Source organism: Aerococcus christensenii (assembly GCF_001543105.1).
Lineage (GTDB): Bacteria > Bacillota > Bacilli > Lactobacillales > Aerococcaceae > Aerococcus > Aerococcus christensenii.
On sequence record NZ_CP014159.1, the window covers coordinates 172,510 to 287,852 of the forward strand.

At 40.7% G+C, this 115,343-nt stretch carries 103 protein-coding genes, 25 tRNA genes, 3 rRNA genes, 1 other RNA gene, 1 riboswitch and 1 other annotated feature (1 of these 134 running past the window's edge); of the genes, 5 read left to right on the forward strand and 127 right to left on the reverse strand.

Annotation, left to right across the window (positions count from 1 at the left end):
• Positions 1-309: 309 nt before the first annotated feature.
• From nox to AWM71_RS01005, 41 genes are all read right to left on the reverse strand, one after another.
• Positions 310-1,656 carry a H2O-forming NADH oxidase gene (gene nox, locus AWM71_RS00805; RefSeq protein ID WP_060776231.1) on the reverse strand — a complete coding sequence of 449 codons (1,347 nt, stop codon included), beginning with the start codon at positions 1,654-1,656 and terminating at the stop codon, positions 310-312.
• Positions 1,657-1,931: 275 nt separating this feature from the next.
• The gene (locus AWM71_RS00810; protein ID WP_060776232.1) at positions 1,932-2,141 is read right to left on the reverse strand and encodes a cold-shock protein; all 210 of its coding nucleotides are present in this window, start codon (positions 2,139-2,141) and stop codon (positions 1,932-1,934) included.
• 2 nt (positions 2,142-2,143) lie between these two features.
• Positions 2,144-4,927 (reverse strand): isoleucine--tRNA ligase, encoded by a 2,784-nt coding sequence (ileS, locus tag AWM71_RS00815; protein WP_060776233.1) that lies wholly within the window; start codon positions 4,925-4,927, stop codon positions 2,144-2,146.
• A gap of 42 nt (positions 4,928-4,969) precedes the next feature.
• Positions 4,970-5,179 (reverse strand) — a binding site (T-box leader).
• Positions 5,180-5,257: 78 nt separating this feature from the next.
• The gene (locus tag AWM71_RS00820) at positions 5,258-6,001 is read right to left on the reverse strand and encodes a DivIVA domain-containing protein (protein WP_060776234.1); all 744 of its coding nucleotides are present in this window, start codon (positions 5,999-6,001) and stop codon (positions 5,258-5,260) included.
• A gap of 11 nt (positions 6,002-6,012) precedes the next feature.
• A complete protein-coding gene (locus tag AWM71_RS00825; protein WP_060776235.1) occupies positions 6,013-6,789 on the reverse strand; it encodes a YlmH family RNA-binding protein in 777 nt (258 codons plus the stop codon).
• A gap of 22 nt (positions 6,790-6,811) precedes the next feature.
• Positions 6,812-7,075: a YggT family protein gene (locus AWM71_RS00830; RefSeq protein ID WP_060776236.1), complete on the reverse strand. Its 264-nt coding sequence runs from the start codon at positions 7,073-7,075 to the stop codon at positions 6,812-6,814.
• 22 nt (positions 7,076-7,097) lie between these two features.
• Positions 7,098-7,763 carry a YggS family pyridoxal phosphate-dependent enzyme gene (locus AWM71_RS00835; protein ID WP_060776237.1) on the reverse strand — a complete coding sequence of 222 codons (666 nt, stop codon included), beginning with the start codon at positions 7,761-7,763 and terminating at the stop codon, positions 7,098-7,100.
• A gap of 3 nt (positions 7,764-7,766) precedes the next feature.
• Entirely contained in the window at positions 7,767-9,062 is a 1,296-nt protein-coding gene (ftsZ, locus tag AWM71_RS00840) for a cell division protein FtsZ (protein WP_060776238.1), read from the reverse strand.
• A gap of 33 nt (positions 9,063-9,095) precedes the next feature.
• Positions 9,096-10,463, reverse strand: coding sequence for a cell division protein FtsA (ftsA, locus tag AWM71_RS00845; protein WP_060776239.1), 1,368 nt, complete (start codon positions 10,461-10,463; stop codon positions 9,096-9,098).
• Between the two features lie 140 nt (positions 10,464-10,603).
• The gene (locus tag AWM71_RS00850) at positions 10,604-11,848 is read right to left on the reverse strand and encodes a cell division protein FtsQ/DivIB (protein ID WP_060776240.1); all 1,245 of its coding nucleotides are present in this window, start codon (positions 11,846-11,848) and stop codon (positions 10,604-10,606) included.
• A gap of 11 nt (positions 11,849-11,859) precedes the next feature.
• Positions 11,860-12,960, reverse strand: a complete 1,101-nt coding sequence (gene murG / locus AWM71_RS00855; protein WP_060776241.1) for an undecaprenyldiphospho-muramoylpentapeptide beta-N-acetylglucosaminyltransferase — start codon at positions 12,958-12,960, stop codon at positions 11,860-11,862.
• A gap of 21 nt (positions 12,961-12,981) precedes the next feature.
• Positions 12,982-14,367 (reverse strand): UDP-N-acetylmuramoyl-L-alanine--D-glutamate ligase, encoded by a 1,386-nt coding sequence (gene murD / locus AWM71_RS00860; RefSeq protein WP_060776242.1) that lies wholly within the window; start codon positions 14,365-14,367, stop codon positions 12,982-12,984.
• A gap of 14 nt (positions 14,368-14,381) precedes the next feature.
• Complete coding sequence (gene mraY / locus AWM71_RS00865) at positions 14,382-15,329, reverse strand: phospho-N-acetylmuramoyl-pentapeptide-transferase (RefSeq protein ID WP_060776243.1); 948 nt, start codon at positions 15,327-15,329, stop codon at positions 14,382-14,384.
• Between the two features lie 17 nt (positions 15,330-15,346).
• Positions 15,347-17,491: a penicillin-binding protein gene (locus tag AWM71_RS00870; protein ID WP_060776244.1), complete on the reverse strand. Its 2,145-nt coding sequence runs from the start codon at positions 17,489-17,491 to the stop codon at positions 15,347-15,349.
• Positions 17,478-17,861, reverse strand: a complete 384-nt coding sequence (gene ftsL, locus AWM71_RS00875; protein WP_060776245.1) for a cell division protein FtsL — start codon at positions 17,859-17,861, stop codon at positions 17,478-17,480. Before ftsL ends, AWM71_RS00870 begins: the two co-directional genes overlap by 14 nt.
• A 6-nt stretch (positions 17,862-17,867) precedes the next feature.
• The gene (gene rsmH, locus AWM71_RS00880) at positions 17,868-18,833 is read right to left on the reverse strand and encodes a 16S rRNA (cytosine(1402)-N(4))-methyltransferase RsmH (RefSeq protein ID WP_060776246.1); all 966 of its coding nucleotides are present in this window, start codon (positions 18,831-18,833) and stop codon (positions 17,868-17,870) included.
• 15 nt (positions 18,834-18,848) lie between these two features.
• On the reverse strand, positions 18,849-19,280 hold the full coding sequence (gene mraZ, locus AWM71_RS00885) for a division/cell wall cluster transcriptional repressor MraZ (RefSeq protein WP_060777416.1): 432 nt from the start codon (positions 19,278-19,280) through the stop codon (positions 18,849-18,851).
• Between the two features lie 241 nt (positions 19,281-19,521).
• Positions 19,522-20,820, reverse strand: a complete 1,299-nt coding sequence (gene purB / locus AWM71_RS00890; RefSeq protein ID WP_060776247.1) for an adenylosuccinate lyase — start codon at positions 20,818-20,820, stop codon at positions 19,522-19,524.
• Positions 20,813-22,096 carry a phosphoribosylamine--glycine ligase gene (purD, locus tag AWM71_RS00895; protein ID WP_060776248.1) on the reverse strand — a complete coding sequence of 428 codons (1,284 nt, stop codon included), beginning with the start codon at positions 22,094-22,096 and terminating at the stop codon, positions 20,813-20,815. The genes purB and purD overlap by 8 nt, the downstream gene beginning before the upstream one ends.
• Before the next feature lie 9 nt (positions 22,097-22,105).
• Complete coding sequence (gene purH, locus AWM71_RS00900; RefSeq protein ID WP_060776249.1) at positions 22,106-23,656, reverse strand: bifunctional phosphoribosylaminoimidazolecarboxamide formyltransferase/IMP cyclohydrolase; 1,551 nt, start codon at positions 23,654-23,656, stop codon at positions 22,106-22,108.
• Positions 23,653-24,231 (reverse strand): phosphoribosylglycinamide formyltransferase, encoded by a 579-nt coding sequence (purN, locus tag AWM71_RS00905; RefSeq protein WP_060776250.1) that lies wholly within the window; start codon positions 24,229-24,231, stop codon positions 23,653-23,655. The genes purH and purN overlap by 4 nt, the downstream gene beginning before the upstream one ends.
• A 1-nt stretch (position 24,232) precedes the next feature.
• Entirely contained in the window at positions 24,233-25,282 is a 1,050-nt protein-coding gene (gene purM / locus AWM71_RS00910; protein ID WP_060776251.1) for a phosphoribosylformylglycinamidine cyclo-ligase, read from the reverse strand.
• Positions 25,263-26,708: an amidophosphoribosyltransferase gene (gene purF / locus AWM71_RS00915; protein WP_060777417.1), complete on the reverse strand. Its 1,446-nt coding sequence runs from the start codon at positions 26,706-26,708 to the stop codon at positions 25,263-25,265. The genes purM and purF overlap by 20 nt, the downstream gene beginning before the upstream one ends.
• A gap of 44 nt (positions 26,709-26,752) precedes the next feature.
• Positions 26,753-28,990 carry a phosphoribosylformylglycinamidine synthase subunit PurL gene (purL, locus tag AWM71_RS00920; RefSeq protein WP_060777418.1) on the reverse strand — a complete coding sequence of 746 codons (2,238 nt, stop codon included), beginning with the start codon at positions 28,988-28,990 and terminating at the stop codon, positions 26,753-26,755.
• A 1-nt stretch (position 28,991) separates the two neighbouring features.
• Positions 28,992-29,669, reverse strand: a complete 678-nt coding sequence (gene purQ / locus AWM71_RS00925) for a phosphoribosylformylglycinamidine synthase subunit PurQ (protein WP_060776252.1) — start codon at positions 29,667-29,669, stop codon at positions 28,992-28,994.
• A 3-nt stretch (positions 29,670-29,672) separates the two neighbouring features.
• Entirely contained in the window at positions 29,673-29,918 is a 246-nt protein-coding gene (gene purS, locus AWM71_RS00930; RefSeq protein WP_060776253.1) for a phosphoribosylformylglycinamidine synthase subunit PurS, read from the reverse strand.
• 12 nt (positions 29,919-29,930) lie between these two features.
• Positions 29,931-30,668, reverse strand: a complete 738-nt coding sequence (gene purC / locus AWM71_RS00935; protein WP_201783956.1) for a phosphoribosylaminoimidazolesuccinocarboxamide synthase — start codon at positions 30,666-30,668, stop codon at positions 29,931-29,933.
• A complete protein-coding gene (purK, locus tag AWM71_RS00940; protein ID WP_060776255.1) occupies positions 30,669-31,805 on the reverse strand; it encodes a 5-(carboxyamino)imidazole ribonucleotide synthase in 1,137 nt (378 codons plus the stop codon).
• Positions 31,789-32,274, reverse strand: a complete 486-nt coding sequence (gene purE / locus AWM71_RS00945; protein WP_060776256.1) for a 5-(carboxyamino)imidazole ribonucleotide mutase — start codon at positions 32,272-32,274, stop codon at positions 31,789-31,791. The genes purK and purE overlap by 17 nt, the downstream gene beginning before the upstream one ends.
• Before the next feature lie 259 nt (positions 32,275-32,533).
• The gene (locus AWM71_RS00950) at positions 32,534-34,114 is read right to left on the reverse strand and encodes a peptide chain release factor 3 (RefSeq protein ID WP_082632778.1); all 1,581 of its coding nucleotides are present in this window, start codon (positions 34,112-34,114) and stop codon (positions 32,534-32,536) included.
• Positions 34,115-34,292: 178 nt separating this feature from the next.
• On the reverse strand, positions 34,293-34,829 hold the full coding sequence (locus tag AWM71_RS00955; protein WP_060776257.1) for an MFS transporter: 537 nt from the start codon (positions 34,827-34,829) through the stop codon (positions 34,293-34,295).
• Positions 34,805-35,446: an MFS transporter gene (locus AWM71_RS00960; protein ID WP_060776258.1), complete on the reverse strand. Its 642-nt coding sequence runs from the start codon at positions 35,444-35,446 to the stop codon at positions 34,805-34,807. Before AWM71_RS00960 ends, AWM71_RS00955 begins: the two co-directional genes overlap by 25 nt.
• 190 nt (positions 35,447-35,636) lie before the next feature.
• Positions 35,637-36,000: a transfer-messenger RNA gene (gene ssrA / locus AWM71_RS00965) on the reverse strand.
• Between the two features lie 68 nt (positions 36,001-36,068).
• The gene (locus tag AWM71_RS00970) at positions 36,069-36,755 is read right to left on the reverse strand and encodes a histidine phosphatase family protein (RefSeq protein ID WP_060776259.1); all 687 of its coding nucleotides are present in this window, start codon (positions 36,753-36,755) and stop codon (positions 36,069-36,071) included.
• Between the two features lie 32 nt (positions 36,756-36,787).
• Complete coding sequence (smpB, locus tag AWM71_RS00975; RefSeq protein WP_060776260.1) at positions 36,788-37,255, reverse strand: SsrA-binding protein SmpB; 468 nt, start codon at positions 37,253-37,255, stop codon at positions 36,788-36,790.
• 35 nt (positions 37,256-37,290) lie between these two features.
• A complete protein-coding gene (gene rnr / locus AWM71_RS00980; RefSeq protein WP_144428608.1) occupies positions 37,291-39,666 on the reverse strand; it encodes a ribonuclease R in 2,376 nt (791 codons plus the stop codon).
• Position 39,667: 1 nt separating this feature from the next.
• Positions 39,668-40,411, reverse strand: coding sequence for an alpha/beta hydrolase (locus tag AWM71_RS00985; protein ID WP_060776261.1), 744 nt, complete (start codon positions 40,409-40,411; stop codon positions 39,668-39,670).
• Positions 40,412-40,542: 131 nt separating this feature from the next.
• Positions 40,543-40,773, reverse strand: coding sequence for a preprotein translocase subunit SecG (gene secG / locus AWM71_RS00990; protein ID WP_060776262.1), 231 nt, complete (start codon positions 40,771-40,773; stop codon positions 40,543-40,545).
• Between the two features lie 144 nt (positions 40,774-40,917).
• Positions 40,918-41,544, reverse strand: a complete 627-nt coding sequence (locus AWM71_RS00995) for a TIGR01906 family membrane protein (protein ID WP_060776263.1) — start codon at positions 41,542-41,544, stop codon at positions 40,918-40,920.
• Positions 41,529-42,335: an HAD-IIA family hydrolase gene (locus AWM71_RS01000; RefSeq protein ID WP_060776264.1), complete on the reverse strand. Its 807-nt coding sequence runs from the start codon at positions 42,333-42,335 to the stop codon at positions 41,529-41,531. The genes AWM71_RS00995 and AWM71_RS01000 overlap by 16 nt, the downstream gene beginning before the upstream one ends.
• Positions 42,336-42,350: 15 nt before the next feature.
• Entirely contained in the window at positions 42,351-42,974 is a 624-nt protein-coding gene (locus AWM71_RS01005; RefSeq protein ID WP_060776265.1) for a YutD family protein, read from the reverse strand.
• Positions 42,975-43,301: 327 nt separating this feature from the next.
• Here AWM71_RS01005 and AWM71_RS01010 point away from each other — a divergent pair, with 327 nt between their 5' ends.
• Positions 43,302-43,508, forward strand: coding sequence for a hypothetical protein (locus tag AWM71_RS01010; protein WP_060776266.1), 207 nt, complete (start codon positions 43,302-43,304; stop codon positions 43,506-43,508).
• 210 nt (positions 43,509-43,718) lie between these two features.
• On the opposite strand, the gene AWM71_RS01015 is transcribed toward AWM71_RS01010, so the two are convergent.
• From AWM71_RS01015 to AWM71_RS01255, 49 genes are all read right to left on the reverse strand, one after another.
• Entirely contained in the window at positions 43,719-44,213 is a 495-nt protein-coding gene (locus AWM71_RS01015; RefSeq protein ID WP_060776267.1) for a hypothetical protein, read from the reverse strand.
• The gene (locus AWM71_RS01020; RefSeq protein ID WP_060776268.1) at positions 44,203-45,018 is read right to left on the reverse strand and encodes a DUF3100 domain-containing protein; all 816 of its coding nucleotides are present in this window, start codon (positions 45,016-45,018) and stop codon (positions 44,203-44,205) included. The genes AWM71_RS01015 and AWM71_RS01020 overlap by 11 nt, the downstream gene beginning before the upstream one ends.
• A 22-nt stretch (positions 45,019-45,040) precedes the next feature.
• The gene (locus tag AWM71_RS01025; RefSeq protein ID WP_060777421.1) at positions 45,041-46,306 is read right to left on the reverse strand and encodes a M20/M25/M40 family metallo-hydrolase; all 1,266 of its coding nucleotides are present in this window, start codon (positions 46,304-46,306) and stop codon (positions 45,041-45,043) included.
• 147 nt (positions 46,307-46,453) lie between these two features.
• The gene (gene eno / locus AWM71_RS01030) at positions 46,454-47,752 is read right to left on the reverse strand and encodes a phosphopyruvate hydratase (RefSeq protein WP_060776269.1); all 1,299 of its coding nucleotides are present in this window, start codon (positions 47,750-47,752) and stop codon (positions 46,454-46,456) included.
• Between the two features lie 59 nt (positions 47,753-47,811).
• Positions 47,812-48,567: a triose-phosphate isomerase gene (tpiA, locus tag AWM71_RS01035; RefSeq protein ID WP_060776270.1), complete on the reverse strand. Its 756-nt coding sequence runs from the start codon at positions 48,565-48,567 to the stop codon at positions 47,812-47,814.
• A gap of 17 nt (positions 48,568-48,584) precedes the next feature.
• Positions 48,585-49,781 (reverse strand): phosphoglycerate kinase, encoded by a 1,197-nt coding sequence (locus AWM71_RS01040; protein ID WP_060776271.1) that lies wholly within the window; start codon positions 49,779-49,781, stop codon positions 48,585-48,587.
• Between the two features lie 96 nt (positions 49,782-49,877).
• Positions 49,878-50,876, reverse strand: coding sequence for a type I glyceraldehyde-3-phosphate dehydrogenase (gene gap / locus AWM71_RS01045; protein ID WP_060776272.1), 999 nt, complete (start codon positions 50,874-50,876; stop codon positions 49,878-49,880).
• A gap of 40 nt (positions 50,877-50,916) precedes the next feature.
• A complete protein-coding gene (locus AWM71_RS01050) occupies positions 50,917-51,957 on the reverse strand; it encodes a sugar-binding transcriptional regulator (protein ID WP_060776273.1) in 1,041 nt (346 codons plus the stop codon).
• A gap of 265 nt (positions 51,958-52,222) precedes the next feature.
• Positions 52,223-52,819 carry an ATP-dependent Clp endopeptidase proteolytic subunit ClpP gene (gene clpP / locus AWM71_RS01055; protein ID WP_060776274.1) on the reverse strand — a complete coding sequence of 199 codons (597 nt, stop codon included), beginning with the start codon at positions 52,817-52,819 and terminating at the stop codon, positions 52,223-52,225.
• A 160-nt stretch (positions 52,820-52,979) separates the two neighbouring features.
• Positions 52,980-54,722: an ABC transporter permease gene (locus tag AWM71_RS01060; RefSeq protein ID WP_060776275.1), complete on the reverse strand. Its 1,743-nt coding sequence runs from the start codon at positions 54,720-54,722 to the stop codon at positions 52,980-52,982.
• Positions 54,719-55,747: an ABC transporter ATP-binding protein gene (locus AWM71_RS01065; RefSeq protein ID WP_060776276.1), complete on the reverse strand. Its 1,029-nt coding sequence runs from the start codon at positions 55,745-55,747 to the stop codon at positions 54,719-54,721. Before AWM71_RS01065 ends, AWM71_RS01060 begins: the two co-directional genes overlap by 4 nt.
• 190 nt (positions 55,748-55,937) lie before the next feature.
• On the reverse strand, positions 55,938-57,014 hold the full coding sequence (locus tag AWM71_RS01070) for an extracellular solute-binding protein (protein WP_060776277.1): 1,077 nt from the start codon (positions 57,012-57,014) through the stop codon (positions 55,938-55,940).
• A gap of 235 nt (positions 57,015-57,249) precedes the next feature.
• Positions 57,250-57,321 (reverse strand) — tRNA-Arg (locus AWM71_RS01075).
• A gap of 172 nt (positions 57,322-57,493) precedes the next feature.
• Positions 57,494-58,285 carry a GA module-containing protein gene (locus AWM71_RS01080; RefSeq protein ID WP_144428609.1) on the reverse strand — a complete coding sequence of 264 codons (792 nt, stop codon included), beginning with the start codon at positions 58,283-58,285 and terminating at the stop codon, positions 57,494-57,496.
• Complete coding sequence (locus tag AWM71_RS01085; RefSeq protein WP_060776279.1) at positions 58,282-58,731, reverse strand: hypothetical protein; 450 nt, start codon at positions 58,729-58,731, stop codon at positions 58,282-58,284. Before AWM71_RS01085 ends, AWM71_RS01080 begins: the two co-directional genes overlap by 4 nt.
• Before the next feature lie 201 nt (positions 58,732-58,932).
• Positions 58,933-59,496 carry a YSIRK-type signal peptide-containing protein gene (locus tag AWM71_RS01090; RefSeq protein ID WP_060776280.1) on the reverse strand — a complete coding sequence of 188 codons (564 nt, stop codon included), beginning with the start codon at positions 59,494-59,496 and terminating at the stop codon, positions 58,933-58,935.
• A gap of 432 nt (positions 59,497-59,928) precedes the next feature.
• A complete protein-coding gene (locus tag AWM71_RS01095; RefSeq protein ID WP_060776281.1) occupies positions 59,929-61,875 on the reverse strand; it encodes a PTS fructose transporter subunit IIABC in 1,947 nt (648 codons plus the stop codon).
• A gap of 12 nt (positions 61,876-61,887) precedes the next feature.
• A complete protein-coding gene (gene pfkB, locus AWM71_RS01100; protein ID WP_060776282.1) occupies positions 61,888-62,805 on the reverse strand; it encodes a 1-phosphofructokinase in 918 nt (305 codons plus the stop codon).
• On the reverse strand, positions 62,802-63,542 hold the full coding sequence (locus AWM71_RS01105; RefSeq protein ID WP_060776283.1) for a DeoR/GlpR family DNA-binding transcription regulator: 741 nt from the start codon (positions 63,540-63,542) through the stop codon (positions 62,802-62,804). The genes pfkB and AWM71_RS01105 overlap by 4 nt, the downstream gene beginning before the upstream one ends.
• A 336-nt stretch (positions 63,543-63,878) precedes the next feature.
• A tRNA-Glu gene (locus AWM71_RS01110) sits at positions 63,879-63,950 on the reverse strand.
• An 11-nt stretch (positions 63,951-63,961) separates the two neighbouring features.
• Positions 63,962-64,034, reverse strand: a tRNA-Phe gene (locus AWM71_RS01115).
• A 5-nt stretch (positions 64,035-64,039) separates the two neighbouring features.
• Positions 64,040-64,112, reverse strand: a tRNA-Asp gene (locus tag AWM71_RS01120).
• Between the two features lie 40 nt (positions 64,113-64,152).
• Positions 64,153-64,225: transfer RNA gene (locus tag AWM71_RS01125), tRNA-Met, on the reverse strand.
• A 20-nt stretch (positions 64,226-64,245) separates the two neighbouring features.
• Positions 64,246-64,317: transfer RNA gene (locus tag AWM71_RS01130), tRNA-Glu, on the reverse strand.
• 20 nt (positions 64,318-64,337) lie between these two features.
• Positions 64,338-64,425, reverse strand: a tRNA-Ser gene (locus AWM71_RS01135).
• A gap of 6 nt (positions 64,426-64,431) precedes the next feature.
• Positions 64,432-64,505 (reverse strand) — tRNA-Ile (locus AWM71_RS01140).
• A gap of 9 nt (positions 64,506-64,514) precedes the next feature.
• Positions 64,515-64,585: transfer RNA gene (locus tag AWM71_RS01145), tRNA-Gly, on the reverse strand.
• Between the two features lie 5 nt (positions 64,586-64,590).
• Positions 64,591-64,663, reverse strand: a tRNA-Asp gene (locus AWM71_RS01150).
• Between the two features lie 42 nt (positions 64,664-64,705).
• A tRNA-Met gene (locus tag AWM71_RS01155) sits at positions 64,706-64,778 on the reverse strand.
• Between the two features lie 9 nt (positions 64,779-64,787).
• Positions 64,788-64,877, reverse strand: a tRNA-Ser gene (locus AWM71_RS01160).
• 12 nt (positions 64,878-64,889) lie between these two features.
• Positions 64,890-64,963: transfer RNA gene (locus AWM71_RS01165), tRNA-Ile, on the reverse strand.
• Positions 64,964-64,975: 12 nt separating this feature from the next.
• A tRNA-Met gene (locus AWM71_RS01170) sits at positions 64,976-65,049 on the reverse strand.
• A gap of 37 nt (positions 65,050-65,086) precedes the next feature.
• Positions 65,087-65,159 (reverse strand) — tRNA-Ala (locus AWM71_RS01175).
• A 3-nt stretch (positions 65,160-65,162) separates the two neighbouring features.
• A tRNA-Pro gene (locus AWM71_RS01180) sits at positions 65,163-65,236 on the reverse strand.
• Between the two features lie 5 nt (positions 65,237-65,241).
• A tRNA-Arg gene (locus AWM71_RS01185) sits at positions 65,242-65,315 on the reverse strand.
• Between the two features lie 6 nt (positions 65,316-65,321).
• Positions 65,322-65,407: transfer RNA gene (locus tag AWM71_RS01190), tRNA-Leu, on the reverse strand.
• A gap of 27 nt (positions 65,408-65,434) precedes the next feature.
• Positions 65,435-65,506 (reverse strand) — tRNA-Gly (locus tag AWM71_RS01195).
• 6 nt (positions 65,507-65,512) lie between these two features.
• Positions 65,513-65,585 (reverse strand) — tRNA-Thr (locus tag AWM71_RS01200).
• Between the two features lie 12 nt (positions 65,586-65,597).
• Positions 65,598-65,680: transfer RNA gene (locus tag AWM71_RS01205), tRNA-Leu, on the reverse strand.
• 8 nt (positions 65,681-65,688) lie between these two features.
• Positions 65,689-65,761 (reverse strand) — tRNA-Lys (locus AWM71_RS01210).
• Between the two features lie 4 nt (positions 65,762-65,765).
• Positions 65,766-65,838: transfer RNA gene (locus tag AWM71_RS01215), tRNA-Val, on the reverse strand.
• A gap of 7 nt (positions 65,839-65,845) precedes the next feature.
• Positions 65,846-65,961 (reverse strand): 5S ribosomal RNA (gene rrf / locus AWM71_RS01220).
• Between the two features lie 67 nt (positions 65,962-66,028).
• Positions 66,029-68,935 (reverse strand): 23S ribosomal RNA (locus tag AWM71_RS01225).
• A gap of 167 nt (positions 68,936-69,102) precedes the next feature.
• A tRNA-Ala gene (locus AWM71_RS01230) sits at positions 69,103-69,175 on the reverse strand.
• Between the two features lie 26 nt (positions 69,176-69,201).
• Positions 69,202-69,275: transfer RNA gene (locus AWM71_RS01235), tRNA-Ile, on the reverse strand.
• 79 nt (positions 69,276-69,354) lie between these two features.
• Positions 69,355-70,903: ribosomal RNA gene (locus AWM71_RS01240) — 16S ribosomal RNA — on the reverse strand.
• The 16S, 23S and 5S rRNA genes sit together here with 24 tRNA genes alongside, the layout of an rRNA operon.
• Positions 70,904-71,520: 617 nt before the next feature.
• On the reverse strand, positions 71,521-72,873 hold the full coding sequence (locus tag AWM71_RS01245; RefSeq protein ID WP_060776284.1) for a glucose-6-phosphate isomerase: 1,353 nt from the start codon (positions 72,871-72,873) through the stop codon (positions 71,521-71,523).
• Position 72,874: 1 nt separating this feature from the next.
• A complete protein-coding gene (locus AWM71_RS01250) occupies positions 72,875-73,282 on the reverse strand; it encodes a CvfD/Ygs/GSP13 family RNA-binding post-transcriptional regulator (RefSeq protein ID WP_060776285.1) in 408 nt (135 codons plus the stop codon).
• On the reverse strand, positions 73,283-73,873 hold the full coding sequence (locus AWM71_RS01255; protein ID WP_060776286.1) for a peptidylprolyl isomerase: 591 nt from the start codon (positions 73,871-73,873) through the stop codon (positions 73,283-73,285).
• Between the two features lie 127 nt (positions 73,874-74,000).
• On the opposite strand from AWM71_RS01255, the gene AWM71_RS01260 reads away from it, so the two are divergent.
• Together AWM71_RS01260 and AWM71_RS01265 are read left to right on the forward strand one after the other, a co-directional pair.
• Positions 74,001-74,504 (forward strand): divergent PAP2 family protein, encoded by a 504-nt coding sequence (locus AWM71_RS01260; RefSeq protein ID WP_060776287.1) that lies wholly within the window; start codon positions 74,001-74,003, stop codon positions 74,502-74,504.
• A gap of 1 nt (position 74,505) precedes the next feature.
• Positions 74,506-75,507 (forward strand): NAD(P)/FAD-dependent oxidoreductase, encoded by a 1,002-nt coding sequence (locus AWM71_RS01265; RefSeq protein WP_060776288.1) that lies wholly within the window; start codon positions 74,506-74,508, stop codon positions 75,505-75,507.
• A 48-nt stretch (positions 75,508-75,555) separates the two neighbouring features.
• On the opposite strand, the gene AWM71_RS01270 is transcribed toward AWM71_RS01265, so the two are convergent.
• The 17 genes from AWM71_RS01270 to murB all read right to left on the reverse strand — a co-directional run bounded on the left by AWM71_RS01270 (position 75,556) and on the right by murB (position 96,614).
• A complete protein-coding gene (locus AWM71_RS01270) occupies positions 75,556-76,233 on the reverse strand; it encodes a DnaD domain-containing protein (RefSeq protein ID WP_060776289.1) in 678 nt (225 codons plus the stop codon).
• Entirely contained in the window at positions 76,230-77,435 is a 1,206-nt protein-coding gene (locus AWM71_RS01275; RefSeq protein ID WP_060776290.1) for a pyridoxal phosphate-dependent aminotransferase, read from the reverse strand. Before AWM71_RS01275 ends, AWM71_RS01270 begins: the two co-directional genes overlap by 4 nt.
• A gap of 10 nt (positions 77,436-77,445) precedes the next feature.
• The gene (locus AWM71_RS01280) at positions 77,446-77,922 is read right to left on the reverse strand and encodes a cell wall elongation regulator TseB-like domain-containing protein (RefSeq protein WP_060776291.1); all 477 of its coding nucleotides are present in this window, start codon (positions 77,920-77,922) and stop codon (positions 77,446-77,448) included.
• Positions 77,923-77,933: 11 nt separating this feature from the next.
• Positions 77,934-80,639, reverse strand: a complete 2,706-nt coding sequence (locus AWM71_RS01285) for an exonuclease domain-containing protein (RefSeq protein WP_060776292.1) — start codon at positions 80,637-80,639, stop codon at positions 77,934-77,936.
• A gap of 17 nt (positions 80,640-80,656) precedes the next feature.
• Complete coding sequence (locus tag AWM71_RS01290) at positions 80,657-81,889, reverse strand: CCA tRNA nucleotidyltransferase (RefSeq protein WP_060776293.1); 1,233 nt, start codon at positions 81,887-81,889, stop codon at positions 80,657-80,659.
• Positions 81,886-82,668: a 4-hydroxy-tetrahydrodipicolinate reductase gene (gene dapB, locus AWM71_RS01295; RefSeq protein WP_060776294.1), complete on the reverse strand. Its 783-nt coding sequence runs from the start codon at positions 82,666-82,668 to the stop codon at positions 81,886-81,888. The genes AWM71_RS01290 and dapB overlap by 4 nt, the downstream gene beginning before the upstream one ends.
• Before the next feature lie 31 nt (positions 82,669-82,699).
• Positions 82,700-83,989: a tetratricopeptide repeat protein gene (locus tag AWM71_RS01300; RefSeq protein WP_060776295.1), complete on the reverse strand. Its 1,290-nt coding sequence runs from the start codon at positions 83,987-83,989 to the stop codon at positions 82,700-82,702.
• A 126-nt stretch (positions 83,990-84,115) separates the two neighbouring features.
• Positions 84,116-86,677: an Ig-like domain-containing protein gene (locus AWM71_RS01305; RefSeq protein WP_060776296.1), complete on the reverse strand. Its 2,562-nt coding sequence runs from the start codon at positions 86,675-86,677 to the stop codon at positions 84,116-84,118.
• A gap of 132 nt (positions 86,678-86,809) precedes the next feature.
• Positions 86,810-88,291: an IMP dehydrogenase gene (gene guaB / locus AWM71_RS01310; protein ID WP_060776297.1), complete on the reverse strand. Its 1,482-nt coding sequence runs from the start codon at positions 88,289-88,291 to the stop codon at positions 86,810-86,812.
• Between the two features lie 237 nt (positions 88,292-88,528).
• A complete protein-coding gene (locus tag AWM71_RS01315; protein WP_060776298.1) occupies positions 88,529-89,293 on the reverse strand; it encodes a hydroxyethylthiazole kinase in 765 nt (254 codons plus the stop codon).
• A gap of 153 nt (positions 89,294-89,446) precedes the next feature.
• Positions 89,447-90,211 (reverse strand): ABC transporter ATP-binding protein, encoded by a 765-nt coding sequence (locus tag AWM71_RS01320; RefSeq protein ID WP_060776299.1) that lies wholly within the window; start codon positions 90,209-90,211, stop codon positions 89,447-89,449.
• A gap of 2 nt (positions 90,212-90,213) precedes the next feature.
• Entirely contained in the window at positions 90,214-91,104 is an 891-nt protein-coding gene (locus AWM71_RS01325) for an ABC transporter permease (protein WP_060776300.1), read from the reverse strand.
• 3 nt (positions 91,105-91,107) lie between these two features.
• The gene (trpX, locus tag AWM71_RS01330; RefSeq protein ID WP_060776301.1) at positions 91,108-92,151 is read right to left on the reverse strand and encodes a tryptophan ABC transporter substrate-binding protein; all 1,044 of its coding nucleotides are present in this window, start codon (positions 92,149-92,151) and stop codon (positions 91,108-91,110) included.
• A gap of 353 nt (positions 92,152-92,504) precedes the next feature.
• Positions 92,505-92,822: an AzlD domain-containing protein gene (locus AWM71_RS01335; protein WP_060776302.1), complete on the reverse strand. Its 318-nt coding sequence runs from the start codon at positions 92,820-92,822 to the stop codon at positions 92,505-92,507.
• A complete protein-coding gene (locus tag AWM71_RS01340; protein WP_144428610.1) occupies positions 92,822-93,538 on the reverse strand; it encodes an AzlC family ABC transporter permease in 717 nt (238 codons plus the stop codon). The genes AWM71_RS01335 and AWM71_RS01340 overlap by 1 nt, the downstream gene beginning before the upstream one ends.
• Before the next feature lie 216 nt (positions 93,539-93,754).
• A complete protein-coding gene (locus AWM71_RS01345) occupies positions 93,755-95,377 on the reverse strand; it encodes an ATP-binding cassette domain-containing protein (RefSeq protein ID WP_060776304.1) in 1,623 nt (540 codons plus the stop codon).
• 331 nt (positions 95,378-95,708) lie between these two features.
• On the reverse strand, positions 95,709-96,614 hold the full coding sequence (murB, locus tag AWM71_RS01350) for a UDP-N-acetylmuramate dehydrogenase (RefSeq protein ID WP_060776305.1): 906 nt from the start codon (positions 96,612-96,614) through the stop codon (positions 95,709-95,711).
• A gap of 199 nt (positions 96,615-96,813) precedes the next feature.
• Between murB and AWM71_RS01355 the strand changes: the two genes are divergently transcribed.
• A complete protein-coding gene (locus tag AWM71_RS01355) occupies positions 96,814-97,062 on the forward strand; it encodes a hypothetical protein (protein ID WP_060776306.1) in 249 nt (82 codons plus the stop codon).
• A 37-nt stretch (positions 97,063-97,099) separates the two neighbouring features.
• Here AWM71_RS01355 and AWM71_RS01360 read toward each other — a convergent pair whose 3' ends face one another.
• The 17 genes from AWM71_RS01360 to AWM71_RS01440 form a co-directional block, all read right to left on the reverse strand.
• Entirely contained in the window at positions 97,100-97,666 is a 567-nt protein-coding gene (locus AWM71_RS01360) for a GNAT family N-acetyltransferase (RefSeq protein ID WP_060776307.1), read from the reverse strand.
• On the reverse strand, positions 97,667-98,134 hold the full coding sequence (tsaE, locus tag AWM71_RS01365) for a tRNA (adenosine(37)-N6)-threonylcarbamoyltransferase complex ATPase subunit type 1 TsaE (protein WP_082632696.1): 468 nt from the start codon (positions 98,132-98,134) through the stop codon (positions 97,667-97,669). It lies immediately after the preceding gene.
• A gap of 138 nt (positions 98,135-98,272) precedes the next feature.
• On the reverse strand, positions 98,273-98,551 hold the full coding sequence (locus AWM71_RS01370; protein WP_060776308.1) for an HU family DNA-binding protein: 279 nt from the start codon (positions 98,549-98,551) through the stop codon (positions 98,273-98,275).
• Between the two features lie 139 nt (positions 98,552-98,690).
• Positions 98,691-100,001 (reverse strand): ribosome biogenesis GTPase Der, encoded by a 1,311-nt coding sequence (gene der, locus AWM71_RS01375; RefSeq protein WP_060776309.1) that lies wholly within the window; start codon positions 99,999-100,001, stop codon positions 98,691-98,693.
• A 117-nt stretch (positions 100,002-100,118) separates the two neighbouring features.
• Positions 100,119-101,417: a 30S ribosomal protein S1 gene (gene rpsA, locus AWM71_RS01380; protein ID WP_060776310.1), complete on the reverse strand. Its 1,299-nt coding sequence runs from the start codon at positions 101,415-101,417 to the stop codon at positions 100,119-100,121.
• Positions 101,418-101,533: 116 nt separating this feature from the next.
• Positions 101,534-102,211 (reverse strand): (d)CMP kinase, encoded by a 678-nt coding sequence (cmk, locus tag AWM71_RS01385; protein ID WP_060776311.1) that lies wholly within the window; start codon positions 102,209-102,211, stop codon positions 101,534-101,536.
• Positions 102,212-102,225: 14 nt separating this feature from the next.
• A complete protein-coding gene (locus tag AWM71_RS01390; protein ID WP_060776312.1) occupies positions 102,226-102,900 on the reverse strand; it encodes a LysM peptidoglycan-binding domain-containing protein in 675 nt (224 codons plus the stop codon).
• A 71-nt stretch (positions 102,901-102,971) separates the two neighbouring features.
• The gene (locus tag AWM71_RS01395; protein ID WP_060776313.1) at positions 102,972-104,456 is read right to left on the reverse strand and encodes a RecQ family ATP-dependent DNA helicase; all 1,485 of its coding nucleotides are present in this window, start codon (positions 104,454-104,456) and stop codon (positions 102,972-102,974) included.
• The gene (locus AWM71_RS08225) at positions 104,416-105,441 is read right to left on the reverse strand and encodes a YpbB family protein (RefSeq protein ID WP_060776314.1); all 1,026 of its coding nucleotides are present in this window, start codon (positions 105,439-105,441) and stop codon (positions 104,416-104,418) included. Before AWM71_RS08225 ends, AWM71_RS01395 begins: the two co-directional genes overlap by 41 nt.
• Before the next feature lie 165 nt (positions 105,442-105,606).
• On the reverse strand, positions 105,607-105,846 hold the full coding sequence (locus AWM71_RS01405; protein WP_060776315.1) for an LPXTG cell wall anchor domain-containing protein: 240 nt from the start codon (positions 105,844-105,846) through the stop codon (positions 105,607-105,609).
• Between the two features lie 175 nt (positions 105,847-106,021).
• Positions 106,022-107,410, reverse strand: a complete 1,389-nt coding sequence (locus tag AWM71_RS01410) for a YSIRK-type signal peptide-containing protein (protein ID WP_060776316.1) — start codon at positions 107,408-107,410, stop codon at positions 106,022-106,024.
• 164 nt (positions 107,411-107,574) lie between these two features.
• Complete coding sequence (locus tag AWM71_RS01415; protein ID WP_060776317.1) at positions 107,575-108,177, reverse strand: ECF transporter S component; 603 nt, start codon at positions 108,175-108,177, stop codon at positions 107,575-107,577.
• A 120-nt stretch (positions 108,178-108,297) separates the two neighbouring features.
• Positions 108,298-108,415: riboswitch (FMN riboswitch) on the reverse strand.
• 71 nt (positions 108,416-108,486) lie between these two features.
• Entirely contained in the window at positions 108,487-109,206 is a 720-nt protein-coding gene (locus AWM71_RS01420; RefSeq protein ID WP_060776318.1) for a pseudouridine synthase, read from the reverse strand.
• Positions 109,207-109,281: 75 nt separating this feature from the next.
• Positions 109,282-109,848, reverse strand: a complete 567-nt coding sequence (scpB, locus tag AWM71_RS01425; protein WP_060776319.1) for an SMC-Scp complex subunit ScpB — start codon at positions 109,846-109,848, stop codon at positions 109,282-109,284.
• A complete protein-coding gene (locus tag AWM71_RS01430) occupies positions 109,848-110,609 on the reverse strand; it encodes a segregation/condensation protein A (protein ID WP_060776320.1) in 762 nt (253 codons plus the stop codon). Before AWM71_RS01430 ends, scpB begins: the two co-directional genes overlap by 1 nt.
• Positions 110,602-111,021, reverse strand: coding sequence for a hypothetical protein (locus AWM71_RS01435; RefSeq protein ID WP_060776321.1), 420 nt, complete (start codon positions 111,019-111,021; stop codon positions 110,602-110,604). Before AWM71_RS01435 ends, AWM71_RS01430 begins: the two co-directional genes overlap by 8 nt.
• Before the next feature lie 118 nt (positions 111,022-111,139).
• On the reverse strand, positions 111,140-111,865 hold the full coding sequence (locus AWM71_RS01440) for an NAD-dependent protein deacylase (RefSeq protein WP_060776322.1): 726 nt from the start codon (positions 111,863-111,865) through the stop codon (positions 111,140-111,142).
• Positions 111,866-112,009: 144 nt separating this feature from the next.
• On the opposite strand from AWM71_RS01440, the gene AWM71_RS01445 reads away from it, so the two are divergent.
• Positions 112,010-112,786 carry an FxLYD domain-containing protein gene (locus tag AWM71_RS01445; protein WP_060776323.1) on the forward strand — a complete coding sequence of 259 codons (777 nt, stop codon included), beginning with the start codon at positions 112,010-112,012 and terminating at the stop codon, positions 112,784-112,786.
• A 71-nt stretch (positions 112,787-112,857) separates the two neighbouring features.
• Here AWM71_RS01445 and xerD read toward each other — a convergent pair whose 3' ends face one another.
• The 3 genes from xerD to AWM71_RS01460 form a co-directional block, all read right to left on the reverse strand.
• Entirely contained in the window at positions 112,858-113,751 is an 894-nt protein-coding gene (gene xerD, locus AWM71_RS01450; protein WP_060777423.1) for a site-specific tyrosine recombinase XerD, read from the reverse strand.
• 19 nt (positions 113,752-113,770) lie between these two features.
• Entirely contained in the window at positions 113,771-114,637 is an 867-nt protein-coding gene (locus AWM71_RS01455) for a CvfB family protein (protein ID WP_060776324.1), read from the reverse strand.
• A gap of 170 nt (positions 114,638-114,807) precedes the next feature.
• A protein-coding gene (locus AWM71_RS01460; protein WP_060776325.1) for a GW dipeptide domain-containing protein crosses the window boundary here: on the reverse strand, positions 114,808-115,343 show its final stretch. It continues 955 nt past the right edge of the window; only the last 536 of its 1,491 coding nucleotides appear in the window; the start codon falls outside the window, past its right edge; the stop codon is at positions 114,808-114,810.

The window sequence follows — 115,343 nt, forward strand, 5'->3', positions numbered from 1 at the left end:
AGACACTTCTTGAGCATTCACTAAAGACATTAATACTAACGAAGAACATATAACGCTACATTTAACAAGATTCTTCAATATACAATTTGATTGTTTATTTTTATTAATAAAAATTATCTTTTCAATATATTTAGAGAATAATAGCGCGCCTGTTCTCCGGCATTGAGTGTACCCTTTTTATTATAAATAATCAAGGTTTTTCCCCTTTTATTACAAGAGTTTCCTAACTTCTTTACTAAAAATTTACTAAATCATAAAATGAAAAAAACCGTCTTAAACAAAGACGGTTTCGAATACAAAATTGTTGTTTTAATTCTTATCTGCCGTTAAAGCCGCCATGGTGACATAATTATATGGCTGGTTGTAATGTGGCAAGAAGAAGATATCTAAGAGCTGTAATTTGTCCATGGTGATTCCTTCTTGGATAGCTAAGGAGAACATGTGAATGAGTTCATGCATGTCATAGTGGGAAGCTAGTTGGGTACCGACAATGCGGTTAGTTCCTTTTTCATAAACAATGCGAATCTTAACTGTCGCATTCTTCTCAGCTGGCATGAAGCCTGGAAGTTGAGTATCTTCATAGTCTACATATTTCACATTAACGCCGAATTTTTCAGCAGCCTTCACACTCAAACCAGTAGACACTAACTTAAGATCAAAAATGTCAATACCGTTAGAGCCTTGAACTCCTGCCCCTTCAATAGCCGTACCAGCAGCATTATGTGCACCTACGATTCCGCTACGTACAGCGTTAGAAGCTAAGGCAATGTAAGTTGTTGCTTGTAGGGCGTTGGAGTAGTTCGTTGCACAGTCACCGATTGCGAAAACATCTGGATCTGAGGTTTGGAAGCCACGGCTAACAAGATACGCCCCATTGGCAAATCTTTCGAGATGGTCGCCACCTAAAACGGAATTTGGACGGAACCCAATACAGTTAATAATAGCATCTGCATCGTATTGTCCCTTGTCTGTCTTGAGACCACACACACGTCCATTTTCGCCAAGGTATTCTTGCGCAAATTCACCATAGTGAGTTTCAATCCCGTGTTCTTTCAAGTTCTTGTCCATTAAGGAAGAGAATTCTTCATCATAGTAGCTTGCTAAGCAAGTATCTGCAGCATCAAAGAGAAGAACTTTCTTTCCACGACGTGCAGCAGCTTCAGCGATTTCAACACCGATGTAACCTGCTCCAACAACGGCTACAGTCTTCACTTCATTCTTCGCTAATTCTTGATCAACAGCCATTCCTTCTTGGAAGAGTTTTAAGAAGTGAATACCTTCTAAGTCTTTTCCTGGTAGGTTAGGGGCAATTGGTGCAGAGCCTTCTGCCAAGATTAATTTGTCGTAGCTCTCTTCAATAGCTTTGCCGTCTTTGGAAGTCGCATAAACGACTTTCTTGTCAAAGTCTACCCGGTCTACACTTGTTTCAAGGGAGATGCGAGCTCCTTTGGCTTCGAAGTCTTCAGGTTTAGTATAGAACAAGCCTTTATAGCTGTCGATTTGACGACCTACCCATAAAGCGGTCCCACAGCCTAAGTAAGAAAGGTTTGTATTCCGATCAATCATGACAACTTCATTGCCTTCACCATAATTGTCCAAAAGTGTATTTGCAGCAGCAATCCCTGCATGGTTTGTCCCAACAATAACAAATTTCATTTTTTTGTCCTCCTTGGATTTTTATTACAAGTTCAGTATATCACTAAATTTTGAAAGCGATATCTTTTCGAACAAAAATAACTATATTTTGTACTATAAAAACACTTATTGCATAGCAAATAATATATTCTCAAACAATATAGCTTTTATAGTCGTAGGATTCCCCCTATTTTTAAACATTTTAAGGGTTTATTTCGTCATTTGTATCGTCTAGACGGCCTTTAGGCAAAAAAAGCGTACATTCCTTATACAAGGAATGTACGCTTTCATATTTTTTACATTAATTGAAGGGCGACCGCTTGAGGGCCTTTTCTTCCAGGGGCGACTTCAAAAAGGACACTTTGGCCGACTATTAGTGAAGGGGTATTCAATCTTTCAAGTGCTGATTGATGAATAAAAATCTTTTCTTTGGAAGGATCATTTTCTATCACTAAATAGCCATAGCCCTTTTGCGCATTGTAACTTTCCACATATCCTTCATACATGACTAATCTTCCTCTGCTTGTAAAACTTCAGGGAAATGATCAATGACAATTTGAGCACACCGTTGACAAAGCGTTGGTGCTTGTTCGCAACTTCCTACCGATGGATAGACCCCACGGCAGCGTTCACACACTTGCCCTTCTGCTGGTGTCACAACTAACTTGAAGCCTTCGTAATCATCAGCGGAGCTTGGCGCTTGAGCTTGATCAAGAATTTCCAATTGAGAAACCATCAAGTAAATCCGCAAGTTTTCTCCCACTGCTTCTAGGAAGGATTGACAATCCGCATCGGCATAAATGTGAAGACGAGCTTCTAGTGATTTGCCGATAACTTTCTCATTACGGGCCGTTTCTAAAGTTCGGTTCGTTGCATCACGGAACTGTAAGAACTTATGCCAGAAAGTAGAAAGCTCTTCTGCATTTTCGTAATGTTCGACTTCAGGGAAGTTAGCAAGTTGAGCATAGTCTTCCTCTTCTTGTAAGAATTCCCAAATTTCTTCCGTCGTATGTGGAATAATCGGCGTTAATAAGATGGTCAATTTCTTAGTAACTTGATACATAACCGTTTGCATATTCCGACGTTTCGGATCATCTGCTAATTCAATATAGGTCACGTCTTTGGAATAGTCGAGATAGAAGCTGGACATCATTTGCGTTAAGAAATTCAAAATTTGTTGAATAATGGTATTGAATTCAAATTGATCGTAAGCTTCTCTCACTTCTTCCACTAAATGATCTAATTCTACTAAGATAAATTGATCAATAGGATCTAAGTCTTGATAAGAAACGCTATTAGCTTTAACATCAAAATCACTTAAATTTCCTAACATAAAGCGGAGGGTATTCCGAATTTTACGGTAAGATTCAGAAACTTGTGCCAAAATATCATCCGAAATCCGAACATCATAACGTGAGTCCACTGAAGTCACCCAGAGGCGAAGAATATCTGCCCCACGTTGATCACAGACATCATTAGGAGAAACGGTATTCCCTAGAGATTTACTCATCTTCCGACCTTCCCCATCATTCACAAAGCCTTGAGAAATGACTTGTTTATAAGGAGCTTGTCCATTAACTGCCACAGAAGTGAGTAAGCTGGAATTAAACCACCCGCGGTATTGGTCAGAACCTTCCAAGTACATATCAGCAGGATAGACCAGATGCTCTTCGTTCTCTAAAACGCCTGCCCAAGAAGAACCAGAGTCAAACCAAACATCCATAATATCTTTTTCTTTGGTGAATTGCCCATTTGGAGAATGTTCACTGGTAAACCCTTCCGGTAAGAGATCTTTGGCTTCTCTTTCAAACCAGACATTAGAACCATATTTTTCAAAGAGTTGGGCAACATATTCCGTTGTTTCTGGCGTGATGATTGGGGTTCCGTCTTCAGCATAGAAGATTGGAAGCGGAACGCCCCATACTCTTTGTCTGGAAATGACCCAGTCTCCACGGTCACGAATCATATTGTAAATCCGTTTTTGTCCAGAAGGATGCCACCATTTCACCTCATGATTGATGATAGATAAGGTTTTCTCCCGAATCTTGTCTACGGAACAGAACCATTGTGGAAGGGCTCTAAAAATAACTGGCTTCTTGGTTCGCCAATCATGTGGATAAGAGTGGGTGAAGTATTCTAACTTGAGAAGGGCTCCTTTTTCTTTGACGATTGAAATGGCGAGTTTGTTTCCTTCTTCATAGAACATTCCTTCAAAACCTGGAGCTTCCTCGGTAAAGCAGCCTTGGTCATTCAATGGAGAAAGGATTTCCAAACCGTAAGCTTTTCCAATTTGGTAGTCATCTTCCCCATGTCCAGGAGCGGTATGAACTAAACCAGTCCCGGTATCAGTAGTGACATGCTCCCCATTCATCACCAAAATATCCCGATCATAGAAAGGATGTTGGGCTACCATGCGGTCTAATTCTTTTCCTTGAATTTCTTGAACAATTTGGTAATCTTCCCATTCGAATTTGCCCACTAAGCTTTGTAGCAAGTCTTTAGCCACTAAATAGTGGTGCGTACCTATCTCTACTAAGACATAAGTAATACGTGGATGAACACTGATCCCCATGGAAGCTGGCAAAGTCCATGGCGTGGTGGTCCAAATGACAAATTCTGTATCTGAAGGTAATTTGCCAAAGGTTTCTTTAGCTTTATAAGCCACATAGATACTTGGTGTTTCCACATCTTTATATTCAATTTCTGCTTCGGCTAAAGTGGATTCACTGGAAGGAGACCAGTAGACAGGCTTATTGCCTTGATAGATAAGCCCGTTTTCAGCCATTTTCCCAAAGACACGAATTTCTTGGGCTTCGAAATCTTTGCGGTAGGTAACATAAGGATTCTCCCATTCACCAGATACGCCTAAACGTTTAAAGTCTTTGCGTTGTTGATCCACTTGCTTGGTGGCATATTCTTGACAGATTTTTCTAAAGGTAGCTGTGGATAAAGCTTTTCTATCCACACCAGAATTCGTCACTGCTTGTTCAATTGGAAGACCATGCGTATCCCATCCAGGAACATAAGGGGCATAGTAGCCTTCCATAGCCTTGGAACGAATAATAATATCCTTACTGATCTTATTCATAGCATGCCCAATATGAATATTGCCGTTTGCATAAGGAGGGCCATCATGAAGAACAAAAGGTTGGTTATCTTTGTTCTTCGCTAAGCGTTGCTCATAGACATGATTTTCTTCCCATTCAGCTTGTCTTTGGGGTTCTTTTTGGGGTAAATTTCCCCGCATTGAGAATTTAGTTTTCCCTAAGTTTAGCGTCTCTTTCATTTTCATTGCCACTCACTCCTCTTCTTTAATAAAAAAAGCACTTCATCCGCAAGGGACGAAGTGCTCCGTGGTACCACCCAATTTTGTAGAATTCTCTACCTTAAAGTCTTAACGCGACTGAACGTCATAACTTACTTCATTTTCAGTTAAGAAATCATTGAAGGATAATAAAATCAGTGCCATTATCTAACTCACACCTACTTAGATTCGCTTGGAATAGCGGGCTGACTTTACCTTGTTTCAATTCATTTTGTATTGTTCCTATTATACGGAACAGTTCGTATTTTTTCAAGTTTATCGATGACATTATTTTTCCAAATAATATGAAAGAATCCTCTATTCCTGGTCTTCATTCTTATCGACTTTCTCGCTCTTAGGCTTCTCTTCTGTTTCTTGTTCACTCAAACGGACTTCTTCGGCTTTGAGTAAATTTTCAACCTCACTTGGTAACACTGCTTTGACATTACCTGTACTTTGGTTAAGAAATTCTGCTTCCACTTGTTTTTTCTGAGCTTTTTCCAATTCTTGATCAAAAACTAAAGCGCCATGATGGTCCCGAATAGGAAGGTTATATTCTTCCAAGATTTGCTTAAGCGTTGGACATTCCACAGCTTGTTGTGGAACATCTTTAAAAAGATCTTGCCATTTAGGATCATCCAAAACTTGCTTGGCATTATTAATTAAGCCTTGCATTTGGAAAATATAGTAGCGTGAAGTTTCCCGAAGCTGGGCTTGTTCATTCAATAAATCCATTGCCTGATCACAAACCTTAGTCATGATTTGTTTAGCTGTTTCTTCAGCTCGCTTAATAATAAGATCCGCTTCATCTAAACTGGTCTCTCTTAACCGATCTGCAGCTTGTTGAGCAACCATAATGGAACGATTCACTGTGGCTTCTTTCTCATGTAAATCATCTAATTTACTATTAGCCTCATACAATTCTTGTTGGAGATGCTGGTTATTCATTTCTAAAGTGTTCATCATAACACTAAGTTCATTGAGATAAGCATCTACCTTTTGGCGGTCATACCCGCGCATTTTACTAGGAAACTTGTGGTTTTTTATCTCATTTGCTTGCATATGTATTCCCCCTACTGATTGGAATAACGTGTGACTTGGAGGCGAAGCTTTCCCTTTTTGGTTTCTGATAGGACGGCCTCTAGTTTCAACCGCCCATAATGCCTCAAAGAGAGAACGTCTCCTACCTGAACTTCGTGACTTGGCTTAGAAGCTAAGGTCCAATTACATTTGACCTCTCGATTATCAAAAGCTACTTTCACCTTTTGCCTAGACAAGCGGAAGCCTTCACTCAACAAAAGATCCTGTCTCAGGGAAGCCACGCTGATTTGAAAAGATTGTCCATCCTCTTTTCTGTCTAATAATTGAGAAAAAGGAACTTCTTGCAGATGAACAGAAGCATGTCCGATACGTTGGACTTGCGTCATGAGATAAGGTGCTAAATCTTTCTCTACGATAAATTGCCATCTCTCTCCATCTTGAAGAATGTCCCCCAATCGATCTCGCTGAATCCCTTGACTAAGCAAGCTTCCTAAGAGTTTGCGATGACTTAATTTTTCAAACTTCTTGGGATACTCTACCTCTATCAAAGTTAATTCAAGAGCCGATCTATCGACTTCTTCATAGTAAGGACAAATCAATAATCGTTGATTCTCTGCTCCTTCATAACCACCATCCCACACCAATTTCAAGGTCTCTGAATTTCCAAGCAATTGCTTAGCAATCACCTGCTGGCGTGGATTAAAAAAGTGAGTTAATTCCGGACGATAAGACCGTTCTACGAATTGAATTTTATGCGCGAGATCTGCTGTAAACTCTCGCTCTTCTGGTCGATAGTGATCTAAATACATCTCTTTCTCACATCAAATCTTATCACAAAAATACTAAAAACAAACTGGTTAAGCCCCTCATCGCTAATTCCAAAACAAGGATCGCAATTAATGGAGAGAAACTTATTCCGGCTAGAGTAGGAATAAATCGATCAAATATTTCAATGTAAGGAAGAACAATTCGATTCAAATACTTTCCAAATTGACTCTCTCTTCCGTTAGGTAACCAAGACATCAAGGCCCAAATCACAATTAAAAAACTATACGTTTGTAATAAAAAATATAAAGTTTTGAAGATTAAGATCATGCTTGACTGAATTCCTTTCTTTTTACTGGAAGAAGGCAGAACCTACACGAACAAAGCTGGCTCCTTCTTCAATGGCAATCTGATAGTCGCCACTCATTCCCATGCTAAGGTGTGTGCAGGGAGCCCAAGGCAGATGTTCTTCTGCGACCTGATCCCGGCACTTTCTTAATTGGCCAAACAAGCGGTGTTGTTCGCTAGCACCCACTCCTTGTGGGAGCATCGTCATTAAACCAACTACTTTCACTTTGGGATAATCGGCTAATGACTTGATAAAATCTATAACCTCTTCTTCCTTTATCCCATGCTTACTCTCTTCGCCTGAAACATTCACTTCTACAAAGCAAGCAATGGGCTGATCCGCACGTTTATTAATTTCTTTGGCGATCTTCAAACGGTCTAAAGCATGAAAATAATCGATGTGATTAATAATATCTTTTACCTTTCGAGATTGCAAAGGGCCGATCAAATGCCACACAATATCATCGGCCATTGCTTCTTTCTTTTCAAGCAAGCCTTGAACATAGTTCTCCGCAAAGTGCCGAACGCCTGCTTGATAAACCTCTTTTGCCTCTTCAACACTATGGTATTTAGAAACGCAAATCAGCGTGGTCTCGTGAGGAGGGCACGCTGATGCTGTTAGGGTATGAACAGTTTCCATTAACTGTTTGGCTCGACTTTTAATCGTCATGAATTAACGACGACGCTTTCTAAAGAATGGTGGCGTATCTAATTCATCATCTTCACTCACATTATCATAATTAGTGTCATTTGATGTATCAAAATGACGAGAAGAATCTACTGGTGCGCCGTAAGAAGGACGACCAGTCGGTTCAAAAGAATCTTGGCGAAGAGGACGTGAGTTATCATAAGTAGGCGTTACTTGTTTTTCTTCAAAGTATTCTGGACGATTGCCTAAATCTCGGCTAGTAGGTGCGGATTGATAACCACTTGATTGGTTAGGACGATTGTTTTGACGTTGAAGATTACGTTTTTTCTCTTCTTGTTGACGTTTTTGACGACGATCAGGATCAATTCCTGTTGCAATAACTGTGACAATGACTTCATCGTCTAAGTTTTCGTTAATTGTTGTTCCGAAAATAATGTTAACTTCAGAAGAAGAAGCAGAGCTTACAATTTCAGCAGCATCTTGGGCTTCAAATAAGGTAAGGTCTTCCCCACCGGAAATATTTAAAAGAATTTGTTCAGCCCCATCGATGGAAACTTCTAACAATGGAGAAGAAATAGCTTTCTTAGTAGCTTCAGCTGTACGATTTTCACCGGAAGCTGTTCCGATCCCCATCAAAGCTGTCCCTTGATCTTGCATAACAGTTCTCACATCCGCAAAGTCCAAGTTCACATAGCCTGGTGAAGTAATTAAGTCAGAAATTCCTTGAACCCCTTGTCTTAAAACATTATCCGCTTCTCCAAAGGCTTCACGCATTGGAGTCTTCTTGTCAACAATTTCTAACAAGCGGTTATTGGAGATCGTCACTAAGGTGTCCACATATTCCTTCATGTTAGCAATACCTTCAGCAGCAGAACGACCACGTTTAGGTCCTTCAAAGGTAAATGGACGGGTCACAACCCCAACGGTCAAGGCGTTTAATTCTTCCTTAGCAATACGAGCAACAACTGGTGCAGCCCCTGTACCGGTTCCACCGCCCATTCCGGCAGTGATAAAGATTAAATCTGCACCTTGTAAAGCTTCACGAATTTGGTCTTCGCTTTCTTCAGCGGCTTTTCTCCCTACTTCAGGTTGTGCCCCAGCACCTAATCCGCGAGTTACTTTAGGTCCAAGATGAATCTTGTTTTCTGCTTTTGAATGCGCCAAAGCTTGCGTATCTGTGTTGGCCACGATGAATTCAACGCCCTTAACCCCTTCTAAAATCATACGGTTAACAGCATTGTTACCACCACCACCAACGCCAATGACTTTGATGTTAGCATTATTATTACATTCTATTGTGTTATCGAATTCTAAATCCATTCTACATCCTCCCAGTATCTCTTTATCATGATCTTAATTAAATATATCATCGATAATGTTACGAACCTTTTGCATAAAGCCACCGTCTTCACTACTGATCAATTGCTTCACTTTCTTTTCGTAACTATTTTCTTTAGTGCTTTCTTGCCCATAGCCTTCTTCAGAATAGGAAGGGGCGACATGATCAGCAGGCTTAGGTTCATACGAACGGTGTTCTGTCGGATGAAGTGGCTGTTTGGCCTGCTTTGAACGTCCTTGGGCAACGTGATAGATATCAGGTAACTTCGCTGCATAAGCTACAATCCCATAAGCCGTCGTATAGCTTGGGTTTCTTAACCCAACTTCTTCTGGAATATAGAAGCGTGCTTCTTCTCCTAAGATAGACTCTGCTAACTCTACAGCCCCTGGTAAAGAAGAAGCTCCCCCTGTAATTACCAATCCTCCAGGTAAATCAAAGGCTTCTACTTGATCCAAAGCTTTCTTCAAGGTTTCATAAATTTGCTGTAGCCGCGCTTCAATAATTTCAGCGAGATACTGTTCATCTACTTTCGTAGGCTCTTTCTTACCAATTGTTTCCACAGGGAAATACTCATCTGGTCGAGCCTTCTTAGATGATGCATAGCCATACTCTAATTTAATGCGTTCTGCATTATCAAGTGTCGTGTTGAGAATGGTCGAAATATCTTTCGTTACGTATTCGCCACCTTCTTGATCGACATATGAAAACTTCAATTGGCCTTCATGTAATACACTTGCCGTAGATTGCCCACCGCCTAAGTCAATGAGGATAGTTCCAAAATCTCGTTCATCTTCTGATAAAGCAACTTCAGCATTGGCTAATGGTTGAACGACAAAATCTCCAATTACCAATCCTGCCTTTTCCACGCAACGTTTAATGTTATGAATAATGGTCTTAGGTCCAGTAATCATACTTGCGTATAATTCTAATCGAACACCAATCATTCCTCTTGGATCTCGAATACCATCAAAGCCGTCTACTATAAACTCTTCTGGTACAACAGAAATAATTTCTCTCTCTGGTGGCACCGCACGTACTTTTGCTGCAGATAAAACATTATAAATATCCTTATCTGTAATTTCACGGTTTTCACCAGAAACAGCAATCATCCCATAACAAGGTTCAATATTGATTTGATTGCTAGGCACCCCCACAATCACTTCATTGATCTTGATATTTGATTTTTGCTCGGCTTGACTTACTGCACTTCTAATCGCTTCGACGGTTTTATCGATATCAACAATAACCCCTCGACTTAAGCCTTCAGAGCGTTGACTACCTACGCCGATAATATTTAAACGTTGATTAACATTTTCGGCAACAACGACTTTCACGGAAGTGGTTCCAATGTCTAACCCTACATATGTTTTTGGTCGAACCATATGATTGAAACCTCCTATTTTAATTCTTATTTAGTTAGATATGACTATATCGAAATTATTTTAACATAAAGAACGGTAAGAAGAAACGAATTTATTCTAATTCTGTCTCTAAAGGACCAAATTCTCACGGTTTAGACATCTTAATTCTGAACCGGTTGACGCCGTTTGGGTTTTTCGACAGATGTTGACTCTTCCGTTTGCTTTTCATTCCATTCTTTATCTTGAATACTAGTGGAACGTTTTTTGACTTTATCTTTATTTTCATCCCCACGGCTCTTTTCTTTTTCAAGATCTTTTCGCGTGCGATAAGGTCTGCCATAACGTTGAATATAGCGTTCTCTTTCTTCTGGAGAAGCAAAGGGATCTGTTAGCGGAGTCTTCACTTCGAAGAAAATACCAACTTCCATATTAATGATTCCCTTTTGATTCTTAAGACTCTTAACAATTTGATTATAGTATTGCATTCTTTTTGCAAAAGATTCCACAAAACCAACGACAATATTGCCATCTTTCATCTTAAACGCAATATGGTGTTGATAAATTTCATCAGAAACATTGTCCACTTCTTCGATTTGAGCAAGAATATCATCACTTAGCTTGCCTAACTGACTCGCTAACTCTGGTATTTCATCTTCCCCAAATCCAACCAAATTAGGAACATCTTGTTCCCCATAAGGCAAGGGATCTGTTAGTGTTTGTTGGTTTTCTAACACAGGGCACTTAAAATCTTCCTTATCGATATATCCGACTGCTCGAAATTCTTGAACATTGAGTCGAACCGAAAAATTATCTTCGGCAATCACTTGTGCCTTTTGAACACTCGGATATTGTGCCCGTAAGCGCTCAGTTACTACAGGAGTTTCCTTTTCAATGCCTAAATAAGACATATTCGGTTTTAAACCAGAAGTGAATAAAAGTTGTTCATCCGCAACCAATCGATTCCCGCTCACTGTAAGACCTTGTACCCGATTAAACGGAGAAAGCCACCAGGAAGAGAAAGCAATGATTCCTACGCAACAGAGTCCTATCCCAAAAGAAGGCCAGTGAAATCCTTTTTTGATAAAGGAGACATGTTCTTTTTCAGGAACTTCTTTATCTTTTAATGAAGCTTTCTTTTGAAGACTTTCTTTCTTCTTTCTGTAAAGGTGATGTAAGTTTCTTTTCTTTAAAAGCTGATCACACTTATCCAAAATTCCTTCTTGTTTTTCTGTAGAAAAGTTTTCTTCATTTGCCTTTGAAAAAGGATCTGTTTTTGCTTTTTTATAAGGACTTTCAGCATCATCCTTTTTCTCTGAATCTTCTTTTTCTGTCTGATGGCGCTTCATTTGTTCCTGTTCAAAGCGCCGCTTAGCAGAACGTTTCGCTTCTTCATTCCAATCAAGCATCGTCCCACTCCTTATTTTATCAATTTTTCAATCACCGAAATTATGCGATCACTCGCATCTGGAACGCCCATCTTTTTTGATTGATGACTCATTTCGATACATTTTCCTGGATTGGACATAAGATCATCGATAGTAGTTAACAAACGATGAGCCGATAAATTTTCTTCCAGAATCATAATCGCTGCATCTCTTTTAGCCAAGCTTTCCGCATTATGTTGTTGATGATTATTCGTAACATTCGGACTTGGAATCAAAATACTTGGTGTTCCTACAGCGGTTAGCTCTGTTAAAGTCGTTGCCCCACTTCGACAAACCACAAGGTCCACTTTTCTTAGCAAGCTTGGCATATTGTGGATATAAGAAACGACTTTTACCTTGTCCATTTGCTGGATATCTGGATAGCGCGTCATTAACTCTTTATAATAGATCTCCCCTGTTGCAATCAAAGTCTGGTAAGGTTGATCTTTGAGTTCAGGGAGCATTTCTTCTACGACTTGATTAATACGTTGAGCCCCCCGACTCCCTCCAAAAATTAAAAGAGTAGGGCGGTCATTTCGTAATCCAAATTCCGTAAGATCTGCTTTTTCTGTTCGCTCCGCTACTTCTTGGGCCCGAGGATTGCCTGTAAAGACAATCTTCCTTTGGGCTTTTTTAGAAAAGCTTTCCTTCACTTCTTCATAACAGATGCAGATCTTATCTACATAGCGGCTCAAGAACTTATTAGTAATTCCTGCGACGCTATTCTGTTCATGAATCACAGTAGGGATCCCTAAGCGCGCTGCTGCATAGAGAACTGGCGCGCAAACATATCCCCCTGTTCCAATGACAATGTCTGGTTGAAATCCTTTGAGGTAACGCTTAGACACTCGAATACTTTCCAACATACAAGTCACTGTCTTTAAATTCTCTAAAGAAAATGAGCGCTTAAGTCCCTGAATATGAATCGTTTTAAAAGGAATATTTTGACTAGGAACAATCCGACTTTCTAATCCCTTAGCCGTTCCAACATATAGAAATTCAGCATCTGGATAGTGTTTTAACAACTCTTTTCTTAAGGCTAAAGCTGGATAAATATGTCCCCCTGTTCCTCCGCCTGATAATACAACTCGCATGTCTGTACTCCTATCTCCCGTTTACAAATTCTCTAATTGACTTATTGCTTGAATAAAGCGATCCCCTCTAACTTCAAAATTAGGGTATTGATCCCAACTTGCACAAGCTGGAGATAATAAAATAATATCATCTTCTTTACTCATCGCATACGCTTTTTGAGTCGCTTCTTCAATATCTTTGGCATATTCTAATTGGGTGATCCCCGCTTTTTTCACCAATTGAGCAAACTTCTCTTGGGTTTCTCCCATAACAACTGCCGCATGAACATTTTTCAAGTAAGGCAAGAGTTCATCAATGCTGTTTCCCCGATCTAAGCCTCCTGCAATCCAAACCAAACTTTGGTTAAAACTCTTCAAAGCTGTCATGCAAGCCTCGTTATTCGTTGCTTTGGAATCATTATAAAATTTTCGCTTATTCACCGTTTGAACATATTGAATCCGATGTTTAACCCCTGTAAATTGGCGGCAAGTTTCTTGAATAACCGCATTAGAAACTCCCAATACTTTAGCAATTCCGATAGCTACGAGAGCATTCTGAACATTGTGATCTCCTGGTAAAAATAAATCCGCTCTGTCCATGACAGCTTCCTTTTTCCAGAAAATCTTTCCTTCCGAAGTATTATACCAAATTCCATCTTCAAGTGGTGTTTCTAAAGAAAAAGGAATAACTTTTGCTTGGGTTTGATAGCGTCTAGACCATAAGACCTCTTGATCATAATTCAAAAATAACACATCTTCTGGGCCTTGATTAGCCGTAATATGCCATTTAGCTGCGATATAATTTTCTAGGTTTCCATGATAATCCAAATGAGTAGGATAAATATCAATAATAGCAGCAATATTCGGACGGAAAGTCTTTGTTCCCATTAACTGGAAGCTGGAGAGCTCTAAAACTAGACGATCTTTTGAAGTCAATTGAGGAGCAATATCTAAGGCAGGAATACCGATATTTCCTGCCACTTCTGTTCGACCAGAAAAACTTTTATCCGCTTTGAGGATAGCTCCTGTCAAAGAAGTTGTTGTGGTTTTCCCGTTAGAACCAGTGATTCCGACAATCGTTCCCCGATGAAGCCACTCTACTAATTCAATATCTGTATAGACAGGCAAACCCATTTCTAACGCCCGTTTTACCAAAGGATTAGTATAGGGGATTCCGGGATTTTTAACCATAAAAGCAAAATCCTCATCTAGTAATTCAATCGGATGGCCTCCTGTAATCACACGAACATCCTTTTCAATAAGATCTTGTGCCGCCTTATTTTGATCTAATGGGCACTTATCATTAACCGTAACAAGAGCGCCCATTTGCGTAAGCCAATTCACTACACTGACGCCCGTTTTTGCTAAGCCTAATACCAATACCTTCTTGTTAACCATTTGTTCACATTGTCTCTCTTGTTCTTCCATCCCAAATCAATCTCCTAAAATGCAATAAGTCCAACAATCATTAATACGCCGGTAATTCCCCAAAATACAAAGTCAATCTTCCATTCACTCCATCCGCTCATTTCGAAATGGTGATGAATAGGGGTCATCTTGAAAATTCGTTTATGTGTCCGTTTGAAGTAAGCCACCTGTAACATTACACTTGCTGTTTCTAGTACATAAATAAGGCCAAATAAAAGTAAGGACCAAGGATTGCCACTCATAATACTTAATACAGCCATCAAAGCCCCCACAGCTAAGGCCCCTGCATCTCCCATAAAGACTTTCGCTTTTTTCATATTAAAAATCAAGAAAGCAAACAAGGATCCGATCAAACCTACGATAAACAGGGAAACTTCTACACTTCCTTGACGTAGGAAGAGAATAAGGTAGCCTGTCAAAGTCAAAATAGCGCACCCTGACGATAAGCCATCGATGCCATCTGTTAGATTAAAGGCGTTGGAGAAACCTGTTAGCCAAATTACACTAAACACAAGTAACAAGATAAAGTGTGAAGTCCCTAAATGAAAAGGAAGTGGGAGATAGGCATTAACGCCAAATCCCTTAATCAAAAGAACAATCACTAAGGCCATTCCGAGTTGAGCAAGGAATTTCTGTTTAGCCGTTAGACCTTCATTTTGTTTCTTGAAGATTTTTAAGAAATCATCCACAAAACCTAACAAGCCAAACATGATGAGTGTAATGACCAAAATGAAAATCTCTGGGCTAAAACTTCCTAACCACCAATGACTGACTAGCATCGAAAGAACCGTAGCTGTGAGGAAAACAAGTCCTCCCATAGTCGGTGTCCCACTTTTTTCTTTATGCCAGCTAGGTCCAATCTCTAGAATTTCTTGTCCAAATTGTTTTTTATGCATCCATTTTATAAATAATGGCATCACGGCAGCAGTTATTATAAACGAAAACAAAAACGTTAAACTCATGGTTTCTCCCTTACTCCTTATTGTAATTCAATGGTTACAGTTTCTTCTGAACGAATCGGCCTTCCTGGAGAAAGACTCTGTTTCTTAACATGTCCTTGTCCATTAACAGATAAATGAATACCTAACATTTGAGCTAAATTCTGAGCTTCTGTTAGACTCATGCCTGTCATATCTGGCATGGTTAATTCTCCTTCTGTTAACAAGAAGATTGGGCGATCTGAACGCTGCTTTTCACCAGATTGTGGAAATTGTCGAATGACTTGTTTTCCTTTCCCTAAGACCTGAATATTTGCAAAGTGCTGTTTCTTCAAACTTTGTTCGGCTGTATTCACTTCCTGATTCACAATATTGGGCACTTGTGACGATGAAGATTGACTAGCAGGCTCTAGTTTACTATATTCCATCGCCCGCTGTAAAAACGGAATGAAAATCTTAGAAAGGCCCACTTGTGCCAACCCTCCTGCTGAAGGGCGCTTCATCGTTAAATACAAAATATACCGTGGATTATCCGAGGGGGCAAAGCCCACAACAGAATGCAGATACGCATTCTCTCCTCCAGAAAGGTAGCGTCCCGCATTTTCATCATAAATTTCAGCCGTCCCTGTTTTGACCGCTAAACGAATTCCTTTAATATCGTAAATCGTCCCTGTTCCATTTGGAGAATAAACAATAGATTCTAGCGCTTTTAACGTTTTACGCGCAGTTTCCTCAGAAATTGGCTGACTAATCTGTTCCGGTTGGTTCACCCGAATACTTCCATCTTTTTCTTGGTAACGATCAATAATATGAAGTTTCATCATTTTTCCGCCATTAGCCACTGCTGTATAAGCTTGCATAAGTTCCCAAGGCGTCACTCGAATAGCTTGTCCAAAGGCTGTATTTGCTTTCTGGAGTTCCTTGTCAAAACTAATAGAGCCCGAAATTTCATCATCAAATCCAGAATTTGGACGTTGGGTCAAGCCAAATTCTACCATATATTTATGCCAGGTATCATATCCCATAGCTTGTACTAATTTTACCATTAAAACATTCGAAGATTGGGCTAATCCTTCCAATTGAGGAATGACGCCCCAACCGACCTTATTCCAATCGCTAATCTGTGTGCCATCCACAATAATATGTCCAGATTGATAGGTTTCGTCCGGTTGAAAGACACCTTCTTGAATAGCTGCAGCAACCGTTAACACCTTAATAACAGATCCTGGTTCATAAGCTTCTCCAACTAACAAGTTGGTCCACATGTCTTTTAAACCTTTTCGCGTTTGTAAATTAAAGGTTGGCCGTTGACTCGCTGCAACAACATTTCCAGTTTTAGGATCTACAAGCATTGCCGTCATGGATTGCGGTTTATTTTCTTTATAGACCTTCTCCATTAAAGTTTCTAAATAAGTTTGAAGGCGCGTATCAATCGTTGTATAAAGATCTAAACCATCAATGGGCTGAGTATTGGAATCACTATCTTCTTGATCCACTGTTGCAAATTGATCATGATTAGCCAGATAATTCCGATGGCCATTGGTTCCTGCTAAATGAGCGTCCCAATTCTTCTCGATTCCCATCTGCCCAATTAATCGACTATCCTTTGGTAATTGGGCTTCCTCATACTGTGCATAACCTAACACATGAGAAGCAAAATTACCATTAGGATACAAACGATTCGGTTGTTCTAAGAAGTGAATACCTTGCAAATTTTCATTTTTTATTTTTTCCATTTTCGCATGGCTTAGATTTTGTCCTGCTTGACCGAACTCCACTTGTGTCGCATCAGGAGACTTTAATCGTTTTAAAATTTCTTCCTTCGACATCTTGATATGATGACTCAAGACTTCAGCAGTATGTTCCTTTTGATCTTCTGGGACATGGATAGGAGCTGCTCCCTCATCTGCCCATTTAGTTGTTAAAACAGCATACACATTGTATGCTGTAGAATCTGAAGCAATGGGATTGCCCCCAATATCATAGATGGTTCCTCGTTTAGCGGGCAAAACACTTTGCCGGTAAAACTGCTGATTGGCTTGCGCTTGTAAATCTACTCCATTCACCTTGCCAATTAACATAATATGAACTAATCGTGCTTCAAAAATCAAAAAGAGCAATCCTACAAGTCCCATCATGATATGTAGGAAACGCTCACGATTCCGTCTTAAATTATGAAGGCTCATTGGCAACATTCCTTATATTTTCTTCATTCAACTTAAATCCATTATCTTTAGCAAACTCCATGACACGATTGTAGCTTGATAAATCATTAATTTCTTGTTGAAGATTTTTCTTTTCTGTCTCCAATCGTTTGGTTTGATATTCTGCCGATTGTATTTGTTGATTGGCTCCTGTCACCTGCGCACGCGTAGCCGTCAACCATACAATACTTACCACCGTAACTGCCAAAGCAGCCATGATGAAAAGAATATCTTTTCCTGTAAAAAAATGAGTGGTTTCTATACTATAATAACCGTCCGGATTAGAGGCATTCGGTTTTGAAATCTTATAATTCTTTATGACTTTTTCTTTAGGCAAAACATACTGTGACAAGAAATCTCACTCCTTCTTTTCATTCACACGTTCAATAACCCTTAACTTAGCGCTTGTCGACCGAGGATTTTCTTCCTGTTCCGTTATTGAAGGGTAAATCGGCTTATGGTTAATTAATTGAAAATTGGCTTTTGGAAGTTGATCCGCTGGAAGAGGAATAGCAGATGGAACTTGTTCGGGTGAACTGGCTTCTTTAAACATTACCTTAACAATTCGATCTTCTAGGGATTGAAAACTAATAACAGAAATCCTTCCCTTCGCCTTAATGAGAGATAAGGCTTGGCTCAAAGACTCCTCAATCGCTCCTAATTCATCATTCACTGCAATACGAATGGCTTGAAAAACACGTTTGGCAGGATGGCCTCCCTTACGACGGGCAGCCGCAGGTATCGCTTCTCGAATAATTTCCACTAACTCTTCTGTGTGAGTAATCGGATGATGTTGACGTTTCGTCTCAATGAGACGAGCCACTTGCTTCGAGAATTTTTCTTCGCCATACCGCTTAAAAATACGCTGTAAATCTTGAAAAGACCAGGTATTGACGATTTCTTCAGCTGTAAGATCTTGAGACCGATCCATTCGCATATCCAAAGGGGCATCCTGGCGATAAGAGAAGCCCCGACTGGCATCATCTAATTGTGGGGAGGAAACTCCTAAATCGTAAAGGATGCCATCCACTTCACTGACTCCAAAGGCTGCCAATTCTTGTTTTAAATATCTAAAGTTGGCATGGATTAAGGTTAATTTGCCTTCTTGAATTTCTTTTTCAAATTTTATACGGGCATGACGAATAGCGGTGATATCTTGATCGAAAGCATACAAATGACCTTCTGAATTCAAGTGACTTAATAAATAAGCCGAGTGACCTCCTCCGCCTAAGGTGCAGTCCACATACACTCCATTAGGCCGAATAGCTAAAGCATCAACGGTTTCTTTTAGTAATACTGTGACATGATGAAAGGACTCAGTCATGCTCTACTCCTTCTCTTACAATCCAAAATCAAATAAATTCTCTGCTAAATCTTCAAAGCTTTCAGAAATATCCTCAGACATCTTCAACCAGTGCTCTTCATCCCAAATTTCAATGCGTTCACTGACTCCGATAATCCGACAAGCCTTGGTCAAATGCGCATAATCAATAAGAGATTGTGACAAATTAATGCGACCTTGCTTATCAATTTCTACTTCTGAAGCAGATGAATAGAAAAAACGGGTATAAGCACGTGCCTCTTTTTTAGCCATAGGAAGTTTTTTCAACTTTTCTTGAACAAGCTCCCAAGATTCTTCGGGATAACCAAAAATACAGCCATCAAGGCCTCGAGTGATCACAAAATGATCCCCCAAATCTTCCCTTAATTTGGCTGGTATAATCAGACGGCCTTTGCCGTCAATATTATGTTTATACTCTCCCATCAGCATAGTCTTCACCCGATTTTCTTCTAGTACTCTTAGTTTACCACATTTCACCACATTCCTCCATTTTTCCCCAAACTTTTTTAAAAAAATTTCTATATTATATTTTTACACTTCGAGAAAGCCTTTCTATTAAAGGATTTCTCGAAGTGGGGACAAGTGGAGGGGAAAATAAAAGCTCCCCAAAATTTGGAGAGCTTCTAGTATTTATTTTATTATTAGTTTCATTGGAAATGGCTTCTTCTTTTTATTCCATTAACCCCATTCGACGATAGATTTCATCTACCCGACGCAAGTGATAATGGAAGTCAAAGGCATCTTCAATCTCCTCTGAACTAAGGAACTGGGTAATGCTGGTTGTCACCTTCACCAAGTCTTTGAAATCACATTGTTGTTCCCAAGATTGCGCAGTTAGAGGTTGAACACGGTCATAAGCTTCCTCTCTAGAAAGTCCTTTGTCCACTAGTTTGAGAAGCAAACGTTGACTATAAATGAGACCATGTGTTGCCTGCATATTCTTGAGCATATTTTCTGGGAAAATCGTTAACGTTTGAACGACTTTCTTAAATCGGCATAGCATATAATCTACCAAAGTTGTCGTATCGGACAAAATGATACGTTCTGCACTCGAATGGGAAATATCCCGTTCATGCCAGAGAGCAACGTTTTCATAGGCGGTCACCATATGTCCGCGACATACCCTAGCCAAGCCTGTTACATTTTCACTCGAAATCGGATTGCGTTTATGCGGCATGGCACTGGAACCTTTTTGTCCTTTTTCGAAGGCTTCTTCTACTTCCCGAACTTCGGATTTTTGAAGATGGCGAATTTCAGTGGCTATATTCTCTATACTCGTCGCAATCAAAGCTAAAGAAGAAAGATATTCTGCATGTAAATCTCTAGGCAATACCTGTGTTGAAATCTCTTGGGAACGAATTCCTAATTTTTGACAGACATAATCTTGAACAAACGGAGGCACATTAGCATACGTTCCCACAGCCCCTGAAATTTTCCCGGCTTCTACGCCCTTTCTGGCATGCTCAAAGCGCTCCATTTGGCGTTTCATTTCTGCATAATAACGGGCCATTTTTAATCCAAAGGTAGTAGGTTCCGCATGAACGCCATGCGTACGCCCCATACAAACGGTCTCCTTATACTGAATAGCTTTTTCTTTTAAAACTTCTAAAAATTCTTCCAAATCTTTTTGGATGACATCATTCGCTTGTTTCAACTGATGGCCTTGCGCTGTATCTACCACGTCTGTCGAGGTGAGTCCATAATGCACCCATTTTTTCTCTTCCCCTAAAGATTCCGAAAGGCAGCGCGTAAAGGCCACAACATCGTGATGAGTGATGGCTTCAATTTCTTCAATCCGTTTTTCATCAAAGCTGGCCTTTTTCCACAAAGTTTCCACATCTTCAAAAGGAATATGGCCTAATTGGCTCCAGGCTTCTGCTGCTAAAATCTCTACTTTCAACCACGTTTGATAGCGATTCTTTTGAGACCAAATCTTCTTCATCTCTGGACGTGTATACCGATTAATCATCGTTAACCTCCTTGCTTTCTAGGGCTTGATGTGCAATATCTTGGCGGTAAAAGGTATGTGAAATAGGATGAGTCGCCAAGTAATCATAGACTACTTGTCTGGCTTGAGCGAGATCTTCTTGCATAGAAATAACCATCGCTATTCGTCCTCCTTCAGAGTAAAATTTTCCCTCTTCTTCCCTCAAAGCATAAGAGAGGACAGACACTTCGTCGCTTCCCTCTAAAAACGATTTTGGAATTTCAAGGCCCTTTAATGGGGACTCTGGGTAACCTTTCGCAGCTAATACCACGCCAAAACTCGCTTGTCCTTCTACTAAAGGTAAACTTGCTTTTTCGCCTGCAAGTAATTGCGTGATACTTTCTGCCAATTGGTCACTTAACAAAGGAAGAAGGATTTGCGTTTCAGGATCTCCAAAGCGGCAATTAAATTCAATCACTTTGGGACCATCCGCTGTCAACATTAACCCTGTATAAAGAATTCCTTGATAAGAGCAGCCTTCTAAAACCATAGCGTCTAAGGTTTTTTGTACAATTTGATCGATGACTTCTTGTTTTAAGGCTTCATCTACAAATGGTACGGGGGCATAAGCCCCCATTCCTCCAGTATTAGGTCCCTTATCTCCTTCGTAGGCTCTTTTATGGTCTTGAGCAGTTGGAAGGTGTAGAACTTGGCCCTTATACACTAAAGAAAAGAAAGAAAATTCAGGTCCTTCTAGATACTCTTCGATCACTACCTTTTCTTGATGACCATACTTTTCCTGAGTAAAAATATCCCGTAAAGCTTCTTTGGCTTCTTCTTCGTTTCCGGCAATTGTCACTCCCTTGCCGGCAGCTGGGCCATCCGCCTTAATCACAATCGGATATTCCCGATTTTTGAGGGAATCTAAGGCTTCTTCCAATTCAAAATAATTTTCAAAAGCGGCGGTTGGAATATGATATTTTTTCATTAAGTGCTTCGCAAAACTCTTGGATCCTTCTAGACGACTAGCAGATTGACTCGGGCCAAATATTTTTAGACCTTCTGCCTCAAAAGCATCCACAATTCCTTCAAAAAGAGGAAGTTCTGGTCCAACAATCGTCCAAGCAATAGCATGATCTTTCGCAAAAGCAATCAAAGCTTCAAAGTTTGTACTTTCAATATCTACACAGAAAATTCCTGTTTGGGCCATTCCTGAATTACCAGGTGCGCAATACACCTTTTGAACACATTTTGATTTTAATAATTTTAAAGCCAAAGCATGTTCCCGACCACCGTTTCCAATCACTAACAGATTCATCTTATCCTCCTAATGTCTAAAATGACGAATTCCTGTTTTCAACATTGGAATTCCTGCTTGATCCACTTCTTCAATAGAGTCTTCATCATGAATAGACCCGCCCGGCTGAATGATAGCTTGAATGCCATGTGCACATGCATAAGCCGCTGTATCCCGCATTGGAAGGAAAGCATCACTCGCCAAAACCATTGGACTATGATCTTCTTGCTTCATATGTTGCCCCGCTTCTTCAATGGCAATCTTGCAGGCACCCACGCGGTTCATTTGCCCTGCACCAATTCCTAAAGTTTGATAGGCATTCGTCACCACGATAGCATTCGATTTGACATGTTTAACCACCTTCCAAGCAAACGCTAAGGCTTCACGTAAATCTGAATCGGCTTTTTTTTCGCCCATAGCTTGGAAAGTTTCGTTTTCTTCTTGAGGGATATCTTGGTCTTGAACTAGAAGTCCTCCCATGACAGAAACGTATTCCTTAGCAGGTTGAATGCCTTCTTTAAAGCCACTTAACGCCATCACCCGCAAATTCTTCTTCTGACTTAGAATCTCTAAAGCTTCTGAATCAAACGAAGGAGCAATCACAATTTCTAAGAAAATCGGACGAAGTAACTGAGCAAGTGCCTTGGTCACTGGACGATTCACGACAACAATTCCCCCATAAATAGAGGTAGGATCTGCTTCAAAGCAATATTCAAAAGCTTGTTCAATCGTGTCTGCCTTGCCGACCCCGCAAGGATTCATATGTTTCAAAGCAATCGCTGTAGGTTCCTTAAATTCAGCTATCATCCGTAAAGCTGCATCTGCATCTTTGATATTATTGTAAGAAAGTTCCTTACCTTGAATCTGAATGGCTTGCGTTAAGCTAAAAGCGACTGGCAAAAGTTCTTCATAAAACTGGGCTTGTTGGTGACTGTTTTCTCCATAACGTAAGCTTTGTTTCAATTGATAGGTTAAAGTTAAGCTCTCCGGCTGCTCTTCGCCTACTTCTCGAGTTAAATATTGAGCGATTAAGGCATCATATTGAGCCGTATGCCGGAAAGCTTTAGCTGCTAAGCGAGCACGTAATTCTAAATCCGTCTCTCCCTTTTCTTTCAAGCTTTCCTGAATAAGAGCGTAATCATCAGGATCGGTAACGACCGTCACAGAAGCGTAATTTTTAGCTGCTGAACGAATCATAGAAGGGCCACCAATATCAATATTTTCAATAGCATCTGATAGCGTTGATTGAGGATTAGCAATGGTTTCTTTGAAAGGATAGAGGTTAACCACTACATAATCAATCGGCACAATCTGGTGGTCTTCCATGGCTTGAAGATGATCTTTTCGATCACGAAGACCTAATAAGGCCCCATGGATTTTAGGATGAAGGGTCTTCACTCTTCCGTCCATCATTTCTGGAAAACCTGTTACACTTTCGACAGAAATCACAGATAATCCGGCTTTCTCGAGAACCTTTTGGGTCCCACCGGTAGAGAGAATTTCAATTCCTTCTGCTACAAAACTTTTAGCTAAGTCTACGATACCTGATTTATCAGACACACTTATTAAGGCTCTTGTCATTTTTTACTTCCTTTCGCTTGACTTAATTGACGGACAACACTGGCATATAAACGATGTTCTGCTTGATGAATTCTCTGAGCAAGAGAATCTAAATCATCATCTTCTTCTATGGCTACTTTGACCTGAGAGAGAATTTCTCCACTATCAATTTCTTCATTGACATAATGAACGGTCACCCCTGTTTCCTTCACTCCTGCCTTAAAGGCATCTTTAATACCCGTTCGACCTGGGAAAGCTGGCAAGAGAGAAGGATGAATATTAATAATTCGGTGAGGAAAAGCCTCCAATAAAGGAGCATAAATGAGCCGCATATACCCCGCTAGAAGAATATAATCTACCTTTTCTTTCTGACAAAGGGTCACTAAGGCCTCTTCATAATCCTCTCTTGATTTAAAATCTTGAGGACTAAAAGTAAAGAATTTTATCCCTAAATTTTCTGCACGGGTCAAGGCATAGGCGTCTTTATGATCTGAAAATAAGAAAGAGATTTCAACGCCCTCTTTAGGATTAGAAAAAGCTTCCACTAAGGCTTGAAAATTAGACCCATTTCCTGAAGCGAATACGGCACATTTCATTTTAAGCTTCCTCCAATCGCACAGCACTTTCATTATCTGATCGTTTCTTCACTCGACCGATAACAGAAACTTTTTCACCTGTGGCAGTTAAAGTGGTTTGAACTTCTTCTAAATCATCTTCTCCAACTGCCAAGACCATCCCAATCCCCATATTAAAGATCTCATACATTTGGCGATGAGGGATTTTCCCTTTTTCTTCTAAGAAATCAAAGAGAGCCGGACAATCAAAACTCCCTAACTGAATATCAGCCTTCAAACCTTTCGGCAACATTCTAGGAACATTTTCAATAAAGCCACCTCCTGTAATATGGGCTAAAGAATGAATTTTCCCCTTTTGAATAAGAGGCAACACACTCTTCACATAGATGCGGGTCGGAGTCAGCAAAATTTCTCCTAGGGTTTGGTCTTCAGAAAGGCATGAGATCTTGTCAGATAAGTTGAAATGATAGTCTTCCAAAAGAATTTTTCGAACCAAAGAATAACCGTTGGAATGGATTCCTGAAGAAGCTAATCCTATCAAATAATCACCTTCTTGGACCTGATCTAAATCGATGAGCCGCTGACGTTCACCAATTCCCACAGCAAATCCTGCCATATCAAAGTCCCCCTGGCTGTACACCCCCGGCATCTCTGCTGTTTCTCCTCCTACTAGAGAAGCTCCCGCTTGTCGGCAGCCTTCGCAGATTCCCTTGACAAGTTCTTCAATGATCTCAGGTCTATTTTTATCCACTGCCAAATAATCTAGGAAAAAGAGAGGTTCTGCACCTTGTGCCAAAATATCATTAACGCACATAGCCACACAATCAATCCCAATAGTATCGTATTTTTGCTGGTTAATCGCTATTAAAAGCTTGGTTCCTACCCCATCTGTTCCAGAAACTAACACAGGTTCTTCATAAGAGAAAGATTTTAAGCTGACACTTGCTCCAAAGCTCCCTAATTTTGATAAAACTTCTGGACGTAGAGTCGTTGCCACATGTTTTTTGATTCTTTCTACTGCTTCATAACCTGCTTCTACATCTACGCCGGCTTCACGATAAGCTTTTGCCATGTCCTGCTTCCTCCAATTCTTTCAGTGATTGCAGATATTCTTCTTCATAATCATAGAGTGCCGTTGGATAATCTCCATTGAAATAAGCCATGCAAAGGCCGTTATAAGGTGATGAACTCTTCAAGCCGATCCCTTCTATCAATCCTTCTTGACTTAAAAAGGCTAAAGAATCTGCTCCGATTAAATCTCGAATTTCTTCAACAGAATGCCCAGCAGCTATTAGTTCATGAGTATTGGAAATATCAATGCCATAAAAACAAGGAAATTTCAAAGGAGGACTGGCAATGCGGACATGCACTTCAAGAGCTCCTGCTTCTCGTAAAAGTTGAACAATTCTTTTAGAAGTAGTTCCCCGAACAATGGAATCATCAATCATAACTACTCGCTTGCCGCTCACTAACTTGGACACTGCTGAGAGTTTCATCCGAACGCCTAATTCTCTCTCTTCCTGTGTCGGTTGAATAAATGTTCTTCCTACATATTGATTTTTAACTAAGCCCATCTCATTGGGGAGACCAGATACTTCCGCATATCCCATAGCAGCTGAAAGTGAAGAATTAGGAACCCCCACAACAATATCCGCCGACAAGCTAGGTGCTTCTTTGGCCAGGATTCGTCCACAATTTTTGCGAGCCATATGGACATTCACATCGTGAATATTGGAATCCGGACGCGCAAAATAAATATATTCCATAGAGCAAATCGCTTGTTGCCGATTGGAGGTATAGTATTCGCGATGAATTCCTTCTCGACTAATCGTGACAATTTCTCCTGCTTCTACATCAAACAGAACCTCAGCCCCTAATTGATTCAAAGCGCACGATTCGCTCGCCATAACGTAACTGCCGTCCGCCATTCGGCCAACGACTAAAGGACGAAAACCATTCGGATCACAGGCCCCAATCAAGGCTTTTTCAGTTAATACTAAGTAAGTAAATCCTCCCTTCACCTGACAAAGGGCATCTTTGACCCGATCAAAGAAAGTCGTTTTTGGACTATGGCGAATCAAATGCATAAGGACTTCACTATCTGATGTTGATCTGAAAATGGCGCCTTCCTTTTCTAAGCGCTTTTTGAGGATTTGGCCATTCACCAAATTCCCATTATGGGCTAAAGCCACGTCCCCTTCATTAAAGTGAAAGAGAAAAGGTTGAATATTATCCAAAGAAGACTCTCCGCTTGTCGAATAGCGAACATGACCAAGGGCGAACCGACCTTTCAATCCTTCAAATCGGTGATCTTCTTTAAAGATTTCACTAACGAGCCCTAATCCACGGTAGTCAGACATTCTCCCGGTTTCATCGATTGTTGTAATACCGGCCCCTTCTTGCCCGCGATGCTGCAAAGCCATCAACCCATAAAAGGCGCAACGAGCTGCTTGCTTGTTATTCCATATTCCAATCAAGCCACACTCTTCATAAGGCAAATCGTACGTTTCCTGATCAATAAAAGTAGAAACATAGTCTCCTTCTACAATAAACTCTCTTTTTCTTTGAGCTGACACCCGATCGCTCCTTCCCATAATCGGTTAAGTTCTTCTACTGAAGCGTGAATAGTTCCTGTTTGTGTTTCTAAACGATACTCCCCTTCGTCTGTTACACGTCCTAAATAGGTAAAGCCTTCCCCATATTTGGCTTCAAAAGCTTCTCGTTGTTCTGATGAGATCGACACAATAAACCGGCTTTGATCTTCACTGAAGACTTGCTCCACTTTTCCATCAAAGAAGGCATCAAGTCCTAATCCCGTAGAGAAAAGACATTCTGCTAATCCAACGGCTAACCCCCCCTCACTGAGGTCATGTGCAGATTGTAAAAAGTCTTCTTGAATCGCTGAGAGAACCGCTTTTTGATTAGCTACTTCTTCCTCTAAATCAAAGTCAAATAAACACCCCTCAATCTTTCCGGTCTGCATCAGTTGTATTTCTGACCCATTAAAAGCTTGTCCTGTTTTTCCAATGAGGTAAATCAAATCGCCTGCCTTTTTAAAGTGTTGGCGCGTAATATGTTTGATCTCTTTAATTAAGCCCACCATCCCTATCATGGGTGTAGGATAAATCGCTTGACCATTACTTTCATTATTCAAAGAGACATTTCCTGAAATCACAGGCGTATGGAGTTGCAAACAAGCTTCCACAATTCCTTCCACAGATTCCTTCATTTCATAAAAGATTTCTGGATCTTTAGGATTACCAAAGTTCAAGCAATCTGTAATCGCTAGTGGTTGCCCCCCACTGGCTACAATATTTCTAGCCGCCTCACTGACTGCCATCATACCTCCTACTCGAGGGTTCAAGGCAATGTAGCGTGCATTACAATCCGTAGTCATCGCTAAAGCTTTTTGACTACCACGAATTCTTAGGACTGCTGCATCACTCCCTGGCCCAACAACGGTTTGTGTTCTCACCATAGAGTCATAACTTTGATAAACCGCTTGCCGCTTAGAAGCTATCGTTGGGCGTTGGAGGAGATCCTTCAAGATTTGGGTAGGATCCTCTACTTGTGGCTGATAGGATTCAACACTTGCTTGACGGATACGTTCAGGCATTTGTGAAGGATTCTCGCACTCTGGAGCTTCAGCTAATGAAGCTACTGGAACATCGGCTACCTTTTGGCCGTGGTGATAAAGTCGATAGCGTTGATCAGAAGTCACATAACCGATCTTCACAGCATCTAAATGATACCGTTTAAAGATCTCGACTATACGATCTTCATGTCCCTTCTTCACACACAACAACATACGTTCTTGAGACTCTGAAAGCATCATCTCATAAGGCGTCATTTCCAACTCTCTTTGAGGGACCTTATCCAAGTCCAAAACCAAACCGCTTCCCGCTTTGTCAGCCATTTCAGAACTAGAAGACACTAACCCTGCAGCCCCCATGTCTTGAATGCCAATCAAGATATCTTGGCAAGTTTTAACCACTTCAATGCAGGCATCCATCAAAAGTTTTTCCATAAAAGGATCACCTACTTGGACGGCTGAGCGTTGGGTTTCATGTTCATCATTAAATTCAACCGATGCAAAGGTTGCCCCGTGAATTCCATCACGGCCTGTTTTAGCACCTACATAAAGGATCGAATTACCTTCACCAGATGCGCGTCCTTTTTGAATATCCTTTTGGTCCATCAACCCTACACACATAACATTCACTAAAGGATTTCCACGGTAACACTCATCAAAAGCAATCTCTCCACCTACTGTTGGGATGCCGATACAATTTCCATAACCCGCAATGCCATTCACCACTTCTTGGAAAATATACTTGGTGCGTTCTTGATCTAAAGGTGCAAAGCGAAGAGAATCTAATAAAGCGATAGGCTGAGCTCCCATAGAAAAAATATCCCGAATAATTCCCCCCACTCCTGTTGCAGCACCTTCATAAGGTTCAACAGCGGATGGATGGTTATGGCTCTCTGCCTTAAAGACAACAGCTTGTCCCTCTCCAATATCAACAATTCCTGCCCCTTCTCCAGGTCCTTGAAGCACTTGTGGGCCTTCACTTGGAAACTTGCGTAAAAGTGACTTGGTGTTCTTATAAGAGCAATGCTCACTCCACATCACAGCAAATAAACCGGCTTCTGTGTAGTTAGGCATTCTTCCTAAAATTTCCTCTACTTGCGCATATTCTTGATCGGTCATTCCCCATTCACGATAGATCTTTTGATCTTTAATTTCTTGTGGAGTCGGTTCTAAGTTTGCTTTACTCACACTATTTCCCCGCTTTCTTGTAACTTTCACGTAAGCTTTGGAACATCTTCAACCCATCCACGCCTCCTATTAGGGCTTCCACTGCCCGTTCAGGATGCGGCATCAATCCAATCACATTTCCCTGCTTATTGGTAATTCCAGCAATATTGGCAACAGAGCCATTAGGATTTTCTCCAGCATAAGTCAGTACAATCTGATGATTGTCTTTTAATTCTTTTAAGGTTTCTGAATCACAGTAATAATTTCCTTCTCCATGAGCAATTGGGAAAACTACTTCCTCTCCTTCTTCATAGAGGTGGGTAAAAGCAGTCTTCGCATTTTCCACTTTTAAAGGCTGAGGCTTACAAATAAAATGAAGTTTTTCATTTGGAAGGAAAGCTCCCGGTAAAAGTCCTGATTCACAAAGGATTTGAAAACCATTACAGGTTCCTAAAACGAAGCCGCCATTTTCAGCAAATTTAATCACACCCGCCATAATCGGTGCAAAGCGACTAATCGCTCCAGAACGTAGATAATCTCCATATGAAAATCCTCCTGGAATCATCACGGCATCATACCCATCGACACTTTCTTCAGAACAAGGGACAAAGTCTACTTCTTCCCCCAAAACATCTCGAATGGCATAAAACATATCCCCGTCACAATTTGAGCCAGGAAATTGGATCACCGCAAACTTCATGGCTTAATCCTCCTTCACGCGATAGCTATAAGATTCCATTGTGACATTAGCCAATAAGCGATCACAAATTTCTTCCACACAAGCTTCAAGATTTTCCACAGAACGATCAATCTCTACTTGAAAATACTTCCCTTGACGAACAGACTGAACTTCTGAATATCCCATTTGTTGAACAGCGCGTTGAATAGCTTCCCCTTGAGGATCAAGAATAGATGGCTTATACGTCACAAAAATTTCTACTTGGTACATAATCATGCTCCCTTATTTTGAATGTGTTTCTGAAGATAATACTTTTTCTAAACGGTCACGAACTTCTTGATAATAAGGCATCATATCGCCTTCATCTTTTCTAAAGATATCCTTATCAAAACTTTGATGGGTATCTTTATCCCACAAGCGGGCATTATCAGGAGAGAACTCATCCCCTAGCAAAATTTCGCCGGTTTCTGTTTTTCCAAATTCCAATTTAAAATCTACTAAAATCAATCCAATTTTCTCAAAGAGACTGCTTAATTCTTGATTAATCTTTCGCGTCAATTTCTTGATTGTTTCTAAGTCTTCCGGTGTAGCTAATCCTAAGAAATAGATATTCTCATCATTCAAGAAAGGATCATTGAGGGCATCTGACTTATAGAAGAATTCCACCATTCCCAAAGGAAATTCAGTACCTTCACTGACCCCTAATCTTTTCACAATGCTTCCTGCAGCCACGTTTCTCAAGACGACTTCTAATGGAAACATCTTCATCTTCTTGACCACTTCTCTTCCCCCTTGGTCTGACTGAACGAGATGCGTCGCAATTCCTCTCTCTTTCAAATAGTTAAAAATCAAAGAGCTAATCTCTTGATTCATAACTCCTTTTCCTTTGATTTGTTCTTTTTTTGCACCATTTCCTGCTGTCGCCTGATCCTTATACACAACTAATAACTGATCTTCTCGCTCTGTTTCATAAAGATCTTTTGCTTTTCCTGAATAAATTAATTTTCCTTGATTCATCATTTACTCCTTTACCCAAATATGACTGGATTCAATGTCTTTTAACGTTTGTTCAATAGAAGAAGTCAAATAAGTAATATGTCCCATCTTTCGATTTACTTTGGCTTGGTCTTTGCCGTAGAAATGAAGATGCCATTCCGGATGATCATCCACCGCTTCTTCTACTCCTTTGACATGCTGTCCCAAAATATTAACCATTACAGCAGGTTTTAGTAAGATTGGCTGGCTTAGAGGGAGATTACAAATAGCTCGAATATGTAAGTCAAATTGAGAAAAATCACAAGCTTCTATCGTATAATGCCCACTATTGTGTGGACGTGGTGCTAATTCATTAATTAAAATTTGATCGTCCTTAGTCAAGAACATCTCAATTCCTAAAGTTCCTACTAAATGGGCCTCTTTTGCAATTTGATGAGCAACTTCTTGAGCTTTTTTAGCTACTTTTTCTGAGATACGCGCAGGGACAATAGATTCGTGAAGAATATTATGCCAATGAATATTCTCAGAAGCTGGGAAAGAGACATACTCTCCTGTAGGATTTCCTACCATCATGACAGATAATTCCATTTTGAAAGGAATCCACTTCTCTAAAACACAAGTCTGTTGATCTAACAACACTTGGCATGCTTCTATATCACTTGGTGAATGCAACACCTTCTGCCCTTTTCCATCGTATCCAAATCGAATCGTCTTCAAGACAGCAGGATAGCCTAATTCTTCCAGCGCTGATTGCAACTCTCCACGCGTATGAACCGGGCGATAAGGCGCTAGCTCAACCCCACACGCTTTCAAAAAGGCCTTCTCACTTAATCGATTCTGACTCGCCTTCAATAAGCTCGTTTCCTGAGGAAGATAGAGGTGTTTTTTCAAATTATCGAGGACATCCGTATCTATATTTTCAAATTCAAAAGTGATCACATCACAGCGATTCGCTAACTCTTTAATGGCTGCTAAATCTTCAAATTCTGCCTGAATATGAAAATCTGAAACCTGTGCGGCTGAACAATTTTCAGTAGGGTCTAGGATACCTACCTTATAGCCCATTTCTTTAGCTGATTGAGCTAACATTTGACCGAGTTGTCCGCCTCCAATAATTCCAATGGTCTGTCCAGGTAAAATAGTTTTAATCAAGCTGTTCACTACTTTCTATTGCTATTTGACGCATTTTTTCCCGGTAAGTATCAAGCTGTTGTTCTAAGGATTTATTCTGCAAACTTAATATGGACGCTGCTAGCAGGGCCGCATTTTTAGCTCCAGAGCTGCCAATAGCTGTCGTCGCTACAGGCACTCCTGCTGGCATTTGAACAATAGATAACAAGGAATCCAACCCTTTCAAGGCTCTTGAAGAGATAGGAACTCCAATCACTGGCAAAGTTGTCTTAGCCGCTAACATCCCTGGTAAGTGAGCAGCTCCTCCCGCTCCTGCAATAATCACTTGATAGCCTCTTTGTCGAGCATTCTCACTAAAAGCGAACATTTCATCCGGCATCCGATGGGCAGAAACGACTTTTTTATCATAAGGAATGCCCAATTCTTCCAAAATTTGACAGGTTTTCTTCATCGTTTCCCAATCGGATACACTTCCCATTAAGACTGCGATATCTACCATTTGATCCACTCCTTTCCTTCTTCACTTGTAATATAACACATTACCAAATAAAAATACATACATTTATTAAAAATATTTTTATAATGTTCGTATAACAGAATTGTACATGCAATTAAAAATCAAAAAGCCTAGTTTATAATTTGATTATTCGAACAATAATAGATAACTTTTCTAAATTGGCTCCTTCATTTTGTAAACAAAAAACCTAGTTACTATCTTCGCAACTAGGTTTTTATTTATGTTTATTTGGCTTTTTTTCTTACAAGAGAGAATCCAATTGAACCTCTGGATATTTTTGTTGGAACCAATTCTCTGCAAATTGATTTTCAAACAGAAAGACCGGTTGATCAAATCTATCTTTGCAGAGCAGATTTCGACTAGAGGACATCGAAGGGTCTAACTGGTCTGGTCGAATCCAACGGGCAATCTTAGAGCCTAAGGACTGCATAGTGACTTCCGAATTGTATTCGTTCGCTAAACGATATTGGAAGACTTCAAACTGAAGTTGCCCCACTGCTCCTAAGATATATTCATCCGTATGCCAGGTTTTATAGAGCTGAATTGCCCCCTCTTCCACTAATTGTTGAATTCCTTTGTGGAAAGATTTTTGCTTCATGACATTCTTAGGACTGACTTTCATAAAAATTTCTGGCGTAAATTGTGGAAGTTCAGGGAAGGTCACCTTGGCCTTACCTGAATAAATAGAATCTCCAATTTGGAAATTTCCCGTATCATAAAGGCCTATAATATCCCCTGCCACAGCAGCTGTCGCATGTTCTCGACTATCCGCCATAAACCGTGTGGTATTATTTAATTTAATCTTCTTATCTGTTCGAGCAATCTTCACATCCATGCCTTCTTCAAATTCTCCTGAACAGATTCGAACAAAGGCAATTCTATCCCGGTGGCGAGGGTCCATATTGGCTTGAATTTTAAAGATAAAACCTGTTAAATCAGGAGATAAGGGATCTACTTGCCCGCCTTCTGCAGTCTTCATAGCTTGAGGGGAAGGTGCAAAATCAACGAAAGCATCCAGAAAAGTTTGAACACCGAATCCTGTCAAAGCAGAGCCGAAGAAGACAGGTGTTAGCTTGCCTTGGCGAATATCATCTTCATCAAAAGCGTTCCCGGCTTCTCGTAATAACTGCGCATTATCAATCGCTTCTTCATACCAAACCGACTGCTTAACCGTATACTCGCCTTCTACTTGGCCCTCTTCATTCAGCGGTAAATAATCGTTGCCTTCATTTTCTTCCGGATGCGTCAACTCTAACCGATTATTAAAGAGGTCATAATTGCCTTGGTAGGTCTTTCCCATTCCCATCGGCCAATTCATCGCATACGCATCGATTCCTAGAACCTCTTCCAGTTCGCTGATCAATTCCATAGGCTCTCTCCCATCGCGGTCTAATTTATTCATAAAGGTAAAAATAGGAATCCCCCTATGACTAACCACTTCAAAGAGGCGCTTGGTTTGTGGTTCAATCCCTTTAGCAGAGTCAATCACCATAACGGCCGCATCCACAGCCATCAAAGTCCGATAGGTGTCTTCAGAAAAGTCCTCATGACCTGGAGTATCCACGATATTGACTTGATAGCCATCATAATCCACCTGCATCACTGAACTCGTCACTGAGATTCCTCTCTGTTGCTCAATCGCCATCCAGTCAGACTTGGCAAACTTCCCTGTTTTTTTACCTTTAACGGTCCCTGCTTGACGAATTGCCCCAGAGTAAAGTAAGAGCTGTTCTGTTATAGTTGTTTTCCCAGCATCTGGGTGAGAAATAATCGCAAAAGTCCGTCTTTTATTTACTTCTTCTTTTAAATTCATACTTGTCATCCTTTATTGTTCTTTTAATGAGTCATTATTAACTTCCTCAGAGAAAGTTCATCTAGACTATCTTAGCATATCTTAGGAAGGAGAATAAAGTTTTTCTTGGAATGTCTGTCTTTCCTTAGCCAATCTCTTAATCTCATCCCTATTGACCGTGACAAATGACGTCTAAGTGACAGTTTCCTTACTCGTCGACACGATTTTTCATAAAATAGGACTTCTTAATCCAAATAATAAGGAAAGCTAATCCCAAACATAACAAAGAAAGTCTCAAGGCTCCTACTAAACCAGTCCGCGCTAAAGCGCCACCCCCTAAAACAGAAGCCACCATAATGGCCAAATCATAGCTTGTCGCATTAATAGAATTGGCTAGTGGTTTTCCTTGGTCTACCTGGCTGGTTGTCGCTGTTTGTAAGATAGAGGTCATCGGTGAAAAAGCAGCTCCCCATAACGCAAATCCAAGATACCCCCAATAACATCCCTTAGACATCCAAATGAAAATACTCAAAGCCGCTATTAAGAGAGCAACCATACCTAAAGCTAGCCGCCACAAATAACGATCAATCAAGGGCACTATGACAGCAATAGAAACTAAAGCACCTATTCCAAAAATAGCCTGGGCAAGAGAAACACTTAAAGAGACTCTGTCTGCGATCAACTGTACAAAAATATAGGAGGCATAATGGGCACTTACCATCAAAATGTCAAAAACGCACACCATCTGACCCCTGCTTTTTTCAAAACTATGCCATAATTATTATGCGCATTATAGGATTCCCCCTGAACGCTCACAAAACCTATTCTTCCAATAATAGCTAGTAAGAGGAACATACCACCTACCAAAAGGAAACCAAAACGCCAGCCAATCCATTGAATAATACTCGTTACAAGTGGCAAAGCAACACTGACTCCAATCGTTACACCTGATAGAACAATAGCTACCCCTCGTCCAGAGATTTGTAAAGGCAAAAAGCCGATCGGATAAGAAGCAATCATTGCCCACATAGCCCCCGCTGTAAATCCTGCAAGCAACCGTCCGATGAAAGCGACTGTAAAGGTTGGAGAACAGGCGATCAAAAGATTACTGATGGCAAAACCTAAACAGACGACGATCAAATAAGTTCGACGATTCACCCAAGAAAAAGCACGCGTGACTGGGATACCAGCGAGTACTGACATCACGGCATAGATTCCAATTAACAAACTCATCTGACTCAAAGGAACTTTAAAGTCAGCCGCCATTTCTTTTAGGAAGCTTGTCGGCAGTAATTCCGATACCAAAGCCATGCAACAAACAAACGATAAGAGGCCTAGTCTTGCTAAAACGGATTTTTTCATATTCTCATCCTCTCTCACCCTATAAGTTTACCAAAAATCTATGACTTTTTTGATTGCTTTTTCGTTGATTGTGCAATTTATGAAACAAAAGCGATTTATTGTTCCCTATAGCGGTGTTTCGCTGTCATCGTAGTGATAAAAATATGATGACAAACAAAAGCGGCTCACTCAGAACCGCTCAGATTTTCTATTATGGAGATGAGGGGGATCGAACCCCTGTCCAAACACCCCGCTAATACAGCGTTTACACTAATAGTTGACTTGTTAGATTGAGCGCCCTAGCTGACAAGCAACAAACAGATCTAGTTTGCGAACCTGATTATTCTCTTTCCTTAACTCCAGGTGGAAGCGCCGGACGTATCCCACTTCATTGAGACCCACTACTAGTACATGGGCGATACTAGGCGGATCTTAGCCGCTGACTAAGCAGCGAAAGCTAAAGTTTGACTTTCGTTTTTGTCAATTAAATTTAAGTAACGTTTCTGACGGAGACGTTACCTCCGTAATGTAGCTGTACCCCGGACTGATGCCTGTCGAATCCAATAAACATCCCCAAAGTAACATTCTTATTATAGACAATCGTTTTTAGCTTTGTCAAGATCGACCCCCTTGACCAATCCGACTATCCTTCTTCTGCTAAAGCAAAGTGATCCGTTTTATTAAAGGCTTCTAAATGATACAAGCCATCCTGATAACGCACAATAGAAACACTCGCATTGTCTAAAGATTCCTTAATACTAAAGTCAGGGACCAATTCATGGATCATGTTTCGAATAGTCATCCCATGACTAACCACTAAAATATTTTGGTCTGTTTCGCGATGACGGGTAATCACATCAATCAGACCTAATTCAACTCGCATCCAAAAGCTCATAAAATCTTCCGCTTCATGAACAGGATCTGTCGCTTTAAAGGCATCCATTTCACATTTTACCCGATCATTCTCTGAAACTGTCTGTCCATAATGCGTTCGGACATAGTCTTGAACTTTATGAAAAACAGGATCAATCTCTAACCCTTCAAAACTTCCAAAGAATTGCTCCCGAAAAGCTTTTAATTCATGGATTTTGGTATCTGCTGAAGCATAGTAGTTATGCTGCAACACAATCTTGGCGGTTGCAATCGTCCGCCGAAGATCACTCGTGTAGACTGCTGAGAAATTCACTTTCCGCAAGCCTATCGCACTTCGATGAACATCACGTTCTCCTTCTTCTGTCAAAGGAGCGTCCGCCCAACCTTGAATACGATTATATCTGTTCAAATAGGTTTGTCCATGTCGCATAAAGTAAATAGTAACACCTTTTCCCATGACTTGTCTCCTTTCTTACGATCAATCTTTCTCTAATAACGTTCCTTCATCGCCCGCTGAATATCACGTTTCATATCTTTTTCCCGTAAACTTTGCCGCTTATCGTATTTCTTCTTCCCTAGGGCTAGTCCTACTAATAATTTAGCAAATCCATTCTTAATATAAACCTTAAGTGGAACTAAAGTATAGCCTTCTTGACTAATTTTTCGTTCGAAATGATGAATTTCTCTCTTCTTGACAAGAAGTTTTCGGGGACGAAGAGGGTCTGGATTAAATCGATTGCCCTGCTCAAAAGGTGACACATGGATACCGTAGGCCCACAGTTCTCCCTTTTCTACCCGAGCAAAAGAATCTTTTAAATTAATTTTGCCTTTGCGGATCGATTTGATCTCTGTTCCTGTTAGAACCATGCCACATTCTACAGTATCTTCAATGGTATAGTCATGCCGAGCTTTTCGATTCGTAGCTAAGGCATTCTCTTGTTTTTTCGGTTTGACCATCCGCTGTCCCTCCTTCCTTTTATTGTTTTCTCTTTTTATTTTCTATTCTTTCTTTTCTTATGCGATTTCTTCGTCGATTTCATCGAAAAATCTTTAAAAGATTTCCGATTTTTAGATTTCTTTTTCTGGCTATGTCCATGTCGTTTTTTAATAGAAAAGCTCTTCGTATGGTCACTTTTAGAAGAAGGCTTGACCGCTTGGTTTTTGGATCTTTTAGTCTTTTTATCTTTATTTGAAGACTTCTTTTGAGAAGATTTTCCTTCTTTAACAAATTCAAAGTCGATTTGTCGACTTTCTTTATCGGCCCTTGTTAATTTCGCCTGAACTTTGTCTCCAATGCGATAGATTTTTCCTGTTCTCTTCCCGATAAGAATCATATTTTTTTCATCGTAGATATAATAATCATCCTTAAGTACAGAAAGATGGACGAGTCCTTCTACCGTATTGGATAATTCCACAAAGAGTCCAAATTTCGTAACAGCTGAAATCATGCCCTCAAATTTTTGACCAATCTTATCGCTCATATATTCAGCCATCTTCATACTGTTTACTTCACGTTCAGCATCCACAGCGCGCCGCTCTGCTTTCGAGGACTGTTCTGCCAAAGAATCAATGCTTGCTATCAAATGATCGTCTTCTTCTCCCTTTCCTTTATGTGTTTGATAGTAGCGAATCAAGCGATGCCCCAACAGATCTGGGTAACGACGAATAGGCGAAGTAAAGTGCGTATAATCTTCAGCAGCTAACCCATAGTGGCCATTAGGTGATGAACTATAACGAGCCTGTTGCATACTTCTCAAAGCAATGGTTTGAACAACAGGCGCATAATCTTTCCCTTGAACGCCTTCTAAGATTTGTTGCAAATCTTTAGAACGTAATCGTCCCTCTTTAACAGGAACTTTAATTCCTAAATTATGGCAAAACTCAATAAAAGCCTGAACCTTTTGATCATCTGGATATTCGTGAATCCGATAGATAAATGGCAAACGTTTCTGCCTATAATGATAAGCTACAGTTTCATTAGCTGCTAACATAAACGATTCAATCATCCGCTCGGCTAGGCCACGCTCTCTAACTTCAATAGCGATCGGGAAACCTGTCGCATCAACTTTAATCTTAGCTTCTGGCTTTTCAAAATCAATGGCTCCTCTTTTGTGCCGACGTTTCCATAAAACTTGGTGCAAGTTGGCTAGACCTTTGAGCATATCCAAACTATCTGCATATTTTTCAGAAAGTCGCGCGTCCCCTTTTAACAGAAGATTGACATCATCATACACCATCCGATGGTTGGACTGAATGACACTCGGCCCAATCTTGTAAGCAAGAATTTCTCCTGTCTTCTTGTCGATTGTCATCACGCAGGACATAGTGAGACGTTCTTGCCCTTCTTGAAGCGAACAAATGCCATTCGATAAGCGCTGTGGCAACATCGGCACCACCCGATCTGTCAAATAAACAGAAGTTCCCCTACGAACGGCTTCTTTGTCCAAAGCAGATCCTTCTGTTACATAGTGAGAAACATCTGCAATGTGAACTCCTAATTGAATGGTCGTCGGTGTCAACTCTTGGTAGGAGATGGCATCATCCAAGTCTTTCGCATCTGCACCATCAATGGTAATGGTAAGTGCCTTTCGAAAATCCATTCTTCCTTTAAGCTCTTCAGAGCTAATGTCTTCTCTTATCTTCTCAGCTTCTTCCACAACGTCTTGTGGAAAATCATGGGGAATAGCCATCATATTCAAAACGCTTAAGATTTCTACTCCTGGGGCATCTTTTTGGCCAATTCCATGAATGACCCGCCCCGTCAATTGGAAGGGATGTTCTTCATTTGGATAAGAGACAATTTCTAATACGACCATCTCCCCGTTTGAAGGATGGAGGCCCTCCTCTTCCACCAAGCAAGTAAAGCGATCCATCCCCTTGTTTTTCAAAAAGACTTGCCCAATGTCGCCTGATTTTTTCTGTAAAGTCTCATTGAAAGCTTGAAATTCCCCAACTAATCGCATCATAGCGCGCTCTTGGATGCTCACCACTTTGCCTTCTGGATTCTTGTCATCCGTTCCTTTTTTAATCAACTCTACAGTGACTTTATCTTCATTCATTGCCCCACCCGTTAAAGCAGCGGCAATATAAACTTTACTCTTATCCTCTAATTGGACAAAGCCATACCCTTTTTTTTGCAAGAGAAAGGTACCTTCTAACGTTTGCTTTTTAGGGGGAAAAGTGATGATCCCCTCATCATCAATCAAGAGAACCCCTTTTCTTTGAAGTTCCGCAATATATTGTACAAACTGGCCATAATCTTTACCTTCATCATAGCCTAATTTTTGACTATATTGAGCGATGGTTTTGGGATGGTCACTCTTCTTCATGGCATGAATTAAAGATTTTTTGACTTCTTTAAAGGTCACTTTACCACCTCACTTCATTTAAAAATTGAATGAGTTTTTCCTCGAATTCCTTGTGTTGCTTGCCAACTGTAATGACATGTCCGCTCTCTTCAAATTTTTCCAATACAACTGGAGCATAATGAATCGCTTCTTGGAGTTGACTGCCGCTATCTTTTCCGACAAGTTCATCTTTACCTGCTTCCGCAATAAAATAAGGCTTGCGAATATGGTTCAAGTCACAACGAATACCTGAACAAAAAGCATCAATTCCCGCTAAAGCTTGATAAAGCTTAGGAGAAACAAGTTCTTTATCATAGCTTCCGAGCTCTGGTCGTTTAGCACTCGTTGCCTCCGCAAATTGAAGAAAAACATCATACACTCTCGTTCCACTAATCTCAGGCGTCATAATAGGCGTACAGAAAGATCCGCCACAGACTAGAGAATCTTGTTCATCAATAAATAAACGCGTAGCTACTGCCCCACCTAGAGAGAGTCCAAATACAGCAATCTGGTCATAACCTTCTTTTTGTACAAAATCTAAAGCTGCTCGAGCATCCTGCATCCAATCAACAGGACCAGCCTCTAAAATTTCCCGATAATCTGCGTGATTATGGCCCGTCAAATTATGACAATAAACCGTATAACCTGCCCGATTTAAAGCTCTGCCAGTCATTCTAACATCTGCCGTAGACCCGGTATAAGCATGAAATAATACAACAGCTCGGTGATTTGATCCTTCAAAATAAAATGATTCTTGATTTGACATAGCTTCTCCTTTTTCTTTATTTTCTATGGCCTTATCCGAGCTGATTTTTCTATTTTTTATCAGACAAGATACAGGCTTACTACTCCCATTTACAAAAAAAGCTGGGGAAAATCCCCAGCTCCCTTACCGCATTAGGAGGCTAACTTTGCTAAGATGAGTGCGATGATCATAAATACGAGACCTAGGATTCGAATAATTCGATCCATCGCTGCCTCAAATCCCCGTGCCTTCTTACCACTTAGCCCTTGATCAATAGCTCCAGTAATGTTAGCTGAAGAACTGGTTTTAGCTGGGGAAATGACCACGGCCAAAATTAATAACACGCTAATAGCGATAATCGCAATAAGTAATAAGTTCTCCACTCTTTCTACCTCGTCTCTTTTACTAGCTTACCTAGTCATGGTAACATATTAATTCCTCTCACTCAAGACTAATTACTTGTGCTTTGAAATTAAATTTTATCTTCTCTAAAAAATTTTCTAACAATTAATGCATCCAAGAGTGCATTATTTTACTTTTTTTTTAACTAATCGCCAGGCCCAGAACAAAAAGAGTTCCATTAAACCCATCGCCGATAAAAAACATGCCATGAAATAAACTTCTGGCAGCATCAAAATAATAGAATCTGTCAGAGGATCAAACAGCCAAGCGTCATTATTAAACAAAACATGATGAAAACCGATAAATATCGGTTCAAAGCTAATCGTTAAAATGATCCCAATGCCGAGAGGCGCCCACAAACTTTTAGCGAAAAAGCCTTCCAAAATCCATAGCTGCTTTCTCTTTTTCAAATGTTGCCAAAAGAAATAGGTCCCTATACTCGATAGTCCACCTACTCCGTATAATTCCAGAAACAACCGCCGAACCTCATAAAAATGAAATCTTCCTTGGCTAGATAATGAAAAATTTCTCACTTCTAAGACTTTCTGCCAGGGACTATGCAAATACTTGAGGATGGCCCAATAATCACGCATAATCTCATTGAAAGGGACCTGCAATTGTTCTGGAAGGTGAAGCCAAGTGATTACGCCCCGATACAGGGGAACTGACCAGATCGTTATAATTATAGCAAGTGTCAAAAACGTCAGAAGGAGGTTTATCTGCCCTAATTTAAAGGCTAGTCTTCTTGCCATAGCTGCATCAATTCCTCGTAATCTTTCACCACATAATCTGGCTGTCCGCTTCCTTCTTGAACATCTTGCCGCGTATTCACCCCTGTTTCAATCAGAAGGGCTGTGATCTGAGCGTTATTCGCTGCTAAAATATCTGTTTGAAGATTATCTCCAATCATTACACATTGATCTGCCCTTAAATTTAAAACATTTAAAGCTCCTTCCATAATCACCCGACTTGGTTTTCCGCAAACCACTGGCTTTTGACGAGCCACTTGACCTATCATTTCGCCCAAAGCACCAGCCCCTGGGACAAAGCCTTCAACAGATGGGAACTGAACATCCGGATTCGTTAAGTAGAACTTAGCTCCTTTTTGAACGGCTAGGGTCGCTGTAGCTAAATCATAATAAGTAATGTCTTGATTTAATCCCACGACAACTACTTCTAAATTTTCTTTCAAGTCTTCCTTGAGTTGAAAACCAAAGTTTTGCAAATCTTCCTTCACAGCAGGACTTCCAATACAATAGCAAGCTTTTCCTTCTCCCCCTTTAGGGAAATCCCCTTGGAGAACATAAAGCAAAGCATCGATACTGGTATAAATACGTTCTAATGGAACCTGAATATCACTAACAGCCGCTAAATGATCGGCCACTTCTTGATGGCTTCTCATCGAATTATTGGTGACCAACATAAAAGGTTGATTCGTTTGGATCAACTTTTCTATCCACTCTTTCGCCCCTTGAATCGGTTCTTTTCCACAATAAACAGTTCCATCCAAATCCATTAAATAACCAGTTTTATTAAATATCATAATTCACAACGGCTCCTACTTATTCTCTTTTTTCCGAATTTTAAAATCAGCTTTCTGTTTCACAGTTTTGCCTTCTCTTGGCTTCTTTTCTTTCTTTTTTTTATTTTTGACTAAAAAGGATTTCTTTTTAGAAGTATGGTTTGAACGATGTTGATCTTTCTTAGTCACATTTTTATAAGATTTATCGGACTTATTGCGACGACGAGATTTATTACGAGAGGAATTCTTAGAATAGCCAGACTTCTTTAAAGATTGATTGCGTGCTTCTCGTTCTTCATCACTTCTGAGATGTTCCAAAATAAAATAATGACAGTCAAAGCCACAAAATTCAATTAGGTAGTCTTCTAATTGGAAAAATGACCTTGAACATCCGAAATGAGAAACATCATCTTTATAAAAACCTGTTAAGCGCAGTTGATCAAAACTCCAATCTCCTAAAATATAATCATAGGAATCCAAAATATCCATATAGCGATCAGATAGAGCTTCCCGATCGAAAGCTTGTTCTTTTTCCTTAATGAGCAAGAAAGGCTGTCCATTAATCTCATAATGATTCGTATCTGTCTGTATGACTTGAGCAGACACATAATTAGCGGCTTGGCGTTTCACTAACCATTCTTGATCCATCATTTTGCTCATCTTTTCAGCTCCTTTCTTATTCAACTAATTTTTTTAATAATAGCATACTTTATCAAGTGGTAAAAGGTCCTCTCTAGGGGCAAACTTCTGACTCACTTGCCTTTCCCCTTTTAAAGAGGCAATTCCTTTAACCAAACTTTTATCCCTTTACTCAGAAAAATATAAAGGTTTATCCAAATTATTTTCAGCACTTTATCAATATATAGTGTTTTTCCAGTAAACTAGTCCCTATATATTGACACAAAAGTCCTGCTTTGTTATTATGTAAATAGATTCTTTCTAACGATTTTTCTAAAAGAAATGAACCATAGAATGTGAGGTATTCCTATGACATATCGTTCCCCCCTCTTATCTTCTCACACTGTAGATCAAGTTATTGATCGCCAAATTGAAGAAATTGCCTCCACCCTCTGTGATCATCTCAACAGTCGTTCTCTTACAACTGAGCAAAAGAAAAAAGAAATTGAAGAAGGCTTACGAACCATCTTAGCTCTCTCTGCTGTGGTTAAGAAAGAAACCACTTACTCCAACTAACGCTCCCGAACCCCTTTCCCCAACTGTTCATCTCCCTATCCAAGGGAACAAGGGGGTAGGGATCTCATATCTCAGTAAACGCACCCCCTTCCGCTTGCCGACCAACCTCACAAAGGGGATGCGTTTGACTTTAAATTTTTAAAAGGCAGAAATTTTCAAGTGTCTGAAAATTTCTGCCTTTTGATTTATCTTAATATTCGCTAGTTTCTATTAAAGTGCTCCCGTTACCCAAAGTCCGATTTGAGCGATAATCGCACTTCCTAAATAAGTTCCGATAAAGACAAAAGCAGCGACAATAGCAATCTTCCAAGAAGTTCTTCTTAAATCAAGTAAGCTATCTGCTACTGAAATCCCTGCGACCGCCAAAATAGGTGTCGTAATGGCTAAAAAGTCTACCGCTTGAATGGACTTAATCACAACATCTCCACAAAGTAAGCAAAAAATTAGGGAAACAATGGATACCCATCCTAAAATAGGGAAATCTTTTGCGACAGGAATATTTTTTGCCTTGGTATAATCAGCAACCATAATTCCAAACATAGAGAAAACAAAGAGAACGACTAATCCTAAGAAGGTCCAGCCTGTAATTGGGGTTGATTTAGGATTCTTAAACAACTTGATCCATTGTGTAAAGAGAATCAAAAAGCATCCTAAAAAAACTCTAGCTCCTTCATCGATATAATGTTTTAATGTTTTATTTTCCATGGTCGTAATTATCTCCTTTCGTGAAGAAGTTATAGAAGAAACGTTGCATTGGAATTGCTACAAAGAACATCGTGTAAGTTCCAAGGAAGCTCGTCAACAGTTGACTAGCTGCCGCATAGGAACGGATCGTTTCACGCACAGCTTCCGTTGGCATAACTGCTGAAAGAGAGGCTGATGCTGCAGCCATCATGCTAGCAGAACCAGGACCAGCAGCCATGGCTAACGCCCGATAATCCAATCCAATGGTTAAAAAGAGAGGGGCCACCAAACTAAAGAATATAGACCCAAACAAGGTTCCAATCAAATACAAAGACAAGACCCCACGTCCTTCAGGAGAGTCTAGCGTATATTTTTCGGAAATATAGGCTAATTCCCCTTCACGCCCTAAACCAAGCGTCGATCCAATGGCTTCCCGACGTAATCCTAGTAAGAGAGCGATTGGCATTCCTAAAACCACAGTCCCTGTATTTCCTAATTCTTGGAAGAGGAAGATCCAACCAATCTTAAAGATATCATGCAATTTGGGAGCAACATCTGCACCGTACCGAGCCATCAAAGGTAACATAATAAACATCAAGCTGGTAGAAGCAAACTTCACATTTTCTGGCGAATAAATTTTTTTCAAAATGCCGCGTCTAAAAATTGGTAAAGCCAATACCATGGCTATTAATACCGCAAAAACTAAAGGTAAAATATTCAGCGTAAACCGCCCAACTTGCACCCTGCGAAAACCAATGGCTTCAGCAATAACTACAACAAGCAGTACAAAAGGGATAAAGTAGGCTAATGATTTTTTATTATCCACAAATAATTCCTCAACTTTCTATTTAATTGTCCATCATATCTGCAATAACTTTCGCATATTCTTGGAAAGAACGATGGTAGAATTGACGATAATCCACATTGTCAGAGATGTGTTGAATACTCTTCACTAAGAAAGCAGGAAGTGTGGACAAGACAAACTCTGGATCTACCATTTTGAAATCAGCCCCATGAATTCTCCCTTCAAATCCGCCATAAGAAATTTGAATACTTGGTACCATAAAGGAGAGATCTCCAATATCGCCTGCAGCCGCAATCGCTCCCCGGTCATCAATAATATCCGGAATGGTATCATCGGCTTCAAAGGCTTCTTTCACGAGCTTGGTTAAGTAAGCATCTTGAATGAAAGGAAGATAGCCCATCTCTGTTTCACAGACCACTTCTCCACCTAAAGCTTGAGCAGAACCTTTTGCCATTTGATCGAGTCGCTTCGAAATTTCTTTCATATAATCCAAAGACATCGAACGAATATCTGTTCCTATCCTCACCTCATGAGGAATCACATTCGTTGTCATGGTATTCTCTCCAAATAATACGGGATTAATTCTTAAGTACTTATCTTCTCGCATTTGTTGACGAGAAAGCCCTAAAGCCGTATTGAATAGCGTTGACATAGAATAAGCGTTAATTCCAGAGAAAGGATCTAACCCTGCGTGAGAAGCTTTTCCTTTAAAGGTGAAATACTTATAGCAAAAACCTGCCAAGTCACAAGCAACTTCAATGATTGGACGCTCATGTTCTTCCCCTAAAGCATGCAGATGGTAGACAAAGTCTACATCATCAAATACCCCTTCACGCATCGCTTCTGCCTTCCCACCAAGATATACTAATTCACCTTGATCTCTCAATTGTCGACGATAATCAAGATCCACGTATTCCTCAGCTGGCACAAAAATAAATGCCACGTTAAAGTCTAACTGCTTATAGGCTTCTGTCTGAACATAATAACGATAAATGGACAAAGCAATCGTCACTTGCGTAAAATGCCCACACGCTTGAGCTGCTCCCGTTTCTGGATCAGCTTGCCAATGGGCCGGTGAATAAACCGAATCCATCTCTGCTAAAAATACCATCGTATGGTCTTTCCCATGATTCAAATCTACTCGAATTCCTGTATGTGCAAAGGTCCGCACTTCTAAATCCGGTGTGACTTCCGTCAGGTAATCCAAAATTCTTTGTCGAGTATAATGTTCCTTAAATCCTAACTCTGGATGTTCCCATAAATCAGTAGCTAAAGCCAAATGACGGTCATATTCCTCTTCAAAAAACATCTTTTCTCCCTTTCTTTCAGCTTCTATTTTTCGTACATAAAAGAGTGTATCACATTTATGTACAAAAAAGCGAACCTTCTTCCAATAAAAAAGCGAGGTTTCCCTCGCTTTCATCAAATTTTGAAGTTTAATTCTGTCTTTCTAAGCTTATTTGCTTAAATTGTAGAAAGAATGTACGCCTTCAAAGACAGCTGTAGTGCCCAATTCATCTTCAATACGTAATAATTGGTTATATTTAGCCATACGGTCAGAACGTGAGAGAGAACCTGTCTTAATTTGGCCAGCATTTGTTGCCACAGCAATATCAGCAATTGTGGAGTCTTCGGTTTCACCTGAACGGTGGGAAACAACGGCTGTATAGTTCGCACGTTTAGCCATTTCAATAGCATGGAAGGTTTCTGTTAAAGTACCGATTTGGTTCACTTTAATCAAGATAGAGTTTGCAACGCCTTCTTTGATCCCACGTGAGAGGTAATCGGTGTTCGTTACGAATAAGTCATCACCAACTAATTGAACTTTGTCTCCGATACGTTCTGTTAAGAGTTTGAACCCTTCCCAGTCGTTTTCATCCATACCGTCTTCAACTGAGATAATTGGGTATTTAGATACCAATTCTTCGATGTAAGCGACTTGTTCAGCAGAAGTACGAACAGCTGCGCCTTCCCCTTCGAATACGGTGTAGTCATATTTGCCATCTACATAGAATTCAGAAGATGCACAGTCTAAAGCGATAAAGATATCTTTACCTGGTTCACGACCAGCAGCTTTAATCGCCGCAATCACTGTATTCAAAGCGTCTTCAGTCCCTTCAAAACGAGGAGCAAATCCACCTTCATCCCCAACAGAAGTTTCAAGGTTACGTTCAGCTAAGAGCCCTTTGAGAGCATGGAAAGTTTCTGCGCCCCAACGTAAAGCTTCACGGAAGCTAGGTGCCCCAGCAGGAACAATCATAAATTCTTGGAAAGCAATAGGGGCATCAGAGTGAGCGCCTCCATTAACAATGTTCATCATTGGAGTTGGTAAAACGTGAGCGTTAAATCCGCCTAAGTAGTTGTATAGAGGAACATCTAATTCTTCAGCAGCTGCACGAGCAACAGCAAGAGAAACCCCTAAAATAGCGTTAGCCCCTAATTTACCTTTGTTCTTGGTACCATCTAAAGCGATCATTACTTCATCAATACCAATTTGATCTGTAACTTCCATACCGATCACTGCATCAGCAATAACAGTGTTCACATTTTCAACAGCTTTTAAAACCCCTTTACCATCATAACGGCTCTTATCGCCATCACGCAATTCAACGGCTTCATGCTCACCTGTTGAAGCACCAGAAGGAACCATTCCACGTCCATGAGCTCCTAATTCTGTTAATACTTCTACTTCAACTGTTGGGTTCCCACGAGAGTCTAAAATTTCGCGCGCATGAATATCTGTAATTAATGACATTGATTTTGTCTCCTTTATCGTTCGTTTTTATTTTTATTTCTTAACTTTAGTGAATGAACTTATTCGCCAGCTTGGATCAAAGCCATAAAGTCATCGGCATTTAAGCTTGCTCCACCCACTAAAGCCCCATCAATATTTTCTTGTGCTAAAATTTCTTTAACATTTGCTGGTTTTACAGAACCTCCATAAAGAACACGCACACTGTCTGCAGCAGCTTGGCCAGCTACTTCAAACACCGTTTCACGGACAAGAGCACAAATTTCTTCAGCATCTTCTGGAGATGCTGTTTTTCCTGTACCGATTGCCCAGATAGGTTCATAAGCAAGTACAGCTTTAGCAACTTGTTCTTCTGTTAATTCTTTAAGAGCAGCCTTAATTTGTCCAGCAATCCATTCTTTAGCAACGCCTTCTTCACGTTGTTCTAAAGTTTCTCCGCAGCAAATAATAGGAGTCATCCCATTAACAAAAATAGCAGCTGCCTTCTTAGCAACCTCTTGATCCGTTTCCCCAAAGATTTGTCTTCTTTCAGAGTGACCAATAACAACATAACTTGTTCCTAAATCTGCCAATGCTTCAGGAGAGACTTCACCTGTATAAGCCCCACTATTTTCATAGAAGCAGTTTTGTGCCCCTACTTTAACAGCTGTTCCCTTGAAATCTGCTAAAAGACTTTGAACATAAAGGGAAGGTGGGCAAACTAAAATTTCAGCTTTTTCATTACCTGCTAAAGCTTGTTTTAATTCTTCAGCAAAGTCGTGCGCTTGCCCCGCTAATTTATTTAATTTCCAGTTGCCAGCAATTAATACTTGACGCATGCCATCTGTCCTTTCTTTTACTTATCACTTAAAGCTTCCACACCAGGAAGAGGTTTACCTTCTAAGAATTTCAAAGAAGCCCCACCACCTGTTGAAATATGCGTAAATTTATCTGCAAAACCAGAGTTCTTAGCTGCAGAAGCTGAGTCGCCACCACCCACAATGGTAATAGCATCTGTCAAATGAGCCACTGCTTGACAAATAGCATTGGTGCCTCGAGCGAATTTTTCCATTTCAAACACACCCATAGGTCCATTCCAAACCACTGTTTTTGCATCTTGGAGGATGTTGCTGAAGAGTTCATTGGTCTTAGAACCAGAGTCTAGACCCTCCCATCCTTCTGGAATAGCATCCGCTGGAACTTCTTTAATATTGGCATCATTAGAGAAATCATCTGCCACTGTAATATCAACTGGGAGAACTAATTTATCGCCTGCTTGTTCCATTAATTCTTTTGCTAATTCAATCCGGTCTTCTTCTAGAAGAGATTTTCCAACTTCATAGCCTTTTGCCTTCAAGAAGGTATAAGCCATGCCGCCACCAATCAAAACTTTATCTGCTTTTTCTAATAAAGCTTTAATCACAGCAATTTTATCGGAAACTTTTGCTCCACCTAAAATCGCTACTAAAGGACGTTTAGGATTATTCACAGCTTCTCCTAAAAACTTCAATTCTTTTTCCATTAAGAAGCCAGCGACTGCTTGGTCAACATTAGAAGCAATTCCCACATTAGAAGCATGAGAACGGTGAGCAGTCCCAAAGGCATCATTAACAAAAATACCGTCTCCTAAAGAAGCCCAATACTTGCCTAATTCTGGATCATTGCCAGATTCTTTCTTGCCATCTAAGTCTTCGAAACGGGTATTTTCAAAGAGAAGAACATGTCCTTCTTCTAAGTCAGCGACGGCGTCTTCCAATTCTTTCCCACGGGTTGTAGGAACAAAAGTTACTTCTTGTCCCAATAATTCACTTAAGTGATCTGCTACTGGGCGCATTGTTAAAGCGGCTTTATCTTCTTCTTTTTTCACTTTTCCTAAGTGCGAGAAAAGAATTAATTTAGCGCCTTGTTCAAGTACATATTGAATCGTTGGTAAAGCTTGTACCATTCGGTTGTCATCCTTAATGACCCCATCTTTAATAGGAACATTGAAGTCCACACGCATGAGGACTTTTTTACCCTTTAAGTCCACATCTTTTACTGTTTTCTTTGCCATATTTGTTTCTCCTTTTTTACTTCCCTAAAAAAGCAGGGAGCGTCGACTCCCTGCTAGTTACGGATAGACGCTTGTCGTAAACGTTAGACGCCTTAATTATAGTGAAGCGAAGTATTCTAAGGTACGTACAAGTTGTGCGGTATAAGACATTTCATTGTCATACCAAGCAACTGTCTTAACTAATTGCTTGCCATCTACGTCCATTACTTTGGTTAAAGTAGCGTCAAATAAGGAACCATAAGACATTCCAATAACATCTGAAGAAACGATTGGGTCTTCAGTGTAACCAAATGATTCATTGGAAGCAGCTTTCATAGCAGCATTCACTTCTTCAACAGTAACATTCTTTTCTAAGACTGTGAATAATTCTGTAATAGAACCTGCTTTTACAGGAACACGTTGAGCAGAACCGTCTAATTTACCATTTAATTCTGGCAATACAAGACCAACAGCTTTAGCAGCACCTGTTGTATTAGGGATGATGCTTTCTGCAGCAGCACGTGCACGACGGAAGTCCCCTTTACGGTGTGGAGCATCCAACGTATTTTGGTCACCAGTATAGGCATGGATAGTAGACATTAACCCTTCAACAATACCGAAGTTTTTGTTCATAGCATCAGCCAATGGGGCTAAACAATTTGTTGTACATGAAGCTCCGGAAATAACGGTTTCTTTACCGGTTAAGATCTTATGGTTGGTGTTAAATACGATAGTTGGAACATCTGATCCACCTGGTGCGGTAATAACCACTTTCTTAGCACCAGCTTGTAAGTGCAATTCAGCTTTTTCTTTTGTTCTGAAGAAACCTGTTGCTTCAAGAACAATTTCAACACCTAATTCGCCCCAAGGAATATCAGTTGGGTTAGGGTAGGACATAACCTTAACTTTCTTGCCATTCACTTTGAAGCCATCTTCTTCAACTTCTACTTCCCCATCAAACCGACCTTGAGTGGTATCATATTTTAACAAGTGTGCTAACATTTTAGCATCTGTTAAGTCATTGATCCCTACAACTTCTAATCCTTCAACGTTTTGAATACGACGGAAAGCTAAACGACCAATACGTCCGAAACCATTAATACCTACTTTTACCATATCCTATATTCCTCCTTCAGAAAAATATGTGTATATTATTTTAATGAGTTACCTCATTTAAAATCGAATGACTTACGCCCCGATCGGTCACTAAGATGAACTGATTGGAAGCTACTTTTGCAAAAGCTTTAACTGCTTTTGACTTTGTACAACCACCTGCAATAAGAATAGGATACTCAATCTCAGCTAACTGCTCTAATTGTAATCCAATTCTCGGCATGCGATAGACGATCTCCCCTTCTTCCGTGTAGAAGCAACCAAAGGCCTCTCCTACTGCTCCTTTAGCTAATATTTCCTTGGTTAGTGCCTGAGGAAATCCACGACGTTCAGCCATTATTCGAGCATCACCGACGCTAAATAACAAAACATTGGTTTGTCTTAAAACCTCCAAAGTATGCTGAATAGCAGGCTCTTGCTTTAAAAGCGTACAGGCCGTTTCCGTTAAAGAATCTGGAACGTATAGGGTTGTCGATTTTCCTTGTAAACGCTTGGCCAACTGCTCGCTAATGGTATTGGCTTGAGCAGCAACAGACTCTCCCATTCCGCCACGTGCAGGAACAACGAGAAATTGACGCGGACGTGTTAACAAATCATGATTGAGATATTTACTTACCTCCATAATCGTCGTGCCTCCCGTTACAGCCAAAGTAATTGGCCCTTCAGGTAACAAACGATTCAAATAAGTGGCTAAAAATACCCCGATTTGATTAATCGCCCCTTGATTGCCTTCCAAATCATTATCTATGATATGAACTTCATTCAAGTGTAAGGTTTGACTTAGCCTTTTTTCAGTTTCCAATAAGCTCGAATTCGAGTGAAGTAAATTCCGAACAAATCCTAGCATTTCTTCCCCTAGAGGAGTAATCCGCATGCCTGTTCGTGTACTTTCTAACAACCCTAATTCCTTTAACTGATTAGTTTCCGTTCGTAAGGGACGTTCTGTCATCTGTAATTTTTCTGCCAGTGACTGTCGTCCAATCGGTTGATACCGCAAAACCATTTGAAGAATATTCGAGCGTTTCACTAGAGACTCTTCCGCTTCCGGTACAATTAAACGTAACTTTTCATATAAGGCTTTCATTCTATCAACTCTCTTATGTGGGCGAAATATGTCCGCCACGTCATTTTATGACCATCGTTAAGCAAAAAAAAACAAAATCCAAAATCAAATCCTGTTAATTTTTACACAATTAGTATACCAATAAACCTCTCCCCCTGCAAGACATTTAAACATTCTTTTTTATTTTTTTCTCCATAAGGTCACTTGAGTCCTTCCTTTACACAAAAAAATCCCTCAAAAAGGAGAAAAATACTTCTCTATTTGAGGGAGTACACACTAAGCGCTCTTATTTTTTCAAAGCTTTATTACTCATCATAATCTCATCAATACAGCCATAAGCTTTGGCCTCTTCAGCAGTCATCCAATAATCTCGATCCATATCTTGCTCAACCTTTGCTGGATCTTGTCCAGTCCGTTCGGCAATCAAATCTTTCAAATTCGTTTTCGTCTTCAAAATATGACGGGCTGTAATTTCAATTTCTGTAGCTTGTCCTTGAACCCCACCAAGAGGTTGATGAATAAGGACTTCGGAATTAGGAAGAGCGTAGCGTTTACCCTTGCATCCTCCCATCAGCAAAATAGAGCCCATAGAAGCCGCAAGACCTGTCACAATAGTCACAACATCTGCATTGACGAATTGCATCGTATCATACATAGCCATCCCTGCACTCACAGAACCCCCTGGACTATTAATATACATATAAATATCTTTTTCAGGATCTTGCGCGTCTAAGAAAAGTAGCTGTGCAATGACACTATTCGCCATATCATCGTCCACTGTCCCGCTTAACATAATGATACGATCTTTTAATAAACGGGAATAAATATCATAAGCACGCTCTCCACGTGACGATTGTTCAATCACTGTTGGTATAAGATTCATAGTTTGTCCTCCTTTTTGACTACAAGTTCTTAATCATTATACCCATATTAGTCAATATAGGTCAACAAAAAGCTCCCTTTTCTTCAAAAAATCAAAGCCTTCAAGTTCAGTCGACTTTTCTATTGAATCTAAAGAGAGCTCTCTATTTTTTCTAACTGTTTTAGGATGAAAATACACCACTTTTTTCAAAATGTCTCTTAGACCCTCGTCCATAGACGAAGTATAAGATGCAGGTATTCATCACCATCAAAATCACTGAATAAACAAGGTTAATGGCCCGGGCATCCACTGTGGACATAGGATCTGAATTGGCCCGAATAATCAAACCTAAAGTCTCTTGCCCTGGTTGGAACAAGAAAGTTGACATATTATATTCAGCCAAATTCGTATTAAAGTTCAAAGCCACTAAAGCCAAAGCAACCGGCATTAAAGCAGGAAGGACCACCTTCCAAAACGTTCTAAAGGATGAAGCTCCCAAGTTTCTAGAAGCATCCTCCAAATTTTTATCAAAGGAATAATAGGCACTCTTCAAATACCTCAAAGTATTCGGCAAAAGAATAACCAAATAAGCTACCGGCAAAATCCACTGATGTCCAATCACCATCTGTCCAAAAAGTAAAGGACTCGGACGGTCATAAGCGAGAATATAACCCAAAGCTAACATCAAAGTAGGCACTAGCCAAGGGATATAGTAAACATATTCTAGCACTTGACTAAAGATTTGCTTCTGATGTTTCATCAACCACCGAACGAATACCAACATAAATAACACAGAAAGAGCGGCCGCTGATCCAGCATAGAAGAAACTTCTTAGTAAAGGCCCGTAACTTTTGACATCACTTAGAATTCGAATATAGTGCTCAAACGTAACATGGGCAAGAGACCATTTCTGAGCAGCAATCGCTGTCGTATCTTGGAAAGAAAATAAAACAACAAAGAAAATAGGGAGAGTATAGATCGCAAACAAGACCCAAGCACAAACATTCACCGCCAACCTTGCAAAAGGTTGAGTGATTTTTTGTTTGACAAGACGCGTCTTAGTCTTAGCGATAGAGAGATAATTTCCCTTGCGCTCATTACGCGTAATAAGGAAGAGAAGAACCATTTGACTGATCCCTAAGACAATCGACAACAACGTAGCAATATCCCTAGACGCCGGACGCCCTGAAAAAGTTAGAATCATCGGAGCGATCGTTTGGAAGCTTTTTCCACCTACCATAATAGGAGCGGCAAAGGCCCCCAAGCCCACCGCAAAAGTCATCACAATCAAAGTTAGAAAGACCGGCTTAAAAGTCGGCAGGACAATTTCTTTTAAAATTTTCCATTGGCTCGCGCCTAAATTCTTAGCCGCGTCGATCGTATTGTTGTCAACACTTCTCACAGCATTCGCCAAAAAAATCATATGATTGGACGTACACGCAAAAGTCATAACCAATAAAACAGCAGGGAAGCCCACAAACCAATCCGTATTGAAATTCTGAATATAAGTACTCAAGAACTTCGTAATGACTCCTTCTTTACCGTACAGGTAGAGCCAGCCGTTCGACACAATCAATCCCGAAAAGACTAAGGTCGACATATAACCCAACCTCAAAATCTTAGCACCTTTAATCTCGAAGTATTCGGTAACCAATACCAAAAAAGTTCCCACACAATTGACCGTCAAAGTTAAACACACAGCCAAAAGGAAAGAGTTCTTAATCGAATTCAAAGCCCGCTGAGATTTCAAGATTTTGTGAATGGCCGCTGTCGAAAAAGTCCCATCCGCAAAGAAAGTTTGTATCACAACCCGCCACAAAGGATAGATTAAAAACGTTGCTGCAAACCAAATAACAAAAGCTAAAAATAAAACCTGTGTCACACGAAGGGGGTTTTTCTGTAATTTTTTAGAGAATTCGATCATTGAGCCTTCACCTCATACTCTAAAATATCCTCAGGATGAAGATACAAGGTGACTTGATCTCCTAACTTGAAGTTAAAGTTTCCATCCTTCTTATTAATTAATTTCAGAGTGGTTCCCATGACTTCAACCTTAACCGTACTAAAGGTACCTTGATAACTCTCATCTACCACCAATGCCTTAAATTCTACCTTCTCTCCTCTTCCTTCCAAAGAGAAAAAGCCAATTTTCTCAGGACGAATATAGTGGACCTTTTCTAAATCGAAAGGCTTCTCGCAATGATCCGCTATATAAGCCATCAAATCGCCTTCTAAACGGTTGGAATCTCCAATGAAGGTGCAGACAAACTCCGTTGCCGAGCGATCATAAATCTCTTCTGGCGTTCCTACCTGTTCAATGTAGCCCTTGTTAAAAACCGCAATATGATCGGATAATTCCAAAGCCTCTTCTTGATCATGCGTCACATAAATTGCTGTCATGCCAGCTTCCCGTTGAATGACTTTCAATTCTTGACGTAACCGCTTTCTTAATTTGGCATCCAAATTCGACAAAGGCTCATCAAAAAGTACCACATCTGGTTGTTTCGCTAAAGCACGCGCAATAGCTACCCTTTGTTGTTGTCCCCCAGATAAAGCCGCCACATTTCGAGCCAATTGATCCGCATTTAAATCCACCAATTTTGCTAAATTTTCTACTCTTTGACGAATCTCATCCTTAGGCAAACGATCCACATTCAGCCCATAAGCAATATTATCAAAGACTGTCATCGTAGGAAACAAAGCATAAGATTGAAAGACCATTCCAAGATTCCGTTTTTCTACAGGCACTTGCAGCAAGTCTTTCTCATTCAATTGAACACTTCCTCGACTCGGTGTCAAAAAACCCGCAATCGCTCGCAAAGTCGTTGTCTTCCCACAACCTGAAGGTCCCAAGAAAGTAAAAAATTCCCCTTTTTGAACAGAAATATTCACTTGATCAATTGCTACAAAATCACTATATTTAATTTGTAAATCTTTTATTTCTAACATGGTTACTCCTTATCAAGGTCTGAACTTTTATAAGTCTTCACCAGACGCTTTTACTCATTTTTGGAATATGCTTCATAAATTCCTAATTAATTATAACAAAACTTTCGCCAATATTTGATCTCACAAAAAATTTTTCTAAAAAAAAAGAGGAAGAAACGCTTCCTTCCTCTTTCGTTCGTTTTAAACGCTACTAAGATAAGATTTCTAATTCAATTTTTTCTACCCAGCTATCAATATGGTCATTAACAAATTTCCAATCCACTTTCATTGGCGTGGTCTTTGACATGATCTCACGAAGACGATCATCTGCCCCTTCTTGTGCCTTTGGAAGAACTGGCCAGGTTCCGAATTTCTTCGCCCATTCTTTCTGAACTTCCGCACTTCCGAACCAATCAATGAAGGCTTTGGCTTTCTTATAGTCGTGATCTTTGCCCTTCTTAACAAGTCCAATTTGTTCAGAAACTGAGAAAACTCCTTGTTCTGGATTAATTGGTTCAGATTTAAAGTTGAATTTCTTCTCGGATTTAGGAACAGCAGAAGAGAAGAAATACATAATTGGAACCTTACCTTCTGCAAATAATTGAACATAGTCTTCTCCCTTAGAAGGCATATAGCCATGTTCATAGAATTTGTGAAGTTGCTTCCAACCTGCTTCAGAGATTCCGTTTTCGCTCTTATCGTCACGATAGTTGAAGAGAATACTCATCGCTGCTTTTTGGTCGGTCCCTCCGCTGATTGCTTTAGATAAACGATATTTCTTAGCATATTTCTCGTTATTGATAAGTTCATCCCAACTCTTCGGTGCATCTTCCGCCTTCACGAATTTAGGATTATACATCAAGTAGATTCTTTGTTCTACTAATGGTGAGAAGTAACCTTCTCCCTTTTGATAATCTTTAGGGACATCCTTACTCCAAGCAGGCTCATATTTTTCTAATAAATCTTGAGCTTTCAACTTGTTAAAGTAGCCCTCATCCATCCCATAGGTCACATCCGCTTGAGGAGCGTTCTTTTCAGCTAATAACCGATTATAAACTTCCCCACCAGGAGCAGCCACAAATTTCAATTTAAAGCCTTTCTTCTCTGCCTGTTCTTTCAACCAAGTGTCTCTTCCATCATTCAAGGAATTGGAGTAGACAACTAATTCAGAATCATCCTTTTTGGCTTCTTCTTTCGGTTTGCTTTCGCTTGATCCACATCCAGCAAGACCCAAAGTCAAAGCCCCAACAAGAGTTATAACTTTCATCGCTTGGCCATTAAATTTCATTATTTTCCTCCTTAGAACAAAAAAATGGTAGCGTGTTTACGTCATCATCATACCAAGAAAAAGCCCTGAAGTTAATAGTTTGTGCACCTAATTTCCTATTTTTTGAAAAAATTTAAAGACTTTCCCTTAATCTTTAAACACTTCCTCCCTATTCCTCAATTTATGCAAACAAAAAAGCGGTAATCACACCGCTTATACGTTTCTCAAAAATTCTCCAAAAGGATCTCATCATAAACGCGCCTAGAGGGAATCGAACCCCCATCGCAAGAACCGGAATCTTGCGTGATATCCATTACACTATAGGCGCTAAAGACAATACAAATATTATAGCATCTTTTTTGCTAAATGTTAAGTCTTTTGCCACTTTTTTATCTCTTCATAAAAAAGCTCACAAAAAAAGCGCCACCGATGCGGACAGCATCTCGAAAGAAACTGTCCATCCTCAGTAGCGCTATTGGCTTAAAAACTTCTAGTCACAATTACTTCTTATTCCGTTTGAAGGGATTGAAGATTACACTCAGGCCTTCTACTAATAGGCATACACCCAAGGAAATCATCTCCGCTTCTGCTCCTGTCTTCGGAAGGGACTTCGGCTTCCCTGCTTGAGACTCTTGAGCAGGTGATACAACTTCCATCGTATTATTCGAATCCTCTTTGCCTCCCTCTTTATGCGGTACACTTGAAGGAATCTCCTTGTCCGGTTCTTTCTCGATATCCGTCGAAGGATGAGGGATCTGTGGTTTTGGCGTGAGGTCACCGAGCGTGATGGCGTGTCCCATCTTCCCTAAGCCCGCTAAGGCATCTCCTGTACTCCATCCCGACTTGTGAGTGTTTCTCTTCTTAGCAGCCTCCAGGGCGGCGTCATAAGCTTGCTTCTTGTCGGCAGTGGCCTCCTGGTATTTTATATGTGCTGTAACTGTACTCTTCTTTTGAACCGCCGTGTCTAATTCGCCCATCTTGGTGTTGAGGGCGGTGTACTTCTCTTGGATAGCTGCTGCTTGCGTATTCGGATGGTTATTAATCTCCTCTATCCCTGCCTCTTTCTGCTTGTTGTTGAGATACGCTAAAGATCCAATCGCTTTTCTGGCCACTTCTTTCACCGGATTGGGGTTGGTGGCGTAGAAATAGTTGCTAAATTCAGAATCAAGACTTTCAGATTCTTGTTGGCCATCAGAAAATAAATATTTGGTCGTTTGATCATCTACGTGTTTAAGATATACCTTTACTGCCTCTTTTGCTGCATTTCCAAGTGATTTTTCTTTGACCATCATTCTCCTGTAATGGGCTGATCAGGCACAATGGTAGCAATTCCTGTAATTGAATCCGCTTTTTGGTGATAAGATTTTCCATTCATGTATAGGGTCACATAAGTTTGATTAGTCTTAGAAGCTTGCACTAGAATAGGAGCAATTTTACCTGTCTTCTCTTCGATACTTTTTTGAATAATTATTGGTGCTTTAGGCTTAATTTGAACACGAGGGATGTATGGCATTCGATAGGTCTTTCCATTTTTAAATTTTATTTGAAACACTAATCGAAACTTACCAATGCAATCATCCGTCAATAAAAAATCGAAATCTCCTTCAAAAACACTAGCCTCCGTCGCTCCCTCTCCTGTAATTCCTGCTACGTTGTAAGTAATAGTATCGCTAAATCTAAGCCCAGTTCCAAACTTACTATTACTTTCATTAAAAATAAGTTCCTTATTCCCTATCAATAGTGCCTGGCATCCCCATATAAAAAATGTTTTGGAATAAAAAGAAAGTCTTGCTAATCCTGTTGCCGCCAATTGTCATAGGATAAAAAATTCCATTGTCGTGCAGTCCTATTTTTTTATCCAATGAAAACTCTCCAACATATTCCCGATCGTTATAAATATCCTCGTGCGTTTTAAATATCAATCCATCTACACTTTTGCCTACCGGGTCCCGATCCTGCCCGATAGTCCGCACTTGACCCATGGCGGGGTGGAAGACTTCTTCACTTGGTTAAGAAGTGCCCGCAAGTCTTGCGTCTCCTTCTCAACTTGCGCAAGGTCTTCTGGATGAGCACCGATGACTCTTTTAGCTCTATTGAGAGCTTCTTCTAGCGCTTGATAAGAAAGGTGGTCCTTAGCGAGCGTCCGTAGCTTTTTCTCGCCTTCATCAATCAAGGCACGAAGAAGGTCTACTGCCACCGAATGCTTATCGTCCGCTTCTCTTGTTGTTTTCTTCTTGGCAAGGTCTTTTTGAGGCTGCTGGGTATCAGCGGCTTGCACGCCTTGGGGAATGACCTTGTCTTCTTTCTTCTGAATCGGCTTCTCCTTCTCCATGCCAGCCGACCGGTCCTTGACTTGGACAGGAACGGCGGGAGCATGGCTTAGGCTCTCGGTTGCTTGAACTGTGGGAGTCAAGAACAAGACTGACCCGATCACTACGCTAGCGACGCCGACCGTGAACTTCCGAATCCCATAACGCGGCTGGCTCTCGTTAGATGGTTTCATGTGATTTCCTCTTTTCTTTTTGCTTTTATTTTTTATAAGTTAGCGCAAGAACGCCCATTCTTAAGGCATGTTATCGCTATCAGAATTGTTAAAAAAAAAAAAAAAAAAAAAATAAATTTTAAGCTCTCGCCCTCTCTGCCTTCCTTAGGGCCGCTTGTTTGGAGACTGGCTTTTTGCTTTTTGAAGAGCCAGTACAGACATTTTCTTATCTTTTACAGAACATTTGGTTGTCTTCCATCCTTGAATTGCCTGTGCCTTCAATAGAAGAGTGGGGATTTTGAGAATCACTTATTTTTCCTGAGTAAATAAGATTCCCTTCTGTTTCAACATTTTTGTCTAATCCAAAAACTGGGATCAGTAGTATCAAAAAAATCCCCCTCAAGTAGATTTACTTTTTGAGTGTCTACTTGAGAGGGATTTTTTTGTTTTTCTTTAGTCTTGGGTACGTTTACGCATAATATTCAAGAGGATCGCTCCGACTAAGCCCCCAATAACCCAAGAAGCAATATACATGACAGGGTTGGAAACTCCATTCGCAATCACTGCGAAGAGACCACCGTGTGGAACATAAGATACGCAACCAAAGAACATACTCAAGGCACCTGCTAGACCAGATCCCACAGCAAGGGAGGGGATCACATGAAGAGGGTCTTTGGCGGCGAAAGGAATAGCGCCTTCTGTTACAAAGGCTGCCCCCATCACGTAGTTCACATAGGCAGAACTCTTTTCTTCTTCGGACCAGAGACTGCCTTGTAAGCTAGCCGCTATGGCAATTGCTAGAGGGGGAACCATCCCACCGACCATGACAGCAGCCATGACATTAGAGCCTGCCCCATTGGCTGCTGTTACAAGGGCGGTAGCTGTGACGTAAGCCGCCTTGTTAATAGGCCCCCCCATGTCGATACTCATCATGGCCGCTACCACAAAGCCGAGGAAGATCGTCATAGTGCTTGGAATACTGTTGATCAAGCCGACTAAGCCATTCATGATCGCTCCCATTGGGCCATTCACGACGAAGAGCATTAAGATCCCCATTATCAAGACGCCCAAAACCGGGAAGAGGAAGATAGACTTGATTCCGTTCAAGGATTTTGGCATCCAAGCAAAAGCTTTATTTAAGAAGTAGACAATTCCTCCTGCTAAGAACCCTGCCACTAAGGCACCTAAGAAGCCTGAAGAAACGGAATGTTCGAAGATTCCTTTGCCTGAAAAAGCTGAAAATTTGGTAGGATCTGCGAATACCCCACCCATAAAACCAATCACTAACCCGATGCGGTCCGCCATGGAATGCCCGATAAATCCGGCTAATGCAGGAAGCATCATGGCAAAAGACAGACCCCCGATTGTATTAAGCGCTTGAGCGATTGGATGATAATCTGGAGCAGCGGGATTGGCAGAAGTCAATCCCCAGAAGAAGGAGAGCGCAATAAGAATTCCCCCAGCTACAACGAACGGTAACATATGGGAGACTCCGTCCATTAAGTGCTTGTATACTTGACGCCCCAAGCTTTCTGATCCAGCTTTTTCTTCTTCACCTTGAGCCACAGAAGCGGCATGATAGAGAGGAAGTTCTTCGTGAAGGGCTTGTTTTACCAATTGATCTGCCTTATTGACCCCATCAGCAACAGGGACACTGAGTAAAGGTTTGCCATCGAAACGTGCCATAGCGACTTGTTTATCCGCTGCAACAATGACAGCCGTTGCGCGTTCAATGTCTTCCTTGGTTAAGCGATTTTCAATGCCTGATTGCCCATTGGTTTCTACTTTAATGGCTACATGAACGGCATGGGCTGCTTGTTTGAGTCTTTCTTCTGCCATATAAGTGTGGGCTATTCCTGTTGGGCAAGCGGTCACAGCGACCAAATAGGTCTCTGAATGGTTAGGGTGAGTCGCTTCTTCTTGAGCAGGAGCTTCTTCTTTTTCTTCTTCATCATAAGAAGAGATAATGGCTAAAACTTCTTCAGGCGTTGAAGCCTCTAATAAGGCTTGCTTTACCCCTTCTTGAAGTAAGACCTTGGATAACTGTGCAAGAGCCTTCAAGTGTTCTCCATCTGCGCCCTCTGGAGCTGCAATCATAAAAATTAATTTGGCGGGTTGTCCATCGAACGATTGCCAATCAATCCCTCTTATACTTTTCCCAAAAATAATAGCAGCCTGTTGGATGGAAGCATCTTGTGCGTGAGGAATAGCAATCTCATCGCCTACCCCTGTACTGGATTGGGCTTCACGGGCTAACAACCGTTCCACATAAGTAGAGGCCTTGGATACTCCTCCTGCATTTTCAAAGCGCTGAGCTAAGTGTTCTAACGCTTCATCGCGTGAACTAGCAGTTATGGCTAAGTCCATCGCTTCTAAATTAAATAATTCAGATAATTTCATTCTCGTGCTCCTTTAAATTTTCTTTACTTTAATAGCGGTTTTTAAGTGATCGATCAATTCTTTTTCTGCGATGCCTACTGAAAAAGCTGTGGCACTTCCACAGGCTGCTCCCATTTGTAAAGCTTCTGAAAAATCATGCGTGCGCGTGTATTGACTGATGAAACCTGCCAACATCGAATCCCCTGCGCCCACAGAATTGAGGACTTTGCCTTCTGGAACATTGGCTGAGTAAACTTGGCCCGTCTGTGTTAGTAAGATACTGCCTTCTCCTCCCATTGAAACGAGGACGTTCTTGGCCCCTAATTTTTGCAATTCTTTGGCATAGTGAAGTAAGTCTTCTTGACTTTGGATCTCCACTTCAAATAATTCGCTCAGTTCTTCTCGGTTGGGTTTGATAATAAATGGACCATAAGGTAAGCACGCTTTGAGTAAATCTTTATTGGAATCTAAGACGAAATAACATGTCTTCTTTTGGCAAAGTTTAGCAATAGCGATATAAGACTGGGCATCTAAACCAGGTGCAGCGTTTCCTGCTAGGAAGACGACATCCTTTTCTTGAAGGGTCCCTTCTAAATAGGTCATCAAGTCTTTAAACTTCGCTTCAGAGACTGCTGGCCCTTTGGCATTGATTTCTGTCTCTTGTTCTCCTTTTAATTTGACATTTATACGGGTTATTTGGTCTAAGGCGATAAAGTGATTGGCGATGCCTTCCTCATTCATCTTGTCAATAATATATTGGCCAGAGAACCCTCCTACAAATCCTGTAGCAATATTCTCTAAGCCTAGGCGGTTAAACACCAGAGATGCATTAATTCCTTTTCCACCTACCACATAGTGATCTGCTTTCGAGCGGTTTAAGTTTCCTAAATGGAAATCTTCTACTTGAATCACTAAGTCAATAGCCGGATTAAATGTAATCGTATAGATCATACACTAACCTCCATTATTTGCATGATTTTTTCATATTTTTTATTCGACTTATCGGTCATCAAAGGAACTTCTTTTAATTCAGCCACTTGATAAAAATTAGCGGTATCAAATTTTGAGGAGTCAGCTAGGAAGTAAGCCTGCTTACTTTGTTGAATAGCAGCTTTCTTGAGTTTGCCTTCTTCTATATCCGGCGTTGTAAAACCTGCTTTGAGATCAATCCCATTAATTCCCAAAAAGGCTTTATCAAAGTGTAAACTTAACATCTGTTCATATGAAGAAGCACCAATTGCAGTTCCTGTACTCTGTTTGATGAATCCACCAATAAACAAAGTTTTTATATTGGCTTGGTAGAGCGCACTTGCTATTTCAATTCCATTCGTTACGACTAAGAGTTTTTTGTTATTCAACCACGGGATCATCTCAAAAGTCGTCGTTCCTGAATCAAGATAGATGACATCGCCCTCTTCTACCAACTGACCTGCTTTTTTCCCAATCAATTGTTTTTCTAAAACATGGACATGACGTTTTTCTGGTAAACTGGCTTCATGCGTTTGTTGTTTTACCTTCTTAGCACCTCCATGCACACGAATCAATACACCTTTTTCCTCAAGCGCTGCAAAATCTCTTCGAATTGTAGATTCAGACACATTCAATTGTTCTGATATCTCTTGCAATTGAATAATAGACATTTTATCTAAAGCTTGTCGAATAAATCGATGTCTTTCTTCAGTAAGCAATCCTATCACTCCCTTCTCTAGCTAAAACCTCTTGCACACCACTGTTATTATAACCAACCTCTTTTCAAAAAACAATCATTTTTGATCAGTTTCTTCCAAATTCTTTCAAATAGTATCGGAATTTTGATAACTTTTGCTTATTTATATCTAACTTTTTGAAGCACAACCTAATATTTCTTTTTTTGAAGAACAGGACCACTCAATATTTCTTCCTTTTTTGAAAAACAGAATAACTAAAAAGGAGAGGACAATCTATAAAAGATCTCCTCTCCTACACCGAATGCGATGATTTTGAAAAATAGGAAAAAAATAGCCCTCGAAAGGTTTATTTCTTTATGACCCGTACGGGATTTGAACCCGTGTTACCGCCGTGAAAGGGCGGTGTCTTAACCGCTTGACCAACGGGCCAACTTATGAAATGGTCCGAGACAGAATCGAACTGCCGACACCTTGAGCTTCAATCAAGTGCTCTACCAACTGAGCTATCGGACCGAAAACGGTTCGGACGGGATTTGAACCCGCGATCTTCTGCGTGACAGGCAGACATGTTAACCCCTACACCACCGAACCTTTTAACCGTATTATCGCAGTGTTTAGGGAACACTAACGATTGCGGAGACAGGATTCGAACCTGTGATCTCCGGGCTATGAGCCCGACGAGCTGCCAGCTGCTCTGCTCCGCGATAATAATAAAATAATAAAATGACCCGTACGGGATTTGAACCCGTGTTACCGCCGTGAAAGGGCGGTGTCTTAACCGCTTGACCAACGGGCCAACGTAGAAACAAAAAAAAGCGGAGGATAAGGGATTCGAACCCTTGCGCCAGTTTCCCGACCTAACGATTTAGCAAACCGTCCTCTTCGGCCTCTTGAGTAATCCTCCAAAAAATGGGCCTGAATGGACTTGAACCATCGACCTCACCCTTATCAGGGGTGCGCTCTAACCAGCTGAGCTACAGGCCCAAAAAATAAAGCGGGTGACGAGAATCGAACTCGCGACAACAGCTTGGAAGGCTGTGGTTTTACCACTAAACTACACCCGCATAGACGGTTCGGACGGGATTTGAACCCGCGATCTTCTGCGTGACAGGCAGACATGTTAACCCCTACACCACCGAACCTATTCAGTTTTTTTTCACTAAACTTTATTAACCGTTTAGTAATTGCGGAGACAGGATTCGAACCTGTGACCTCCGGGTTATGAGCCCGACGAGCTGCCAGCTGCTCTACTCCGCGATATCAACAAGGAGGATAAGGGATTCGAACCCTTGCGCGGTTTGACCCGCCTGACGGTTTTCAAGACCGTTCCCTTCAGCCGGACTTGGGTAATCCTCCATTTTACAAGTATGGACCTTGTAGGACTCGAACCTACGACCTGACGGTTATGAGCCGTCTGCTCTAACCATCTGAGCTAAAGGTCCAAGCTTCAATTATAGCGGCGAAGGGGATCGAACCCCTGACCTCCCGGGTATGAACCGGACGCTCTAGCCAGCTGAGCTACGCCGCCAACTCAATGGTACTAGTACACGAATGAACGTATACTATGGAGAATAGCGGGATCGAACCGCTGACCTCCTGCTTGCAAAGCAGGCGCTCTCCCAGCTGAGCTAATCCCCCATATCGGGAAAACAGGATTCGAACCTGCGACCCCTTGGTCCCAAACCAAGTGCTCTACCAAGCTGAGCTATTTCCCGAACAATGCACCCAGCAGGATTCGAACCTGCAACCGCTTGATTCGTAGTCAAGTACTCTATCCAGTTGAGCCATGGGTGCTTAATATGCCGAGGACCGGAATCGAACCGGTACGGTGTTTAACCACCGCGGGATTTTAAGTCCCGTGCGTCTGCCAGTTCCGCCACCCCGGCATATTAAAATAAATTACCTTTCGGTAAAGCGGAAGACGGGATTCGAACCCGCGACCCCCACCTTGGCAAGGTGATGTTCTACCACTGAACTACTTCCGCATATAATGCCGGCTAAAGGACTTGAACCCTCGACCCCCTGATTACAAATCAGATGCTCTACCAACTGAGCTAAGCCGGCTCGCTTATAAAGTGCGGGTGAAGGGACTTGAACCCCCACGCCTTTTGGGCGCCAGATCCTAAATCTGGTGCGTCTGCCAGTTCCGCCACACCCGCATATTTTATGATCCGTGGGAGGCTCGAACTCCCGACCCTCTGATTAAAAGTCAGATGCTCTACCGACTGAGCTAACGAATCATGATGGAGAATGAGGGGCTCGAACCCCCGACCCTCTGCTTGTAAGGCAGATGCTCTCCCAGCTGAGCTAATTCTCCAATTCTTGCACGGCAACGTCCTAGTCTCACAGGGGGAAACCCCCAACTACATTCGGCGCTAAGAAGCTTAACTTCTGTGTTCGGTATGGGAACAGGTGTATCCTTCTTGCTATCGTCACCGCACAATATGAGCCTTATTCGCTCAAAACTGAATCTATAGTCTCTTCCTCTTTGTCATACAACTTTTCCTTTGGATAAGTCCTCGACCGATTAGTATTCGTCCGCTTCACCTATTACTAGGCTTCCACTCCGAACCTATCTACCTGATCGTCTTTCAGGGGTCTTACTCTCTTATTGAGATGGGAAATCTCATCTCGAGGGGGGCTTCACGCTTAGATGCTTTCAGCGCTTATCCCGTCCACACATAGCTACCCAGCTGTGCTCCTGGTGGAACAACTGGTACACCAGCGGTGTGTCCATCCCGGTCCTCTCGTACTAAGGATAGCTCCTCTCAAATTTCCAACGCCCGCGACGGATAGGGACCGAACTGTCTCACGACGTTCTGAACCCAGCTCGCGTACCGCTTTAATGGGCGAACAGCCCAACCCTTGGGACCGACTTCAGCCCCAGGATGCGATGAGCCGACATCGAGGTGCCAAACCTCCCCGTCGATGTGAACTCTTGGGGGAGATAAGCCTGTTATCCCCAGGGTAGCTTTTATCCGTTGAGCGATGGCCCTTCCATGCGGAACCACCGGATCACTAAGCCCGACTTTCGTCCCTGCTCGACTTGTAGGTCTCGCAGTCAAGCTCCCTTCTGCCTTTACACTCTTCGAATGATTTCCAACCATTCTGAGGGAACCTTTGGGCGCCTCCGTTACTCTTTAGGAGGCGACCGCCCCAGTCAAACTGCCCGACTGACACTGTCTCCCGACCAGATTATGGTCGCGGGTTAGAATGGTCATGTCACAAGGGTAGTATCCCACGGGTGCCTCCTTCGAAACTAGCGTCCCGATCTCTTCGGCTCCTACCTATCCTGTACATGTCACACAAACATTCAATATCAACCTACAGTAAAGCTCCATGGGGTCTTTCCGTCCTGTCGCGGGTAACCAGCATCTTCACTGGTACTACAATTTCACCGAGCCTCTCGTTGAGACAGTGCCCAAATCGTTACGCCTTTCGTGCGGGTCAGAACTTACCTGACAAGGAATTTCGCTACCTTAGGACCGTTATAGTTACGGCCGCCGTTTACTGGGGCTTCAATTCAGAGCTTCGCTCGAAAGCTTACCCTTCCTCTTAACCTTCCAGCACCGGGCAGGCGTCAGCCTCTATACGTCATCTTCCGATTTGGCAGAGACCTATGTTTTTGATAAACAGTCGCTTGGGCCTATTCACTGCGGCTGACCTTGCGGTCAGCACCCCTTCTCCCGAAGTTACGGGGTCATTTTGCCGAGTTCCTTAACGAGAGTTCGCTCGCTCACCTTAGTGTTCTCCACTCGACTACCTGTGTCGGTTTGCGGTACGGGTTGCTTTATTCTTACTAGAAACTTTTCTTGACAGTGTGACATCGGCTGCTTCGATACTTGATTTCTCTCCCCGTCACAGCTTGTGTACTCTGTGGCAAGCCTTTCACTCACCATCACACTTACTGCTTGGACGCGTCTTTCCATCTCCGCGCTCAGCTTAGCCTCCTGTGTCCTTCCTTCGCTCAAACAAATAAAACAAGTACAGGAATCTCAACCTGTTGTCCATCGCCTATCCCTTTCGGTCTCGGCTTAGGTCCCGACTTACCCTGGGAGGACGAGCCTTCCCCAGGAAACCTTAGTCATTCGGTGGACGGGATTCTCACCCGTCTTTCGCTACTCATACCGGCATTCTCACTTCTATACGCTCCACTGGTCCTCACGATCCAGCTTCTCTGCCTATAGAACGCTCTCCTACCATCCTCACGGATCCACAGCTTCGGTGTTCAGTTTAGCCCCGGTACATTTTCGGCGCAGGGTCACTCGACTAGTGAGCTATTACGCACTCTTTAAATGATGGCTGCTTCTAAGCCAACATCCTAGTTGTCTGTGCAACTCCACATCCTTTTCCACTTAACTGATACTTTGGGACCTTAGCTGGTGGTCTGGGCTCTTTCCCTTTCGACGACGGATCTTATCACTCGCCGTCTGACTCCTGGACTAAAACTTTTTGGCATTCGGAGTTTATCAGATGTCAGTAATCCTAGATGGACCCCTCGATCAAACAGTGCTCTACCTCCAATAGTCATCATCCAAGGCTAGCCCTAAAGCTATTTCGGAGAGAACCAGCTATCTCCAAGTTCGATTGGAATTTCACCGCTACCCACACGTCATCCCCGCCTTTTTCAACAGACGTGGGTTCGGGCCTCCAGCGTGTTTTACCACACCTTCACCCTGCACATGGGTAGATCACTTGGTTTCGGGTCGACGACAACAAACTTGACGCCCTATTCAGACTCGCTTTCGCTAAGGCTCCGCTTCTTCCGCTTAACCTTGCTTGCTATCGTCACTCGCCGGTCCGTTCTACAAAAAGTACGCCATCACCCTTTAACGGGCTTTGACTGCTTGTAGGCATACGGTTTCAGGTACTCTTTCACTCCCCTCCCGGGGTGCTTTTCACCTTTCCCTCACGGTACTGGTTCACTATCGGTCACTAGGTAGTATTTAGGCTTACCGGATGGTCCCGGTGGATTCCGACGGAATTTCACGTGTACCGCCGTACTCAGGATACTGACAGGCTGCCGCGATCTTTCACCTACAGGATTTTCACCTTCTTCGATTGATTTTCCCAAATCATTCGGCTAGATCTTGTCATACCTTCCTTCAGTCCTACAACCCCAAAGTGCAAGCACTTTGGTTTGGCCTCTTTCCCGTTCGCTCGCCGCTACTTAGGAAATCGATTTTTCTTTCTTTTCCTATGGCTACTGAGATGTTTCAGTTCACCACGTCTACCGCATCATAAGCTATGTATTCACTTACTTGCCATTGTCGATTAAAACAATGAGGTTCCCCCATTCGGAAATCTCCGGATCAAAGCTTACTTACAGCTCCCCGAAGCATATCGGTGTTCGTCCCGTCCTTCATCGGCTCCTAGTGCCAAGGCATTCACCGTACGCCCTTATTCACTTAACCACTGGTTAAGTTGTATGATTGCGAAAAGTTTTTTTAAAACTCTTTTTCGGTTTTTACGCTTGGTAAAAATTGGTTTGTTTCCTTATTATCTCCTGGTAGAAATAATAAGGTGGAATTTACTATAGTATTCAGTTTTCAAAGAACAAGTTGCAAGGTTTCCCTTGCTATGGAGAATAGCGGGATCGAACCGCTGACCTCCTGCTTGCAAAGCAGGCGCTCTCCCAGCTGAGCTAATCCCCCAAACAGAATAACTTTTATTCTTCTAATGGGCCTGAATGGACTCGAACCATCGACCTCACCCTTATCAGGGGTGCGCTCTAACCAACTGAGCTACAGGCCCGGTGATCCATTACATGTGTTTGATAGGCCTCTCAAAACTAAACAAAGAAAACGTAATGTGTATTCCATAATATCCTTAGAAAGGAGGTGATCCAGCCGCAGGTTCTCCTACGGCTACCTTGTTACGACTTCACCCCAATCACTTGTCCCACCTTCGGCGGCTGGCTCCAAAAGGTTACCTCACCGACTTCGGGTGTTACAAACTCTCGTGGTGTGACGGGCGGTGTGTACAAGACCCGGGAACGTATTCACCGCGGCGTGCTGATCCGCGATTACTAGCGATTCCGGCTTCATGTAGTCGAGTTGCAGACTACAATCCGAACTGAGAATGGCTTTAAGGGATTCGCTGACTCTCGCGAGCTCGCTGCCCGTTGTACCATCCATTGTAGCACGTGTGTAGCCCAAGTCATAAGGGGCATGATGATTTGACGTCATCCCCGCCTTCCTCCGGTTTGTCACCGGCAGTCTTGCTAGAGTGCCCAACTCAATGCTGGCAACTAACAATAGGGGTTGCGCTCGTTGCGGGACTTAACCCAACATCTCACGACACGAGCTGACGACAACCATGCACCACCTGTCACTTTGTCCCCGAAGGGAAAGCTCTATCTCTAGAGTGGTCAAAGGATGTCAAGACTTGGTAAGGTTCTTCGCGTTGCTTCGAATTAAACCACATGCTCCACCGCTTGTGCGGGTCCCCGTCAATTCCTTTGAGTTTCAACCTTGCGGTCGTACTCCCCAGGCGGAGCGCTTAATGCGTTAGCTGCGGCACTGAAGGGTGGAAACCCTCCAACACCTAGCGCTCATCGTTTACGGCGTGGACTACCAGGGTATCTAATCCTGTTTGCTACCCACGCTTTCGGGCCTCAGCGTCAGTGACAGACCAGAAAGTCGCTTTCGCCACTGGTGTTCTTCCATATATCTACGCATTCCACCGCTACACATGGAGTTCCACTTTCCTCTTCTGTACTCAAGCTTCCCAGTTTCCAATGCACTTCCACGGTTAAGCCGTGGGCTTTCACATCAGACTTAAGAAGCAGCCTGCGCCCCCTTTACGCCCAATAAATCCGGACAACGCTTGCCACCTACGTATTACCGCGGCTGCTGGCACGTAGTTAGCCGTGGCTTTCTGGTAAGATACCGTCAAGACTGTAGCAGTTACTCTACAATTTGTTCTTCTCTTACAACAGAGTTTTACGATCCGAAAACCTTCTTCACTCACGCGGCGTTGCTCCGTCAGACTTGCGTCCATTGCGGAAGATTCCCTACTGCTGCCTCCCGTAGGAGTTTGGGCCGTGTCTCAGTCCCAATGTGGCCGATTACCCTCTCAGGTCGGCTATGCATCATCACCTTGGTGAGCCGTTACCTCGCCAACTAGTTAATGCACCGCAAGGCCATCGATAAGTGATAGCAGAGCCATCTTTCTAAGTTTGTTCATGCGAACAAACTTCCTATGCGGTATTAGCACCCGTTTCCGGATGTTGTCCCCCGCTTATCGGTAGGTTCCTTACGTGTTACTCACCCGTCCGCCGCTAACTTTGAAAGTGCAAGCACTTTCTCTGTTCGCTCGACTTGCATGTATTAGGCACGCCGCCAGCGTTCGTCCTGAGCCAGGATCAAACTCTCATGAAAGAATTCATGAACTGTTCTTAGCTCATTTTTGCTGACTTGTTTGAGTCTAGTCTAGACTTATTGCTTGAATTGTTGGTTTAGTTATTTCTAACTATCCCTACACATTTGGTTCGTCTTCTTTGTTCAGTTTTCAAAGGTCTATCTTTCAGTTGCTGTTTAACAGCGACTTAATTATGTTATCACATCTCATTTTAGATGTCAACATATTTTTAAAACTTTTTTGCTGCATATTTAAGCAGTTTCGGGCTGCTTAAACGATTAACCAGCAAGAGCTATTATACAGTGTTAGACGTTTCTTTGTCAAGGACTTTTTTTATTTTGTTTGACGTGTAATTTTCATTACAAGCTAAACACTGATAAGTATCTTGCCGCTCTCTCAGAAACAGCCTATTTAGAATATCAAGATTTGATCTTCTTGTCAACAAATTTTCTTATCTTTTTTAAGTTTTTTAGAGAAGATAAATTATATAAAGTTTCTTCATTAATTGGAGACTAAAATCTAAAAAGATCTTTTCGCATAAACTTCAGCCCCACACATAAAAAAAGCCTTGTGTACAGTATTCGCTACTACACACAAAGCCTTTATTTTTAATCGGTAGTTTTAATTAAACATCCTCTTATTTATTTAAACGCGCGTTTAAAGTATCTGCTAATTCTTCATAACCTGGTTTACCTAGTAAAGCAAACATATTCTTCTTATAAGCTTCTACGCCAGGTTGGTCAAAAGGATTAACGCCATTCAAATAGCCACTCATTCCCACTGCAATTTCAAAGAAATAAATCATATGGCCTAAATGATAGGCATTCATATCTTCTAAATGAACAATAAGGTTAGGCACATTTCCATCTGTATGAGCTAATAAGGTTCCTTGGAAGGCCTTGGTATTCACAAAATGAAGGTCTTTCCCTTCAAGATATTTCAAGCCATCTAAATTATTATCTAAAGTTGGAATTTGAACATTCTTTTCAGGATTATCTAATTTAATAACAGTTTCGAATAAATTACGTTTACCGTCTTGAATAGATTGACCAATTGAATGGAGATCTGTTGAAAAATTAGCACTCGTTGGGTATAATCCCTTTTGGTCTTTCCCTTCAGATTCACCAAATAATTGCTTCCACCATTCTGCAAAATATTGCATCTTTGGTTCATAATTAACAAGAATTTCTGTATCAAAACCTTTACGGTATAAAATGTTTCTCAAAACCGCATATTGATAAGCAATATTTTCTTTTAAGCTTGGATTCTTATAAGCTTCCATTGCTTCATGCGCTCCGGCTAACAAAGCATCCGTATCTGCACCACTTACAGCAATTGGTAAGAGTCCTACAGGAGTTAATACAGTACAGCGTCCACCGACACCATCAGGAATAATAAAGGTTTCATAGCCTTCTTTTGTTGCTTCTTCCCGTAAAGCTCCACGTGCCTTGTCTGTTGTCGCATAAATCCGTTTCCGGGCGCCTTCTTTACCGTACTTCTTCACTAAAAGTTCTTTGAAAACACGGAAAGCAATGGCTGTTTCTGTTGTTGTCCCTGACTTGGAGATAACATTCACTGAGAAATCACGATCAGCTAAAACTTCAATCACTTCTGAGAGATAAGTAGAACTTAAACTATTCCCTGCAAAAAGAATCTGTGGGAATTTACGTTCAGAAGATGGGAAACTATCTCTAAATTGATGACTTAAAAATTCAATAGCTGCTTTGGCTCCTAAATAAGAACCCCCAATTCCTAAAACGACTAACACTTCAGAGTCTTCTTGAATACGTTTGGCACAAGCTTTGATGCGGGCGTATTCTTCTTTATCATAGTCTTCTGGCAAATTTACCCAATCTGTAAAATCTGCTCCCTGTCCTGTCCCTTCGCGTAGCATTTTATCAGCTGCCGTCACAAAAGGTTGTAAATATTCTAATTCATGTGTCTTAATAAATTTTGCTGTATTTGAATAATCAAAAGATAATGTTGACATTTTACTTCTCCTGTCTATAATCTTTTACCTTTCCAGAGTGGATATCCTTTAAAGAAGTTTCAATCCATTCCGGCATTTTTTCCTTTATTGTCTTAAACCCTATTTTTGACGCTTTTCTTATTTTTGGCCATTTTGATCGGACGGGAATATTCATTAGGGTGTTCATCTTTAAGGCCCGTAAGGAAAAACTCATTTTCTGAGTATATTCATCAATATCTATAATTAACACTTTTACTTGCTGTCCTAAAGTAAATTTCTTTTGGACATTATCCACAAAGCCATTATCAATCTCCGATATATGAATGAGTCCTTGCGAACCGTCTTCCAAACTCACAAACAAACCGTACGCTTGAATGCCAGTAATCTTACCAGAGGCCACATCTCCAATATGGTAATTCTTAACAGCCATCTATTCAGCCTCTTTTATCGTCACTTTTTCAATAATAACAGGTTCTTTAGGCTTATCCCTAGCATCACGAGCCACACTTTCAACAGACGCAACCGTTTGCATTCCGGACTTCACTTGCCCAAATACGGTATGTTTTTGGTCTAACCAAGGGGTTCCTCCCTTTTCTTGGTAAGTAGCGATTGCCTCTTCTGGCCAGCCTAACTGTTTCATTTGTTGCAACATCTCCTCTGGGACAGATTGCGCAGACACAATAAAAAACTGTGAGCCATTCGTATTAGGACCTGCATTGGCCATGGACAATGCCCCATAGAAATTGAAGGCTTCAGTTGAAAATTCATCCTCAAAAGATCCTCCATAAATACTTTGACCTCCGCATCCTGTTCCTGTAGGATCGCCACCTTGAATCATAAAGTTAGGAATTACGCGATGAAACAATACTCCGTCATAGTAACCTGATCGACTCAACTCTAAAAAGTTTTTCACTGCTTTCGGTGCAATTTCTGGAAACAAAGCCACTGTAATGTCTCCGTAATTCGTATGAAGGGTAGCTTCTGGATAATTGTTTAAATCTTCTAATTGAACATATACCATTATTTACCTCCTTAGGGTTATTGTACCAATTTCCACTAATTTTGTATAGAAGCGATTTGGAAATGCTTTAATCCCCCCTTTTTTCGTGATAATATGTAATTATATTAATTAGAGAGGATATCTTTATGTGAAAAATTATCCCTTAGCGGCTACCGTTTTAGCCATCTTAATTACCCAATTTTTAAAATATCCGATTTCTCGTATTTTCATGAAAAAAACAGAAACAAAACTTTCTATTATTCATACCACTGGTGGAATGCCAAGTTCCCATACAGCAGCCGTCACTGCCTTAATTACAGCTCTCAGTCTTCAAGAAGGCTTCGCATCTCCATATGTGGCGATTGCTGCTGCCTATGGACTTATCGTTATGTTCGATGCGATGGGAGTTCGGCGCCAAAGCGGCGAGCAAGGGGTCGCTTTAAGAGAAATTTTAGACCTTCTTGAAGCCAAAGCTCTTGAAAAGAAAGATCCCTTGCTAGAAGAAAAATTGCAACAACTTGCCAAAAAAGATCTTATTATTGACGATTACCTTGGTCATAAGCCTTCAGAAGTCTTTGGGGGGTTATTAACTGGCGTTTTGATAGCTTTACTTTCACGATATATCTTTTATTTTTTAGGATGGGTGTTCTAATATGACGACTTCAACAGATCTTACCATTATTGGTGCAGGGCCTAGTGGATTGTTTGCCGCTTTCTACGCCGGAATGCGCGGACTTAGTGTCCAAATTGTAGATAGCCTTCCCCATATTGGAGGTCAGCCTCAAGCTCTCTATCCCCATAAAAAGATATTTGACATTGGAGGTCTTCCTCAAATCAAAGCTTCTCTACTGATCCAACAGCTCCAAGATCAACTGACTCCTTTCCAGGCCAGTACTCAATTTTTCTTAAATGAGACCGTCGCTAATTTCTATCAAGAAAATGAAAGTTTTGTTCTTCAAACTTCCCACCAAACGCTCTATTCCAAAAGCATACTTATTGCTACAGGCGCTGGAAGTTTTCAGGCAAGGAAGTTAGCTCTAAAAGAAGCCTCTACTTTTGAGAATAAGGGACTTTTCTATACGCTTACGAATCCTCAAAACTTTGCTGATCAAACAGTAGCAGTCTTAGGGGGAGGAGATTCTGCATTTGACTATTGCTTAAGCTTAGCTCCCTACTGCAAAAAAATTTTTCTCATTCATCGGCGCTCTCAATTCCGAGGACATGAACATAGTCTTTCTCGCTTGCAATCTTTTTCAAATATTGAGATTCTAACCCCTTACCAAGTGGTTGCCCTCAAAGGAAACGAGCACGACCAACTTTCTGCCCTTGTTTTGAAGGAAGCTAGAGGGGAGGCCTCCTATTCCTTGCCTGTTCATTCAGTCCTTCCTGCATTCGGATTTACAGGATCTACGGATTTATTAAAGACTTGGCCGATCACCTTAGACAAACACCGGATTTCTGTCAATCATTGGATGGCCACCTCGCATCCAGGAGTCTATGCTATTGGAGATATTGTAAGCTATCCTGGGAAGGTGCAATTAATCGCTTCAGGCTTTGGAGAGGCTCCCACTGCTATTAACGCTATTTCGAACTATCTTCATCCTAAAGCCAAACTCTCACCTATTCACAGTACGACTTACTTCTCTCAGAAATAAGATTCCTTTTAGAAAACAAAAGAGGTTTCCCTCAAGGAAACCTCTTTTTTAATTTTTAAAATCATCTGCTCGTTTAATAATCTTAGTCAAAGGAACAGGGGGGAGATTGATCGTTTCTTGCCGAAGTTTGGCATTTCGATAACTAGCTTTCTCTCTTTCATTCCCTGAGCGATTTTGTTTGCGCCAATTGATCAAAATCCGGTCAATGTAGCGCAAATTAAGTTTGCCGTTTAAAACGGCTTCTTTGATGGCATTCTTCACCATATCTAAACTGTAATTATCCTCACTGAACCAAGCGGCGACTTGCTGATATTCAATAGGAGATAAGGAACGTCCAAATTCTTCTTCTACTATTGAAAAAATTGTTCCTTCTTCTTTCAGATCTTCTTGTCTTTTTTTAGCTTGTTCTTTTTGAATATCCAGCTGATCTAACTTGCCATATAAAGGTTCTAAATTATAAGCCTCGCTAGACTTACCGGAAGCAAGTTGTTCCGTTTCAATCGTCATCATTTCCTTATCCAGAAGGCTTTGAATGAGATTATAAGTTTTTTCCTGGGAAAGTCCCATTCTTTTTTGTAAGAACTGAATAGGTGGAAAGTCCTCTTTCACTTGTTTAAAACTCAAGATATGAATCAAAAACATCATTTCTTCATTGGTAATCCCTAAACTATGATAGGCTTCAAGCAAGCGATTGGTAAGGACCGTATAAGTTTCCTGTTTAATCACATTTTCTCTTCCTTTTCAACGATTTTTTTCTCAATAAAGGTCTTAATGCGTTGCATTGCTTTTAAGAATAGAGATTGGTCTGTGGCATAGGAAAAGCGAATATAATCCGACATACCAAAAGCGCTCCCTGCTACACAAGCGACACCTGCTTCTTCTAAAATGCCTAAAACCAAATCATCCACACATGCATACCCCGTAAGCTCAGCAGCTTTTTTACAATTAGGGAATAGATAGAAAGCCCCTTGAGGTTTTTGAGTCAATTCAAAACCAGGAATATCCATAAGGGCTTGATACCCCGCATTCAAACGTTCTTCAAAAGTCTTTCTCATCTTTTCAATGGCTTCATCTGGGCCAGTCATTGCACCTAAAGCAGCATATTGACTAATCCCTGCTGGATTTCCACTGGCTTGGCTCGCTAGCTTATTCATTCCTTGAATAATTTCTCTTGGAGCTAAGCAATATCCAATACGCCAACCCGTCATAGCAAAGGCCTTAGATACCCCATTCACCACAACAGTGTGCGCCTTAACCTCTGGAGAAACCGAAGCCAAAGAATGAAAGACTGTCCCGTTATAAACTAAACGTCCATAAATTTCATCCGCAATAACCAAGATATCATGACTCACAGCATAGTTTCCAATGGCTTCTAATTCTTCAAAACTAAGAACTGTCCCTGTCGGATTACTTGGCGTATTCAAGACAATTAATTTCGTTTGAGGCGTCCGACAAGCTTCTAAGACATCCACCGTCACTTTAAAATAATTGGCTGGGTCAGTAGGGGCTAAGACAGGAACGCCTCCTGCCAAACGCACTTGTTCTTCATAACTTACCCAGTAAGGGCTTGGAATGATGACTTCATCCCCTGGATTGATTAAAGTCTGAAAGAGATAATAGAGGATCATCTTTGCGCCATTTCCCATAAAGACTTCATTGGGTTGATAAGCGATCCCATCTTTTCTTTGATGATAAGCACAAATTCCCTCACGAACTTCTAAAGCCCCACTAGTTGCCGTATAGTGGTGGCCTTTTCCTTCTTTCATCGCTTTTTGGGCATATTCCAAAATGAAATCAGGCGTATTGAAATCTGGTTCTCCCACAGTTAGCGTAATAATATCTTTTCCTTCAGCTTTTAATTCTCTTGCGCGATCTGTCGCTGCTAAAGTTTTGGACTCTTGTAAATTTTGAATACGTTGTGATAACATCCCTATCCTCCTATAAATTCTTCACAGTTTCTACCCAATGTCCATTCACTGCATTGATATAGTGATAACCTAAATCTCCATTTTCATTATAGAAACTGACTTCCCAAACCCATTGCTTATTATCTATCCCTAAGCGAGCTTCTTTCACCTTGACATTGCCTAAAGCATTTAAAGTTAAAGATAAGGCTTCGTATTCATTCACCAATTTATCCTCTTTTTCTGTTAATTTTTCATCTGTTTCAGGCTGATAGGCAAAATAAATCGTTTCCCCGTCTTTATTTTTCCCTTTGACGGTATAACTCGATTGATCTCTATTGAATATATATAATTTATCGACTCCTTTTAACCCCACTTCTTCCCGTGCTAAGGTCGTTACTTGTTTCTCAATTTTATTCACTTCTTTTTGAGAATTTATAAAAATGGTCAACATTCCAAAAATAATTAGGCCCAAAATCAATAAACAGCCATTTGCTAGCTTATGTTTCATTCTTGCCTCCTCTATTGTTTATCTTCCAACTCTTCTAAAGAAACTTCTTCAAAAGTTAATCCTTCCGGAAGAGCTTCCTGTATTATTTTAGCATAGGGACTGGCAATTATCCGCTTATCTAAGGAAATAAATAAAGAATAATCCACTGGTTGATTCAGCAGTCTCCCTAAGATTTGCTTCAAGCTGATTAACATTTCTTTGAGAGCTTCCTCTTTGAAATAATTGCCTTTATGGACTTGATAATAATCTTGCCAAGCCTTCTGATAAACCTCTTCGGGAGATTGGAAAGGTAGCCGCGTTAAAACATAAACCGCTATCCCTCTATTCAGATGTACCCCCTCTGCAAAAGAAGCGGTCCCCAGCAGGATCCCCTTCTCATCTTGTTTAAAGCGATTAAAGAGACGGATACGAGAAGCCTTTTCTTTTTGCCGATAGACATGCGATAGCGGCTCGTCCTCCCATTCCTTTTCTAAGAATTCAAACACTTGCCTTAAAAAAGCTTTCGATTGAAAGAAAACTTGAATCGGCCCTTTTTGATGTTCTTGTAAAAAGGTGAGTACACGACAGACCACCTGACCGGCTTCTTCTTCATCCACCTCTGGCAAGGAAGGCTGGTCCTTCAAAACAACAGCGCGTATTTGACAGTCATAATCATAATAAGAAGGATAAGTCACCGCCTTCAGCCCTGTTATCCCATAATAAGATTCTAACTGCTCTACACTCATCCCTTCTGCTGGCGTAGCAGATACCAAAGCTACCCGATGGCCTAATCGGCGTAACCACTGACCTAATTGCTCTCTAGGATTGGTTAAACTTCCCATTAAAAGTAAGTGACCCCCCGCTGCAGAAATCAAAGACTCTTGCTTTACCACAAAAAAATAATGGTCATCAAGTGTGACTAAATCTTCTAATTGGCTGACCAACCTTTGTCCCAAACTGAGATTCTTTTCCCATTGGGTCCATCGACTCTTTTTTTCTTCTATTTGGGGACGAAACGCCTTAAAAACATCTTTCGATAACCAAATTAACCGACAAAATTCTTGCCAAAAATCAACCAGATCCAGCCAATGAGCGGATAGCGTCATTTGTTCGTAGGAACAATATACCACCCGCTCTCCCTCTTTATCAGCCTCTGCTCGATCAAGTAATTTTTCCAAATCGTCAGTAAGCGCATCTAAAAGAAGAAGAACCTTTTGATAGCTCGATTCCCACTGATAAAACACTAAAGAATGCTCATCACTAAAAGGATAGCGCAAGGTCTGTGAAAGCAGCTGATTCTGCCCTCTTAAGTAGCGTTCCATCTGAGAAATATCAAAACTGATCTGATGGTTAGTCTGATAGACTTTGGGCAAACGGTGACACTCATCCAAAATAAAAGCTGTCCGCTCATTCACCCAGCCCTCTTGTTTCAACCAGTCCACATACTGATTCAGATAGGCATGATTGGTGATGATTAATTCACAATCCTTTGCAGCTTGCAGCGGTCGCCTTTCAAAGTCATATTCTCCAAAATCTTCCTTAGAGAAATCATAAGCTTCTTCTTGCTGATCTATTTTGTCCCAAAGCTTCGACTGGAACAGGCCCCAATTCAATTCTGATTTTTCCCCTGTTTTTGTTTCAAACAGCCAGACCAACACAGCCACAATAAAATGTGCTTCTTGCTTATTGATTTCTGAATAATTGCTTTTGGCGTAGACAATAAACTGCTTCATCGACGCTAAATTCACATAATGCTTGGCACTCTTTAAGAAGGTATATTTCACCTCTCTGCCTAACTGAGCGGCGAGGTCAGGCAAACGATTTTTTACCCAATCTTCTCCCAAGAAATTATTAGGAAGCGACAACACGACCCGATCACAAGAAGAGCGGAGAGCCCCTAAGGTAACATTAAAACTCTTTCCTAAGCCAGAATCTGCCTGAATCACTTGAAGGCCCTGGCCTTCCTCAAAGAAATTCTGACTATCCAAAGCTATGTTCTGGTAGACTTTTTCCTCCTCTGAGAATCTTGAAGAAACTGAAGGGGTAGACTGGGAATAAACAGTAAAGTTGCCCAAATCTTTTCTGAAAGTAAAAGGAGAATCATACTCTCCCTCCTTCTTCTTTACAGACAAATTTTGAGCATGACATGCATCTACAAAATCTTGACAATCTTTGGATAAGAAAGCCAAAAAAGGCTTTAACTGTTGATACAAGCTCTCTGGAAATTGAGCAATCTTCGTGTGAACCAGCTCCAATAACGAAGCCGTTGCTCCTGCATCTTCAATGGCTGTATGCGCATGCTCCAAAGAAATGCCATGCGCCTTACAAAAATCGCCCAAGCGATAACTTTTCGCCTGAGGATAAAACAGACGCACCAATTCTACCGTATCGATCCCTCTTAAGTTAAGGGGAGGAAGGCCTACCGCTTCAAAGGAGTGACTCAGGAAATTGTAATCAAATTGCAGATTGTGGGCAACAAATACACACCCTTGGAGCTTCTGCCATAAAACCTCCGCTAGCTCTTCAAAAAGAGGAGCGCCTGCTAAGTCTTCATCCTGAATACCCGTCAAGTTGCTCACATGCTCAGATAAAGGTTGAAGTGGATTCACATTCGTGGCATATTCTTCCACCCGTTTTCCCTCTTCTAAGAAGACTGCTCCTATCTGAATAATACGGTCGCCTTCCTTAACCTTAGGCCCCGTTGTTTCTAAATCCACGACTGCATATCGGGTAGACATTCTACTACCGCACTCCTTTATTTTTTGAGATAGTTTAATAATTTTTGGCGGTCATTTTCACACTGTCCCTTAACCACCGCTTCTTCCGCCCGAAGAATCAAATAGCCAATCTGCTTTTTATCTTCAGGTTGCAACTTCTTCATAATATCATAACCATTCACAGCCAATTCTTTTCGAGAGTGAATAGCTAACTCTGTCCACACCTTATCCACTTGATCGGGGGATATTGCTGAAAATACGTCCGCAAATTTTTGACCCTTTTCTGCTTGATTGTGAATAAATTGTTCTAAACACGCACTTACTTCTTTCCCATAACGATACACCATTTCCTTAGTCCAACCGTTAGGAGAAGCAGCTCTCTCGTGTAAAGCTTTCAAATAACTTTTGATTTTTTCATACTGTTTGTTGGACAACTTCCACGCCCTTATAAACTGTCCCAAAGTCCTTTCTTCTTGTCCATTCAAGAAGTAAAGCAAAGCCCAAGGCAAACACTCATCCGGCATCTTCACCTGTCCGCTCAAATTCTCCAATAACTTCTCAAAAGCATCATAAAGAGCGGACGTTTGTGGACAATACTGATAAAGGTCTAAATCCAGCCATTCACGAATCCCCTGCTTCCAGTTTTTACCTATCCACAGCTTATTCATTTCTGTCTCAATTCGTTCCACTGCAATATGCTTCAAGAGCGGGGCACAAGACTTAATCGCTGATTTTGTCTGCTCTTCAATATGAAAATCTAACTGGCTAGCAAAACGAACCGCCCGCATCATCCGCAGAGCGTCTTCATGAAACCGCTCCTTAGGTACACCCACTGCCCGCAAACGTTTCGCTTGAAGGTCTTCTTTTCCTTGGAAATAATCCACAATCTGTCCATCAGTTCCCATCGCCATCGCATTAATAGTAAAATCTCTTCTCAACAGATCTTCTGACAGCGACCGAACAAAGGTCACTTCACTTGGTCTACGAAAATCTTCATAGTCTGCTTCTGTTCGAAAGGTGGTGATTTCATAAGTTTCGCCTTCAAAACAGACCATCACCGTTCCATGCTCAATCCCCACATCAAAATGCTTAGGGAAAATGTGTTGGACTTCACTCGGATAAGCACTCGTTGCAATATCCACATCATGAATCGGCAAATGAAGAAGGACATCTCGAATACATCCCCCTACAAAATAAGCCCGATAACCTTCCGCTTCAATCGCCTGTAATACAGGCAGAGCTTGCTTAAATTCTTCTGCTTCTATTCTCATAGAATTTGATCCAATCCATAAATTAATTCTTTAGATTTCATGACATAATCACATGCCATCTTGACTCCAGGCATATAAGACTGACGGTCATACGTTTCTTGGCGAATAGTCAAGACTTCGCCTAGTCCCCCAAATTGAACCATTTGACTCGAAATATACCCCGGCAAACGCAAACTGTGAATAGGAATTCCTAAGTATTCCCCACCACGCGTTCCTGAAATGCGTTCGATAGGTTGTCCCACTCTTTTTTTCGCTTCTCCACGATGAGCCGCAATCCCTTCTGCAGTTTTTAAGGCCGTCTCACTCGGAGAATCTTTCTTACTATCGGAATGCATTTCAATGATTTCTACATGAGGCAAATATTTCGCTGCTTGCGCTGCAAAATTCTGCATCAAAGCCGCGCCAATCGCAAAATTAGGGGCAATAATACCACCTAATTCTTTGGCGTTTGCTAGAGCTTTAAGTTTCTCTATTTCTTCTAACTTGAATCCTGTTGTCCCAATCACTGGATGAACATTGTGTTCAATATAACACTTAGTATGCGCATATGCGACACTTGGTTGGGTAAAGTCAATGGCCACATCGACCTCTACTTCTTTCAAAGCTTCTTCAATAGTTTGAAAGACTGGCGCTACCCCTTCAAAAGCTTTCACTTCTTCTGCGTGACGTACTAAGCGGCTATTCACTAAAGTCACTAAATCGAACCCTTCATGGGCTAACACCATGTCTACAGTCGTTCTCCCCATCTTCCCTAAAAAGCCGGTCACCATAACCTTCATTGTCCTCTTCCTTTCTTTATTCGTTATTCTTTTATTCTTCACCATCATTCATCGTATCTAGGAAGGCCATTAATTCTGGTACTTGTTTCCATTCAGGATGTTGTTGTAACAGAGTAGCTAATTTTTCAGACCGTCCCTCGTCTCTTTGGAAGCGTAAGTAATCCTTTAAGAATTCCACATTATCTTCTAAATCAAAGAAGGCCCCGTCATAGGCCTTATCCGCCTTATCATAAACTTCATATTTTTCATAAATCTGAGCCGCCAGCCATTCACACGAACTATCCGCCAAATCTAACTTCTCTGCTTGATTAACAACTTTTAAAGCGTCTTCCTCTTCAAAATTATCCAAGGTCATTCCTAACAGTTTGCGATGTGCCATCACTGCCTCTGGATCTAAATGAATCACTTCCTTATAATCCGCTTTGGCTGCTTCTAAGTGCCCCAACTGTTCATTCAAATTAGCCCGTTCATTATAGAGGACACTCGAATAAGGATCCCTATCAATCGCTTCATTCAAAATCCTAAAGGCCATTTCTTCTTCCCCCAAAGCCCCTTGTGCCTTGGCTAAAAGCACAAACCACTTCACAGGGAGTCGCCCTTCCTCATAGAGAGGGGCTAAAAGTTGTCGGGTTAAGGCATAATCCTTCTCTTGATAAGCATAGAAAGCCAGCTGGGTCTTCTCTTCTAAGGTCATTTTGTTCTGATCTTTTGCCTTATGATTTAGGAAATCCGCCGCTTGATCAAATTGCCCATCCGCAGCAAGAGCATATTGATAATGTCCTTGAGCGGTTTCTTGAAGACTTGGGGACAGATCCGGATGAGCCATAATATCTGCATAATAATATCTCGCTTTTGAAAAGTCGCCTTGTTGAAAAGCTAACTCTGCTAAAGCATAAGTAATCACTACTTGATCGGGAGCGAGTTGTTTCGCTTCATTGAGTTTGACGAGCGCCACTTCTGGTAAGCTCAACATTTGATAAGCATCCGCCAAAGAAAGCAAAGCCTGTAGATAAAGAGGATCCTCTTTTGGGATTTCCAATAAATGATCAATCCCCTCTTCATACTGGCCATCATCCATCAACAATTCCCCCAGCAAAAGCTGCCATACGCTTTCATTAGGAAATTCTTTTTGCCCCTCTTCAAAGATGGTTTTAGCATAGGTTAAATACCCAATTTGTTGAAATTGATCTCCCACCTGGGCATAGGATTCAATTGTATGGGTCGTCTGAAGCTCTGACAACAGCTTCTGCATGCCTTGCTTGACATCGTCTGTTCTCTCCTCCCTGATTGCTTGCAAAACGACTTGAACTAATTCCTCCAAAAAAACGCCTCCATTCTCGGTTTATTTTAACATATATCCCAATCATCCCAAAATTTCCTGTGAGGCAAATTTTATCCAACAAAAAAGCCAAGGAAAGTCTTACAACCTTCCCTGGTTTTGTTTTTCTTATTCTCGTTTTCGTTTCTTTTGAGGGATCATAAACAGACAGCCAAAGCTAGCTAAAGAAATTCCTAAAGCTAGAGGTAAATCTTGAGCTCCTGTATGAGGCAATGTTTTTCTTTCCTCATGAAATGGACTGGATAGAGGAGCTCGACTTCCTTGGGTGGATTCCGTCGTACGAACCTCTCTTTGCCTTTGTTGATCTTTCAAAGGTTCATTTTTCTTCTTCCTTGAAGGGACAAGTATTTCTGACCCTTTATCCGTTGGGTTTTCTTTCTTTTCTGCTTTATGACTTTCTTTTTCTATGGCCGACTGATTAGGCCTTTCTCGAGCTGATTGTATCTCCTTGCGATCAGCTACTAAAATCTCCTTATCCTTTCTTTCTCTTTGTTTTTCTAAAGGATTCACTTCTCCTGGAGAAAGGACCTGTTGAGTATTTAATTGGGCGCTTTCTTCCTGAACCTCTGGATTCGTTGGATGGGAGGCTACTAATGGAGAAGCAGTCGAAAGGGTTTCTGGTTCCTTTGCTTTTGGAAGATTGTCAGAAAGATTTACATTTTGATGTTCTGCTGGTAAAGTAGCCTTTTGACTAGAGCTCCCAATTCCTACTTCTACAATCAAAGCTTGTCCAAGTTCTTCTCGACGACTTAGTTCCTGTGACTTCAAGATTTGCTGGTGATCATCCTTATAGACACGCGTAGTGATCTCTGTATAGGCATTCTTCCCTACCTGAAGCACGCGATGTTCCCCCACCGCAAGCGCTGTGGTTGCTTTGACAATGACTGCATGATCTTTCTCATTAATTCGTGTCACTTGGTCTTCATACTTAGGTTCTAGTTTGACATAATAGCCTGGCATCACCTCAAAATACCCTTCGTGCGACTGATAAGGAGGTGCAAACAAAACAAAACCATTGGTCGAATTATCCGGTTTATCGTGAGGGCTATTATCTGGTTTATGTTCTGGGGCTTTCTTTTTACGTCCTCGTTTAATAATTTCTTCTTGCCCTTCAAACTCTCCTTTTGAATAGACTTCTTCCTTTAAAACTTCTCCTGTAGAATCCACAACCTTTCTTAGCATTTGATAAGAAACGCTCGGTTTAAACGCTTGAAGGATTCGTTCCTCCCCTTCATCTAGATCATCCGAGTAAATGATTTTAGGATGATTAGGATGAGGATTAGAATAAGGTCTTGTTTGATACATTTCATCCACTACTTTTAAGGCAGGCAGGACCTCTACATTAAAAGTTTTGGGCACACCATTTTCATCGCAAATAATCTGAGCTTTTCCTTCTTTTTTAGGTGTAATTAAGCCGCCTTCATCAACCGTTAGAATATTAGGATCGCTTGAATAAAATTTCCCTTTGTAATTTTTAACAGCTAAGTAGTCACACTCAATTCTTAATTGATGGGGTGTCCCCACATATAATTTCTCTACTTGCAAAATTGTTATTGGTGGCTTTTTTGAAAAAGACACAGGAACCACAAACTCCCCTTGATAATTGCTTGAGCTGGTATCTGTGGCTTTCTGTTGAGAAGCTAAAATGAATTTATAACGCGAATGCATATCCGATACTGCTGCATATGCATAACTATGGTAAACAGGATTAAGTGCTGTATAAATGAGAGATCTTTGCTTATTTTCATCAGAAGAATCATTGTGACTATACTCATCTATGCCATAATTTTGAATAAGTTGTTGAAGTTCTTCTCCATAATTACCTAACCAATTAAAGTTATCACGATATAAATATACTCTCGCATCTGCTTGTGTTCCTGCTGCTGTGGCGGAACTGGTATAAGCTCTAGGAGAATTATAATCATTTGAGTACTCCGCCATATTTTGAATGGCTAAATTTTCGAGATCACGATTCCATTCAGCAGCCTTCATATAGGCTTCTTTACTATGGATGCCCTGGCCCGCTAAAGCTTCTTTGAGCTGTTTACCATTAATCCAAACTCCTTCTATTTTTTGTCCTGTTTTTGGGTCATAAATAGAAGGAAGGATATCCAGCTTTCCTTCATCAATATCCCAGACTTGCCCCCTTAAGGTCCGAATATCTTGAATAAGTTGTCCAGGAATTTTTCGTTGATCCAAAGTAATTGATTTTTCAACAATGTAGCCATCCTTTAGTGGCACCTTGGTATCTAAAGTTTTTAAACGATCCCTATATGATTTTTGATCATTGATAATTTTCGTTTCATGGGTGACATCTTGAGAATAAACTTTAGTCTCTCTTCGATCTTTTTTAGTGTCTTTCATCACAGGGCGTTCAGAGAAATAATTATATCTTTCTGTATTGATAACCATTTCTTTAGGCGCTTTTGGCTTCTCTTGAGTATAACGCTCATCAATCTTTTCCTTACCGATCTTCTGAATAATTTCTTCCTGACGTTTCTTTTCTTCTTCAGCACGTCTTTTTTCAGCTTCTTCATATCTTTTTTCTCGTTCTTTGTTTAGATCCCAGTGAGATAGATTCTCCTCTTCTTGAGCTAAGACAGGCGTTTGAGCCGCTAATAGGCTAAGCATCACCCCTGCTGCCATCAAGGGCATGTATTTCTTCTTCATGATCGGAACTCCTTTGCCTTTTTTTCATAGTCTATCATGAAAAAAAAAAAAAAAAGCCTACTTTACATTTTTAACTGAAAACAACAAAACCAGGAAAAGTCTTACAACCTTTCCTGGTTAGATGAGCGTTTGTTATCCTCGTGAATAGTTAGGAGCTTCTTTAGTAATTTGAACATCATGAGGGTGGGATTCAATGAGTCCCGCTTGACTGATCCGAACAAATTGAGAATTCATCCGTAAATCTTCAATAGTGTGTGCCCCGCAGTATCCCATCCCAGAACGAATACCACCTACTAATTGATAGATAATATTAGCGACAGCGCCCTTATAAGAAACTCGGCCTTCAATGCCTTCTGGAACCAACTTATTAGCTTCATTGACTTCGCCTTGGAAGTAACGGTCAGAAGACCCCTTCTTCATGGCAGCTAAGCTTCCCATGCCTCGATAGGTCTTGAAGCGACGGCCTTGGTAGATCTCCATTTCACCTGGAGCTTCATCCGTCCCGGCTAACATTGAACCTAACATCACGGCGTGTCCACCAGCAGCTAGGGCTTTAACGATGTCGCCTGAGTACTTAATTCCGCCATCCGCAATGATGGTTTTGCCCATTTCATTGGCGACTTGAGCTGCATCATAGATAGCGGTCAATTGAGGCATACCGACACCGGCAACGATCCGTGTCGTACAGATGGAGCCTGGTCCAATACCAACCTTCACAATATCTACCCCTACTTCGAATAAAGCACGCGTTGCTTCTGCCGTGGCTACATTCCCAGCAATCAAGGTGACGTCAGGATAAGCTTCTCGCATTTCTTTAATCTTTCGAATAACCCCTGCAGAATGGCCGTGCGCCGTATCAATGACGATGGCATCTGCCCCTGCCTCAACGAGGGCTTTAATTCGTTGGAAAGTATCTGAAGTTACCCCTACAGCAGCCCCACAGATTAACCGCCCTTCAGAATCTTTGGCAGCATTTGGGTAAGCTTTTAGGTTGGCCAAGTCTTTAAAGGTAATCAAGCCGGAGAGATTGCCTTCTGAATCTACCAAAAGTAATTTTTCAATCCGATGATTTTGAAGAATGCTTTCAGCTTCATCCAAAGTCGTTCCCACAGGAGCAGTCACTAAATGCTCTTTGGTCATATATTTTTCGATAGGTTGAGAGAAATCATCCACGAAGCGTTTGTCTCGGTTGGTGATAATCCCTACTAACTTATGGCTAGTTTCACTTTCAACAATAGGAACCCCGCTGATGTGATAGCGCGACATTAATTGTTCAGCTTCTTTGACAGTACTTGTCGGATATAAGAAGAAAGGATTGGAAATGACACCACTTTCTGACCGTTTAACTTTTTCAACTTGCTCAGCTTGGGCTTGAATCGTCATATTCTTATGAATAATCCCCAGGCCGCCTGAACGGGCTAAAGCAATCGCCATCTCAGATTCTGTGACCGTATCCATGCTTGCAGACAAAATCGGAACGTTCAGCCGTAACTTTTTAGAGAGTTGAATACTTAGATCGACTTGATCCGGTAAGACATCACTCGCTTGAGGAATCAAGAGCACATCATCAAAAGTAAGGCCTTCTTTAACAAATTTTTCTTCCCATTTAGACATTTTTACCTGTCACTCCTTTTTCTTTTATTCATGTTTTCTAAGAAAGCATCTTCTTATATTGCTCCATAGTATACCAAAATATATCCAATAAAGCAAACTTTATTTAAACGAAATTATCTTATTGTTCGTTATATATCTTACTTTATGAATATATTTATGTAAATAGTTCGTGATTTACTATAATTTGTTCTATAGGCTTCAATTTCTCTTGTTTTCCTTCAACGCCTACAGAAATCCTTAGAGAATACCTTTTTCTAGAGAGACTTTATTGACGACTTCTTCATCTGTCACGGCGGCTAATGCTTCTAAAATCTCCTCATAATCAGCTGTCCTATTAGACGTTTGACAGACCTTGATCGCACCTTCTAAAGCAGACAAGCCGTCCAAGCAGGCAATAATTTCTCCCGTTACAGCAAGATAGGCTGCAATCAATCCCGTGCCCATCGCTTCTCTTTCTTCTAAGGTAATATCTGTGGTCGATAGCTTCCAATAATAGCGATCGATCACGACATACGCTACCTTTCCTGTCATAACTACTGTAGTATGGTAGTTTTGACTAAGCTTCGACAACTCTGCCAAAATCTCGGCTTCTTCTTCCATAATTGGGGGAGTGGCCATTAAACTGCAAATTTCTGAAGGGGTTCCCTTCAAAACAGTGACTGCCTGCTGGCTAAGCCAATGTTCAGCTAACTTTCGACTTTGTTCACAGCTATCCAGACCTGCGCCATCAAGAATAACTGGTATTTTTTGATTCACCGCTCTTCTTAGAGCTTGATCCATCATTTCAGTGCCTTCCGAAAGATTATTCCCGATACCTAAACACAAAGCACAGCTCTTCGAAGAAAGGTCATCCTTCTGACTCTCCACCACTTGAGCTCCCGTTGTTCGTATCGCTGCAACAGCCTTTACTCTTTCTGAAGTGGGCATTCTCACCTCAACAAGAGGCCCTTCTTTTCTGACCTGTCGACGCACTGCCTTCATTTTCGTGACCCTATTAACCATCAGCAACTTCCTTTCTAGCAACTTGCTATTTTGGATTCATTATAACACGTCTCCCTCTGCTTTTATGAGAGAATGCCCATTCCTTCCTCTTCTTCAGTATTCTTCTTATCATCAAAAAAACTCCTACCAAAAGCAGGAGTTGAAATGAAAATCTTATAAACTTTCTAGAATATGATAGAGATCTTCCTTAGTGAGTTTACTTTTTTCTTCTTGATTATAATCTTGAACAATTTGCCCATGATCTAATACTAAAAGGCGGTTACCATAAGTCAAGGCATCTTGAAGATTATGGGTAATCATTAAAGCAGTAAGTTGATTGTCTTTGACTTGTTGGTTAGTAATTTCTAAGATTCGACGAGAAGTTTTCGGATCGAGAGCGGCAGTATGTTCATCTAATAAAAGGAGTTTTGGCTTGACGAGGGTTGCCATTAGGAGGGCGATGGATTGCCGTTGTCCCCCAGATAATTTCTCCATTTCTACATTTAAGCGATCTTCTAGTCCTAAACCAATCGAAGAGAGTGCCTGACGATACTGCTCAATCCGTTGGTCATTCAAAGCAAAAGCTAGTCCTCGTTTTTGCCCACGTCTCGCGGCTAGAGAAAGATTCTCAGCGACTGTCATCCGCGGGGCTGTTCCCATCTTAGGATCTTGAAAGACTCGGGAAATAACACTCGCCCGTTTTTCTTCAGAATCTTTGGTAATGTCCTTTCCCTCCAAGAGAAATTTGCCTTCATCTACGAAAAAACTCCCCGCAATCGCATTTAAAAAGGTCGATTTTCCTGCACCGTTCCCCCCAACAATCGTAATAAAATCTCCCTGATTGATCGTAAGGCTCAGGCCTTTTAAAGCATGGAAAGCATCTAGCGTCCCTAGATTAAAAGTTTTGTGAATATGTTGAATATCTAAAACAATCGACATCCTTAATCCTCCTTCTTAACGTGGATTTTATTAAGATTTAAATGATAACGTAACGTTGGAATGGACAAACAGAAACCTACAATAATTGCAGAGAAGAGTTTGAAGTCATTGGCTTCGAACTTTAAGAGGAGGACTCCACTTAATAGCAAGCGATAAACCACAGACCCCAATAAAATGGTGACTAACCGCATAGGGAGACTCACATTCCTCAAAAGAACTTCTCCAATAATAATGGAAGCTAACCCAATAACAACAGTCCCTATCCCCATCGAGATATCCGCATAACCATAACTATTAGCCACCAAAACTCCTGAACAGGCAATAATGCCATTAGCCAACATGTAGCCCAGCATTTCCATTCCTTGAGCATCAATCCCTAAAGATTTTGCCATTTGACGATTGTCTCCAGTGGCAATGAGGGCTTGTCCCATTTCTGTTTTGAAGAAGGCACTCATCAAGGCAATTAAAATCAGCGTTACGACAAGTCCGATCATTAAGGTATCCACATTCCGTGGCAAATGGAGAGCAGCGAGTAACGTTTTAAAGGTCTTCTGACCACTTAAACTCAAGTTAGCAGCCCCCATCATCTTTAAATTGATCGAGTACAAACCGGTCATGGTAATAATTCCTGAAAGTAAGGGATTTAATTTTAAGCGGGTGGTTAATAAGCCAGTAATTGCGCCAGCAGCCATCCCTGCTAAGAAGGCAATCCCTAAAGCTACCACCGGATGGAAGCCAAAGCACATGGCTTGACCTCCCATTCCTGCTCCTAAAGTAAAGCTTCCTTCTGTTGTCATATCTGGTGCTTTTAAAATTCGAAAACTAATAAATATCCCTAATCCCATGACAGCCCAAACACTGCCCTCGGCTAAAGCGTTAATAAAGACTTCCATTTTTTAACCTTCCTTTCCCATGTCTTTGGCTTTTTTGACTAATTCTTCTGGTAGTTGAATGCCTAAAAGTTTGGCTTCTTTGCTATTGATATAAGGGGCCGTTTCCTTGGTGAAGACAACCGGATATTCTCTAGCATCCTTACCTTCAATTAGATCTGCTAACACATTGGCAGTATCTACTCCAAATTGATATTGCGTAATCCCTACAGTTGCTACACCACCCGCTTTAACCATGGCATCTGCAACTGGGAACACTGGAATTTTATGACTGTTGGTAACAGAAATTAAAGTATTCATGGAAGAAGCAATGGTGTTATCGTTAGGTACAAACAGAGCTTCCACTTCTTTACTTAATTGTTCAGCCACCTGACCGAGATCATTCGTTGAAGTGATGGTTTTTTCTACCACTTTTATTCCCATAGATTCAGCTATTTTTTTGGCATCTTGAACGGTCTTAAAAGCATTAGTTTCTGAACTATTATAAATAATACCTAAAGTTTTCAATTCTGGCATCACTTGATGAATAATATCGAATTGTTTTTCTATTGGGCAATCTCCACTTACCCCTGTTACATTCTTACCTGGTTTTTCTAAGCTATCCACAAGTCCTGCTGCAATAGGATCAGAAATAGCGGACATCACCACAGGAAGTTGATCATTGGCAACATTCTTTAAAGCTTGAGCAGCAGGAGTTGCAATTCCTACCAAGTAGTCATCTTTGTTCGCCATCATTTTTTCAGATAACATTTTTAAATTGCTTTGATCTCCTTGGCCATTTGCGAAATCAATTGTTAGATTTTGACCATCTACATAACCTCTTTGAGCCATCTGATCATAAAAACCTTGACGAATTTCATTCAATGAAGGATGATCCATAAATTGTAAGAGACCTACTTTAATTTTTTTATCTACTTTTTTCACATTGGTCGCATTGGCTACGGCTTGACGATTGCCCGTGTCCCTATTTTTTATAAGACTTGGCATAGCTAGGAATAAAATAGCGAGCATAAAGATTAATAAACTTCCGAATAATGTTGTTTTTTTCATAATGAAACTCCTTTATTAATAAAAAAACCTCCAACTAAGAAGCTGCAGGATACAAAAAATCCCGCACAGACTATAGGCGTCTATGCGGAAAGTAATGTTAAGGTTAATCACCGCATAGATACAGCTTCATCTGAAAACTGAAGTTGCATCTACACTGATCACAGAATAAACACAACTACTCCATACGGAATTGCCAGTATAAAGTATTTAGATGGTTTACAGTAACTTGTGACATGTGATTAACTCCTCTCTTATAATCTTGTTGTTTAATACTATAACACCTTGTTCATAATTTGACAAGTCATTTTTAAATTTCTTTTTATGCTGTCCTCTTTTTTAGGCAATTACTCCGTTTAAAAAGCAGCCATCAAAATTACCAGTGTTAAAGTTCCTAATAAAATGGTCCAAATGATGTTCTTTGTCCAGTAAGCAGCTCCGACACTGACAAGAGCAGCTAAGAGTTTCCAATTCACCAAAGGATTCAAGCAAAAATGAGCTTGCCAATAAAAAATATCCAAACAAATCATCACGGCAAACACCGTAATAGGAATAAACCGCATAAAACGCTGAGCATCTGTAGATAAATTCACTTTCCTCATCACGAGCCCAGGGACAATACGCATCGCAATACATATGACCGCTGCTAGGGCTAATAAAGCATTAAAAGGCATTAAAGATTCCTCCTTTTCCCTCTTAAATGACGCATTCTTCGTTTTTCAAGCCAATAGCCCAGATAAGAACTCACCAAAGTACACAACATAATATTCACACCTGTAGGTAAAAAAGGCGCTAAAGCAAGTGCGAGAAGTCCAGATAAGCCTGCAATCATCACTATTAATCGAGTTTTCAATTGAGGGATCAATAGGCCAATAAACATAGCTGTCAGCACGTAGTTCATCACCGCTTCTGGACCTGCGATAATGCCTCCTAAAAGAGCTCCTACAATTGTAGACACGCACCAAGTCGTGTAAGTCAAACACGCTACCCACAAACCGTTGTCCACACTCCGCTGGCCTTCTCCTTTTTCTGCTTTCTCAAATTGAAACATATTCATCGCATAAGACTCATCCGTTGTACATTGACATAGAAGCAGTGTTTTGAAGAGTGGGGCTTCTTTCAAATATTTAGCAAGAGAGGAAGTAAATAACATCTGCCTAGAATTCAAAAGAATAATCATTAACAGGATATCCATAAAACTCGCCTCATTCATTAACAAAGCAGCCGTAGCAAATTGTGAAGAGCCTCCAAAGACTAACATACTCATTAAGCCGATCTGAAGAACAGATAAGCCTGCCTGTTTCAATAAAAGGCCAGCAGCTAGTCCTAAAGGAACATAACCTACCATAATCGGTAAAGCTTCGCGAATACCTTCTTTATATCCTGTCATCTGTTTCCGTCCTTTCTTCAAAATTAGCTACTCGAGTATAACAGATAATTCTCCTTTCAACAATCTGAAAAAATAAAAGCTTCTAGCCTTTCATTTATTTTTCTCAGCGTTCACTAACTATCTGTAAAAAAAGAAAATATTCCTTGATCCTCTTCAGCATAAAAAATGTCCTATCCCAAAAGATAGAACATTCACTTTATCTCATATCGTTTGTTCTTACGTGTGGGGGCCTTGTTGCATCTCACGATCATAATCCATAAACTTGGTAATAAAGGTATATGGATCCACCAAATCTAACCGCTTAGCAAATTTTGTCAAGCTACTCTCTCTTAGGCCTGCCTTCTTTAAGAATCTAGGAATGGTTACAATATCGATTGGCAAGGCATCTGCCACTAGCTTACCTTCTAGTAAAACCAAGGTTCGACGGGTGTATTCCAACATCACTTCAATATCGTGCGTCGTTAAAATGACAGCCACTTGATATTTTTTATTGAGGCGATAGAGGATCCGCATAATCTCTCTAAAATGCACAAAATCATAGCCCGCAGTAAGCTCTTCTACCACTAACAATTGAGGAGAGGGTAAAAGAGCTTGGGCAATTAACATCTTCTGTTTGGAAATTGCAGAAAGTCTCTCTAAAGGACAATCTTTAAAAATAAGAAGACCTGCCTTTTCTAAGGCCTGTTCGATGTCATCAGATTCCTTATCTCCATATTTTTCTGCGTATTTTTCCATGTAAGAATATACCGTGTCCCCTTTATCATATTCTAGGACACATTTGGAAACATACCCTACTTCTTTGGATAAGTCTTCTGTTGAAATTTCCCGACCTCTCCAATAAATATTTCCAGATTCTGCCGGTAAACTTCCTGATAACAATTTAGCAAGTAGGGTCTTCCCAGATCCATTTTTCCCTACCATACTCACAAGATCTCCCTTATGGATCGTCAAATTCAGGTGAAAGAGACCGCGTTGGTACTTCGAATTGACAAGAACGGAGACATCATCCAATTGAAGCAAAGGTTCTGTTGAAGCATCATAGCGAAAACGAGGAAGCATTGCCATCCAATTTTGAATAATCTGCCGCAATTGACGACCAAATAGCTGATCCACGTGACTAATGTTATAAACCTGATGAAGCGGATAACCTGCATAGCGCATTGCGGTAATATACAAAGGTTCTCTAATCTCTAAAGCTGTCAAAATATTGGTCGTTAGCAATTTGTCCAGTGACCCATCATAAACAATTCGCCCTTCTGAAAAAACCAATACGCGATCAATTGGCCGAGTCATCATTTGTTCCAGCTGGTGTTCCGCAATAATAATGGTCGCATTCGTATGGACATGAAAGTCATCAATAATATCTACAAAGATTTGTTGACGTTCTGGCGATAGGCGCTTCAAAGGTTCATCAAAAATATAAACATCTCGTCGTGCTTGAAGTTGGCGTGCCATACGGAGAATTTCTTTTTCTCCTGAAGATAATTCTTGAATATCTTCAACACTGGCATGCTGATTCACAATGGAGTGCCACCGTTCAGCCACAGCTGTCCGTGAAAGCCAAGCATCCGTCACTTTTTTCTCTTCTAAAAGTTCTGTCTGCGGCGTATCCGCCTCTTCCCCTTCATCAAAGTGAATCACTTGTCCAGATAAATCTCCCTCTTTAGGCAGTTGATCTTGCAAAACTTTTAAGAAGGTGGATTTTCCTGAACCATTCGCCCCTAATACCAAAATTTTATCGCCATGATAAAGCGTCACATTAACATCCAATAAAGCATTCTTCTCCGTATTCGGATAATAATACGAAACATGCTTTAATTGAATCCATGGTTTTGGCACTGTCTCTCCTCCTCTTGTTCTCATCGTTTCTATTAGAATTATTATATTACAAATTCTCTTAAAAAAGTAATGTGAAATCCTAGTTTTTCGCATTATTTCAAAGAAATTGTATATTTATTTTCTGGGCAAATTTTTCTACCTATTTTCATCTGTTCCAAAATAAAAAGCAGCCATTATGTGGTGTTCTCCAAAGAGTCACACTTTTGGGGGACATCTCATTAAAAACTGCTTTTTATATTCAAATTTTCCACAGATAAACTAAAGAGAGCACTAACTCTAAGCAAGATAGGCCTGAATTAGTGCTCCCAGCTTATCCACATCTTATCGTCTATTAAGCCATGGCCCGTCCGATAATTCGAACCTCTGTTTCTAAATCCACATTATATTTTTCCTTGATGACAGATTGAACATGATGAATCACGGCCAAATAATCAGCTGCCGTCGCATCATTAATGTTCACAATAAATCCTGCATGCTTTGTAGAGACTTGAGCGCCACCTATCGTAAAGCCTTGAAGTCCTGCTTCTTGAATCAATTGCCCTGTATAATGGCCTTTTGGTCGCTTAAAAACAGATCCACAGCTTGGTAAATCTAGGGGCTGTTTACTTTGTCTTAGAGCATTCAACTCTTCCATCTTTCCTCGAATAGCGGCCTGTTGTCCTTCTTCTAGGGTAAAGCTTGCTCGAACCACACTGTCTCCATTTTCTTGAACAAGAGAATGCCGATAAGAAAATTCTAACTCTTCATTGGTGTAGGTCTTTAAATTTCCTTCACGGGTTACCACCGTCACTTCTAGCGGAAGGTCTTTGATTTCTCCACCGTAAGCTCCCGCATTCATATAAATGGCACCCCCAACACTTCCTGGAATACCACAAGCGAATTCTAAACCCGTCAGCTTTGCCTCGCAAGCAGCCCGACTAACATCGACCAACTTCGCTCCTGCTTCTGCACTTAATAAGTGTCCCTGAACTTTTACTCTATTCAACTCTCTTAACATAAAAACAATGCCTTCAATGCCTTTATCTGACACAATCACATTCGATGAATTCCCTAAGGTCATAAAAGGCAAATCCAATTGATTGGCCACACGAATCATTTCTTGTAATTCGTCAATAGTATGTGGAAAGGCCAAAACATCTGCTGGCCCTCCAGTCTTTGTATAAGCATAATACTTTAAGGGTTCATTGGGTTTAATGTGTTTAGGATCAAAACGATCCATAAAAGCTTTAATGGTCATTTTATCGCCTCACTTTATTACAGATCAAAAGCTTGAATTTACTTTTGCCTGCTTAACTCTCGATTCTTTTACATTCATCGGGAAAAGAATGCCTCTCTTATCATAGCATAAAACAAGATGAACTCTTCCGGAAAAAGAAAATTAAAAAAAAGAAATTTTTATGATAGACTGAAAATAATATAAAAAGGGAGGAATTATTTTGCCTAAATCTAACCGTCAAGCCCTATTGATGACTGCTTTAACTTTTCTTTTTATGGGATATCAACTTCAAAAATCCTCAGAAAACTTACACCCCTTTACTCTTTGTATGGGGTTCTTAATTCCTTTAAATGGCTTGATTTTCGCTCTTAACGTCAAAAAAAGGAGCCTACGCGTGATCCTAGCTCTCATTAACCTCGCTTTTCTCCTTATTATGAGTTTTGTTTCTATTCAAGTCTTTTTGCAATAACAAACAGCTTCCTCATCTTTTCCATGAGGAAGTTTTTTTAAACTTCTTGATTTTCTTCGCTAGCTGTTTCTTGTTCTGAATTCTTTACTGGTAAATACATCAAGACCGTCTCTTGGAAAGTTCCATCGACATACTGTCCTTCTGGCAAGCGCCCAATCTCCTTAAAATCATATTCCTTGTATAGCGAAAGGGCTCTAATATTCTCAACATTCACTTCTAGGCGAAGGCCACGAAGAATAGGACTTTCTATTGCCCATTCCAACATATCTTCCATAAGCAATCGACTGAGTCCAAAGCCAAAATACCGCTGCAAAATACAAATTCCTAATTCTCCAATATGTTCCGTTTTTGTCCCTTCAGGTGCCCCCACCGTAATGGCTCCAATGATCTCACCTTCTAAAATCGCCAATAAGACGCGATTATTTAAAGATCCTTCAATCGCTTTCAAATAACGCTGCTCTTGTTCTTGATCGACTCCTAAGCCTTCAGGTCCAAAAGTTAAATAAGGCGTTTCTTGACCCACTTGCTTATAAAAATCAAGCAAAGCCTTCGCATGCTTGGTCTTGGCTTCAACAAAAGTAATCTCAATTTGTTCTCTTTTCATCTATTTTGCCATGCCTCCTATTAAGCCCTCTACTAACTCTTCTCCACGTTTCCCTCGACCCGTTAAAGAAAGAATTCGTCCTTCAGGGCCTTGCTTCTCAATACTTATCCAAAGGTAGTCGCCTTCGAGGTCCTCTTTAATGTATTGTGGCCACTCAATAACACATACCCCGTCTCCTTCTAAATACTCTTCAATTCCTAAGCCTTCTGCTCCCGTCTGCTCTAATCGATAAGCATCCATATGATAGAGTGGAAGATGCCCAGATTGATATTCTCTCATAATGGTAAAAGTAGGACTTTTAATATTGCCTTCAATCCCTAAAGCACGTGCTAAGTAACGCGTAAAGGTGGTTTTCCCAGCACCTAGGTCTCCCTCTAAACAGATGACGTCCCCTGATTCAAGTAACTGTGCAAGCTGTTTAGCCGTCTTTTCAGTCTCTGATTCATTTTTCCAAGTGATCGTCTGCAAACTATTTCCTCCTTTCTTTTTTTACATTATAAACTAAGTTCTTCTGGCAAGCTAGTTTCTTCATTTAAAAGAAAATACTTTTAAAGAGAACAAAAAAGCCGAGTTCTCAGAACTCGACTCGTTTTAAAGGATAATTCCTTAACCTTTAATACTGTCTTTTAAACCTTTACCAGCTTTGAATGCTGGAACTTTAGTTGCAGGAATTTGAATTTCTTCGCCTGTTTGTGGGTTACGTCCCTTACGAGCAGCACGTTCACGTACTTCAAAGTTACCGAAACCAATAATTTGAACATTTTCCCCTTTAGCTAAGTAGGATTCAATAGAAGAAAAGACAGCGTCAATAACTGGTTGAACCACTTTCTTTGCTTCACCTGTAGCTTCTGCTACGCTTTGTACTAAATCTGCTTTATTTGCCATGATTTCACCTCCACGAGTATTTTTAATTTATGTTGCCATAAATATGGAATTACCAACCGATAATTCTCTTATAAATATACCACAGAAACTCGACTATAACAACATTTGTCCCTGATTTTAAGTGGCAAATATCTATATTCTATCGTCGATTTCTGGTAATAATCTTTATAGGAACCCCTGTAAATTCAAAGGCATCCCGAATCTGATTAGAAAGAAAACGTTCATAGGAAAAATGCATCAACTCTTCGTCATTGACCATCACTACAAAAGTAGGCGGAGCAGTCGATACTTGGGTCATATAATATACCCTTAATTTCCGCCCTTTATCAGAAGGAGCAGGATTAATGCGAATAGCTTCCGTAAGCACTTGATTCAATAAGGAAGAGGAAATACGACGATGAAAATTCTCATAAACCTTTTGAATAAAAGCAGGAAGTTGTGTCACTCGCTGTTTGGTCATAGCGGATACATACACAATCGGTGCATAGGATAAGAACTGAAATTCTGCTCGGATTTTCTGTTCAAACTCTGTCATGGTGTGGTTATCCTTAGTGAGTTTATCCCACTTATTCACCACAATAATAAGGCCTTTCCCCGCTTCATGCGCATATCCTGCAATCGTCTTGTCTTGGTCTCTAATCCCTTCTTCAGCATTGAGCACCAGTAAAGTGACATCTGAACGATCGATCGCTCCCATAGACCGCATAACGCTATATTTTTCAGTGGCTTCGCTCACTTTACCTTTTTTTCGGATTCCCGCTGTATCAATAATTCTAAACTGGGTATCTTCATAGGTAAAATACGTATCAATCGCATCCCGTGTAGTTCCCGGCACGTTCGACACAATCACGCGATTTTCTCCCAGCATAGCATTCACTAAGGAAGATTTTCCAACATTTGGTCGGCCTATTAAAGCAAAAGAAATAACCTCTTCTTCCTCCTTACCCTCATCTTCCAAAGGAAAACGACGATAGATTTCTTCTAATAAATCTCCTAAGCCTAACCCATGAGCTCCAGAAATAGGATAAGGATCGCCTAATCCTAACCGATAGAAATCATAAATTTCTGCTTGAAGGTCTGGATGATCTACTTTATTAACAGCAAGTAAAACCAGTTTCTTCGCCCGCTGTAAGAGATGCGCAATCATTTCATCAGTTTCTGTGACACCTTCTGTCACGCTTGCCATCATAATAATGACATCTGCTTCTTCCACCGCAATCTCTGCTTGCATCCGAATCTGCTCCACAAAGGGCTGATTATTAAATTCAATTCCCCCCGTATCAATCAAACGTAACTGCCGACCCAGCCATTGTCCCTTCGCATAAACTCTATCTCTCGTCACGCCTGGAAGATCTTGAACAATACTGATTCTTTCGCCGGCTAATCGGTTAAATATCGTTGATTTTCCAACATTTGGACGACCCACAATCGCAATATTAAGTGGTAACATCTTTTCCCCTCCTTTTTCTCTTTCTTCCACCTATTCTCATAAATTTCAAAATAAATCTCTTCATAAAAACAAAGGCCGGATACTAGGATCCAGCCCTTTTTCGTCTAAAGAATTGAATTAGTCTTCAGAGTCGTCAAAGTTAAAATCTTTTAATTTGTCGCCCAATAAGTCAGCGAATGAGAAGCTTGATTCTTCTTCAGCAGCTGGTGATTGTGCTTTAGCTTGAGTGTTTTGAGCAGCTTTACGCCGTGGAGCTGGAGCAGCTTTACGTTCACGACGTGGAGCTTCAGCTTTTTCTTCTTGTTGTTCAGGAGCTTCTTCAAGTGCCTTCATAGATAAGGATAAACGATGATCTTCAGCGTTTACTTCAAGAACTTTAACTTGAACTTCTTGACCTTCTTTTAATTTATCAGATGGGTGGTTCACATGTTCATGTGAAATTTGGGAAATGTGAACTAAACCTTCAACACCTGGTAAGACTTCAACGAAAGCACCAAAATCTACTAAACGACGAACGACCCCTGTTAATTCAGTCCCCTTAGCTGCTGTTTCTTCAAGAGTTTCCCATGGACTTGGAGTAACAGCCTTCATAGATAAGGAAATACGTCCGTGTTCTTCATCAATTCCAAGAATCTTCACTTGAACTTTTTGGCCAACTTCAAGAACGTCAGATGGATGGTTCACATGATGATGAGCAATTTGAGAAATATGAACTAATCCGTCAATGTCACCTAAGTCAATGAAGGCACCAAAGTTAGCTAAACGAGCAACTGTTCCTTCAACCACTGCCCCTTCTTCAAATTGTTCTAATTTTTCTGTGCGTGCTTTTTCTTCTTGTTCTGCTGCAATTTCTTTATGAGATAAAATCAAACGGTTTTCAACTGGGTTGATTTCTACAATACGTGCGTCTAATTCTTTCCCTTTGTAAGCAGAGAAGTCACGTACGAAGTAGTTTTCTACCATAGAAGCAGGAATAAATCCGCGAACTCCAGCGTCAACTACTAAACCGCCTTTTACAACTTTTGTAACGGGTACAGTAAGAACTTCTTTATTAACAGCTTTTTCTTCTAATTCTTTCCAAACTTTTTTTGCTTCTAAACGGCGATGGGAAAGTAAGAAAGTTCCATTTTCTTTGTCTTTGATTTGTTTTACTACAACAAGTTCAAGCTTGTCGCCAACGTTTGCTACTTCTGTAACATCTTCGACTTGTTTAGAAGTAAGTTCACGGAAAGGAACTACCCCTTCAACGCCAGCGCCTTCAATACCAACAACTAGTTGGTTGTTCTCGTCAATGGCTAATACTTCTCCTGTTACTGTATCACCAATCTTTACTTCTTTTGTTTCTGCAAGCATATCTTCCATAGAAGGCATGGTTTCTTCTACTTCACTTGCTTGGTTTTCAAACTCATTTGTCATAAACTATAATCCTCTCCTGTAAAAAAGTACTAACCATCAACTTATTGTCAATGAATACCCCTCAATTATAACATGCTCTTTTAAATAAAACAAATTTCTTCGTTGATTTTTAAATACTATTTCAAACATTTTTCATATAACTTCATAATTTCTTCCTCCACTTGATCCAAATCAAGGTGGGAAGAGTCTAATATTATCGCGTCTGTAGCCGGTTGAAGTGGACTCATGGAACGGTGACGATCCAAATCATCCCTTTGCTTAATCTCTTCAATAATTTCTTCTAGACTTTGTTGAGAATAACCTTTGGCTTGATTTTCCAAATACCGCCGCTTGCCTCTCTCTTCTGGGGAAGCCGTCAGGAAAATTTTTAGTTGAGCTTCTTTCAAAACAACAGTTCCGATATCTCTTCCATCCATGACAACGCCCATTCCTTTTTGGGCAAAGGCTTGTTGCTTAGCGACTAAAGCTTCTCTCACATAAGGAAGTGCACTGTAAAGAGAGACCTCCCGACTCACCACTTCTTGCCGAATCACCTGAGTGACCTTTTCTTGGTTAACATACACTTCTTGGTGATTCTCTTTAGTCACAAATTGAACGTCCATCTGATCTACTAAGTCTCTAAGGGGCGGCGTATCTTCAGCCGCTACTCCTGCCTTTTGAGCGAGATAAGTCACACAGCGATACATCGCTCCCGTATCCAAATAAACATAATGCAAGCGTTTGGCTAACCGCTTAGCCAAGGTGCTTTTCCCAGAGGAAGCTGGGCCATCAATAGCAATTTGAATGTTTGACATTCCTCTCCTCCTCTCTATTTATAAACACGTAAAGTACTTCCTGGAACAATTTTAGAATTCGGTTGCAAACCGTTTAACTCTAATAATTGATTCAAAGTCATACCATGTCGAACAGCGATTCGATATAGATTATCGCCTGCAGTGACCTTGTAACTAGCGGCTGCTTGATTATTCCGAGGTTTCTGTCTAGAGGTATTGCCGTCTTCTTTATCCAAATCTTTCTTCGCATCCTCTGCTGCCTTCTTAGATGCTTCTTTAGCTTGGTCATCCGCTTTCTTCTTCGATTCTTGAGCGTCTTGACTTTCTTTTTCTTTTTGACTTTCTTCGTCTGCCTTTTCTTGGCCTTCATTCTTTTGTTTAGAAACCATGACTTGGTCCACATTTAAGCTTTCTGGTTGCTTTTTGTTATTGGTATACACAACATACAAAAGATAAGGCAGAACAATAAAGAGTACCCCCATAAAAATTAAGACTTTAATCGTTGGGGAGATAGCCTTTTCCTTATGATTGCGTGCAGACCGTGAATATTGCCTATTCTTTAAATTTTCAAAAACATCTGTATCTGATGCAGTTTCCGCTGCTACAGAAGCTTTGGCTGGTTCTTCTGTTGATTTTTTTTCTTCTCCTTCAGCCTCTGTGTTTTGATGAAATTTTCCTTCAAGTAGTTTCCATTTATCTTTTAATGACATGCTGCTTCCTCCCTTTTACTAAAAAGATTGTAGCATTTCTTAAAAAAATTGTCAGTAACTATTCATGCAACTTAAGGCTTTGTTTGAAATAATTTTTGCAAACGCCGCCGCCAGTCCTCCCTTTGAACCTCTTCTTGGTTCAAAAATTTCGCCTCTCCGCTTTTCAAATAAGCCTGTAAGATCTCAGAATTTTTATCCAAAGTCTGACAATTGGAACAACACCAACTACTAGAAGAGACTTTCAAAACTTGATCAAAAGATCGAAACAATTGCTGCCGTAAGCAAGTCTTTCCCGTCAAAAAGGCTAATACTTCTTGAATTTCCTGACTTCTTACTTTGAGATAGTCCATATAGTGCGTCTTCGCCTCTTCAATCCAGCGATAATGATTACTATAAAAAAGCAATCGTTCTCTCAGTTCTTCTGGTAATTGTTCCAAAAAGCGTTTTTTCTTCCTTTCTTTCATTCGATAATACGCTTCTAAATTAGCCAGCACGCCTTCCTTTTCTTCCCATAGCTTATCTTGAAAGAACTTCAACCGCCGCCACTCATTCTCTGTGTAGAGACTCAAAACCATCGCCTGACGGCCATCCCTTCCACATCTTCCTGCTTCCTGCACATATTCGTTGAGACTTTGAGGGAGATGATAATGTAAAACAAATCGTGTTTTCACCTGGTTAATCCCCATTCCAAACGCAGAAGTCGCTAGAATAAAGTCTAATCGATTAGCCTGAAAATCCGCTTGAATGGATAGGCGATCCTCACTTCTACGGTCCGCATGGTAAGTATCCAGACGAAAAGGCGTCTTCTCTTCCAAAAAACTCGCTAAATCTTCCAGTTCCTCTTTTTGATGGACATAGATAATTCCCGGCTTAGGAAGAATTTTCAACCAAGACAGTAAGGCCTCTCTTTTTTGACTTTCTTCAACTTTCACTTGGCCATAAAATAAATTCGGCCGATCCATAGAGAAAGTCACCCGCTGTAAAGGTTCCTCTTTTTCTAACAAAAAGGTTTCGATATCTTCTTGAATCCTTCGATTAGCCGTTGCAGTAAGGGCCAAAGTCAAAGGGAAATGAAGAATCTTTCGACAGGCTAACAAGCCTGTGTAGTCACTTCGGAAATCTTTCCCCCATTGAGAAATACAATGGGCCTCATCCACCACAAATAAGCGAATAGGGACTTGTCTTAAAGGCTTCAAAATCTTTGGCTGAGCTAACATTTCTGGTGAAAGGATTAAGAAGTCCCACTGGGACAAGTGGGAAAGGATAAACTGCCTATCCCTCCCTGTCGTCATGGAATGGAGAGCCACACTCCGTTTAAAACCCGCTTGCTGCAATTGTAAGACTTGATCCTCCATCAAAGCCTGCAAAGGAGAAACCATTACCACTAGACCGGGAACCAAGCGATGATACAATTGATAGATTAAACTCTTTCCACTTCCCGTCGCTAATATAGCTAGTGTGTGCCTTCCTTCTATCAAGGCTGTAAGTGCTTCTTTTTGCCCCGGTCGAAAGGTTTTATAGGGCGTCTTTTCTTTTAGTAACTGATCGAGGTCCACGTCGAATTTTCTCCTTCTTATTTGCAATTTGCCAATAACGAAAAGTCCAATAAGGGGCGGTTGGATAGAGTCGCTTAAAGTGGTCATAGTCCTCAGGAACTGGTCTTTGACGTAAGTCCTGTGCTGATTGATGAAGGAAATGTTGGATCTTACTTTCTAAAAAATTTAAACGCACCATACTTAATTCCACATAGTGATTATAAATCGTAGAAAGTTTTAAACAACGACACGCCGCAATTTCTTCTGTCGAATAACCTGCCACCAGAAACCTTCTCGTCACCTCTACCGAATCTGTCCATAAAGGATAACCCCGCAAAAGTTGCGTCACGAATTCCTTCAAAAAGGGGCAATCTTCTCTCTTTAGGCTTGCCTTCATCACCGCATTCACTGCTGCTTCTTGTCCCCATTCCACTTCTAATAAGCTCAATTGATACTTATGCGCTAATTGCCGATAAGTAAAAGCAGGGCATTCCTTGCGCCCTAAACTCTCCACAAAAAAAGTAGCCGTTCTTTCATCAAAACCTTCCAAAAGAGTGGTCAACTCTTCTGCCACGTGTTTTGCTAAATCTAACTTCGTTTCTGTTTTTTGAGCATAGTAAGCTTTGATCCATTGTTGAACACTCACCGACTGCACAATAGGCACATAAACTTTTTCATCAACCGTTGCATACATCAAGGTTTGCCACCATAGACGTAAGGCTTGCTGACAAAACTGCTGGTGCAAACGAGGAAACATCCCCCACCTTTTCTTTAAGAGAGGAAGATAAAAATCAGGAAAAGACGAAGCAGTCAAACGCTCTTCTATAGGACGCTCTTCCCAGTCATTCAGGAAAAGCTTTGGCGTTACCCCCATATAAGGCATTAAATCATACTTTAAAGCAAACCATAAAGTCGAATCTGTTCGCTTCCCTCTTAGGACTTGGCTGACAGAACTGGCATTTAGCGTCGCTGTTTGACTTGCTAGATAAGCTAGCACCCGTTCCATATGCTCACTCCTTCCTTTCTACTTAGTGGTCAGTCTTTTGAAACTCAGATTTCCTCTTCTGTTCCCTATTATAAAGGAAAAGTCTACACTTCTTCAATTTCTCCCTAATAAAAACAGAACTGCTCCCCAAGTCCTAGGGAGCAGTTCTGTTTTATTCTCTGTGTCTTACTTTTTCTTTCTCAAGACAAAGCTTCCTCCCACTGTGGTTAAGAATCCAACCAACAGAGAAGTTACTCTTTCAAGTATTCCCGTTTCTGGTAGAGTTGTCAGCTGCTTCTGTCCTAAATAATGAGAAGCTTCTGATGGTCGATTTTCAACTTTTCTCTTCACTTGTGAGACGTTTAAGTCTTGTCTTTGATTCTGTTTGCTGTCATTTGACTTAGTTGCCCCTTTTTTATCTTCCACTCTTAAATCACCAGAAGTAATAGGGCTCCAATAACCTGTACCCCTCCAAGTAAACCGCCGCTAGGATTTGTAATTTTAATGGAATAATTAGCTCCAAAAGCTTCTGGACTATCAGCTTGTTGGGAATTATTTCTATTAATTTGATAAGTATTAAAAAATAGAGCTCCATCTTCTGTTACCGACTGTTTTTTGCACTACCACTATGATTATGGAAGGTAATTTGAGTATCCGCATACCTTAATCTGATTTTAAATTTTCGACTGGATGAATTGTGTTTTAAGGAATTATCTGTCGCTGTAATAGTTAAAGTTACTTCTAAATTTCTTTTTTTCTGTAAATCAGGTAATCCTTTCGCAACTGCTTCACTAAGCAGCATATTTAAGATTAATCGCTTTCCTCCACTTTGCTCACTTTCTATTTTTATACCTTTTTCAATTGGAAGCTCGCCACCTCCATCGGACGAAACTTTGACTGTAAAATTACTGATTCCACTATTATCACGCGCATAAATATCATCTATATAAACTCTTTCCCCTACATAATAAGTCCGAGTATCACTAGGGACCACAATCTCTGGGGGCATCTTATCCCGATCCATACGAAGATAAGATGTGATAATGTCATATTTATACCCACTTCCCTGTTCATTCATCACGCCTACATAAGTAACTTTAATGCGAACAGGATGATTTCTTCCATCCTTTGCATTCTTAGCTTCTTTAAGATCGTCTTTATGCGCTGGATTATTCGTATCAAATTCAGCAATATATTTTCTTGAATCTTCTCCTCTTAAATTTACATAAGATTGTGGATTATCAATATCGTTCAATAACGTGAAGTTACTACCTTCTAACTGTCCTTTTCCATCTACCCAAACTCGGGCAATAGGAGAAGATTTATTACTATCATAAAGTGTCTTGCCATACCACTGTTGATAAGACTTTGTTGTAGAATACTCCCAAGACTTTAGTCCCCCTGCGTAGTAGAGTTTATCTTCCATATTTTGTCCCTGTTGAAGTCCAACTTCACTAGGAGCATCGATCGTTTCAAAATAAATATCAACTCCAGAACGACCATTAGAGATAACTTGATCAGAAGATTGCTGTTCAGTCTCTGACTTTGGAGATTTCTCTTCTTTTGAAAGGTTTTGCGTTTGATTTTTTGGGGACCTTGTCTCATTTTTCGTTGCCGCTTTAAGGGCTGCTTCTTTAGAAACTATAAGAGCTTCTAAAGCTAATCTCGCCTGATGGATGGCATCTCCCGTATTTCCGTCTACATCAACACCATCAACCAAACTTTTCAAGTGACTATAAGCGGCTTCATGCCCTAACCCTAAGGCTTCCGCCTTCTTCAGCAAATCTTGACAAACTTTCACTTCTTCTAAAGCCACATTCGTTTTTTGAGTAAAACTTTCAGCGGCCTTGTTGGCTGCTTGTACAGGATTGCCTGAATAGAACAAACTCACTCCTATCAAAACAGAAGCCACGCCTACACTATACTTACGAATAGAAAATCGAGGCTTTTCTTGAATTATCTGCTGGTTACCTTCGTGTCGATACAACACAGGAACACCTTCTTTCTTTAGAATACCATTTTAGCTATCTTACTTTACTCTACTTTTCATTCGCAACAGAGCGAATGTACCTGTTTTTATGAAAATTGTACAAAAAAACCATCACCTGGGACAAATTCTAGGCAATGGTTCTAGTCTTTTATCAAAAGTTTTCTCTACACACTAGCAACGCCTAATCGTCTTCTAGCGACAGGAAGCACCGCAGATAACATCACAATATTTGCTATTGAGATCACTAATCCTTTAACCAGATTAAAGGGAATAATCGCGTAGAGAATGTAGTCTTGCATATTTGGAATTTTGAAATGCATAACAGCCATATAGAATGGTGTAATGACATAATAATTCAAGAACGTCAGCACAACCGTTAAGCAAATAATTCCTAAGATAAAGGCAAAGGCCATTCGGAAATAATACTTGAAGGCATCCTTTTCTACATGTAAGGACACTCCCGTTTTACGTAAGAGGTAATAGACCGGTAACATGTAAGAAAGGGTGGCCAAAAAGGCTGCCAAGTCTCCAATAGGATAACCCCCATGTCCTCCTGTTTGAATATAGTGTAAAGTGCCGCGAACAAAAGCTGTCCCTGCTCCAGCTAATGGCCCATATAAAAAGCAAGTGAATAAAACGGGGATATCCGAAAAATCCAATTTTAAAAAGGGTGTCGCTGGAAAAATAGGGAATGACAACAGCATTAAAGCAAATGCTATAGCCCCCATTATTGCAATAACAACCAATTGACGTGTCGATGTTTTCATACATAATCTCCTCTCTCCTTCGTAAGCAGAACACTGTCCTTTACTTTCGGGAAAGAAATGCCTCAACAAAAAAGATCCTTCTCACCTTTGCCTTCGCGGTAGCATGAAAAGAATCCAATGTCTTATCTTCTTCCATCCTGACTCTACAGTCGGTACTAGAATTTCACTAGCTCAATCATTCTCATGATTCGCGGACTTTACCGCCGATCGGGAATTTAACCCTGCCCCGAAGATTAATTGTATTAAACTGTATTCTCATGATAAGCCTATTCTATAAAATTTGCAAGCCCTTTCCTTACAAAATTGTTTTTATTTTTGAGCTTGCTGTTTCAAGCGAAGAACTTCACTTTTTAGCAAGGGGCGATATTCTCCTGGCCGTAAATCTTCCACGGTTAAGAAACCATACTGCTCACGCGTTAATTTTTTCACAGGATGGCCCACTGCTTCGAACATTTTGCGCACTTGGCGATTTCGTCCTTCGTGAATCGTAATTTCTACGGTAGCATTTTTAGTGGCTTGTTTATTTTTGCGAACCTGTACTTTAGCTGGGGCTGTCTTCTTGCCATCAATAACTACGCCGATCTCTAACCGATGTATTTCTTCTGGCGTTAAGAAGCCGGTAATTTTAGCAACATACACTTTATCTAATTGATAACGGGGATGCATTAAAAGGTTCGCCAATTCACCATCATTGGTTAAGATTAAAACGCCAGTCGTATGATAATCTAACCTTCCCACAGGATAGATTCTTTGGGGAATATTTTTGAAATAATCTACCACCACTTTACGTCCCTTATCATCACTCACTGCAGAGATAACCTTATCCGGCTTATTAAAAAGATAGTAAACAGGTTCTTCTCGGTAAATGGGAATATCATCCACCTCAATTCGGTCACGATGACTCACCTTAACCCCTTGCGTTTGAACTACTTTTCCATTTACTTTTACTCTTCCTGCCAAAATCATTTTCTCAGCTTCCCGCCGAGAGGCCAGACCAGCATAGGCCATGACTTTTTGTAATCTCTCCATAATTTCTCCCTTATGTGTAAATACTTATTCTATCATGAAAAAGACTTACTTCTTCATGAAGATTTCTCTTGACTCTCAAAAAAGTTCGGTTTGAAATAAGTCATCCGATTGATTTTGTCCTTCTTCTTGTGCTTTTATAGTCTCTAAGTCAGGTAAATCTGAAAGATTTTTTAAACCAAAATACTGATAAAAATAATCCGTCACTTGGTAGAGAATGGGGCGTCCGGGCGAATTTTGCCTGCCTGCTTCACAAATCAGATCATGCATCATCAAGCGTTGAATCATAGCACTGGACCCTACCCCTCTTATCTCATCAATCGCTAAACGCGTGATGGGTTGCTGGTAGGCAATAATCGCCAAAGTTTCCAGAGCTTGCTGGGATAATTTCAAAGCAAAAGGAGACCTGGCGTACGTTTTAATTGTCTCAGAGAAGGCAGATTTAGTCACCAATTGATAGCGATCTTTCACCTTGCCCAAGCGAATAGCGGAGTGGGGATTATGAGACAGCTCTTCTTCTAAAACTAACAGAGCATATCTTACTTTTTCTTGAGGTTGGTCAACTAAACTTGCCAATTCGACAAGTGACAAGCCTTCCTCCCCACTTACAAATAATAAACTCTGACACTGACCAATAAGATTCATTAAAACTCTCCTCTTTTAGTTAAGCGAATATCCTCTGCAATGGCATCTTGTTCAAGGACGATCACTTGCTGTTTAGCGAGCTGAAGAAGGGCTAAAAACAAAGTGACAATCCTCTCTTTTTGGTAAGCTTTCTTACTTAAAAGATAAAAAAACGAGATCTCGCCTTCTTTATCCTCAAATGCTGTCTTAATTTCCGCAAAGGCTTCCTGCAAGGTATAAGATTCTGCTTGAATGATTTTCTCAAGAGGGGCCTTATCCTTTAATCGTCTGACCATCTTCCTCAAAGCATTCACCAAATCGTCTGTCGTATTCTCCCCTTTTGGCAAGGGAACAACCACTTGGTAGGCGCTCAGATCACTCGCTTGTCTTGGATATTCTTGTGCCCGAAGTTCTTGCTTTTCTTCGAGAAGATGCCCAATTCTCTTATAGTTTTGATAATTCACTAATTGTTCTACTAAATCCTGTCTAGGATCTACTTCTTCTTCCTCTTCTTCAGGTTTGGGTAATAGCATATTGGCTTTAATCTCAATCAAAGTAGCTGCCATAACTAAATATTCACTCGCTACTTCCAAATTCCTGGATTGATTTTCTTGAATTAAAGCGAGATATTTTTCAGTGATCTCCACAATTGGAATATCAAAAATATCTACCTTCATTTGTTTAATTAAGTGTAAAAGTAAATCAAGCGGCCCTTCAAAAGCCGCTAGATCAATATACAATGCTTGCGATTGTTCTTCAGAGAGTTCCCATTCTTTAGCCATGCTGTCCCTCATTTTTCTTGACGTCTAATCCTATAATCTCAGGAATTGTTCGTTGTTCATGAAGTGCCCATTTTTTTAAGCATTCTGACATCTCCAACGTTCCACTGATCCCATACATAGGAAATTCTTTTGCAAGAGCTGATAAGCAGCTAAAGCTGATATCTTCGGCTTGAAAGGAAGGATTAATTGAAAGGTAGCGCACAAGAATTGCTTTATTTTCCGAATCCAAATCAAAGCCGATAATAGCAATCACATTATCTGTCTCTTCATCTCGCCAGAGATACACCTGACGCTGATTGGACTTGATCCGTTTCATTTCAAGCGTCAAATCTTCTAATGCCCGATAAGGCGCTAAATAACTTAACAGCCCCATTACAACTTTTTCATACTTGGCGACATATGGAATGAGCATACTTCACCTGTCCTTTCTTCGCTTTCCGATTATTAGGTTAGCACAAAAGCTTCTAATTGCCAACGTTTTCTCCCATTCCCCTTCTAAATTGATAAAGTGTCTCATAGGAAGGAATAAACTATAACTGCTTAAAGATTTCGTTAATGGAGGATTGAAAAACAAGCGCATCTGGTCGTGGAAGTGGAATTGGCGTTTTGTTGATCACTGCTAAATAAGAACCTTGATAATATTGTAAAAGACTAGCTGCTGGCTGAACCAATAGAGAAGTTCCTGCCACAATTAATAAATCCGCCGCTTGCAACTCTCTTAAAGCCCCTTCAATGACTTTTTGATTCAATGGTTCTTCATAAAGAACAACATCTGGTCGTACAATTTCTTGGTCTTTAGGGCAGCGAGGGATACCCTCTTTGTCCACTTTTAACTGAGGATAAGTATACTCTTCCCCACAAGCTAAACAGTGATTGGTCCACACACTCCCATGCAATTCATAAACCTTTTTACTCCCTGCTCGTTGGTGCAAGCCATCAATATTCTGCGTAATAATTGCGACTCTTTTGCCTTTTTCTTCTAATTTTGCCAAATAACGATGGCAAAAATTAGGCTCAGCTTCTGGATGAACTAAGACATTAAAATGAAAGTCAAAAAATTGCTTGGGATGCTTCATAAAAAAAGAATGAGAAACAATTTCTTCTGGGGAATACTTCCCGCCCGAAGGTTTATTAAAGATACCTGTAGAAGATCGAAAATCAGGAATACCACTTGCAGTAGAGACTCCCGCTCCTCCAAAAAAGGCTATCCGATCACTCTCATAAATCATTTCTTTCAATTGTTCAATAGAATCCATACCCTCGCCTCCTTAATCAGTATTTTACCTTATTTCGCTTGAGCATGCCAAAAAATTCTTATCGTTCAAATCTTAGGGAAAACCTTATAAATATGCTATAATAATAAAGAAATCTGGCAATCGCCTGACGAAAGGAATACTACTATGTTAAAGGAAATAAAAAAGGGGCTTAGCTTGGCTATCCTTGCTCTTCTCCTCTTACAATTTGCTGCCTGTTCTTCCATTAAAAGTACAGATGATCAATTTTTCTCTGACTTATTCAAAACATGGCAAGCAAAACAGGAACTCCTGGCTAAAGACCCTAAGAACGAAAACTATCTCAAAGATTCTTTTAATAAAGAATGGGAAATGATGCATAAATACCAAGGGAAAAAATTTAAAGATGACGCCATTGGTCAAAACGCCAACACCTATTTAACAGAACTTAAAGGGTGTGTGGATACCATCAATCAAGAGGCCTCCATCGAAAATCAAAAAGCTTTTAATGAGCATTATAAGAAACGGATCGCTGCTTTAAAGAATTTAAAGAAAGATTCTCGGTTTGTGGTCCAAGAAGACCGCTTAGAGGAATTCAATGTTGAAAAGAGTGAAGAGATTATTCAAAAGCAAGCCAAAAATACAGAGGCTCTTAAACAACTTGAAAAAGATCTCAACGCTGTCAAATTAAAAGTGCAAGCTGAAAGTACCGACTCTCAAGCTGTATATGCCGGTGAAATCACCAACCACTCTTCCCATGAATTTAAAAATCTCGGGATCACTTACAAGTTTGTCAATAAGGATAAAGAAGTTTTGGCCACAGATACTTGGCGAATTGACAGTTTCAAGCCTGGTCAAAAAGCGACCATTAAGATTAAAAATACCGCACCAAAAGATACTGATCATACTCAAATTGAACTAGAAAAGGGGTTAGAGATTAACTAATCTCTAACCCCTAACCAATCAAAAAGCTTTAACCGTTCTTGTGAGCCGTTAAAGCTTTTTTCATTTTCTTACTAAGCTCTAGGAAATGTCTTTTCGTAAGTTGTTTTCATATGTTGGGAATGAATGTGGGTATAAATTTGCGTGGTGGAAATATCAGAGTGCCCTAACAGCTCTTGAACGACTCTTAAGTCTGCTCCATTCTCTAAAAGGTGTGTCGCAAAAGAATGTCGTAAAGTGTGCGGGCTAATATTTTTTTGAATTCCTGCGATTTGAAGATACTGTTTCAATTTTTTCCATACGCCTTGCCTAGATAAGGGACGACCATGATGATTCACAAACAGTCGCCCTTTCGATTGATCTGTTTTGCCTAAGAGTTCGGGGCGAACCTTTTGAATATAAAAAGTTAACCACTCCATCGCTCCCTCATTCAAAGGGACAATCCGTTCTTTGTTGCCTTTTCCAATAGTCTGGATAAATTGAAGATCTTCATGAAGCTCACTCAAAGGCAGCATAACGGTTTCACTCACTCTCAGCCCCGTCGCATACATAAATTCCAATAAGGTGCGATCTCTCAGGCCTAGATAAGTTTCCAGATCAGGGGCTTCTAAAAGGCGATCCACCTCTTCCATAGTTAAAACTTGAGGCAAAGGATGTTTTTTCTTAGGCAAAGCTATATTTTCAACGGGATTTAGAGTCAATTGACCATCTAATTTGAGGTAACGAAAGAAGTGCCGCAAAGCCGATAAAAACTGACTCAAGGTTGACGTGGAAAGTCCCGCTTCATTCATTGTCATCAATTGATGAATCACATCTTGACGCTGAACCTGATCAAAAGCATGGATGTCTTGTTCTTGAAGACCGACTATAAATTTTTTCAAGACATTTGCATAAGTTTTTATGGTATTTTCACTTAATCCATTTTCTATGCGAAGAGTATTTAAAAAATCATCCACTATGTCTTGCATCGTCATTCAATCGCCCCCACTAATTCACGCGTTGAATTCCTTTTTCCGTTTGAATCACTTGCTTTTGTTTCAAGAGATGCCCCAAAGCACGCTTAAATTGGGCTTTGCTAATCCCTAAGGCTTGTCGAATAGCTTTAGGGTCACTTTTATCATTAAAAGGAAGACAACCATCCACTTGTCGGTCCATAAGAGCCAGTAACATCTGAGCATCCTCCGAAATGGCTTCAAAAGACCGAGGTTTCAAAGATAAGTTGAGATTACCATTTTGTCCGATCCCTATCACCCGCCCCTTAACTTTTTGACCGAGACGAGGTTCCACTTCTCGTTCACTCGGATGAATAAAGGCTTGGTAGTAATCCTCCGTTATGGCATAGGTTCCCATTAATTTGGTTGCATAAACAGTCACTTCTTTGATTTGATTCATCCACCGTTTTTTGTTACCACGGATTTTAGTCGTTAAATCTTGAAAGACTTCTTGGTCTGCTGGAACTGCCCATTGTCGATCTTTTTTATCAACTATTAACTTTACCAACAAACGGTCCCCTGACTTAGGCCATAAGTTCTTTTCTCCTGGTAGATCATCTAAAGAAACTACCATATCTTTGTCAGGTAAACCAATCGAAACAAAACAACCAAGTTCTGGACGGACCTCTGTCACTTCTGCCCATCCATAGCGATTTTGCCGCGCAGAAGGATAAATTTGTGTGGCCTTAGGATGATTCTTTTGATCAAGATAAATAAACGCCTCACATTGACCGCCAAGTTTTCCTTTTTGGACTAAGCTTTTAGGTAATTGATAAGTTATTCCTTGGTACTGAAAGAAATAATTTCCTGTATTTTCATCTATAATTTTTCCATTGACAATGGATCCTAGGTCTTTGTTCATGTTCAAAAACTCCTTTAATTCGTATCTTCAGTATACCATATCTTTAAATTTCTCTTTTGGCTTTCTTCTCACTCCCCATCAATTGCTAACAAAAAAACTTCCAAAAGCAAGAGGTCGTTTCTCCCTTTTAGAAGTTCTTATTCATTCCAAAAAACTAAACCTTTATTCTATTAACTAAAATAAGCGTAGCAAGATTCATCCCCTGGCATTGAGGCAAAATACTTTTCAGGGGTGACAGAATGAATGTGCCCAGACAGGCTCACACTAGGATCTCGATACAAAATCCTTTCAATATCCGTTTCCGATTCATTGGCCACATAACCGATACCTACTACCGCATGATCAAAATTTTGTCCGCCTTTATCATACATCTTATCAAAATTAAAGGTAAGATACACAGGTTTTCCCGCTTGGATACTTTTAATATAATTTAACTTGAACTCTGAAAATTGTGACGACATTGGCGTGTATTCGGTCACTTTTTCGAGATGATAGCCCATTTCTCCTGGTTCAGGCGCTTCCTTTCCGATGACATATTGATTCAACACCTTAATAGCGTCAGGACTTTCTGTCCCTACATAATCGATACAATTAGTTTGACGCGCTAAAGTAAATTGGTCAACCTGAACTCCCACTGTATCAAGAATCATCGAAAGGCTAGCAGGAACACAATACCACCATCTTTGAGAAACTTGTGGGCTCACCT

Coding starts and splice junctions, on each gene's coding strand:
- nox (WP_060776231.1), bottom strand. CDS start 1,656: ATGAAATTTGTTATTGTTGGGACAAACCATGCAGGGATTGCTGCTGCA.
- AWM71_RS00810 (WP_060776232.1), bottom strand. CDS start 2,141: ATGTATGAAGGATATGTGGAAAGTTACAATGCGCAAAAGGGCTATGGC.
- ileS (WP_060776233.1), bottom strand. CDS start 4,927: ATGAAAATGAAAGAGACGCTAAACTTAGGGAAAACTAAATTCTCAATG.
- AWM71_RS00820 (WP_060776234.1), bottom strand. CDS start 6,001: ATGCAAGCAAATGAGATAAAAAACCACAAGTTTCCTAGTAAAATGCGC.
- AWM71_RS00825 (WP_060776235.1), bottom strand. CDS start 6,789: ATGTATTTAGATCACTATCGACCAGAAGAGCGAGAGTTTACAGCAGAT.
- AWM71_RS00830 (WP_060776236.1), bottom strand. CDS start 7,075: ATGATCTTAATCTTCAAAACTTTATATTTTTTATTACAAACGTATAGT.
- AWM71_RS00835 (WP_060776237.1), bottom strand. CDS start 7,763: ATGACGATTAAAAGTCGAGCCAAACAGTTAATGGAAACTGTTCATACC.
- ftsZ (WP_060776238.1), bottom strand. CDS start 9,062: ATGGATTTAGAATTCGATAACACAATAGAATGTAATAATAATGCTAAC.
- ftsA (WP_060776239.1), bottom strand. CDS start 10,463: ATGGTTCGACCAAAAACATATGTAGGGTTAGACATTGGAACCACTTCC.
- AWM71_RS00850 (WP_060776240.1), bottom strand. CDS start 11,848: ATGCTTGATTGGAATGAAGAAGCGAAACGTTCTGCTAAGCGGCGCTTT.
- murG (WP_060776241.1), bottom strand. CDS start 12,960: ATGCGAGTTGTATTATCAGGCGGAGGAACAGGGGGACATATTTATCCA.
- murD (WP_060776242.1), bottom strand. CDS start 14,367: ATGGAAGAACAAGAGAGACAATGTGAACAAATGGTTAACAAGAAGGTA.
- mraY (WP_060776243.1), bottom strand. CDS start 15,329: ATGAGTTTAACGTTTTTGTTTTCGTTTATAATAACTGCTGCCGTGATG.
- AWM71_RS00870 (WP_060776244.1), bottom strand. CDS start 17,491: ATGAGCCTTCATAATTTAAGACGGAATCGTGAGCGTTTCCTACATATC.
- rsmH (WP_060776246.1), bottom strand. CDS start 18,833: ATGACTGAGTCCTTTCATCATGTCACAGTATTACTAAAAGAAACCGTT.
- mraZ (WP_060777416.1), bottom strand. CDS start 19,280: ATGCTGATGGGAGAGTATAAACATAATATTGACGGCAAAGGCCGTCTG.
- purB (WP_060776247.1), bottom strand. CDS start 20,820: ATGATTAATCGGTATACACGTCCAGAGATGAAGAAGATTTGGTCTCAA.
- purD (WP_060776248.1), bottom strand. CDS start 22,096: ATGAATCTGTTAGTGATTGGAAACGGTGGTCGGGAACATGCTTTGGCT.
- purH (WP_060776249.1), bottom strand. CDS start 23,656: ATGACAAGAGCCTTAATAAGTGTGTCTGATAAATCAGGTATCGTAGAC.
- purN (WP_060776250.1), bottom strand. CDS start 24,231: ATGAAATGTGCCGTATTCGCTTCAGGAAATGGGTCTAATTTTCAAGCC.
- purM (WP_060776251.1), bottom strand. CDS start 25,282: ATGGCAAAAGCTTATCGTGAAGCCGGCGTAGATGTAGAAGCAGGTTAT.
- purQ (WP_060776252.1), bottom strand. CDS start 29,669: ATGAAGTTTGCGGTGATCCAATTTCCTGGCTCAAATTGTGACGGGGAT.
- purS (WP_060776253.1), bottom strand. CDS start 29,918: ATGTACCAAGTAGAAATTTTTGTGACGTATAAGCCATCTATTCTTGAT.
- purC (WP_201783956.1), bottom strand. CDS start 30,668: ATGATGAATCAAGGAAAATTAATTTATTCAGGAAAAGCAAAAGATCTT.
- purE (WP_060776256.1), bottom strand. CDS start 32,274: ATGGTAGATATCGCAGTCTTAATGGGAAGTGTATCCGATTGGGAAACG.
- AWM71_RS00950 (WP_082632778.1), bottom strand. CDS start 34,114: ATGACAAGTATGAATTTAAAAGAAGAAGTAAATAAAAGACGGACTTTT.
- AWM71_RS00955 (WP_060776257.1), bottom strand. CDS start 34,829: ATGGTGTGCGTTTTTGACATTTTGATGGTAAGTGCCCATTATGCCTCC.
- AWM71_RS00960 (WP_060776258.1), bottom strand. CDS start 35,446: ATGAAAAAATCCGTTTTAGCAAGACTAGGCCTCTTATCGTTTGTTTGT.
- AWM71_RS00970 (WP_060776259.1), bottom strand. CDS start 36,755: ATGGGAAAAGGTGTTACTATTTACTTTATGCGACATGGACAAACCTAT.
- smpB (WP_060776260.1), bottom strand. CDS start 37,255: ATGGTCAAACCGAAAAAACAAGAGAATGCCTTAGCTACGAATCGAAAA.
- AWM71_RS00985 (WP_060776261.1), bottom strand. CDS start 40,411: ATGTCAAATCAAGAATCATTTTATTTTGAAGGATCAAATCACCGAGCT.
- AWM71_RS00995 (WP_060776263.1), bottom strand. CDS start 41,544: ATGGCAAGAAGACTAGCCTTTAAATTAGGGCAGATAAACCTCCTTCTG.
- AWM71_RS01000 (WP_060776264.1), bottom strand. CDS start 42,335: ATGATATTTAATAAAACTGGTTATTTAATGGATTTGGATGGAACTGTT.
- AWM71_RS01005 (WP_060776265.1), bottom strand. CDS start 42,974: ATGAGCAAAATGATGGATCAAGAATGGTTAGTGAAACGCCAAGCCGCT.
- AWM71_RS01010 (WP_060776266.1), top strand. CDS start 43,302: ATGACATATCGTTCCCCCCTCTTATCTTCTCACACTGTAGATCAAGTT.
- AWM71_RS01015 (WP_060776267.1), bottom strand. CDS start 44,213: ATGGAAAATAAAACATTAAAACATTATATCGATGAAGGAGCTAGAGTT.
- AWM71_RS01025 (WP_060777421.1), bottom strand. CDS start 46,306: ATGTTTTTTGAAGAGGAATATGACCGTCATTTGGCTTTAGCTACTGAT.
- eno (WP_060776269.1), bottom strand. CDS start 47,752: ATGTCATTAATTACAGATATTCATGCGCGCGAAATTTTAGACTCTCGT.
- tpiA (WP_060776270.1), bottom strand. CDS start 48,567: ATGCGTCAAGTATTAATTGCTGGCAACTGGAAATTAAATAAATTAGCG.
- AWM71_RS01040 (WP_060776271.1), bottom strand. CDS start 49,781: ATGGCAAAGAAAACAGTAAAAGATGTGGACTTAAAGGGTAAAAAAGTC.
- gap (WP_060776272.1), bottom strand. CDS start 50,876: ATGGTAAAAGTAGGTATTAATGGTTTCGGACGTATTGGTCGTTTAGCT.
- AWM71_RS01050 (WP_060776273.1), bottom strand. CDS start 51,957: ATGAAAGCCTTATATGAAAAGTTACGTTTAATTGTACCGGAAGCGGAA.
- clpP (WP_060776274.1), bottom strand. CDS start 52,819: ATGAATCTTATACCAACAGTGATTGAACAATCGTCACGTGGAGAGCGT.
- AWM71_RS01060 (WP_060776275.1), bottom strand. CDS start 54,722: ATGATCGAATTCTCTAAAAAATTACAGAAAAACCCCCTTCGTGTGACA.
- AWM71_RS01065 (WP_060776276.1), bottom strand. CDS start 55,747: ATGTTAGAAATAAAAGATTTACAAATTAAATATAGTGATTTTGTAGCA.
- AWM71_RS01070 (WP_060776277.1), bottom strand. CDS start 57,014: ATGAAATTTAATGGCCAAGCGATGAAAGTTATAACTCTTGTTGGGGCT.
- AWM71_RS01080 (WP_144428609.1), bottom strand. CDS start 58,285: ATGATGGTCAAAGAAAAATCACTTGGAAATGCAGCAAAAGAGGCAGTA.
- AWM71_RS01090 (WP_060776280.1), bottom strand. CDS start 59,496: ATGAAACCATCTAACGAGAGCCAGCCGCGTTATGGGATTCGGAAGTTC.
- AWM71_RS01095 (WP_060776281.1), bottom strand. CDS start 61,875: ATGAAATTATCTGAATTATTTAATTTAGAAGCGATGGACTTAGCCATA.
- pfkB (WP_060776282.1), bottom strand. CDS start 62,805: ATGATCTATACGATTACATTTAATCCGGCTATTGACTTAGTGATTCAA.
- AWM71_RS01245 (WP_060776284.1), bottom strand. CDS start 72,873: ATGTCAACATTATCTTTTGATTATTCAAATACAGCAAAATTTATTAAG.
- AWM71_RS01250 (WP_060776285.1), bottom strand. CDS start 73,282: ATGGCTGTTAAGAATTACCATATTGGAGATGTGGCCTCTGGTAAGATT.
- AWM71_RS01255 (WP_060776286.1), bottom strand. CDS start 73,873: ATGGTATATGTTCAATTAGAAGATTTAAACAATTATCCAGAAGCTACC.
- AWM71_RS01265 (WP_060776288.1), top strand. CDS start 74,506: ATGACGACTTCAACAGATCTTACCATTATTGGTGCAGGGCCTAGTGGA.
- AWM71_RS01275 (WP_060776290.1), bottom strand. CDS start 77,435: ATGTTATCACAACGTATTCAAAATTTACAAGAGTCCAAAACTTTAGCA.
- AWM71_RS01280 (WP_060776291.1), bottom strand. CDS start 77,922: ATGAAACATAAGCTAGCAAATGGCTGTTTATTGATTTTGGGCCTAATT.
- AWM71_RS01285 (WP_060776292.1), bottom strand. CDS start 80,639: ATGTCTACCCGATATGCAGTCGTGGATTTAGAAACAACGGGGCCTAAG.
- AWM71_RS01290 (WP_060776293.1), bottom strand. CDS start 81,889: ATGAGAATAGAAGCAGAAGAATTTAAGCAAGCTCTGCCTGTATTACAG.
- dapB (WP_060776294.1), bottom strand. CDS start 82,668: ATGAAGGTTATGGTGACCGGCTTTTTAGGGAAGATGGGGAGAACGACT.
- AWM71_RS01305 (WP_060776296.1), bottom strand. CDS start 86,677: ATGAAGAAGAAATACATGCCCTTGATGGCAGCAGGGGTGATGCTTAGC.
- guaB (WP_060776297.1), bottom strand. CDS start 88,291: ATGTCTAAATGGGAAGAAAAATTTGTTAAAGAAGGCCTTACTTTTGAT.
- AWM71_RS01315 (WP_060776298.1), bottom strand. CDS start 89,293: ATGGTTAATAGGGTCACGAAAATGAAGGCAGTGCGTCGACAGGTCAGA.
- AWM71_RS01320 (WP_060776299.1), bottom strand. CDS start 90,211: ATGTCGATTGTTTTAGATATTCAACATATTCACAAAACTTTTAATCTA.
- AWM71_RS01325 (WP_060776300.1), bottom strand. CDS start 91,104: ATGGAAGTCTTTATTAACGCTTTAGCCGAGGGCAGTGTTTGGGCTGTC.
- trpX (WP_060776301.1), bottom strand. CDS start 92,151: ATGAAAAAAACAACATTATTCGGAAGTTTATTAATCTTTATGCTCGCT.
- AWM71_RS01335 (WP_060776302.1), bottom strand. CDS start 92,822: ATGCCTTTTAATGCTTTATTAGCCCTAGCAGCGGTCATATGTATTGCG.
- AWM71_RS01340 (WP_144428610.1), bottom strand. CDS start 93,538: ATGACAGGATATAAAGAAGGTATTCGCGAAGCTTTACCGATTATGGTA.
- murB (WP_060776305.1), bottom strand. CDS start 96,614: ATGACCATTAAAGCTTTTATGGATCGTTTTGATCCTAAACACATTAAA.
- AWM71_RS01360 (WP_060776307.1), bottom strand. CDS start 97,666: ATGAAAAGAGAACAAATTGAGATTACTTTTGTTGAAGCCAAGACCAAG.
- AWM71_RS01370 (WP_060776308.1), bottom strand. CDS start 98,551: ATGGCAAATAAAGCAGATTTAGTACAAAGCGTAGCAGAAGCTACAGGT.
- der (WP_060776309.1), bottom strand. CDS start 100,001: ATGTTACCACTTAATATTGCGATTGTGGGTCGTCCAAATGTTGGAAAA.
- rpsA (WP_060776310.1), bottom strand. CDS start 101,417: ATGACAAATGAGTTTGAAAACCAAGCAAGTGAAGTAGAAGAAACCATG.
- cmk (WP_060776311.1), bottom strand. CDS start 102,211: ATGTCAAACATTCAAATTGCTATTGATGGCCCAGCTTCCTCTGGGAAA.
- AWM71_RS01390 (WP_060776312.1), bottom strand. CDS start 102,900: ATGTCATTAAAAGATAAATGGAAACTACTTGAAGGAAAATTTCATCAA.
- AWM71_RS08225 (WP_060776314.1), bottom strand. CDS start 105,441: ATGGAACGGGTGCTAGCTTATCTAGCAAGTCAAACAGCGACGCTAAAT.
- AWM71_RS01415 (WP_060776317.1), bottom strand. CDS start 108,177: ATGAAAACATCGACACGTCAATTGGTTGTTATTGCAATAATGGGGGCT.
- AWM71_RS01420 (WP_060776318.1), bottom strand. CDS start 109,206: ATGGAGAGATTACAAAAAGTCATGGCCTATGCTGGTCTGGCCTCTCGG.
- scpB (WP_060776319.1), bottom strand. CDS start 109,848: ATGAATCTTATTGGTCAGTGTCAGAGTTTATTATTTGTAAGTGGGGAG.
- AWM71_RS01430 (WP_060776320.1), bottom strand. CDS start 110,609: ATGGCTAAAGAATGGGAACTCTCTGAAGAACAATCGCAAGCATTGTAT.
- AWM71_RS01435 (WP_060776321.1), bottom strand. CDS start 111,021: ATGCTCATTCCATATGTCGCCAAGTATGAAAAAGTTGTAATGGGGCTG.
- AWM71_RS01440 (WP_060776322.1), bottom strand. CDS start 111,865: ATGGATTCTATTGAACAATTGAAAGAAATGATTTATGAGAGTGATCGG.
- AWM71_RS01445 (WP_060776323.1), top strand. CDS start 112,010: ATGTTAAAGGAAATAAAAAAGGGGCTTAGCTTGGCTATCCTTGCTCTT.
- xerD (WP_060777423.1), bottom strand. CDS start 113,751: ATGCAAGACATAGTGGATGATTTTTTAAATACTCTTCGCATAGAAAAT.
- AWM71_RS01455 (WP_060776324.1), bottom strand. CDS start 114,637: ATGAACAAAGACCTAGGATCCATTGTCAATGGAAAAATTATAGATGAA.